The organism is Pedococcus sp. P2_E2, assembly GCF_056403955.1.
The window spans coordinates 57,266-171,367 of record NZ_JBFUEM010000006.1; the positions used below are offsets into that span (position 1 = coordinate 57,266).

The following is a 114,102-nucleotide window of genomic DNA, read 5'->3' on the forward strand; positions in this document are numbered from 1 at the left end:
GGAGCAGGTCCGGGGTGAACTGGGCGCGTGCGAAGTCCAGTCCCAGTGCCTGCGCGAAGGACCTCGCCGCGAGGGTCTTGCCCAGCCCGGGGAAGTCCTCCATGAGCACGTGACCACCGGCCAGGATGCCGGACAGGACGATCTCCAGGCTCTGCCGCTTGCCGACGACAGCGCGTTCGACCTCGGCGAGGATGGCGGTCGCGCGGGACGCGACCTGGTCGAGGGTCAGGGTCACTTAGAGCTCCTCCAGAGTGGTGATGAACGCCGCGAGCTGGGCGGCGGTGACGCGAGTGGTCGGGCTCCCGGCGAGGTATGCCGTGAGCTGGGGTCCCAGCGCGACGGTGGCGTCGGCGGTGGTGTCGTCAGGCGTCGTGCCCTGGGCGAAGGTCAGGCCGCGGCGGTCCCGCAGTCTTTCCACGGCGAGGCCGCTCAGGGCGGCATGGAGCCGGGCGGCGGAGGCCGAGTCGCCCGAACCGGCTTCACGGATGTCGACAGCCAGGCGGCTGATCCGCGAGTCGGCGCCGCGGGGCGGAGCTGACTCCGTGAACGTGTTGTCCCAGTCCGTCGACTGCCGGGACTGCCACAGCCACTGGGCGAGCACGGCGAGGGCCGCGAGCATGGCCAGCGCGGCAAGGAGCATCCCCGCGTTGCCGAGGACGGGGACCGACACCGCGAGGGCGCCCACGGCCACAGAGACGCCGAGGACCACGAGAATCAGCTGGGCAGGTGCCAAGCCGGAGAGGCGGCGGATCACCGTGCGGCCGCCCCGGCTCGGCCAGCCCTGGCCTGCGCGAGCTGGGCGACGGTCCGCTGGAGCTCGGCCTGCACCTGCACGAGGGCCACGCGCGCCGTCGTGCGCTGCTCCTCGGTGATCGGGTGACGGGAGAACCGAGCCTCGCGGTAGAGCGCGGCCAGGGTGTCCAACGGTGCCCGGTCGACCCGGTACGAGCGCAGCACCGTGCTCACGAGCTCGGCCGACGTGCGCGAGTCGTCGTCCCTCACGCCGGCGCTGCGGACGGCGTCCTCGAGCGACACCCAGGCGGCGATCACGGCGTTGGCGGGGGTGCCCCGGGCGAGGAGCTCCACGCCCTCGCGGGCGCCCTCGAGCAGGACCTCGGGGAGGACGTCGACCGTGCCCTGCGGAGCGGCGGCATCGGCGCGCGTCGCCCAGCGGTCGCGCAGCGCCCGTCCGATGGCCACCAGCACCACGATCACGACCACCGCGAGCACCAGCTTCATCGCGAAGCCGACCAGGCTGACCAGCAAGGGGTCGCTCGTCCGGACCGGTGCGGCCTTCAGGCCCTGGTTGGTGGCCGAGGCGATGGGGCCGGGTCCGTACTCCTCGCCCGGAGCCTTGGAGTCGGGGCCGGAGAAATCCTGCCGCGCGAAGACTCCGACCGGTCCGGCCGCGGACACCCAGGCGGCGAGCAACAGCGTTGCCAGCGTCCCCACGCCCAGGCCCAGTCCACGTCGCGTCACGGTCATCGACCTTAGGGATCTGGGCCCGCTGTGGCGAGCGAATCGCCCCAATCCGTGCACAGTTCGTTACGCAGCGATGAGTTCTGCACTCCCGCAGGGTCTGTCCTCATGTGGCACCGGTGTGCCTAGGCTGGACCAGCTGGTCGGAGGACTGCTGGCTGGGCGGACCAGCTCCTCGGAGGGCTGTGGACGGGACGACGAAAGGGGACCTGATGACCGAGGTGCGCGAGCGGCCTGACGTGGAGGACTTCCCCGAGGCCACCGACGGCTTCAGGCGAGAGCTGACGGCCCACTGCTACCGCATGACGGGGTCGATCCACGACGCAGAGGACCTCGTCCAGGAGACCTACCTGCGGGCGTGGCGGGCCTATGCCGCGTTCGAGGGGCGCTCGTCCGTGCGGACGTGGCTCTACCGCATCGCCACCAACGTCTGCCTCACCGCCCTCGAGGGCAAGGACCGCCGGCCGCTCCCCGCTGGGCTGGGGACGCCGTCGAGCAGTGCCGGCGACCAGCTGGTGGAGTCCACCGAGGTGTCCTGGCTGGAGCCAGCCCCGGACCCCCTGGTAGCGGGGGAGACGTCCGACCCGGCCGCCATCGTCGCGCAGCGCGAGAGCATCCGGTTGGCCTTCGTCGCGGCCCTCCAGCACCTGCCGGCCCGCCAGCGCGCCGTTCTCATCCTGCGCGACGTCCTGCGCTGGAAGGCCTCGGAAGTCGCCGAGGCGCTCGAGACGAGTGAGGCCGCGGTCAACAGTGCGCTGCAGCGCGCCCACGCCCAGCTCGCAAAGGCTCGCGTCACGCAGGACGACGTGCAGCCCGAGCTCGACCCGCAACAGCAGGAGATGTTGGACCGCTACGTGAAGGCGTTCTGGGACAAGGACATCACCGCCATCGTCGGGATGCTCACCCGCGACGCAGTGTGGGAGATGCCGCCGTTCACGGGCTGGTACCTCGGGGCAGAGAACATCGGCCGGCTCATCGACACGCAGTGCCCCGGTGGTGAGCACGACATGCCCATGGTCGCGACGAGCGCCAACGGCCAGCCGGCGTTCGGTCTCTACATGCGTCAGCGCGACGGGTCGTTCGCCCCGTTCCACCTCCAGGTGCTCACGCTCGACCGCACAGGCAAGGTCAGTCACGTCGCGGCGTTCTTCGACGCGGCGCTGTTCGACACGTTCGGGTTGCCCGCCTCGCTATCGGCCGGCTACACCGGTCCCTCGTGAGGCCGCAGGTGCCCGCCGCGACCGGTCACAGCCGGCCGCCCAGCGCAGTGGAGCTGCTCGAACGGGCCATCGCGTACACCCGTGCCAGCCTGGTCCTGGTGACCGAAGCCGACCTCGACCGCGCGACGCCCTGTCACGGGTGGTTGCTGCGAGACCTGCTCGGCCACATGGACGACTCGCTCGAGGCGATGGCAGCCGCGGCCCAGGCCACCTCGCTCAGCCTGGTGCCCTCCGTGCCACCGACCGAGGGCGCCGACCTCCTCGACAGCATCTGCATCCGGGCTCGGGGACTGCTCGGCCACTGGCAGCCGGTGCGTGGCGGCGCGGCGGACGCCGACATCGACGTGGCCGAGCTCAGCCTGCCCCGTGAGCTGCTCGGGGCGGTCGGCGCCCTCGAGATCGCCCTCCACGGATGGGACGTCGCCGAAGCGATCGCCCAGCCCAGGGCCATCCCCCCGGAGCTCGCCATGGACCTGTGGCCGGTGGCTCGCGACCACATCACGGCCGCCGACCGCCCTTTCCGCTTCGGTTCGCCGGTCGAGGTGTCGGACTGGGCGACGCCCGCGACGCGCCTGCTGGCCCACGCTGGCCGGTCCGCGCGGTGGTGCACACCGGTCTGAGCCTCGCCCCCGCCGGCACCTCGCCGGCAGCCCGCCGGCAGCCCGCCGGCGCCCGTGCTGGCGCCCCTGCCGCGAGCCGGACCGGTAGAAGTTTGCGGCCCCACCCGCGAGGATGGGGCCATGTCCTCGGGGTTCCGGTTGCGCAGCGGTGACATCGGCCCCATCCAGCAGAGTCCGGTGACCTGTGGGTCGGCCTGCCTCACCGTCGCCCGGATGCTCGTCAACCCGGCCTTCGCACGCTGGATCACCACGGGTGAGGGCCCGCGCGGTGACGCACCCGCGGGAGCGACCGAACAGGAGCGGTTCGCGGCATACGAGCGCGTCGTCATGCGGCGCACCAACCGCCTGTATGCCGGGGGACGACGACTCAACCTGCCGTGGCCGCGCGCACTGGGCACGCCACCCTGGGGCGCCCGCAAGGAGCTCGAGTTCGGTGCCTCCCGCCGGGGCACGGACTACGAGCTGCGACCGGTGCGGCAGCTCACGCGGGGGGGACTCCGGGAGGCCCATGCCCGGCTGGTCGAGGTCGTGGCCGACGGCGAGCCCGCTCTGCTCTACATCGGCAACGGCCTGCTGCCGCGACACGTCACCCTCGTCCTGCCGGGTGACGGTGACCGCGTCCTGGATGTCTACGACCCGGCGACCGGTCAGGTGACCCTGCTCGACGAGGGACGCTTCGCCAGCCGTGAGCTGCGGATCGCGGGCTGGGATGTTCCGTGGATCACGGTGCAGCCCAACGGAACTCGTCGAGCTCAGGCCTTCGGCTTCTCCACCGGGATCAGTTCGGCGTCGCGCACCTCGGGCATCTCCGCCTCCGCGTAGTCGACAGTGCCGGTGATTCGGCCCGCCGCGCGCAGGTCGGCCTCGGCAAGCCGCACCCGCTCCGCCCACTCGGCAGAGCCGGCCAGCACGATCGAGGCCACCTCGGCACGCATGCCGACCTTGGCCTCCGACTTGGCCTTGCGCACGCCCGCCAGGGCCTCGCCCACGGCCGTCAGGACGTCCGTGTCGCCGCCGGCTCCCGCCGCCGTGTCCGCGGTCGTCGGCCAAGGGGCACGGTGGACCGAGCCCTCGTGCCACCACGACCACACCTCTTCGGTCACGTAGGGCAGCATCGGCGCGAAGAGGCGCAGCAGCACGTCGAGGGCGATGCGCAGGGCGGCCCTGGCTGACGCGGCCTCGGCCTCGCCCTGGCCGCCGTATGCGCGGTCCTTGACCAGCTCGAGGTAGTCGTCGCAGAAGGTCCAGAAGAACGTCTCGCTCACCTCGAGCGAGCGCGTGTGGTCCCAGCCCTCGAACCCTGCGGTCGCCTTCGAGACGACGTCACCGAGCTGGGCGAGCATGGCGCGGTCGAGCGGGTTGGTGACGGCCGTCTCAAGCTCCCCGTCAACCTCCCCGAAGGAGAGGGCGAACTTCGTGGCGTTGAGGATCTTGATCGCCAGGCGACGACCGACCTTCATCTGCCCGGTGTCGTAGGCCGCGTCGGCGCCCAGGCGCCCACTCGCCGCCCAGTAGCGCACGGCGTCGGCGCTGTGCTCCTTCACGACGTCCTCTGGGGTGACGACGTTGCCCTTGGACTTGCTCATCTTCTTGCGGTCGGGGTCGAGGATCCACCCTGACAGGGCGGCGTTGCGCCACGGGACCGAGCCGAACTCGAAGTGCGACCGGACGACGGTCGAGAACAGCCAGGTCCGGATGATGTCGTGCCCCTGGGGGCGGACGTCCATCGGGAACACGCCCGCGAACAGCTCGGGGTCGTCGCGCCAGCGACCGGCGATCTGCGGAGTCAGCGACGACGTCGCCCACGTGTCCATGATGTCGGGATCGCCGACGAAGCCGCCGGCCTGACCGCGCTGTGACTCGTCGTAGCCTTCGGGAGCCTGGGCCGCGGGATCCACCGGCAGCTGGTCCTCCGCCGGCACGAGCTGCTTGTCGAAGACCGGCTCGCCGTTGTCGTCGAGCGGGTACCAGACCGGGATCGGCACACCGAAGAATCGCTGGCGCGAGATCAGCCAGTCGCCGTTCAGGCCGCTCACCCAGTTCTCGTATCGGGCCTGCATGAACGCCGGGTGGAACGAGACCTGGCGACCGCGCTCGATCATCTCGGCGTTGAGCTCCGCGTCGCGCCCGCCGTTGCGGATGTACCACTGCCGGGACGTGACGATCTCGAGCGGCTTCTCGCCGCGCTCGTAGAAGTTGGCCTTGCGCTGGGTGGGCTTCGGCTCCCCATCGAGGTCACCGGACTCGCGCAGGGCAGCCACGATCGCCTCGCGTGCGCTGAAGGTGGTCTTCGTCGCGACGTGCTCGGAGAACAGCTGCTCGCCCGGACCGCCGACCAGCCACTCCGGCACCTCGGCCTGGATCCGGCCCGAGCGGGTGATGACGGACCTCGTCGGCAGCTGCAGCTCACGCCACCACAGCACGTCGGTGAGGTCGCCGAACGTGCAGCACATCGCGATGCCGGCGCCCTTGTCGGGCTCGGCGCCCGGGTGGGCGACCACGGGGATCTCGACCCCGAACAGCGGTGAGCGGACCGTCGAGCCGAACAGGCCGGCATACCGCTCGTCGTCGGGGTGGGCGATCAGGGCCACGGCGGACGGGATCAGCTCGGGCCGGGTCGTCTCGATGTAGATCGGACCGTCCTCGCCGTGGAAGGCGACGCGGTGGTAGGCGCCGGGATAGTCACGCGCCTCCAGCTCGGCCTGGGCGACTGCGGTCTGGAAGGTGACGTCCCACAGCCCTGGCGCCTCGGACTGGTATGCCTCGCCGCGCGCGAGGTTGCGCAGGAACGCCTGCTGCGCAGTGGCTCGCGAGTGGTCGTCGATGGTGCGGTAGCTGATGTCCCAGTCGAGGCTGAAGCCCATCCTCCGGAACAGCGACTCGAAGGCCTTCTCGTCCTCGACCGTCAGCTCGTCGCAGAGCTCGATGAAGTTCTGCCGCGAGATCGGCAGGGTGTCGGCTGCCTTGAGGCTCTTGGCGTCACCGCGGTGCGGCGGCTCGAAGTCCGGGGCGTAGGGCAGCGAGGCGTCGCCGCGCACGCCGTAGTAGTTCTGCACTCGCTTCTCGGTGGGCAGCCCGTTGTCGTCCCAGCCGATCGGGTAGAACACCTCGAGGCCCTGCATCCGCTTGTAGCGCGCCATGCAGTCGGTGTGGGTGTAGGAGAACACGTGCCCCATGTGCAGGCTGCCGCTCGCGGTCGGGGGCGGGGTGTCGATCGAGAAGACCGCCTCGCGACCCTTCCCGAGTGCTGCAACCCGGTCGAACGCGTAGGTGCCCTGGTCCCGCCATACCTGCGCCCACTTGTCCTCGAGCCCGTCGATCGAGGGCTTGTCGGGGATCGTGGCGGCGCCGGACGTGGTGGGTGCATCGGTCATGGCGTGAATCTTCCCATCCCCCCGCGCTGGGTGACGAACTGGTTGCGGGTATGCCGCGTCCGGGCCCGCGTCAGGGCCCACGTCCGCCTGCCCGGCCCGCTCCGCGCGCCCTGCGGATCTGCTGCACCCCTAGGGTGGCCCCATGGAGCCCGTCTACACCCCCGTCATCGGGTTGGCCCGCGCGTTGTTCGCCGCCCAGGGCCTCAAGATCACCCTGAAGGGCACTGAGCACCTGCCGAGGCACGGGGGAGCGGTGATGGCGATCAACCACACCGGGTACTTCGACTTCACGTATGCCGGGCTGGCGGGTGTCGACGTCGGGCGCTACGTGCGCTTCATGGCCAAGAAGTCGATCTGGTCCAACCCGGTGGCCGGGCCGTTGATGCGGGGGATGAAGCACATCCCGGTCGACCGCGAGGCCGGTCTGGGGTCGTTCGACGCCGCGCGCGACGCGCTGCGCGCCGGCGAGATCATCGGGGTGTTCCCCGAGGCAACCATCTCTCGGTCCTTCGAGCTCAAGGCGTTCAAGTCCGGCACCGTGCGCCTCGCGCAGGAGGCCGGGGTCCCCGTGCTGCCGACCACGATCTGGGGTTCGCAGCGAGTCTGGACCAAGGGGCAGCCCCGTCGGATGGGCCGGCACGGCATCCCGCTGCTCATCACGGTCGGCCCTCCCATCGAGGTCGGCGCCGACGAGAACGCCGTGGCCGCCACTGCACGGGTGAGGGCAGCCATGGACGCCCAGCTGCGCGCGGACCAGGCGGTCTATCCGGCGTGGCCGGACTCCGAGCGACACCTGCTGCCGGCACGCCTGGGCGGCACCGCGCCGACCCCCGAGGAAGCGGACGCCATGGACGTTGCCGACCGCCGCCGCCGTCGCACGACCTGACCGTCGTTGCGGCGCCGGATGACGGTCGGCGCCCGTGCTCAGGACTTGTTGTGTCCGGCTGCCTTGCCGTTGGCCTTGGGCTTGTCGTGGCCCAGCGCCTTCCCCTTCGACGTGGCCTTGCCGTGGCCCAGGGCCTTGCCCTTGCCGCGACCCTTGTCGTTGGCGTTGGAATCGGCCCTTGCGGCGACTTTGGCGGCGGCTTTGACGGCCTTGTCGTTGGCCCTGGCGCTCACCCTGGCCTGGCGGATGGCCCTGCGGGTCTCCCGCGCCGAGGCGTGGCCGTTGCCGTGGCCGTTGCCACCCGACACCCCGGGCCCGCTCGGCGGCGGGACGACCGGCGGCGTGCTCGGCGGTGTGCTGGGCGGGGTGGTCGGGGGAGTGGTCGGTGTGCTCGGCGTGGTGGGCGTGGTCGGGACCTCGGTGGGCGTCGACGGCGTCGAGCCCTGGGGGACGAAGGACGCCAGCACGATCTCGGTTCCCTTCGACCGTCCCGGCAGGGTCACTGTCTGAGGTGTCCTGCCACCGCCCGTTGCCGGTGGCTCGTCGGTGCCGGGCCGACCTGGCACGACCGGTGGGTTCTCGGTCGTGGCGTCACCATCGGAGGACGGAGACCCCGGGCGGGCCGGACCCTCTGCCGTGACGAGCGGACCCCCTCCGTGATCGCCGAAGAGGCCATCGATGGCCACGGTGATGAGACCGCTCATCGCAGCCGCCATGCCCACGCCACCGACGGCGAGCCCCCACACACCCACTCCGACGCCGACCCGGGCCGGCCGGCTCAGGGCCCCCGTCACAGACCCGACGGCAGCCAGGGAGATCGCCGGCGGGGACCCGGTGGCGGCTGCCTCCAGGCCGAGTAGCTCGGCCAGGGGGAGCTGCTCGACAGCGCCCACGGCCGGTCCGGCTTCGGCCCCGATGGCCGCGCCCACCGCGCCCGCGGTCACGATGGTCGTGGGGGGCGCAGCGTGGGCGGGGCCTTTCGCCGTCGGTGCCGGACCAGCGAGGGCTGCTGTGATGAGCGGGGTGACGAGCCGCACGTCGGCGACCTCGCCATCGCGACCGGGAGCGCGGAGGGCCTCGGTCAGCTCCCCGAGCGACATCGTCAGGCGCTGCTCGCTGCTCTGGACGAGGGCCAGCACGTCAGTGGGCTCGTGGTCGGTCAGGCGGGACGTGGCATCGCGATCCAGGTTGGCGACGAGCCCCATCGCGAGCACCTCCGCCTGCTCGGGTGGGCACGCCCGCAGGGTCTCGATGGCGTGGTCCACGTCGTCGCCGGTCGTCGAGGCGGTCTCGGGTGCGGTGCTCCCGGTGTCAGTCCTCAGGCTGCCTGCCGCGGCGGCCCGAGCCGAGCCGATGATGAGCTCGAGCCAAGCGTCCTCATCGGGAGGGCAGGCCATCAGCTGAGGGAGTGCCGCGGTCCACGCGCCGAGGGCCAGGTCTGACAGGGCGGCGGGGTCAGCGTCGGTCGTGACGCGCAGGTACCGCATCAGCACCGGGTTGGTGGCCGCGTACAGTCGTGCGAAATCGTCCTCGACGCCCCCCTGGGCGCCGAGGAGGTATGTGGCGATTTCCCACGGCACGCGCCCATTCTCCTCCGGTTGACGGTCAGTCTGCCTCAGCCGTTCGGCCCGGAGTTGGCGATTTCAGTTGTGGATCCGGTGCTCGACGTGCTTAGCCGCAGGTCACAGGGCTGACCGAGTCGGATGACGCCTGGCAGCGTGTCCGATGTCGGCGGGCTGAGACGGCGTGTCCGATGTCGACGAGCTCAGACGGCGTGACCGAGGTGGGCCATCGCCTGACGCAGCAGCGCGCCGTGGCCACCGTCCATCTCCTCGAGCAGCGAAGGGGCCACCGCCTCGTCGGGGGTGAGCCAGGCCAGGTCGAGGGCGTCCTGCTGCGGCTGGCAGTCGCCCGCGACCGGGACGACGAATGCGAGTGACACCGCGTGCTGCCTCGGGTCGTGGAACGGGGTGACGCCCGGTGTGGGGAAGTACTCGGCGACCGTGAACGGCAGGGGGCTCGCCGGGATCTGCGGCAACGCCATCGGCCCGAGGTCCTTCTCGATGTGCCGGATCAGGGCGTCGCGCACGCGTTCGTGGTAGAGGACGCGACCCGAGACGAGCTCGCGGTTGATCGCTCCGTCGGAGGCTCGCAGGAGCAGGCCGACTGCGGTGAGCGCCCCCCGCTCGTCCACACGTACAGGGACGGCATCGACATAGAGGATCGGCAACCGCTCTCGCGCCGCATCGAGCTCCTCGCGGGTCAACCAGGACTCACTGCGGCCGAGTTCGAGGTGGCTCATGTCCCTGTTTCTACCAGTCACCCCACCGCATCACCTTTATCGGGTCACTACACCTGGACCCGACAAGGGTGGGAACGGCGGGAGAAGGGTCAGGACCAGTAGACCCGGCCGGGGTTGAGGATCCCGCGCGGGTCGAAGAGGGCCTTCACGGCGCGCTGGCGCTCCAGCTCCCGCTCGCCGAGCTCCTGCGCCAGCCACGGGGCCTTGAGCGTGCCCACACCGTGCTCGCCGGTGATGGTGCCGCCCATCTGCAGGGCGGCCGTGATGATCTCGGTGAAGGCCAGGTGCGCGCTCTCGCGACTGGCCGGGTCGGCGGGGTCGAAGAAGATGCTGGGGTGCAGGTTTCCGTCGCCCGCATGCCCTGCCATGACGATCTCCAGTCCGCGCTGCGCGGCGATGGCCTGCCCGGTCCGGATGAGGTCGGTGAGCCGTCCGACCGGCACGCAGACGTCCTCCAGGTAGCGGGCGCCCTTGGCCTCCAGCGCCGGGCTGAGCGCCCGCCGCCCGGCGAGCAGCAGATCGGCCTCCGTGGGGTCGTCGGCCACGGCGACGTCCACGGCACCCGCGTCGGCGAGCACCGCGGCATACCGTTGCACGTCCTCGGCCGTGTGGTCGGGGCGGTCGGACTGCACGAGCAGGGCGGCCTCGCAGTCCTGCGGGAAGCCGTAGTCGGCCAGCGACTGCACGGCGGCGATGGCGGCTCGGTCGAGCAGCTCGACGAGCGAGGGCACGTGACGTTCGAGCCGCAGGCCGACGATGGCGCGCCCTGCCGCGTCGAGCGAGTCGAACGTCGCGAGCACCGTGAGCGCGGGGTCGGGCGCAGGCACGAGCCGGGTGGTCACCTCCGTGATGACGCCGAGGGTGCCCTCGGACCCGACGAACAGCCCGGTCAGGTCGAGTCCGGCCACACCCTTGGCGGTGCGGTGGCCGGTGCGGATCACCTCGCCCCCGGGCAGCACAACCTGCAGGGCGCGCACGTAGTCGGCGGTGACGCCGTACTTGACGCAGCACAGCCCGCCCGCGTTGGTCGCGACGTTGCCGCCGATCGTGCAGAACGCCGAGCTCGCGGGATCGGGTGGGTAGAACAGGCCCTGCGCCGCGGCGGCGTCCTTGAGGTCCTTCGTCACGACCCCGGGGCCTAGCACCGCCAGGCCCTCGAGCGGGTCGATGGTGGTGATCCGGTCGAGCCCCTCCAGGTTGAGGACCACGCCGCCCTCGATCGCCACCGAGCTGCCCGTGAGGCTGCTGCGGGCACCTTGGGGCACGACCGGCGTGCGCGTCTCGTGGGCCCACCGCATTACTTCGACCACGTCGCCCAGGTCTCGGGCCCGCACGACCTCGAACTGGTGGGGAGCCGTGRCACCCACCGACTCGTCCACGGCGTAGGTGGCCTTGACGTCGGGGTCGGTGACGGCGCGGATGGGCAGCGAGGTGTCCGTGCTCATCCTCGGAGCGTATGCCGCGGGGCCGGCTCCTCGCCGCTGCGCCGGTCCACGAAACCCGCCTCTGCGTCGAAGGCGGCTCGGCGGGAGGCCCGCCGCAGGGTCCCGAGGACCGCTCGGCCGGTGACCGCGATGAGGACGACGTTGGTCAGGGCTCGCCCGATGTCCCACCAGAGCGAGGTGGCCAGTGAGAAGACCCCGAACCGGCGCAGGTTCTCCCAGGGGGCGGCACCCGCCACGAACGAGACGTCGCTGGCGAGCCCGCTGGCGAACGGCCAGAAGGAGAAGTTGAGGGCCACGCCGTAGAGGAGCCCGGACACCGCGCCATAGGCGGCCAGCGTGACGAGCTCCCAGCGCGCCGGCACGCGGGGCAGCAGGCCTGCGCCGAGGCCGACCCAGGCGGCGCCCAGCATCTGATAGGGCAGCCAGGGCCCGACACCGCCGGTGATGAGCGCGGACGCGAAGAGCGTCGTGGACCCCAGGACGAACCCGAAGCCTGGACCGAACACCCGGCCCCCGAGGACGAGCAGGAAGAAGACCGTCTCCAGACCGGCGGTGCCGGCGCCGAGCGGGCGCAGCGCGGCACCCACGGCCGACAGAACGCCGAGCATCGCCACCGCCTTGACGTCGAGCCCTCCCTCGCTGATCTCGAACAGCACCACCGCCATCAGCAGCGGCAGGAGCAGGGCGAACAGGAGCGGCGCGTCGGCGCTGTGGCCGAGGCGGGAGTCCGCGGTGGCGAACAACGGCCAGCCGAACGCGAGCAGCCCGGCGACCGACACGAGGACGAGCGCCACGGTGGAGCGAGGACGAAGCGCGATCACCCTGATCGGTGAGGCCATCAGCGCACCCCTCCCGCCGTCGCCGTGACCGCGGCCTGCACCTGGTCGAGCCGGAGGAGCCGGGTCGGCGCGAGGACCTTGGCGACCTGAGGCGCGAACGCGGGGGAGTCACACAGGATGTTCGCCGCCGGGCCGTCAGCGACGACCCTGCCTTCCGACATCACGACCACGCGGTCGGCGACGTTCGCGGCGAACTCCACGTCGTGGGTCGCCACCACGAGGGCGCGGCCGCTGGCCGCGAGGTCGCGCAACAGGTCGCCGAGGACCGCCTTGGCGGGGTAGTCCAGACCGCGTGTGGGCTCGTCGAGCAGCAACGCGCCCGGTGCGGCAGCGAGCTGGATCGCGAGAACGAGGGCGAGCTGCTGCCCCTCGGAGAGGTCGCGTGGATGGTGGTCGTCGGGTATGCCGGGTGCGAGCCTGTCGAGGGTGGCCCGCGTCGAGCCGGGCTCCGCTGCCGCCTCGTGGTCGGCCTGGCGGCACTCGGCTCCCACCGAGTCGAGGTAGAGCAGGTCTGGCGCACTCTGGGGCACCAGCCCGATGTGGCTGCGCCGGACCTTGGGGGACTCGGTGGCGGGGTCGACCCGGCCACCCGTGGCGGTGAGGACGGTGACCTCGCCCGCGCTGCGGCTGCCCGTGCCGTGCAGGGCCCACAGGAGCGAGGACTTGCCGGAGCCGTTGCGACCCATGAGGACAGCGACCTCTCCATCGTGCAGGGAGAGGTCGACCGAGCGCACGGCGGCCACGCTCCCGTGCCTGACGTCCACGCCCACGGCTGCAACCCGATCGTGGCCACCCGTGGTTGAGGTGACAGGCGCGGGAGCGGTGGGGGACCCGTCGGCGGCAGCGTCTGCGGCGCGGGTCAGGTCCCGTCGAAGGGTGGTCGCGGCCCGCCTGGCGTCACGGACCGTCAAGGGCAGCGGTTGCCAGCCGGCCCATCGACCGAGGTGGACGACCGGTGGGGCGAGCGGAGCGGTGGCCATGACGTCCCGCGGGAGGCCGTCGCTGACCGTGCCGTCGTCCGCCACCAGGATCACGCGGTCCGCGGTGCCGACGATGCGCTCGAGCCGGTGTTCGGACAGCACCACTGTCAGGCCCAGGTCGTGGACCAGGCGCGACAGCGTCGCGAGGACCTCCTCGGCTCCCGTCGGGTCGAGCGCCGACGTGGGCTCGTCGAGGACCAGCAACCGGGGGCTCGCGGTGAGGACCGAGCCGATGGCGACGCGCTGCTGCTGGCCACCGGACAGGTCGCGCAAGGGCGCATCCCGCAGGTCCGCGATCCCGAGCAGGTCGAGCACCTCCTCGACGCGGCGTCGCATCGCCGGGGGATCGAGGGCGAGCTGTTCGAGCGTGTAGGCCAGCTCCTCCTCCACCGTGTCGGTCACGAAGCCGGCCAGCGGGTCCTGCCGCACCACCCCCACGATGCCGGCGAGGTCCCTCGGACGGTGCGTGCGGGTGTCCCGACCGCAGACGGTGACCCGTCCGGAGAGGTGGCCACCGGTGAAGTGCGGGACGGTTCCGTTGACGGCGCCGAGGAGGGTGGTCTTCCCCGAGCCCGTGCGGCCGGTGACGACGACGAGCTCCCCCTCCTCGAGCACGAACGACGCCTCGCGGAGGGCGGGGCGGGGGCTGCCGGCATACCGGATGGTCACGGCGTCGAACACGACCGGCGCCCTGGGGTCGGTGCTCATCGACCACCACTCCTTCGGGCTGCCGGAGGGGCCGGAGCCACGAGGGCGGGCACGGCGGCCAGCAGGATCCCCAGCACGGCGAGGAGTGGCAGCGCCGGTGCCGCCAACGGCTGGATCGGCAGGGCGAGGGCGTCGGGTGCTCGCCCGGCCTGGACCACCATGAGTGCAGCGGCCGCCACCCCGGCCCCGGCGACCAGCCACTCCGGGAGGGCCCACGGGTCGGGCCGGTAGACGCTGCGCTGCACGCTTGCGCCACCGACGCGCACGCCGATGGCGGACAGGGCCAGCCCCAGGGCAAGCATCGGCATCCCGATCACTGCCGGTGCGGTGCCGTCGAGCAACCCGTACATGCCGACCCCGGCGCCCATCAGCCCGGAGAGGGTCAGCGCCCCGGTGAGGCGGCGGGTGGCGGCCGACTGCTCGGAGCGTCGGCCGTAGCCGCGCGAGTCCATCGCCGAGGCGAGGGACAACGACCGGTCGAGGGTGTCCTGCAGCACGGGCAGGGCGACCCGGCCGACCGACCTGATCCCGCCACCGCCCTCGCCGCGCAGCACCCTGGCGCGACGCACGCGTTGGACACTCTCGGCGAGCTGCGGGGCCACGGTCACGGAGATGACGACGGCGGTGCCGATCTCGTGCAGGGCGCTGGGCAGGGCGCGAAGCAGCCGTTTGGGGTTGGCCAGCGCGTTGGCGGCCCCGATGCACGCGATCAGGCTCGCGAGGCGCAGCCCCTCGGCGGCGGCAGCGAGGACGCCCTCGAGGTAGAGCGGGCCCAGCACCGTGATGCCGGGGAGCTCGACGCTCGGCAGCCAGTAGAGCCGCGTGGTGCCGAACTTGAAGCCCACCAGCACGTGCAGCACCACCCTGAGCACGATGATGAACCCGCCGAGCACGAGGTAGAGCCGGAACGCACGCGACCACGGCGAGCTGCCGCGCCTGGCCGCGACGACCAGGCTGGCCACGCTCACGGCCAGCAGCAGCAGGAGCGGGTTGTTCGTGCGCGAGCAGGCCACCGCCAGCCCGATCGCCCACACCCACCAGGCGACGGGGTGCAGGTGACGGGACAGCGGTGTGCCGGCGGCGCGCACGAGCGGCTACGCGGTTCCTCGACGACGCACTGCGAGGTATGCCGCGCCGGCACCGACCAGCCCCACCAGACCGAGGCCAGCGAGCAGGGTCAGCGGCGAACCGGAGTCGGGCGTGGCCGATGCTGCGTTGTCCGACTCACCGCTGCCGGTGGAGCCGGCGGAGGTGGTGCCCGATGACGTCGCGGAGGTCGTGGTGGTGCCTGGCGAGGTCGTGGTGGTCGACGGCTTGGCGCCCGGAGTCGCGCTGCTCGGCGATCCCGGCCGGGTGCCGGCGCCAGCGCCTGTGCCGGCACCGGCGCCGGCCGCGGGGGTCGAGCCGGAGGTGCTGGAGCTGCTGGGCCGGGCCGGGGTGGTGCCCGCGGGTTTGGGTGCGGGTGGCTTGCTCGACGAGCTGGAGGCGCTCGGCTTGGGCGACGGCTTGGGCGTGCTCGGGCTGGCAGCCGGAGGCGGGCTGCTGGGGGCGCCGCCGGACCCGAACGCGAACCCGATCACGGTGCCCGGGGCGGGGTTGTAGCTGGCCACCCCCGAGCTGCTGTAGGTCCACGATCCACCGCGCGAGGCATGGAAGAACGCCCAGTAGGCGTTGGCCGGCGGCATCTGGACGCACGGGTCGCTGGCCGGTGTCCCGTTGATCCGGCACACGACGGTGCCGGGGTAGCGCTGGGGGCTCACCACCGTGGCCACGGCCTTGAGGGCGGACATGGCCGACGCCGGATCGCCAGGCGCGCAGGACGTTGACGAGCTGGATCCGTAGTCGATGACGACGGTGACCCCGGACGTGCCCGAGCACGCCGCCGCCTGGGCGGCCCCGCCCGGGAGGGCGAGGCCGCCGGCGACGACGAGTCCGGCGACGGCGACGAGGCGCGCGAGCAGCCGCATCAGGCGTGCACGCCCTTGCGCCGTGCCAGCACGATGGCCCCTGCTCCGGTGAGCAGCAGCAGCGCTCCGAGGAGGGTCGCCGCCGCCACATCGGCACCGGTGAAGGCCAGGTTGCCGGGCACGGCCGATCCGGGGTCGGAGGGGTCGGCCGGCGCCGGCGCGGCCGCGGTGGTGCTGGTGCCGGCACTGTTCGAGCTCGTCGAGCTGGTCGAGGAGGTCGTGGTGGAGGTCGTGACCGCGGGGCAGTCGAGTTCGGGCGCCGTGGCGTCGGCGCCGACGGCCGACACTGCGTACAGCGGCGTGCCGGCGAGTGCGAGGGCGGCCTGCGACGTCGAACGACGGTCCTGGTCCACAGGGGCTGCGGCGGTTCCGGCGTCTGCCTGGTCGTCGTAGGCGGTCTGGTCGTAGGCGATGCCACCGCGAACGCCTGCCGGGAACGTGCAGCCGTACTGCAGTGCGGCGACGAACGATGCGGCGCGACGAGCATTGGCGCTGCGTCCACCTGCCAGGAAGGCCTGTCCGGCGAGACCGGTGGTGTTGGCGTTGAGTCCTGTCTGGGGTCCGCCGCCTCCGACACCCCCCGACGCTGCCTGGCGCGTGGCGAGGTAGTCGAGGCCTGCGCTGACCTGAGCCGTCGCGCCGCCGATCGCGATCAGGGCCTGGACGGCCATGGCCGTGGCATCCGGGTCCGCGGAGGCAGGATCGGTGCAGCCGGCATCGGTCATGAACAGCAGGAAGCCACCGTTCGAGCACTGCTGGGTCAGCAGGTACGCCCGCGATGGGGCGCTCGTGGTGACGGCGGCCCGGTGCAGTCCGATGAGGGCGAGTGACTGGCCGAACGTGTTCGAGAAGTCGCCGTACTGCGACTGGTCCGAGAACCGGCCGTTCTGTGCCTCTCGCGCCTGCAGGGTCGCGACGAGGTTCTGACCCCCGAAAGCGGTCGGGTCCACACCTTGCGCGATGGCGACGTTGAGGAGCTTCGCGACCGCGCCCGCCGCGATCTCATTGGGATCGCCGAAGCCGACGTAGTCGAGGACGTGGTTGGCGAGGTACGCGGTGGTCAGGGCGGCCTCATCCTGCCCGGCCCCCGCTGCCGCGAGCGCCAGCACGGCGTCCGCGGTGACGCCGTAGTCGGCGAACGTGCCGAAGCCGGGGACCACGGTGGAGAAGTGGTGCTGGCCTGCGGCAAGCTCCCTGACGAGGTAGCCGGCGGCGACCAGGGCCGGGTCGGTGGAGGTCTCGGGGAGGACGGCGGCAGCGTTCAGCCCATACCGGCCCGCCCGGCCGCCGGGGACCAGTCCGAGGGTGGGGGAGGTGGTCTTGGCGGCGCTCGACTTGGTCAACCCGGTGGTGGCGGTCGTGGTGCTGGGAAGGGTGCTCGTCCCGGTGGTGGTCGAGCCTGTGGCGGACGTGGTCGTCGAGGTGTCGCTGGGGGGCGGGGTCGTGGTGGTGGCCGAGGTCGAGCCGGTGGGCTCGCTCGTGGCGCTGCCGGTCCCGGTGCTCGTGGTCCCGGTGCTCGTCGTGCTCGTGGTGCTGACCGGGGTGGGCTCGGTCGTCCCGGCGAACGCCGCGCCGGGCAGGACCAGGGCTGCCCCCAGTGTCAGGGCCAGTGCAGCGGCCGGACGGGCGCTGCGGAGGGTGCGGTGCATGGTGCCTCTTCACTGCGAACGGTGTCGCGACGGGTGCACCGGCACCAGAACGTGAAAGACCCCCGGCGTCGCTGGAGCGACATCGGGGGGCGGCCTCGGACCTGGTGTCCGGGCTCCGCCCCGCGTACCTCGACGGAAATGGAGCCGCTTCGCGATCCAGGTGTTCCGGCTCGCCGCGTTTCACTGCGGCCTACGGTTGCGGGTCAGCGCCGGAGTTGGACCGGCTTCCCCTGGTGTCGCGTCGTGGTGTTGCCCTGGGGCAACGCCGCTCAGACTACACCGCAGCACGGTGCCCTTCCGCCGCGCGGACGTGCCCTTCGTCACGGCCCGCTAGACTTGGGTGCACAGGCACTGAACCGGCCATCACCGGGGAGCCTCCGGAAGAACGGTCACGGCGCCACGCGGCATACGCGCGGGGTGGTGGCTCACTAGAACCGGACGGGTGGGTCCGTCACAACCTCGAGCAAGAGCGGTCGTATGCCGCGGGCCTCCTCGGGCGCGTGGGTGCGGCAAGCGAGGTGGTACCGCGGTGCCGCCGGGAATCCCGGCGATGTCGTCCTCGTGTGAAGAACACGAGTGATGTGAGGACCGCCGACACCATGACCTATCCGAAGGTCTCCAGCCACACCGAGCCCTCTGGCGTGCCCGCCTCGCCCCGATTTCCCGAGATCGAGGAGCGGATCCTCAGGTACTGGGACGAGGACGGCACCTTCGTCGCGTCGGTGGAGAACCGGTCGGCGGGCACGAACGGTGACAACGAGTTCGTCTTCTACGACGGGCCGCCGTTCGCCAACGGGCTGCCGCACTACGGCCACCTGCTGACCGGCTACGTCAAGGACCTCATCCCGCGCTACCAGACGATGCGCGGACGCCGGGTCGAGCGACGGTTCGGGTGGGACACCCACGGGCTCCCCGCGGAGCTCGAGGCGATGAGCCAGCTCGGCATCAAGACCAAGGACGAGATCCTCGAGCTCGGGCTGGAGAAGTTCAACGCCAAGTGCCGCGAGTCCGTGCTGAAGTACACGGGGGAGTGGCGCGACTACGTCACCCGTCAGGCGCGCTGGGTGGACTTCGACAACGACTACAAGACCCTCAACCCCGACTACATGGAGTCGGTCATCTGGGCCTTCAAGGCGTTGTACGACAAGGGCTACGTCTACGAGGGCTTCCGCGTGCTGCCCTACTGCTGGAACGACCAGACCCCGCTGTCCAACCACGAGCTGCGCATGGACGACGACGTCTACCAGAACCGCCAGGACCCGGCTGTCACCGTGGGCCTGCGCCTGGAGACCGGCGAGCTCGCGCTGGTCTGGACGACGACGCCGTGGACCCTGCCCGCGAACCTCGGCATCATGGTCGGCCCCGACATCGACTACGTCGTGGTCGAGTCCGACGTCACCGGCACCACCGAGCGCTACCTCATCGGTGAGGCGCGCCTCGCGGCCTACGCCAAGGACCTGTTCGGCGCAGACACCTCCGACGGCACCGACCCGGTCGACCCGCAGTCGCGCGTCGTGGAGCGGCTCAAGGGCAGCGACCTCGTCGGCCGGTCGTTCACCCCGCCCTTCTCCTACTACCTGGGCCACGAGCGTGCGCACAGGGTCTTCCCGGCGGAGTTCGTCACCACCGAGGACGGCACCGGGCTGGTCCACACGGCCGGCGCCTTCGGTGAGGAGGACAAGATCGTCACCGATGCCGCCGGCATCGAGCCGGTCATCCCCGTCGGTCCCGACGGCTGCTTCACCTACCCGGTGACCGACTACGAGGGTGTCCAGGTCTTCGACGCCAACGCGATGATCATCGACCACCTGAAGGCTCGGACGCGCGGTGAGGGCGAGACTGGTTCGGTCACCGAGGGCACCGTCCTGCTGCGCCGGGAGACCTACGACCACTCCTACCCGCACTGCTGGCGCTGCCGGCAGCCGCTGATCTACATGGCTGTCTCGAGCTGGTTCGTCGAGGTCACCAAGTTCAAGGACCGGATGCTCGAGCTCAACGAGCAGATCACCTGGGTGCCCGAGCACGTCAAGCACGGCCAGTTCGGCAAGTGGCTCGAGAACGCCCGCGACTGGTCGATCTCACGAAATCGCTTCTGGGGCAGCCCCATCCCGGTGTGGAAGTCGGACAACCCGGAGTACCCACGCCTTGACGTCTACGGCTCGTTCGCCGAGCTGCAGGCCGACTTCGGCGTGGAGGTCACGGACCTGCACCGGCCGTTCATCGACAACCTCACGCGGCCGAACCCCGATGACCCGACCGGGCAGTCCACCATGCGCCGGGTCGAGGACGTCCTCGACGTCTGGTTCGACTCGGGGTCGATGTCGTTCGCGCAGGTGCACTACCCGTTCGAGAACGCCGAGTGGTTCGAGCACCACTTCCCGGGTGACTTCATCGTCGAGTACATCGGCCAGACGCGGGGGTGGTTCTACACCCTGCACGTCCTGGCGACGGCGCTGTTCGACCGACCTGCCTTCTCGTCCTGCGTGAGCCACGGCATCGTGCTCGGCTCGGACGGCCAGAAGATGTCGAAGTCCCTGCGCAACTACCCCGACGTGCGTGAGGTCTTCGACCGCGACGGCGCCGACGCCATGCGGTGGTTCCTCATGTCGAGCCCCATCCTCCGGGGCGGCAACCTGGTCGTGACCGAGCAGGGCATCCGTGACGGCGTGCGCCAGGTGCTCATCCCGCTGTGGAACACCTGGTACTTCTTCTCCTTGTACGCCAACGCTGCTGGTGGCGGACAGGGCTACGAGGCGAAGTGGTCGACGGCCTCCACCGACCCGCTCGACCGCTACCTGCTGGCCAAGCTCGGCGAGTACGTCCGCACCATGCAGGAGCAGCTGGACGGCTACGAGGTCGCCAACGCCTGCGAGACGACCCGTGGCTTCCTCGACGTGGTGACCAACTGGTACGTCCGCCGCTCGCGCGAGCGCTTCTGGGACACCGGGACGGGCACGGGCTCGGGTTCGGAAGGCCGCGGTGCGGAGCAGGCGTTCGACACCCTCTACACCGCCCTCGAGGTCGTCTGCCGCGTGGCGGCGCCCCTGCTTCCTCTCACCACCGAGGAGATCTGGCGAGGACTGACAGGCGGCCGTTCGGTGCACCTCACCGACTGGCCGGACCACACCGACCTGCCGGCAGACCACGCCCTGGTCTCGGCCATGGACCGGGCCCGCGAGGTCTGCTCCGTGGCGTCGTCCCTGCGCAAGGCAGGTGGTCTGCGGGTGCGACTGCCACTCCAGGACCTCACCGTCGTGACGTCAGACGCGTTGTCGCTCAAGGACTTCGGCGGGATCATCGCCGACGAGGTCAACGTGCGCACTGTCACCCTCCGCGACCTCGGCGACGCCAGCGAGGCCGACTTCGGCATCACGCAGCGGCTCACCGTCAATGCCCGGGCAGCCGGTCCGCGGCTCGGGCGTGACGTCCAGCAGGCCATCAAGGGCAGCAAGTCCGGCGACTGGTCCGTGGCGCCCGATGGCACGGTGACTGCTGGGGGGCTGGACCTCGTCGAGGGGGAGTACACCCTCGAGATGGTGGTCGACTCGGAGCAGCAGGGCGGGGCCAAGGCCACGGCGATGCTGCCCGGTGGCGGCTTCGTGGTGCTCGACACCGAGGTCACCGCCGAGCTGGCCCAGGAAGGTCTCGCACGTGACGTCGTGCGGGCTGTCCAGCAGGCCCGCCGTGAGGCCGGTCTCGACGTGTCGGACCGGATCTCGCTGACCGTCACGGGGTCCCCGGCCGTCTGGGAGGCGACTGTGGCCCACCAGGCCCTGATCGTCGAGGAGACCCTGGCGACCCAGTTCGGCAGTGCCCCCCAGCTCGAYGCGCTGCCCCAGCGCGAGGACGTCGCGGAGGCCACGGTCGGCGACGGCGAGCCGGTGCGCATCAAGGTCATGAAGCTCTGACGGAAGGAAGACTGAAACCCATGCCTGCCCCTGATGCCGCCCAGCGCGAGGCCGCGCACAACCTCGAGGTCATCAAGGCGATGCGAGAGGCCGAGGAGGCCATCCTCGCCCGCGCCCCCGAGCACGACCTGCAACCGAGCCTGGACCGGATCGCCGCGGTCATGGAGCTCCTCGGCGACCCCCAGCGCACCTACCCGGTCATCCACCTCACGGGGACCAACGGCAAGACGTCGACGACCCGGATCATCGACTCGCTGCTGCGTGAGATGGGCCTGAAGACGGGGCGGTTCACCTCACCCCACCTGCACAGCGTGCGCGAGCGGATCGCTTTCTCCGGCGAGCCGATCAGCGCCGAGAAGTTCCTCGAGGCCTACGACGACGTGCTGCCCATCATCGAGATCGTCGATGCCCGGTCGGTCGCCGACGGGGGGCCGCGGATGACCTACTTCGAGGTCCTCGTGGCCGTTGCGTATGCCGCGTTCGCCGACGCCCCCGTCGACGTCGCCATCGTGGAGGTGGGCTTGGGCGGCAGCTGGGACGCCACCAACGTGGCTGACGGTTCGGTCGCCGTCGTCACTCCCATCGCGCTGGACCACCAGCACTTCCTCGGCAACGACGTCGTCGACATCGCCACCGAGAAGTCCGGCATCATCAAGCCCGACTCCGTGGCGGTCATCGGTGTCCAGGAGCCGGACGTCGCCCAGATCCTCGCCGACCGTGCGGCCGAGGTCGGCGCCCGGATCGCGTTCGAGGGCAACGACTTCGGCTTGCTGACAAGGGACGTGGGTGTCGGCGGGCAGCAGATCGCCATCCGTGGTCTGGGTGGCGACTACGAAGACCTGTTCCTGCCCCTCCACGGCGCGCACCAGGCGCACAACGCCACGCAGGCCCTGGTCGCCGTGGAGGCGTTCTTCGGTGGGGGAGAGCAGCGGCTGGATCCCGACATCGTCCGGGCGGGCCTCGCCCGGGTCGCCTCGCCGGGTCGCCTCGAGATCGTGCGGCGTTCACCGACCGTCATCGTGGACGCAGCGCACAACCCCGCTGGCGCGATGGCACTGCGGGACGCCCTGGAGGACTCGTTCAACTTCGCGAAGATCGTGGGAGTCATCGCCATCCTCAAGGACAAGGACGCCACCGAGATGCTCGAGATCCTCGAGCCGGTGCTCGACCACGTGGTGGTCTCGCGCACGACCTCGCCCCGCGCCATGAGGCCTGACGACCTGGGTGAGCTGGCCGTGGACATCTTCGGCGAGGACCGGGTCACGGTGGTCCAGGACCTGCCCGACGCCCTGGACGTCGCGGCGGGACTCGCCGACGAGGGCGGCGTCGGGGGCGGTGTGCTGGCGACGGGCTCGGTCACCACTGCCGCCGAGGTGCGGATGCTGCTCGGCGCGACCGACGTCTGAGCCGGTCGCGCCGACAGCGTGTGGGTACGGCTACTTCTTGCCGATCTGCCCCACGTCGAGGTGGGTCTTTGCGTCGGCCTTGGCGTGCTTCTCGGCGCGCTTCTCCTTGATGGACTTGCCGGCCTTCTTGGCCAGGTGTTGTCGAGGTGACTTGTCGGCCATGGTGGTGCTCCCAGCGCTAGGAAGCCTGAATGACTCCGTTCTGTGACAGTACGCCAGGTCCGGCGCTCTCGGCCCGGCCACACGGCATACGCTCGGAGCATGTTCGGGAAGCTGATCGTCCTCGCCATCGTGGTCGCCGTGGCCTTCTGGCTGCTCACCAGGTTCCGTGACTCCCACCGGGGCGGTCGATGAAGGGCATCGTCTTCTACGGCGCGCTCGGCAAGTTCACCTGGCGGATGCTCGCGACCGTGCTCGGCAGCCAGGGGGTCGTGGTGTTCCTCGGCGCGCTGGTGGCCCGTGGCCTGGCCAGCGCCGAGGGTGACGACCGCAGCCATGCCTGGTTGTGGACCGGTGTCGGTCTCGCAGTGCTGTGCTGGCTCGCCGCCGGGATGATGCGTCGGCCGTGGGGGGTGACGCTGGGGTGGCTCATCCAGGTGCTGACCTTCGCCAGCGCGGTGGTGGTGCCCGCGATGCTCGGTGTCGGGCTCATCTTCCTGGCGTTGTGGGTGGGCTCGCTGGTCCTGTGTCACCGGGTGGAGGAGCAGGTGGCGGCGCGGCAGCGGGCCGACGTCGCCCAGCAGCAGTAGCAGCACCGGTCGCAGCACCGGTCGCAGGAGCAGCTGCCAGGAGGGCCAGCGGGAGCCACAGCTTCGCCGGCCAGATGGCGGCGCGCTCGGCCAGCCCCGACCAGTGGTCGGCGCCGAGCAGTCCCGCGAAGGTGACGACGCCAGCGAGGGCCACGCCGGCGAGGACCAGGCCAGCGCTGCGCAGTCGGCCAGGCGTCGACAACCGCGCGTGCAGCAGCAGGGCGAGCGGCTGCGCCACGAAGACCGGGAGCGCCACGAGGGAGTGGGCCAGGGGGTGGGTGTCCACGGGCAGGAGCCCGACGCCGACCGAACCCAGCCCGGCCACGACCCACAGCCAGCCGACCAAGGCGGGTCGTCCGTGCGCCCTGAGCAGCGGGAGGGCGCCCAGTGCCTGGAGGATCCCGAAGAGGATGAACGTGAGGTCCATCAGCACCGGGGCGGACGAGCACCCGACCTCGTGGGGCGAGCAGGACGTGCCGAGGGCGCTGATCGTGTCGTCGGCCAGCGAGTACTGCACGCCCGCGAGGAGAGCCAGCGCAACCTCGATGACGAGGTAGGCAGGCTGGACCAGCCACGCGGCATACCTGACGTCCTTGCTCGTCCCCGCCACCTCTTGCACACCGCGACGCTAGTCCCTGCCGTTGCTCGGTAGGCTGGCGGCCGTGACGACTCAGACCGAACGCTCCCTTGTCCTGGTCAAGCCCGACGGCTTCGCCCGCGGCCTCAGTGGCGAGGTGCTTCGCCGCATCGAGGCGAAGGGTTACACCCTCGCCGCGCTCGCGGTGACCACCCCCACCCGCGAGCAGCTCGCCGAGCACTACGCCGAGCACGAGGGCAAGCCGTTCTACGAGCCGCTCGTCGAGTTCATGTCCAGCGGTCAGGTGACCGCCGTCGTCATCGAGGGCAACCGCTGCATCGAGGGGTTCCGTGCGCTCGCCGGAGCCACCGACCCGACGGCCGCGCTGCCCGGCACCATCCGTGGTGACCTCGGCCGTGACTGGGGCAAGAAGGTCCAGGAGAACATCGTGCACGGCTCGGACTCCGCGGAGTCGGCTGCCCGCGAGATCGCGATCTGGTTCCCGAACCTGTAGTCGCTGGGGCCCGGACAAGCCTCAAAGCCCTGGAAGCACTGAGGGCTAGGACGTCTCGAGGTCGTCGAGACCGCTGATCACCACTTCGAGGAGCGCCGCCAGCTGGTCGCGCTCCTCGCGGGTCAGGCCGGCGAGGATGTCGGACTCGACGACGTTGGCCTCGCGCACCGCCGCCTCGAACAGCTCCCAGCCCTGCTCGGTGAGCTCGACGAGGACTCGGGTGCGGTTCTCCGGATCGGGGGAGCGGCGCACCACACCGCGTTCGGTCATCCGGTCCAGCCGGTGCGTCATCGAGGACGCGGCCACGTTCGTCGCGTCGGCCAGCCGGCTCGGCGTCAGCGTGCCGTCCGCCGTGGCCAGCTGTGCCACCACCGACCACTCGCCGTGGGAGAGGTCGAGGTCCACGAGCTGGCGCGTGTACCACTGCTCGAGCTTGCGGCCCAGGGAGTTCACCGCCGTGATCACGCGCTGCACGGACTCGTCGCCGCCTGCCGCGACGTAGGTCGCCACGGCTTCCCGGTACTGCTCCTGGGCGCTCTGGGCGCCTTTCACGTTCTTGGACCTCGGGGGCATGCCGTCATCTTCGCATGCTAAGATTTCGATATCGAAATATTCGAACTCGAAGAACTGTTGAAGTGACCATGCGCGCCCGTCTGTTGATCCTCGCCTCTGCCGTAGCCATGCTCGGCTGGGGCACTGTCCTGCCCTACCAGTACGCCTACGCCGCGACGACGCGCGGCTGGGGGTCGCTGGTTGCGGCGGCAGCATCGAGCCTGTTTTCGGTGGGCGCGCTCCTGGCCGCTCCCGTGGCTGGCCGCCTCGCAGACCGCATGTCGCCCGTCATGGTCGCGGTGGGCGCCAAGGTGGTCGCCGCGGCTGGTGCCGCCTCCCTCATCTGGGCGGACGGCCCGGTGTCGTTCCTCGTCGGCATGTTCGTGTTCGGCCTCGGGATCACCGCCGCGGGTCCCGCCCAGTCCGTGCTCGTGCTGCGCTGGGTGGGCGGCTCCGACCGCCGCCGGGTCTTCGCGTGGCAGTTCACCGGCCAGGCCCTCGGCATGGCCGTCGGGGCGTTCGGCGCCGGTTACGTCGTCGACCTCGACCGCGCTTCCGGCATGTGGCCCGCCTTCGCCGGCGCGGCTGCCGGCTTCCTCGTCTCCGGCCTCCTCCTGCTGGCCGCAGGTGCCAGGCGATGGGGTATGCCGGTGGGCTCGCTCGACGAGCCCGGCCTTGCCTCCGAGGGGGTCGGCTCGGCCGGCCCGCGAGAGGCACTGCGCGCCATCTGGGCCATTCCGGCCCTGCGCTGGACGGCGCTGGTCACGGTCACGCTGGCCCTGGGCTTCTACGCCCAGTTCGAGTCGGGGCTCCCTGCCTACGCCCTCACGGTCCTGCACGTGGAGGAGACCACCATCGGCCTGGCTGCCGCCGTCAACTGCGTCGTCATCATCGCGCTGCAGATGCTGGTCGTCAGGCTGACGGCCAAGCGCAGCGGGGCGACCCTGCTGATGGGTGTGGGCGCCATCTGGACGCTGTCCTGGCTGGTGCTCGCCGCCTCCTCGCTCGCCCCTGAGCTGTCCGCGGCCCTGTTCGTCACGACGTTCGGGATCTTCGCGGTCGGCGAGACGATGTATGCTCCCGTGCTCAACCCGCTGACCGCCAGCCTGGCTCCGTCCGGCCTCGTCGGCACCACGCTCGGCCTGTTCACTGCGCTGCAGACCGGTTTCTCGGCCGCCGGCCCGCTGGTGGCTGGGGTGGTGCTCGGGGCGGGCTTCGGAGGCCTGTTCATCGGCCTGCACGTGGCGATCAGCCTGCTCGCCGTGTTCGGGGCTTGGCGGCTGCGTGTGGCGATGCGCCCACGGCGGTCGGCCGTGCCGCGCCGCGTCGAGGCCGAGCTGGCAGCCTGATCCACGCGGCATACCTCACCTTGCCACCCGCAAAACGGCCGTTGCGACGCAACCCGGGCCACTATCGGGACGGCTCGGGCGCGGCTCCCGGATCGCGGTGGGGAGCCGACCTAGCATCGCGGGCGTGAGAGGCGGTGCGGGCGGCTGGATGACGTGGGGTCGAGACCTGGCGATCGACCTGGGCACCGCCAACACCCTGGTCTACGAGCGGGGTCGCGGCGTGGTCCTCGACGAACCCTCGGTCGTGGCCGTCGAGGCAGCCACGGGCAAGCTGATCGCCGCAGGCGCGCGGGCCAAGGAGATGCTCGGTCGCACGCCGGGCCACGTCCGAGCGGTGCGGCCGCTGGCCGACGGGGTCATCTCCGACGCCGACGTGACCGAACAGATGCTGCGGTACTTCGTCGACCAGGTGCGTCCCTCCCGACTGGTCCGTCCCCGGATGGTCGTCTGCGTCCCGAGTGAGGTCACGGGAGTCGAGCGCCGTGCCCTCGAGGACGCCGCGGTGCGCTCGGGCGCTCGCCGGGTCTACGTCATCGAGGAGCCCATGGCTGCCGCCATCGGGGCGGACCTGCCGGTCAACGAGACCTCGGCCTCGATGGTGGTCGACATCGGCGGTGGCACGACCGACGTCGCCGTCATCAGCCTCGGAGGGATCGTGACGGCCCGTTCGGTCCGCGTCGGTGGCGACGAGATCGATGAGGCGGTGATCGCGCACGTCAAGAGCGAGTACTCCTTGCTGCTGGGGGAGCGCAGCGCCGAGGACATCAAGGTCGCGGCGGGATCAGCCTTTCCCCTCAGTCAGGAGACGAGTACCCGCGTCCGGGGCCGCGACCTGGTCAGCGGCCTGCCCAAGACCGTCACCATCTCCAGCCAGGAGGTCCGCCGAGCGATCGAGGGGCCGGTGCTGCAGATCGTCGAGCTCGTGCGGGCGACGCTCGACGTCTGCCCACCGGAGCTGGCAGGCGACATCCTCGACAACGGGATCACGCTGACGGGCGGGGGAGCGCTGTTGCGCGGACTCGACGAGCGACTCCGGCACGAGCTCGGCGTCCCGGTGCGGGTGGCCGACGACCCGTTGCGGGCCGTCGTGCGCGGCTCGGGACGATGCATCGAGGAGTTCTCGACCCTCCAGCGGGTCCTCATCGACACCCGCCGTTTCTGACCGATGCGTGCCCCCTCCCGACTCAGGCTCCTGGTGGTGCTGGTGGTCTTGACCGTCGTCGCCCTCTGCGTCGACGTGTCCGGTGGCCGGGGTGTGGCACCGCTGCGGTCGGCGGGTGGAACGGTGCTCGGGCCGCTCGAACGCCTCCTGTCAGCCCGGGACCCCCAGGGCACCCGGGACCCTCAGGACCCCCACGACCTTCAGGAAATCGTGGATGCCCGCGTCCCGCGCGACGAGGTCCTGCGCGCCCAGGCTTCGCAGAAGTCCGTGACAGGGCAACAGCTCCAGGGGCTCCTGGACTCGCCCGACCTGGCCGGGGGCGCGTTCGTCCCCGCGCGGGTCGTCGCCGTCGGCCGCGAGGGGGCAGCGGGACCCGAGCGGGTGACGCTCGACGCCGGGTCGCGCGACGGTGTGCGGACCGACCTGTCCGTGGTCGGCGTCGACGGTCTGGTCGGGCGCGTGGTGACGGTCTCCCCGTGGACCTGCGACGTGCTGCTCGTCGGCAGCGCTGACCTCCTCGTGGGCGTGCGGGTCGGAGCGGCCGGCACCCTGGGCGCGGTGGGCAGCGGGGCCCAGGGCGCACACCGTCGTCCTGCGGGCGAGCTCAACCTCACCGTCGTCGAGCGCGGTCTGGTGCGGACGGGTGACGCGGTGACCACGTTGGGCAGCGTCGGAGGATCGCCCTTCCCCCCGGGGCTGAGGGTGGGCACCGTGGAGCGCGTCGACGACGCCCCCGGCGACCTCACGCCCACGGCCTCCGTCCGCCCCGCGACCGACGTGACCACCCTTGGAGTGGTCGGCATCCTGCGCACCGGTCCGCGCTCCACGCCGAGGCCGGCCGTCACGGGTGGGGGCTGACCGTGCCCGTGCCCAGCCTCGCCCTCACCCTTCGTGGCCTCCTGCTGCTGGTCGCCGCCGTGGCCACGGTGACCCTGGCTGCCCGCTCGCAGCTGGTCCTGCCCGACCTGGTCCTCCCCGTCGTGGTGGCCGGCGCCCTGCGCACCGGCGCCGCCCGCGGTGCGCTGCTCGGCCTGGCGGGTGGCTGGCTGGTCGACCTGATGCCACCAGGTTCGGCGGTGCTCGGCACCGCAGCCCTGGTGTATGCCGCGGCCGGGCTCCTCGCCGGGGCCGGAAGGCGCGAGGGAGAGACGCCGTTCGGCTGGGTCGCCGTCGTGGGACTGGGTAGCGCCGCACTCGTCGCGACCGGACGGCTCGTGGTCGCGATGCTGTCGGGGGCGGCTGTCGACTGGCACGTCGTCGGGCTGCGCCTAGTGCTCACCGCGCTGCTCTGCGCGATGTTCGTGCCCGTGCTCGTCAACCTCGAGCGGCGACTGGCCCGAGGACGACGATGAAGCGCGGGTGGCGAGCGTGAGGCGCTCGCGCATCGCGCGGGACCACTCGCCTCGGGTGTGGGTCCTCGGACTCGTGGTGCTGTGCTTCATGGGCACGCTCCTCGGTCGGTTGGGGCAGGTCCAGATCGTGGGCCACGAGGATTACCAGCGGGCAGCGGCCACCCTCAACACCCGCACGGTGACCGAACCTGCCGTCAGGGGCCGCATCCTCGACCGCACCGGTCTGCCCCTCGTGGACAACACGACCGAGACCGTGGTCACCGTCGACCGGGGACAGCTCGTCGAGTCAGAGGACGGTGGGCGCGACCTCGTCCATCGCGTGGCCCGTGTGCTGGGGGCGGACTTCGACCAGCTGTGGGGGCGCACCCAGCTCTGCGGGGTGCAGGGCGCGCCACCGGCGCCGGTCTGCTGGGCCGGATCCGCCTACGTGCCGATCCCGTTGGCAAGCGGCGTCGATCCCCGCAGGGCACTGAGTCTCCTCGAACGTCCGGATCTCTTTCCGGGAGTGGGGGTCTCGGCTCAGCCAGTGCGGGACTACCCCGCCCAGCGGACCGTCAACGCGGCTCACGTGCTCGGCTACCTCGCTCGATCGGACGCCGAGGACGTGGCGGCGTCGAGGGGCGCGATCGGCGACCTCGACCTGGTGGGTCGGTCCGGGCTGGAGCAGCAGTACGACACCCAGCTCCGCGGCACCCCTGGGACCAGCACGGTCGCAGTCGACCCCCGCGGCATCGTCACCCGGACGCTCGGGCAGACCGACCCCGTTCCCGGTCGGGACGTCGTCACCAACCTCGACGCCAGGGTGCAGGCCGCCGCGGAGGCTGCCCTGGCGTCGGCCGTCGCCTCGGCGCGCAAGCACGGTCACCGGGCTGACTCCGCGGCGGCGGTGGTCCTGGACGTCACCAATGGTGGTGTCGTCGCGGCAGCGAGCTACCCGTCCTACGACCCGGATGTCTGGACGGGGGGCGTGACCCCGGCCGAGCTCGCGCGACTCACCGACGCGTCAGCCGGGACCCCGCTCGTCTCCCGCGTGACCTCGGCGGCGTTCTCGCCCGCCTCGACCTTCAAGGTGGTCAGCCTGCCTGCCGCTGTCAGGGCCGGGAACTCGCTCGACGGGACCTACAATTGCACGTCCGGCTACACGATCGGGAACCGCAGGTTCGCCAACTTCGAGTCCCGCGCCTATGGGCGGATCTCCCTGCGCAAGGCGGTGGAGGTCTCCTGCGACACGATCTTCTACGACTTCGCCTACCGGTCCTGGTTGGCGCAGGGCGGGCTCGCGGCGAAGTCCGATGCCAGGGACCCTTTCGTCGCGATGGCCGACGCGTTCGGCCTCGGACGGGCCACGGGCATCGACCTGCCCGGCGAACAGGCCGGGCGGATCCCCGGCCGTACGTGGAAGCAGCGGCAGTGGGACCAGACCCGCACCGAGACCTGCAGGCACGCCAAGTCCGGTTACCCGGAACTGCTGGCCACCGACCCGAGCCGCGCGGCATACCTCAAGGGGCTTGCCGTCGAGAACTGCCAGAGCGGCTTCCAGTTCCGTGCCGGGGACGCGGCCAACTTCGCGATCGGGCAGGGTGACATCACGGTCACGCCCCTGCAGATGGCTCAGGTCTATGCAGCCATCGCCAACGGTGGAACGCTCTGGAAGCCGGAGGTCGCGCGCGCCTTCGTCGCTCCTGGGGGGTCAACGGGCGGGGCCACCGAGCGGGTCGCTCCCGTCAGGACGGGGACCGTGCCCTTCCCCGCCGGCACGCTGTCCTTCCTCCGGGGCGCGCTCGTGGGGGTCGTGACCTCGGGCACCGCCAGGGGAGCGTTCGCCGGCTTCCCGCTCGACCAGTGGCCAGTGGCGGGGAAAACCGGGACCGCAGAGGCGTTCGGCAAGCAGGACACCGCCTGGTTCGTGTCCTACGCACCGGCCACCAGACCTCGGTATGCCGTGGCGGTGGTGGTCTCGCAGGGGGGCACCGGAGGCGAGGGGGCCGCACCCGTTGCCCGGCGGATCCACGAGGTCCTGCGCACCCTGAGGTAGGGATGGGCGAAGTGGGGCGATGGCAGGACAGTCAGTAGGCTGACCGCCATGGCTGACTTCGATGTCGTAGTTCTCGGTGCTGGTCCTGGCGGGTACGTCGCGGCGATCCGCGCCTCCCAGCTCGGTCTCAAGGCCGCGGTGGTCGAGTCCAAGTACTGGGGCGGGGTCTGCCTCAATGTCGGGTGCATCCCGTCCAAGGCGCTCCTGCGCAACGCCGAGCTGTCCCACATCCTGACGCACGAGAAGGACAAGTTCGGGATCGAGGGCGACGCAACGATGGCGTTCGGCCCGGCCCACGCCCGCTCGCGCGCGGTGTCCGCCGGCATCGTCAAGGGCGTCCACTTCCTGATGAAGAAGAACAAGATCACCGAGATCGACGGCTGGGGCACGCTGACCAGCCCGACCTCGATGGACGTCGCACTCAGCTCCGGCGAGAAGCAGACGGTCACCTTCGACAAGCTCATCATCGCCACCGGTGCCACGACCCGGCTCATCCCCGGTACGTCCCTCTCGGACCGGGTCGTGACCTACGAGGAGCAGATCCTCACCGACCAGCTGCCCCAGTCGATCGTCATCGCCGGGTCCGGTGCGATCGGCGTCGAGTTCGCCTACGTCATGAAGAACTTCGGGGTCGACGTGACCATCGTGGAGTTCCTCGACCGGATGGTGCCGACCGAGGACGCCGAGGTGTCCAAGGAGCTGCTCAGGCACTACAAGAAGCTCGGGGTCACGGTCCTGCTGTCGACCAAGGTCGAGTCGATCGACGACAGCGGCGAGAAGGTCAAGGTCACGGTGTCGCCCGCCGCAGGTGGTGAGTCGACGGTCATCGAGACGGACAAGGTGCTGCAGGCCATCGGCTTCGCCCCGCGCCTCGAGGGTTACGGCCTCGAGTCCCTCGGCGTGGCCACGGAACGCGGAGCCATCGTCATCGACGACCACTGCCGCACCAACGTCGACAACGTCTATGCGATCGGCGACGTGACCGGCAAGCTCATGCTGGCCCACACGGCCGAGGCGCAGGGTGTCGTCGCGGCCGAGACCATGGCCGGGGCCGAGACCATGCCGGTCGAGTACGACTTCATCCCCCGGGCGACGTTCTGCCAGCCGCAGATCGCCTCGTTCGGCTACACCGAGGAGCAGGCCCGGGGCAAGGGCTTCGACGTCAAGGTCGCGAAGTTCCCCTTCTCGGCCAACGGCAAGGCGATGGGACTCGGCGACGCCGTCGGCTTCGTCAAGGTCGTGGCCGACGCGAAGCACAACGAGATCATCGGCGCCCACCTCATCGGCCCCGAGGTGACCGAGCTGTTGCCCGCGCTGACCCTGGCCCAGAAGTGGGACCTCACCGCAGACGAGGTCGCCCGCAACGTCTTCGCCCACCCGACGCTCTCCGAGGCGGTCAAGGAAGCAGTCGAGGGCATCGCCGGCCACATGATCAACCTCTGATCGCCACCTCGCCGATCCTTGTCGTCTCGCCGTCCGCTCACGGACAGTTCGGAGTTCCCGGTATGCCGCGCGTGAGCCTGCCGATCACGACCGAGAGGCTCGTCCTGCGCAGCTTCCGTCCCGGTGACGAGGACGACGTCTTCACCTACCGGTCGGTGGCGTCGGTCGTGAGGTACATCCCGGGCGAGCCCAAGACCCGCGAGCAGGTGGCGGACCTGGTGGCCGAGCGGGCCACGGCCGGCCGGCTCGACGAGAAGTCGCCGATCCTCACCCTCGCGGTGGAGCTGCACGGGCGCGTCATCGGCGACGTGCTCATCCACCTCGACGGACTCGACGGCCACGACGGACGGCAGGCCGAGATCGGCTGGGTGTTCGCCCCCGACGTGGCGGGTCAGGGGTACGCCACCGAGGCGGCCCGTGCCATCACCGAGGCCGCGTTCCGAGAGGTCGGGGTCCACCGCGTGTGGGCCCAGCTCGAGCCTGTCAACACCGCGTCGTCGCGCATCTGCGAACGGCTGGGCATGCGACGCGAGGCACTGTTCGAGAGGGCCTCCTGGTTCAAGGAGCAGTGGACCGACCTGGCGATCTATGCGCTCCGCGCCGACGAGTGGTCGGGCCGGGCGACAGAGGGTGCTGGGGCCGGCTCCTGACTTCCCCGAGGGCGACTCCGACGCCGAGCTCGGAGCGCCGCTCGCCGCTGCCCGCGCTGACCGGACTGCGCGTCCTGGCCGCGGCGTGGGTCGTGCTGTTCCACTACCGGCCCGACCTCGAGGCGCTCGCTCCGTGGACGGTGCCTGCCGACACCCTGATGCGTGCGGGGTACCTCGGCGTGGACTTGTTCTTCCCCTTGAGCGGTTTCATCTTGGCCTACAACTACGCCGACTCCATGCGGGCCTTCTCCGGGCAGTCGACCGTGTCGTTCATCCGCAGCCGGTTCGCGCGCGTCTGGCCGGTGCACTTCGTGGCGCTCAACATCGACCTGGGCATGGCTGTCGCCATGGGCACCCTCGGGATCGGCGAGGGCGGGCAGCGGCGCACGCCCGCGGCATACGGGCAGAACGTGCTCATGGTGCAGAACTGGTTCAACGACCGCCCGAGCTTCAACGGTCCGGCGTGGTCGATCGGCTCCGAGTGGTTCGCCTACCTCGTGGCACCGGCGCTCTTCGTGCTCGCGGCGCGCGTGGTCAGGGCGCGCAGCTCCCTGCTGCTCGCCGCCCTGTCGTATGCCGTGATGCTCACCGTCTTCGCGGCGTTCGCCCTGCCCAACGGCAACCTCGAGCACATGTTCTACGTCCGCATCATGGGGGAGTTCGTCGCAGGGATCTTCCTCTGCCTCGCCTGGGTGCGTGGCGGTGTGGCCCTCGGACGACTGGCTCCGCTGCTGCCGTCCGTCGTGCTCGTGGTGGCCCTGGTCCCGGCGGTCGCCTCAGGGGACTACTGGATGGCCCCGGTGATGGGGCTGGTCGTGGCGGTCGTGGCGACGGCCGGCGGCTCGGTCGGGCGCTGGCTGTCCACGCCGCTCATGGTGGCCGCGGGGGAGGTGTCGTACTGCCTCTACATGACGCACTACCTGATGCGTCCTGTCGTCACTGGGCTGCGCGAGTGGGGCGACGACGCGTGGTGGACGGCGGGTCTGGCAGTTGTGGCCGTGGTGCTCGTCCTCGGGGGCGCCGCCTGGCTGATGCACGTCGTGGTCGAACGCCCGGCGCGCACGCTCTTGCACGCGCGTTCGCTGTCCGCGACCCGCCCGGCGCCCGAAGCCCAGACCGAACGTGAGCCCGAACTCGTGGGCGCCCGCGGCTGAGCGGCCTACGTCGTGGGCTCGGTTGCCCGCTTGGCGGTTGCCTTCTTGGCGGTTGCCTTCTTGGCCTTGGGCGGCAGGGTGGCGATGTGGTCCCGCGCCCGGTCCGTCCAGGTGGACGTCTCCTCGTCGGACAGGTCGGAGGGCAGCGACAGCCATCCGTTCATGGGGCGCTCGGCGGGTCCGAACGGGCCGCTGCCGGGGAGGGCCTGCAGCTCCTCCAGCCCCGCGGGGTCGAGCTTGACCCCGACGTCCTCACCGAACAACCCGGCGTACATGTTGCCGTTGACGAACGCGCCGACACTGCCGAACATCGGCTTGACCTCAACGCCCGGCGCGTCGCTGATCAGGCTGCGGAAGCGGGTCTTGGCCTCGTCACTGTGCTTGGGCATCTGCATGTCCCCATCCAACACTGCTTGCGCCGGCTGGGGGAGCCTGCAGCGGCGCACGCGCGGTGCACCGGCGGTGCATCGGCGGTGCATCGGCGGCGATTAGGGGCCCAACCCGCCCGCTGGTAACCTTGCAACCGCCGTAGACCGGCCGCGGATCCAGAGAGCCCAGGTGAACCAGCCCTGGCGCACCGCGCAACGATCACACAAAGGAGCAGTGCCGACTCATGCCGTTGAGCCTCGACGTCAAGAAGAAGATCATGTCCGAGTACGCCACGCACGAGGGCGACACCGGTTCCCCCGAGGTTCAGGTGGCGATGCTGACGCAGCGCATCCTCGACCTCACCGAGCACTCGCGCCAGCACAAGCACGACCACCACAGCCGCCGCGGCCTGCTCCTCCTGGTCGGCCAGCGTCGCCGGCTCCTGCGCTACCTCGAGAGCGTCGACGTCGAGCGTTACCGCTCGCTGATCAAGCGCCTCGGTCTGCGCCGCTAAGCATTCGACAGGGACGGTCCTCCATGAGGGCCGTCCCTCTCGCATGGGGCCGGCACTGATGCCGCCCAGCACGACAGAAACCAGTGCACAACGACGATGCACCGGGACTACAGATAAAAAAGGAGGGCCCAATGGAGGGTCCAGAGATCCACTTCGCCGAAGCGACCATCGACAATGGTTCGTTCGGCACCCGCACGGTCCGGTTCGAGACCGGACGCCTGGCCAAGCAGGCCGGTGGCGCAGTTGCCGCCTACCTGGATGAGGACACGATGCTCCTCTCCACCACCACCGCCGGGAAGCACCCCCGCGAAGGTTTCGACTTCTTCCCCCTGACGGTCGACGTCGAGGAGCGGATGTATGCCGCGGGCAAGATCCCCGGCTCGTTCTTCCGCCGCGAGGGTCGCCCGTCCACCGACGCGATCCTCACCTGCCGGCTGATCGACCGCCCCCTGCGCCCGACCTTCACCAAGGGTCTGCGCAACGAGGTCCAGGTCGTCATCACGGTGCTCGCGCTCAACCCCGACCACCAGTACGACGTGCTCGCCATCAACGCGGCCAGCGCCTCCACGCAGATCTCGGGTCTGCCGTTCTCCGGTCCGATCGGTGGCGTCCGCGTCTCCCTGATCGACGGCCAGTGGGTTGCCTTCCCCAACTTCTCGGACATCGAGCGCTCGACCTTCGACATGGTCGTCGCCGGCCGCATCGCGGGCGATGACGTCGCGATCATGATGGTCGAGGCCGAGTCCACCGAGTCGACCTGGAACCTCGTCAAGAACGAGGGCAAGCAGGCTCCGACCGAAGAGGTCGTCGCCGAGGGCCTCGAGGCCTCGAAGAAGTTCATCAAGGTCCTGTGCGAGGCCCAGGCCGACCTGGCGAGCAAGGCCGCCAAGCCGGTCCAGGAGTTCCCGATCTTCCTCGACTACGAGGGCGACGCGTATGCCGCCGTCGAGGCTGCGACCTCGGACGACCTGGCGCAGGCGCTCACCATCGCCGGCAAGCAGGAGCGCGAGGACCGCATCGATGAGCTCAAGGACTCCATGAAGGAGAAGCTCGCCGGTGAGTTCGAGGGCCGCGAGAAGGAGCTGTCCGCGGCCTACAAGTCCGTGCAGAAGAAGCTGATCCGTCAGCGCATCCTGCGCGACAAGGTCCGCATCGACGGCCGTGGCCTCGCCGACATCCGCGCCCTGGGCGCCGAGGTCGAGGTGCTGCCGCGCGTGCACGGCTCGGCCATCTTCGAGCGTGGCGAGACCCAGATCATGGGCGTCACCACGCTGAACATGCTCCGCATGGAGCAGCAGCTCGACACCTTGTCGCCGGTGACGCGCAAGCGCTACATGCACAACTACAACTTCCCGCCCTACTCCACCGGTGAGACCGGTCGGGTGGGTTCGCCGAAGCGTCGCGAGATCGGTCACGGAGCGCTCGCCGAGCGTGCCCTGATGCCAGTGCTGCCGACCCGCGAGGAGTTCCCCTACGCGATCCGCCAGGTGTCCGAGGCTCTCGGCTCCAACGGCTCGACGTCGATGGGCTCGGTCTGCGCGTCCACCCTGTCGATGCTCAACGCCGGTGTGCCGCTGCGCGCCCCGGTCGCCGGCATCGCGATGGGCCTCATCTCCGAGGAGGTCGACGGTGAGACGCAGTACGCCGCGCTGACCGACATCCTCGGTGCGGAGGACGCCTTCGGTGACATGGACTTCAAGGTCGCCGGAACCCGCGAGTTCGTCACGGCCATCCAGCTCGACACCAAGCTCGACGGCATCCCCGCCTCGGTGCTCGGCGGCGCGCTGACCCAGGCTCGCGACGCGCGCCTGCACATCCTCGACGTCATGAACGAGGCGATCGACGCACCCGACGAGATGAGCCCCTTCGCTCCTCGCGTCATCTCGGTGCAGGTCCCGATCGACAAGATCGGCGAGGTCATCGGGCCGAAGGGCAAGATGATCAACCAGATCCAGGACGAGACCGGCGCGCAGATCTCGATCGAGGACGACGGCACGATCTACATCGGTGCGACCGACGGCCCCTCGGCCGAGGCCGCCCGGGCGCAGATCAACGCCATCGCGAACCCGCAGATGCCGGAGATCGGCGAGCGCTTCCTGGGCACCGTGGTCAAGACCACGACCTTCGGTGCGTTCATCTCCCTGCTGCCGGGCAAGGACGGCCTGCTGCACATCTCCGAGGTGCGCAAGCTCGTCGGTGGCAAGCGGATCGAAGCCGTCGAGGACGTCCTGGCCGTGGGCCAGAAGGTCCAGGTCGAGCTCAAGGAGATCGACCCGCGCGGCAAGCTGTCGCTGGCGGCGGTGCTCGCGGAGGGCGAGGGCGGCGACGCTCCCGCCGCCGAGGGTGACGCGCCTGAGGCCAGCAGCACCGAGGGCGACGCCCCCGAGGCCGAGGCCGGCGAGTCCACCGACGACCGTGGCGAGCGTCGTGAGGGTGGTCGCAGTCGCAACCGCCGTCGTGGCGGCCGTGGCGAGCGCGGTGGCGAGGACCGTGGCGGCGACGCGCCCGAGAGCGCGGCTCCGGCCACCTCGGAGGACGCGGCCGGCTGAGCCGACGCACACCAGCCTGACGAGCGGGCCGGCACACCTCAGGGTGTGTCGGCCCGTTGGCTTTGCCCCCGGTGGGCGAGGAGGCGATGCGCCACGCGCGTCAGGGCACCTGGCGGGCGCGCACGCAGCAGAGGTCTGCGGCAGGTTCGAGGCGGGTCTGCACGTGTCGGCACCCGAGGGCTTCGACGGCGCCGGTGACCAGGGCGAGGTTGATCCCGCAGACGAGGTCGGTGTGGTCCCGCGCGAGCCGGTCGAACGGACAGTTGGCCAGCTCGAGCTCACGCTCGTCGTCCGTGGGAGAGGGCTCGTAGCCGTGCCGGGCGAGCAGCTCTGACACGGCGCGCAGCTCAGCGCGCGGGCCGCGTGGGAGCGGGCTGCCCGCTGCCAGGGCTCGACCCGCGTCAGTGGCCGCGTCGTCGATCGCCCGGTCGAGCGACACCCGGTCGCGCCCGACCCGCTCGACGGCATCGGCGAGGACCGCGGCGGCCAGGTCGTAGTGCCGAGCCGGGAGCGACACCGACACCTCGGCACGGGCGCGCCGGTAGAGCTTGGACGGCCGGCCGGCGCCGGGGCCCGCTCGACCACTCAGGCGGCGGAACTCGACCTCCAGCAGGCCCTCGTCGACGAGCCGGTCGAGGTGGAACTTCACGGAGTGCAGTGGCAGCCCCACGGCCTCGGCCGCCTGCTCACGACTGACCGCCGTGCGTTGCCGCGACACGTGGTCGTACAACGCCCGTCGTGACGGCTCCGCGAGGGCGCCCACGGACCCGATGCTGTCGTGCACGTCGTGCGCTTCCGGCGACATCAGGCTCCTCGAGCGACTCGTTGACTAACGGGGACGCCGCTCCTAAAGTCAATCTAACACTGTTTTAGAAAGTACAGCAGGTAGTCGGGTAGTCCAGCAGACAGCCGAGCAGAGAGCCGAGCCAGAGGATGACGCATGACTGACGACCGGACCTTCGTCGTGATCGGTGGCGGGCTGGCGGGCGCCAAGACCGCCGAGGCCCTGCGAGGGCGGGGCTTCGAAGGGCGGGTGGTGCTCTTCGCGGGCGAGCCGCACCTGCCCTATGAGCGACCGCCGCTGTCGAAGGACTACCTCAAGACGGGGGAGAAGCTCGAGGACGTGTTCGTCCACGACGAGGACTGGTATGCCGGTCACGACATCGACGTGCGCACCGGCACCACGGTGGCCAGCATCGACCGCGACGACCACGAGGTGGTGGCCGACACAGGTGAGCGCACGGCATACGACCGCGTGGTGCTGGCGACCGGGTGCGCTCCGCGACGGCTCACCATCCCCGGTGCCGACCTCGACGGGGTGTACTCGCTGCGCACCATCGAGGACAGCCAGGCGATCCGTGCGGTGCTCGTGCCGGGACGGCGGATCGTGTTCATCGGTGGCGGCTGGATCGGACTGGAGGTGGCGGCTGCGGCGCGCGAGGCCGGTGCCGACGTCACGGTGCTGGAGGCGCTCGACCTGCCCCTGGTGCGGGTGCTCGGCCCGACGATCGCCGAGGTGTTCGCGGACCTGCACCGAGCGCACGGGGTGGACCTGCGTACCGGGGTCACCGTCGAGGCCGTGGAGGGCGAGTCTGCCGTGACGGGGGTGCGGCTCGCGGACGGTTCGGTCGTGCCGGCGGACGCCGTCGTCGTGGGGATCGGGGCAACGCCCAACGTCGCGCTCGCGCAGGCTGCGGACCTGGACGTCGACAACGGCGTGACGGCGGACGCGGTGGGGCGCACGAGCGACGCGGACATCTTCGCGGTGGGTGACGTCGCGAACGTCGAGCACCCGTTCCTCGGGCAGCGGATTCGCGTCGAGCACTGGGCCAACGCCCTCAACCAGCCCTCGCTGGTGGCAGCGGCCATGCTCGACCAGGAGGGGCCGGAGGCGGAGCTGCCCTACTTCTACACCGACCAGTACGACCTCGGGATGGAGTACCACGGTCTCGGGAGCCCGGACGACGAGGTCGTCGTGCGCGGCGACCTGTCGGCGCGGGAGTTCGTGGCCTTCTGGCTGCGCGACGGGCGGGTGACCGCCGGGATGAACGTCAACGTGTGGGACGTCGGTGATGCGGTGAAGGGCCTGATCCGGTCGAAGGCCGTCGTCGCGCCTGACCGGCTGGCAGACCCTGGGGTCCCGCTGGACGAGCTGGGCGCGAAACCCTGACCTGACCTTTACCTTCCGGACCTGTCCCAGCCGTTTCGCATTCGCCGTCGGCGTGGTGTGATGCTCCATCGGCCCGGACCACCGTCCCAGGGCTGTCAATCCTGAGTTCGTGGAGGACTGCTGTGCGCGTACCCCGCAAGCACGTGTTGGGAGCGGTGGGCGCCATAGCCCTCACCGCTGGAGTTGTTGCCGTCGCCCCGATGAGTGCGCTGGCAGCGCCCTCGGTCGGTGCGCCGGTAGTGATCAACGAGGTCTACGGAGGCGGCGGCAACACCGGCGCGACGTACCGGAACGACTTCATCGAGCTGGTCAACACCAGCGCGTCCACGGTCAACCTCAACGGCTGGTCGGTGCAGTACGCCGGCTCGACCGGGGTCTCGTGGCAGGTCACCGGGCTCGCCGGGTTCCTGCCGGCGGGCGGCAGCTACGTCGTCCGGGAGGCTGCTGGGACCGGCGGCTCCACCGAGGTCCCCTTCGACGCTTCGGGAACCATCGCCATGGCCGGCGGCGCAGGCAAGGTGGCGCTGGTCAACAACGTCACAGCGCTCGGCGGGACGGCCAACCCCTGCACCGCCAAGTCCGGCACCAACCCGTGCTCGGCCCAGCCCTCGGTCGTCGACTTCGTCGGCTTCGGCACGGCGAACGACTACGCGGGCACCGGACCGACGGCCGCGCCCAGCAACACGGTGTCGGTGAGCCGCAAGGCCGGTCCGCAGAACACCGCCGACAATGCTGCCGACTTCGTGGCCGGGGCGCCGAGCCCGACGGCCTGCGGCACCACCTGCACCACCCCGCCCGCCCCGGCCGAGAAGACGATCGCCGAGATCCAGGGCACGGGTCCGAGCACCCAGCTGTCTGGGCAGACGGTGACCACCAAGGGCGTCGTCACGGCGGCCTACCCCACGGGTGGGTTCCACGGCTTCTACCTCCAGACCCAGGGGACCGGTCCCGAGCCGAGCTCCTCGGGCGCCTCGGACGGCCTCTTCGTCTTCCAGACGGGTGGCTCCGGCAGCCCCCTCGACCCCGACGTCGAGGTCGGCAACTACATCCAGGTGACCGGTGCCGTCAGCGAGTTCCGCAGCTCGTCCTCCGACCCGGGGACCCTGACCGAGATCACCGCGTCGGCCTCGAACATCAGCGACGCCGGCGATGAGTTCAGCCCTGTCCAGGCGCTGACCGTGCCGTGGCCGACCACCGATGCAGGGCGTGAGTCGATCGAGGGAATGCTCTTCCAGCCCCTCGGCGACTACACCGTCACCAACACCTTCGGCACCAACCAGTTCGGCGAGGTCGGCCTGGCCGTGGGTGACCACCCGCTGCTGCAGAACACCGAGGTGGGCGCCCCCGGCAGCCCCGAGGCCGCCGCCGTGGTGGCCGACAACGCCAGGCGTGCGGTCACCCTCGACGACGGTGCCTCCAGCAACTTCACGGCGAGCAGCTTCAGCCCGGCGACGTGCGCCGGCCGCCCGATCCCGTGCCTGCTCAACGGCGACCTGACGCCTGCGTACGTCTCGAACACCAAGCCGGTCAGGGTCGGCGAGGCGGCCACCTTCAGCGCTCCTGTCGTCGTGGACTACCGGTTCAACCTGTGGCGCTTCCAGCCGACGGCCCAGGTGGTCGGGCCCGACAACGCGACGTCGCCGGTGGCGTTCGAGAACACCCGAACGGCTGCGCCCGACACTGCCGACATCAACCAGCTCGGCACACCCGACCTCAAGGTCGCGTCGTTCAACGTCCTCAACTACTTCACCGATCTCGGTGACGCCGACCCGACCTGCGTGGCGTTCTACGACCGCGACGACAACGGCGACACGGTCCGCGGCGTCGACGGCAGCCCCTGCACCCGCCGTGGTGCCTGGGATGCGGCTGACCTCGCGCGCCAGACCGAGAAGGAGGTGTCGGCGATCACCGCCCTCGACGCCGACGTCGTCGGGCTGATGGAGATCGAGAACTCCGCACGTTTCGGTCACGACCGTGACGCTGCCCTGGCAGCGCTGGTCGCCGCGCTGAACGAGAAGGCGGGAGCGGGCACCTGGGCCTTCGTCCCGTCCTCGACCGACCTGCCCTCACCGGACGAGCAGGACTTCATCACCAGCGCCATCATCTACAAGGCGGCCAACGTCATGCGCGTCGACCGGTCGCGCGCCCTGGGCGACCAGAGCCAGGACGGCCAGGCCTTCGGCAATGCCCGTGAGCCGATCGCCCAGACGTTCAGGAAGAAGACCGGCAAGGGCGACAAGTTCCTCTTCGTCGTCAACCACTTCAAGTCCAAGGGTTCGGCTGGTCCGTTCCCGGGTGACGCTGACAGCGGTGACGGCCAGGGTGCGTCGGTCACCAGCCGCATCCTGCAGGCGCAGGCCCTGCGCGACTGGGTGCCCGGCGTCGCGGCCGAGTACGGCGCCAAGGGGATCGTCATGGCGGGTGACTACAACTCCTACACCATGGAGGACCCGCTGGACGTCCTCTACAAGGCCGGCTACACCGACGTGGGCAGCCGCTTCGACCCGAACAGCTACTCGTACTCCTTCAGCGGGCTCTCCGGTTCGCTGGACCACATCCTCGTCAACGACTTCGCGCTGCGGATGTCGACCGGGGCCGACCACTGGAACATCAACTCCGGTGAGTCGGTGGCCATGGAGTACAGCCGGTACAACTACCACTCGACCGACTTCCACGACCCGGGCCCGTACCGGTCGTCCGACCACGACCCGGTGGTCCTCGGCCTCACGGCCTTCGTGAAGTAGTCGAACCAGCGCCGCGAGCGACGGGTCCGGTCTCCCGAGTGGGGGACCGGGCCCGTCGTCGTGGACGGGTGGTTACGCTGACCACCGTGAGTGACACGATCAAGGTGGCCGTGATCGGTGCGGCAGGACGCATGGGCGGCCAGGTGTGCCGGGCGGTCACCGACGCGCCCGACCTGGAGCTGGTGGGGCGGTTCGACCAGGGCGACGACCTCGGCGACCTCGGCGGTGCCGGTGTCGTCGTGGAGTTCTCGGTCCCGTCCGCTTCCCCGGCGAACGTGGCGCACTGCGTCGACCGCGGCGTGCACGTCGTCGTGGGCACGACGGGATGGGACGAGGGGCGCCTCGCGACGGTGCGCGACCAGCTCGCCCAGCACCCGTCAGTGGGCGTGCTCATCGCCCCGAACTTCGCGATCGGCGCCATCTTGATGATGCGCTTCGCCCAGCAGGCCGCGCGTTTCTACGAGTCGGTCGAGGTCATCGAGCTGCACCACCCCGACAAGGTCGATGCGCCGTCGGGCACCGCAGCCCGCACGGCCGGCCTCATCGCCGCGGCCCGCGCCGACGCCGGCCTCGGTGCAGTCCCGGACGCCACCACCCAGGACCCCGACGGGGCACGCGGAGGGCGGGTCGACGGCATACCGGTGCACTCGATCCGACTGCGCGGGCTGGTCGCCCACCAGGAGGTGCTGCTCGGTGCTGAGGGCGAGCTGCTGACCCTGCGCCACGACTCGTTCGACCGGACCTCCTTCATGCCCGGTGTCCTCGCGGGGGTGCGGGAGGTCGGCGCCCACCCCGGGCTGACCGTCGGGCTGGAGCACTACCTCGGCCTGGACGCCTGAGTGCGCGAGAAGGTCACCGCTGTCGTCCTGCTCGTGGTGCTGGGCTTCTACTCCGCGACGATCGGCTGGCGAGGGGTCGAGCTGGTCCGGGACGGGCGTCCGGTCGCTGTGCTGTTCGGCGTCGCGGTGATCCTCATCCCCGTGGTCGCCCTGCTGGCGATGGTGCCGCTGGTCAGGCTCGCCCGCGACGGATCGCGGATGATGACCCAAGCCCGGGAGTCCGGCGCGCACGGCGCGTGGGCTGACGAGCTCCACCAGGCCGAGGCCTGCCGGGTCGCCCGGGATCGCAAGGGCGAGCAGGCGCACTACCGCGCCGCCGTCAGGGCCTGGCGGACCTCGCGTCCCTGACGCACCCGGCATACCGTGGTGGCATGCACCGTTCGCGCATCGGCATCGTCCTCATCGACCACCCGGGCGAGCACTACGACGCGGGCCTCGCCTTCTGGGCCGGTGCCCAGGGTGTGCGTCCGGTCGAGGACGGTCCCTATGCCAGCGTCGGCGAGATCGGGTCGCTGAACCTCGAGGTCCAGCGATTGGAGGACGGACCGCCGCGCGTCCACCTGGACATCGAGACGGACAACGTCCGCGCCGAGGTCGCGCGACTGACGGCGTTGGGCGCGACCACCGTGGACGACCGGGAACGCTACGTGATCATGGCCGATCCGGGTGGGGTGATCTTCTGTGTGGTCGGGATCCAGACCGGCGACCGGTTCCTCGAGGATGCGCGGGAGTGGCCCTGACCGCTGCGGTCAGGGCAGACCGAGCAGCCTCAGCCCAGCCGCGACCGCGGCGGCCAGCACCACCACGACGATGAAGGGCGCCCGCAGCAGCAGCGCCAGCATGGCGACACCGACGGCGGCAGCGCGGGAGTCGAGGGTGATCGCGCCCGAGCTCGAGGTCAACGTCTGCACGCCGACGAGGGCGGCCAACAAGGCGATGGGCAACGCCGAGGTGATCCGTGTCGTGCGTTCGCCCTCGAGCCACGACGTCGGCACGACGTAGCCGAGGTACTTGAGCAGGAAGGCCAGCCCGCACGCGATGAGCAGCGCGGTCCACGTGCTCATGGCGTGCCCCCCGGCCTCGCGGCCCCCGGCCTCGCGCCCCCCGGCCTGGCGGTCCCCGGCCCGGAGTTGCCAGTCCGCGGCGACACCTCGTCGGGCCACTGGTGCGGCGGCGGTGGGTCGTGGTGGGCGCGTCGCCACACGCCCGCCAGGAGTGCGGTGCAGGCGGCGACCAGGACGGGGACACCGGCGGGAGCATGCGGCGCGACGAGCACGGCGATCAGTGCGGCCAGCACTGCGATGGCGACGGCATCCCTCGACTTCAGCCGCGGCCACAGCAGGGCGCAGAAGGCTGCGGCCGCGGCGGCGTCGAGTCCATAGCGGCGGGGGTCGCCCATGGCATCGCCCACGAGCGAGCCGACCAGCGTCGTCGCGTTCCAGAGCACGAAGACCCCTGCGCCCGTCACCCAGAAGCCGAGTCGCGCGGCGACCGTCTCGGGCTGCGCGACACTGACCGCTGTCGACTCGTCGATCGTCAACTGGGCTGCGAAGACCTTCCGGAGTCCCCGGACGTCCAGCATCCGCGCGACCTGCAGCCCGTACAGGCCGTTGCGGACGCCGAGGAGCGTGGAGGTGGCGATGGCGGCGGGCCCCCCGGCCGCCCCGGCGGCCATGACCCCCACGAACGCGAACTGCGAACCCCCCGAGAACAGCAGCAGCGACAGCACCTGCGTCTGGAGGATCGACAGACCCGCAGCCACCGACAGGGCGCCGAAGCTGACGCCGTAGGTTCCTGTTGCCACCGCTACCGACAGGGCTTGGCGCACGACCTGGGAACGTCGCTCCGGGGTCAGGGTCGAGCTCACGGGCCCGGAGGTTCCGGCGTGATGTCGGCGACCAGGCGGACCTCGCGCGCGGTCCCACCGTCGGGAGAGACCACCCGGTCGCGGAACGCGCCGTCCGGGTTCAGCCCTGCATCGAGGAGGAACGCCCGAGTGGCTTCGTCGCCGGCCAGCACCCAGGTGTGCAACCGGTCGGCGCCGGCGCCGCGCAGGGTGTCGACGGCCGCGTTCAGCAGCCGTGACCCGTGGCCGACCCGACGCGCCTGCGGGTGGACCGCGAGCGCAGACAGCTCACCGGTGCCCGGGGACGCATCGGGGTCCTGGCTCGGGCCGATGGCCGCGAACCCCACGACCTGGTCGCCCGCACAGGCCGCGAGCAGCCGGTAGACCCCTGGGGGAGGCGCGGCAAGGGACTGGCGCCAGACGGCCGCGAAGGCTTGTGGCTCGAAGGTCTCCAGCACCTCCGCCGGCAGCACCGCGGCATACGCCTCGCGCCACACGGTGGCCTGGACGAGCCCGACGGCGGGGGTGTCGGTCTCGCGCGCCACCCTGACGCTGGCGTCGGCGAGTGGTCCGGGGGAGGAGGTGTGACCGACGTGGTCGTGCTGGTGAGCCATGGCCTGCATCCTGCCATCGGTGTTTCGAACCTCGTCAGGCGCGCTCGTACGTCACCCAGCTGAAGCCGTCGCGCCGCTCGCGCCGGACCTCGTGCCAGTGGCTCGCGTCGATGTCGGGAAAGCGCACATCACCCTGGGGCGACTGGTCCACCTCGGTGATCAGCAACCGGTGCGCCCACGGCATCGCCTCGGTGTAGACCTGCCCACCGCCGCAGACGAACACCTCGGCCGCGGGACCGGCCAGCGACAACGCCTCGCTGAGCGAGTGGGCCGTCTCCACGTCGGGGTGGCTCCAGTCGGGCTGGCGGGTCACGACGATGGTCCGGCGACCCGGCAGCACCCGGCCGATCGAGTCGAAGGTCTTGCGTCCCATGACCATCGGATGGCCCATGGTCGTCCGCTTGAAGTAGGCGAAGTCCTCGGGCAGGTGCCACGGCATGTCGTTGTCGGCCCCGATGACGCCGTTGCGGCCGACCGCGGCAATGAGCGTCACGTTGGTCATGGGCACAGGGTAGCGACCACGCGGAGGTCACCGCCGGGCCCGCACGGTCCGCGGCCTGACTCAGACCGCGATGGGCGCCTTGATCGAGGGGTGCGCCTGGTAGCCGACCAGCTCGAAGTCGCCGAGGTCGAACTGGTCGATCTCCTTGCCGGACGCGATCTTCATCTGCGGCAGGGGGAGGGGCTCTCGGGTCAGCTGGAGGGTGGCCTGTTCGACGTGGTTGGAGTACAGGTGGGCGTCGCCGAGGGTGTGCACGAAGTCACCGGGCTCGAGGTCGCAGACCTGCGCCACCATCATGGTGAGCAGCGCGTAGGAGGCGATGTTGAACGGGACGCCGAGGAAGATGTCGGCCGAACGCTGGTAGAGCTGGCAGGAGAGCTTGGGCCGGTGCCCGTCCACCGCGGGGGACACGTAGAACTGGAACATCGTGTGGCACGGCGGGAGCGCCATCGAGTCGACGTCCGCGACGTTCCAGGCCGACACGATGTGCCGACGGCTGTCAGGGTTGGTGCGGATCGACTCGATGACCTTGGCGATCTGGTCGACGTGGCCGCCGTCTGGGGTCGGCCAGGACCGCCACTGGTAGCCGTAGACCGGCCCCAGGTCGCCGTTCTCGTCCGCCCACTCGTCCCAGATGGTGATGCCGCGTTCCTGGAGCCACCGCACGTTGGAGTCGCCGCGCAGGAACCAGAGCAGCTCGCCGATGATCGACTTGAGGTGGAGCTTCTTGGTCGTGAGCACCGGGAAGCCCTCGGACAGGTCGAACCGCATCTGGTAGCCGAACACGGAGCGGGTGCCGGTGCCGGTGCGGTCGGACTTGTCCGTCCCGGTCGTCATGACGTGGTCGAGGAGGTCGAGATACTGCTGCACGGACGCAGCGTAACGCCGGGCGGCGACAGGGCACCGAAGCAGACCAAAACCGCAGCGTATGCCGCGTGGCCGGCACCGCGGCATACCTCGGTGTCGCGTCGATGCCGCCAGCTCGGCGTCACCTTCCCGCCAAATTGCGTCCCGGTCGGTGTCCGCCGCGCGGGGCGTGCTCTGCGGGGCGATAGCCTGCAGGCATGAGCACCTCGTCCCCGTTCGGCCGCGTCCTGACCGCCATGGTCAGCCCGATGAAGCCCGACGGAAGCCTCGACCTCGAGGGCGCCCGCCGACTGGTCGCCCACCTGCTCGACAGCGGCCACGACGGCATCGTCGTCAACGGCACCACCGGTGAGTCCGCCACCCTGAGCGACGACGAGTCCATCGAGATGGTGCGCCTCGTCGCCGAGGCCGTCGACGGTCGCGCGGCGGTCGTCGCCGGGGTCGGCTCCAACGCCACCGCACACAGCGTCGAGATGGCCGGTCGTGCGGCGGAGGCCGGCGCCACCGGGCTCCTGCTCGTCTCGCCCTACTACAACAAGCCGACCCAGCGCGGGCTCGTCGCGCACTGCCACGCGGTGGCCGACGTGACCGACCTGCCGGTCATGCTCTACGACATCCCGGGCCGCACCGGCATCCCGTTCGACACCGCCACGCTCCTCGAGCTCGCCGCCCACGACCGGGTCGTCGCGGTCAAGGACGCCAAGGGCGACGGGTGGGCCTCGACCAAGGTCATGGCCGCGACCGACCTGCTCTACTTCTCCGGCGACGACGCCGCGAACCTGCCCTGGCTCGCCCTCGGTGCCATAGGGGTGGTCAGCGTCGTCGGCCACGTCGCAGGCAAGGACTATGCCGCGATGGTCGCAGCCGTCGACGGCGGCGACCTCGACGGCGCCCGAGACATCCACCGACGGCTGGTCCCCGCCGTCGACGCCATCATGAGCACCTCCCAGGGTGCGATCATGGCCAAGGCCGCGCTCGTCGAGCTCGGCGTCATCGACCACGCGACGGTGCGCTTGCCGCTCGTCGAGTCACCACCGGAGCACCTGGACATCCTGCGCGCCGGTCTCAAGGAGTCTGGCCTGCTGTGAGTCATCCCCACCCCGAGCTGAACCTGCCCCGGCCGCTCGCGAAGAACGGCGTGCGCATCATCGCGCTCGGCGGTCTCGGCGAGGTCGGCCGCAACATGGCGGTCATCGAGCACGACGGCCAGCTGCTCGTCATCGACTGCGGCGTGTTGTTCCCTGAGGACCACCACCCCGGCGTCGACCTGATCCTCCCCGACTTCGAGTACCTCGAGGACCGGCTCGACGACATCCAGGCGATCGTGCTGACCCATGGCCACGAGGACCACATCGGCGCGGTGCCCTACCTGCTCAAGCTGAAGCGCGACATCCCGATCGTGGGTTCGATGCTGACACTGGCGCTCATCGAGGCCAAGCTCAAGGAACACCGGATCACGCCGTACACCCTCGGGGTCAAGGAGGGGATGCGCGAGAAGCTCGGCGTCTTCGACTGCGAGTTCGTGGCGGTCAACCACTCGATCCCCGACGCGCTCGCGGTGTTCGTCCGGACACCCGGCGGCACGATCCTGCACACCGGTGACTTCAAGATGGACCAGCTGCCGCTCGACAACCGGCTCACCGACCTGCGCGCGTTCGCGCGGCTGGGGGAGGAGGGCGTCGACCTGTTCATGACGGACTCGACCAACGCCGAGGTCCCCGGCTTCACGACGCCGGAGAAGGACATCGCGCCGGCCATCGACAAGGTCTTCCGCGACGCGGAGCGCCGGATCATCGTCGCCTGCTTCTCCTCGCACGTGCACCGGGTCCAGCAGGTGCTCAACGCCGCCGAGTCGGCCGGGCGCAAGGTCGCCATGGTGGGCCGGTCGATGGTGCGCAACATGGGGATCGCCGCCGAGCTGGGGTACCTCCACGTGCCCGACGGCGTGCTCGTCGACGTCAAGAAGCTCGACAACTTCCCCGACGACAAGGTCGTCCTGATCTGCACGGGGTCGCAGGGCGAGCCGATGGCGGCCCTGTCGCGGATGGCCAACCGTGACCACCGCATCGACGTGGGAGAGGGCGACACGGTCCTGATGGCCTCGTCGCTCATCCCCGGCAACGAGAACGCCGTCTACCGCATCATCAACGGCCTCATGCGGCTCGGTGTCAACGTCGTGCACAAGGGCAACGCCAAGGTGCACGTCTCCGGCCACGCCAGCGCCGGTGAGCTGCTCTACTGCTACAACATCGTCAAGCCCCGCAACGTGATGCCGGTGCACGGCGAGTGGCGACACCTCGTCGCCAACGCCGAGCTGGCGGTCCAGACCGGTGTGCCGCGCGAACAGGTCGTGCTGGCCGAGGACGGCGTGGTCGTCGACCTCGTCGACGGCGTCGCGCGCATCGTCGGGGCGGTCCCGTGCGGCTACGTCTACGTCGACGGGTCCTCGGTGGGTGAGTTCGACGAGGCGCTGCTCAAGGACCGCCGGATCCTGCGTGACGAGGGGTTCATCTCGGTCATCGTCGTGATCGACTCCGCCACGGGCAAGATCGCCGCGGGGCCGGAGATCCAGGCCCGGGGTTTCGCCGAGGACGACGAGATCTTCAGCCAGGTGCGGCCCAAGATCGAACAGGCGCTCGCCGAGGCCACCGGCAACGGCGTCACCGACTCCCACCAGCTCGAGCAGGTCATGCGCCGGGCGATCGGTGGCTGGGTCGGCGGCAAGATCCGCCGGCGCCCGATGATCATCCCGGTCGTCATCCAGGCCTAGCCTGCGCCTGCTCCACCCGAGAAGGGCGCGCTTCACCCGAGAACCGTTTCCGGGTGAAGCGCACCTTTATCGGGTCACCCGATAAAGGTGCGGCAGGTGGGGCTCGGGTATGCCGCGGGGGCGGCTACCAGGGGCGCGCGAGGTCGAGCGCGCGCGGGTCGCCGACCGGCAACCACCCCTGCGGTCCGTTGACGTAGTCGGCGCGGGGTCCGTGCTCGGCGAGCTCGGCCACGGCTGACAGCAACCGCTCGACGTGCTCAGCGGTCGTGGCCAGCCCGACACTGGCGCGGACGGCGGTCGTGGACCCGACGGCGTGGGGGTCGTCGAGCAGGGCGTCGACGCACAGGTGCGCACAGAACTTGCCGTCCCGGACCCCGATGCCGTGCTCGGCCGACAGGGCCGCGGACACCAGTGACGAGTCGACCCCGTCGATGGTGAAGGTCGCCACGGCAACGCGCTCGTGGTCCGGGCTGAAGAGGGAGTAGGTCTGCACGCCGTCGATGGCGGCCAGACCGTCGAGCAGACGCTGGCCCAGCGTGCGCTCGTGCTCCTCCACCGCGTCCGCGTGCGCCCGCAGGGCATGGCACGCGGCAGCGAGGGCGATCGCGCCGATGACGTTGGGACTGCCGCCCTCGTGGCGTGCGGCCCCCTTCTGCCACACGACTGCGCGCTCGGTCACGGACTTGGTGGCGCCGCCGCCGGCGAGGTAGGGCGCCGCAGCGTCCAGCCAGTCCGCCCGGCCTGCCAGGACTCCCGTGCCGAACGGTGCGTACAGCTTGTGGCCGGACAGCACGGCGTAGTCGACACCGAGGTCGTCCAGGTCCACGCGGCGGTGGGGGGCGTACTGCGCGGCGTCGAGGACCACCCTCGCGCCCGCCTGGCGGGCGATCGCCGCCAGCTCGCGGACCGGCCAGATCTCTCCCGTGACGTTGGAGGCGCCGGCGAGCACGACCAACCGGTGGCGGCCGGGGTGGTCGCGAAGCGCAGTCCGCAGGAGCGCCCTCGCGTCGCTGATGCTGCCGGGGACCGGAAGCCGGTGGGTGCGCTGGTGGGGCCACGGCAGAAGCGCGGCGTGGTGCTCGGACTCGAAGACGAAGACCTGCGTGTGGCGCGGCAGACATCGCGCCAGGAGATTGAACGAGTCGGTGCTGTTGCGGGTGAAGACGACCTCGTCGCCCTCGCGTGCCCCGACGAACGACCGCACCTCGGCCCGCGCCTGCTCGTACCAGGACGAGGTCACCCGGGAGGCCCAGCCATTGCCGCGGTGGACCGAGGAGTAGGTGCGCACCGCCGTGTCGACGGCCTTCTTGACGCTGACCAGCGCCGGCGTGGACGCCGCGTGGTCGAAGTTGGCGTAGTCCACGGCCCCGTCCAGCGTCGGCACGAGCAGCGACTCCGACACGACCGCGGGCAGCGGGCCGACCTCGCCCAGTGACCGGGCATCGGGAACAGGGCGGAGGTGGCTCTGGGTGCGGGCGTGCGCGAGGGGGGCGCTGCGACGGAAGGCTGGTGGCGGGGTGCTCGCGATCGACATGGGTAGAGCTCCTGGTCCGGGTGGGACCCGAGAGCTCCCGAGTCCGCGCTTGCCGGCTGCGGGTGCAGTCGGCCCGGTCGTCACCCGGAGCACCCCACCGCGGAGGAGGGTTGCTGGTCAGCAAGCCGGGGCTGTGCGCTGACACTCATGACCTGTCGTCGAGGGTAGCGGCACGGGTCAAGCGGGATCCAGCACGTGGGCGTGGGTTCCCGCGATCTGAGATGGCGGAAGTCCGTGACCGCCAGGTGGCCGGAGGCAGGGCCGAGCGATCTGGCGGGGCGGGTCGGCATCGCCGTCCCCACGCGACCCTTCCCCCTGTGCGCGCCTGTGCCGACGACCACTGCTGGTCGTCGGCACAGGCCCCGCCAGACGCAAGGCCCAGCGTCCCACCGGGCGTGCGCCCTGGTAAGGGCTACCTGCCCTTCGTACCCGATCGGGGAGGGCAACTCGGCCGTTCGGGCCAGGGCGATCCGGACACATTGCCTGCGGGTGGAACGCGTGTGACGCGTGTGTCCCGTGTGACCTTCGCGTAGCCTGCGGAGCATGGCGACACGTCCGTCCACACCAGCACGATCAAATGCAGGGTCGCGCTCGTCGGGGAGCCGGGGCACCGCAACACGCCCCGCCAACCGCAAGAGCAGCACACCCCGCAAGTCCCCCGCGCGTGGCAAGGCCAGCGGTGGCGGACTGCCGCTGCCCCTGCGCGCGGTCCGCGGCACCTGGATGGGCATGGCACACGTGGCCGGCGGCGCGGTGCGCCGGGTCGGCACCAGCGCCCGTGAGCTCGAGCCCGAGCACCGACGTGACGGGCTCGGCTTCTTCCTCATCGGAGTGTCGATCCTCGTCGCCGCCCGGGAGTGGTGGGCCTTCGAGGGCGCCCTCGGCGACGTCGTGCACGCCGTCGTCGCAGGCACCTTCGGACGCGTCGCCTATGCCGTGCCGCTCGCCCTGCTCTTCCTGGGCATCCGCTTCCTGCGCGCGCCGCAAGAGGACTCGGCCAACTCCCGCCTCGGTGTCGGCCTGGGCGCCCTCGCCTTCGCCGCCTCGGGGTTGGCCCACGTCGCCGCCGACATCCCCACCCCACCCCAGGGCGCCGACGGGATGCGTGACGGTGGCGGCATCATCGGGTTCCTGGCATCCAGCCCGCTCGAGGCCGCGGTGTCGGTCTACGGCACCGTGCCGATCCTGTTGATGCTGGGCTTCTTCGGCCTCCTGGTGATGACCGCGACGCCCGTGCACATGGTCCCCACCCGCCTCGCCGAGCTGCGCGACCACCTCCTCCACCGTGGGACGGTCGACGCCGGGAAGGACCCGCTCGCCGACGCGGTCGAGGACAAGCCCAGGCGTCGTCGCCGCGTGATCGACCCGGAGGGTCCGCTCGAGGGGGACGAGGCGTTCGAGCAGGCCGCTCTCGTGGCACCCGACGGTCGGCGGTTCCGCCCCGGCGAGAAGCGCCCCACCTCGCCCGGCGTTCTGGCCCCTTCGGCGACTGCCGAAACCACCTCGCCCGCCAAGGGCCCGGCCATCGAGGTCAAGGCCGCCCTTGAGGCGCCCCCGACGACCCCGCTGCCACAGCGAGTCGAGCAGCTCGCGCTCGCCGGCGACATCACCTACACGTTGCCCGACAACGCCATCCTTGAGCCGGGTTCCCCGCACAAGACCCGCAGTGCCGCGAACGACCGCGTGGTCGAGTCGCTGAGCCAGGTGCTCGAGCAGTTCGACATCGATGCCCAGGTCACCGGCTTCAGCCGTGGACCGACGGTCACCCGCTACGAGGTCGAGCTCGGCCGTGGCACCAAGGTCGAGCGCGTCACCGCGCTCTCCAAGAACATCGCGTATGCCGTGGCCTCGGCCGACGTCCGCATCCTGTCGCCGATCCCGGGCAAGTCCGCGATCGGCATCGAGATCCCCAACGCCGACCGCGAGAAGGTCAGCCTCGGCGACGTGCTCCGCAGCCAGGCAGCGCGGGGCAACGAGCACCCGATGGTGATGGGCGTCGGCAAGGACGTCGAGGGCGGCTACGTCATCGCCAACCTCGCCAAGATGCCGCACCTGCTCGTCGCGGGCGCCACCGGCGCGGGCAAGTCCAGCTTCGTCAACTCGATGATCACCTCGATCCTCATGCGGGCCACGCCCGACGAGGTGCGCATGGTCCTGGTCGACCCCAAGCGGGTGGAGCTCACGGCATACGAGGGGATCCCGCACCTCATCACGCCGATCATCACGAACCCCAAGAAGGCCGCCGAGGCGCTTGCCTGGGTGGTGCGTGAGATGGACACGCGCTACGACGACCTCGCGCAGTTCGGTTTCAAGCACATCGACGACTTCAACAAGGCGGTCAAGGCGGGCAAGGTCAAGCCGCTGGCGGGCTCGGAGCGGGTCATCCACCCGTACCCGTACCTGCTGGTCATCGTCGACGAGCTCGCCGACCTGATGATGGTCGCGCCCCGGGACGTCGAGGAGTCGATAGTCCGGATCACGCAGCTGGCACGGGCCGCGGGCATCCACCTAGTGCTGGCGACCCAGCGCCCGTCCGTCGACGTCGTCACCGGCCTCATCAAGGCCAACGTGCCGTCGCGGATGGCGTTCGCGACCTCGTCGCTGGCAGACAGCCGGGTCGTGCTCGACCAGCCCGGTGCCGAGAAGCTGATCGGTCAGGGCGATGCGCTGTTCCTGCCGATGGGCTCCTCCAAGACGATGCGCGTCCAGGGTGCGTGGGTCACCGAGTCCGAGATCCAGCAGGTCGTCAAGCACGTGACCGGCCAGCTCAAGCCCAGCTACCGCGACGACGTCACGGTGGTGGCGGCCAAGAAGCAGGTGGACGACGACATCGGCGACGACCTCGAGCTGCTGCTCCAGGCCACCGAGCTCGTCGTGACGACCCAGTTCGGCTCGACGTCGATGCTCCAGCGCAAGCTGCGCGTCGGGTTCGCCAAGGCAGGTCGGCTCATGGACCTGCTCGAGTCCCGCGGGGTGGTGGGTCCGTCCGAGGGTTCCAAGGCGCGCGACGTGCTGATCAAGCTCGACGACCTGCCCATGACCTTGGCGCTCATGCGTGGGGACGAGGTGCCCGAGATGGAGCCGGTGTTCGACGGACAGGCGGCGGATCCTGACGACACGGGTGTCGAGCGGACGGACGAGGTCGCCCTTGCGGGTTCCGGCTACACGCCCGGTTACGCGCCGGACTCACGCTACGACAACGACCCGGTGGCGAGAGGGCTCGCCGGTCGCGAGGAAGTCGAGGAGTCCCTCGACGCCTGGGAGCTCACCGGCAGGGACTGACCAGACCCGAGATGAAGGGCGCGGGATGAAATAGACCCGTGCCCTTCGTCGTTGCGCAGAGGTGACTGCCGCTCCCGAGACACTGACTGACGCCACCGCCCCGACTCCGACAGCCCCGACTTCGATCGCCCCGACTTCGACCGCGACCCCCACGCGCACGCCGTCACCGCATGCCAGCACCGGTGTCCAGGCGGCCCCGACGGGCCGTTCGTACCTCCGCTTCGTCCTCGTGCTCGGCGCGTTGATCGCGATCGGTCCGCTGACCATCGACACCTACCTGCCGGCGCTGCCCTCGATCACCCGCGACCTCGCGGCGTCGGAGTCGGCCGTGCAGGGCACGCTGACCGGCATCCTGCTGGGCATGGGGCTCGGGCAGCTCCTCGTCGGGCCGCTCGCGGACGCCATCGGACGCCGCCGACCACTCATCGCCGGGCTGGCGTTGCACATCGCGGCCTCGGTGTTCTGTGCGTTCGCCCCGACCATCGAGCTGCTCACCGTCGGCCGGGCGATCCAGGGCCTGGGCAACGCGGCCGTGTCCGTGGTTGCCATGGCGATGGTGCGCGACCTCTTCGCGGGGTCGGCTGCCGCGACGATGCTGTCCCGCCTGATGCTCGTCATGGGTCTCGCGCCGGTGCTCGCCCCGACCTTGGGCGGCTTCATCCTCCGGCTCACCTCGTGGCGCGGGGTGTTCGTCATCCTCGCCGTGGCGGGTGTGCTCCTGGTGACACTGGCCAGTCTCGCCCTGCGCGAGACGCTTCCTGCGGAGCGACGCAGGCCGCTGGCCCTCCGCCCGGTGCTCAACACCTACGGCATGCTCCTGCGCGACCGCACCTTCGTCGGGCTCGTCCTCATCAGCGGCCTGATGTTCGCGACGCTGTTCTCCTACATCGGCGGCTCCTCGTTCGTGCTGCAGGACATCTACGGACTGAGCGTGACCCAGTTCGGGCTGGCCTTCGGCCTCAACTCGCTGGGCTTCCTCACCGGGTCGCAGGCGAACCCCTTCCTGCTCAAGCGGTTCCAGCCGCGCCAGCTGGTCCGGGCGGGCGTCTCGATCGGTGCGGTCGCCGCACTGGTGCTCCTGGCGTCGGCGATCACGGGTGTCGGTGGGCTGACCACGGTCCTCGTGCCGCTCTGGTTCCTCCTGTTCGCGTGCGGTCTCACCCTGCCGAACACCCCCGCACTGGCCCTGACCCGGCACGGTGAGGCCGCGGGGACCGCTGCTGCCCTGCTCGGCGCGTCGCAGTTCGTCATCGGTGGTGTGTCCGCCCCCCTCATCGGCGCGATGGGTTCGGGCTCAGCCGTCCCGATGGCGCTGGTCATGGCGGTCACTGCCTGCCTCGCGGCCGTGGTGGCCGCCCGGACGCTGCGCGTGAGGGTCGTCACGAACTGAAGCACGCCACCTGACGACTCGGCGCCCACCCTGGGGACTCGGAGACCCTTGGGACTCGGCGCACACCCTTAGGGTGTCGCCATGCGTGAATGGTTCAACGCCGTCAAGGGGCACCCCAGTGGGGTGCTCCTCGCGGCGCAGCTGCTCGAGGTGCTGGCGTACCCCTTTGCGGGGGACACGCCGCTGGGGCGCACGCTCATCGGGGTGTTCGGCGTTCTGGTGCTCTCGATCGCGGTCTATGCCGTCAGGGCTACGCCGGCCCTGACGTGGGTCGCGGTGGTGCTGGGCGTGCCAGTCGTGGCCCTGACCGTCGCCGAGGGGCTGGCCCCGGCGAACCACCAGGTGGTCTTCTGGTCAGCCATCCTGCACGCGGCCTTCTACGGCTACACCGGGTACGGCCTGATCCGCTACCTGTTCGACGACTCCTGGGTGACCCGCGACGAGATCTTCGCGGTGGGAGCTAACTTCACGGTCGTGTCGTGGATGTTCGCCCACCTGTTCATGGCCGTGCAGGTGGTCTATCCGGGGTCGTTCACGGCCTACCAGGGTGAAGGACACCGGACCTTCCTCGAGCTGCTCTACCTGTCCTTCGCCAACCTGACCAGCGTCGGGCTCTCCGACGTGACCGCCGTTCTGCCCTTCGCGCGCTCGGTCGTGATCATCGAGCAGGTGGCCGGCGTCATGTACGTCGCGCTGATCATCGCCCGCGTCGTCGGCCTGACCATCTCCCGCTGGCGCAACTAGCAGGACGACTACCCGGAGACCGGATCGCCGTCGAGGTCCTTGATGGTGGCCAGGCTGGGCCCGCGCTGCTCCTGCAGCGATCTCGCGCCTGCCTCGGCGTCCCTCATCACGCGCAGGATGTTGCCGCTCGTGAGCTTGCCGAGGTCGTCGTCGGACCATCCGCGGTCAGCCAGCGCCGCCAGCAACCGGGGGTAGCCGGTGACGTCCTCGAGCCCCTCGGGCAGCGTGGCCACCCCGTCGTAGTCGCCACCCAGCCCCACGTGGTCGACTCCGGCCACCTCGCGGACGTGCTCGACGTGCTGGACGACGTCGGCGAGCGTGGCCTTCGGTGTGGGACGGCTGAGGCAGTACTCGTCGTAGAACGGGCTGTATGCCGCGGCGTCGGCCGGCGTGATCCCCTCTGCCGCCGCGGCCGCGTTCAGCTGCTCGCGCCAGGCTGCCGCCTCGGGGTTCACGAATGTCGGCACGAAGGTCACCATGCAGACGCCGTTGTTGTCCCGCAACGACTCCAGGACGTCGTCGGGCGCGTTGCGCGGGCTGTCACAGACCGCCCGCGCCGAGGAGTGGCTGAAGATCGCCGGCACCTCTGCCACCCGCAGGGCGTCGCGCATCGTGTCGGCCGAGACGTGGCTGAGGTCGACGAGCATGCCGATCCGGTTCATCTCGCGCACCACCTCGACGCCGAACGCCGACAGCCCTCCGTGCACCGTCACGTCGGTGGCCGAGTCAGCCCAGTCGACGTTGCTGTTGTGGGTCAGGGTCAGGTAGCGGACGCCCAGGACGTGGAGCATGCGCAGGGTCGCGAGCGAGTTGTTGATCGAGTGCCCGCCCTCGGCCCCCAGCAGGGAGGCGATCCGCCCCGACTCCCAGGCGGCCGCCACCTCGTCCGCGGTGCGGGCGAAAGCCAGCCGGCCGGCATACCTCGCCACCATCTGGTGGCCCGCGTCGATCTGCTCCAGGGTGGCGCTCACGGCGTCGTCACCCTGGAGCGAGGCAGGCACGAAGACCGACCAGAACTGGCCGCCGACGCCACCCTGGGCGAGGCGGGGCAGGTCGGTGTGCGTCGGGGTCCCCCCTGCCTCGATGTCGAGCCGGTCGAAGTCGTAGCCGACCTTCTCGCGCGCCTCCCACAAGAGGTCGTTGTGCCCGTCGATGACCGGATGGCGCGCCAGCAGGGCGCTGATCCGGGCGGTGGTCGCATCGGCTGTCGCGGTCATGACGCCACGCTACCCACCTCTAGAGTGGGGACATGAGTTCGACAACGCAGCGCAGCGTCGCCCTGGTCACGCTGGGGTGCACCCGCAACGAAGTCGACTCCGAGGAGCTCGCCGGCCGCCTGGCCGCCGAGGGCTGGTTGCTCGTGGACGACGCCGACGACGCGGACGTCGCGGTGGTCAACACCTGCGGGTTCGTCGAGCAGGCCAAGAAGGACTCGATCGACGTGCTCCTCGAGGCGTCGGCGCGCAAGGGGCACTCGAAGACCCAGAAGGTCGTCGCGGTGGGATGCCTCGCCGAGCGCTACGGCCAGCAGCTGGCAGACGAGCTGCCCGAGGCCGACGCCGTCTTGGGGTTCGACTCCTACGCGGACATGTCGAGCCACCTGCGGGCCGTCCTCGACGGCCACGCGCCGGCCTCGCACGTCCCGTCCGACCGACGCCAGCTGCTCCCGTTGTCCCCGGTCCAGCGGCAGGACGGGTCGGTCGGTGTGGCACTGCCCGGACACGGCATCCCCACTGACCCCACCTCACCGGAGCAGGTCTCGACCGAGCCCGTCGACGTCACCGTGGACGGACCGGTCCCGCCGTCCGGCCCGCGGGTGATCCGCGCCCGTCTCGACGGTCGCCCCTGGGCTCCCCTCAAGATCGCCAGTGGCTGCGACCGACGGTGCGCGTTCTGCGCCATCCCGATGTTCCGCGGTGCGTTCGTGTCGCGCAGGCCGCACGACATCGTGGCCGAAGCTCGCTGGTTGGGGGAGCGCGGCGTCAAGGAGCTGTTCCTCGTCAGTGAGAACTCGACGTCCTACGGCAAGGACCTCGGGGACATCGGGCTGCTCGAGAAGATCCTGCCCGACCTCGCTGCGGTCCCGGGGATCGAGCGCGTCCGGGTGAGCTACCTGCAGCCCGCCGAGATCCGTCCCGCACTGCTCGACGCGATGGCCTCCGTGCCGGGCGTCGTGCCCTACTTCGACATCTCCTTCCAGCACGCCTCGGCCGGACTGCTCCGCTCGATGCGGCGCTTCGGCGGTCGCGAGGCCTTCCTCGGACTCCTCGACGAGGTACGCGCCCGGGTGCCGCTGGCCGGCATCCGGAGCAATGTCATCGTGGGGTTCCCGGGTGAGACCGAGGAAGACCTCGCCGAGCTCGAGGCGTTCCTGCTGGCTGCCCGACTCGACGTCGTCGGTGTGTTCGGGTACTCGGACGAGGACGGCACCGAGGCCGAGACCTATGGCAACAAGCTGCCCGATGATGTTGTCGCAGAACGTGTTTCGCGATTCACAGCGCTTATCGAGGAACTTAACCTCCAGCGTGCCGAGGAGCGCATCGGCGAGATCGTGGACGTCCTCGTCGAGTCGGTGCCCACGGGCGATGACGAGGACGAGGAGACGTCCGTCGTGGGTCGGGCGGCCCACCAGGGACCCGACGTCGACGGCGTGACCATGCTCGATCCCTCCCAGTTCCCCGACGTCGTGGTCGGCGACATCGTGCGGGCCGTCGTGACCGGGACCGAGGGGATCGACCTGCTGGCCGTGCCATGCTGAGCGAGTCGGCGCCGGCCCCCGACCCGGCCGCGGCGCCGGTGGCGGTCCCGCCCCCGAGCTCCTGGAACATCGCCAACGCCCTCACGGTCACCCGGATCCTGCTCGTGCCGGTCTACGGCTGGCTGCTGCTGGTCGACGGTGGGGACCGTCCGGTGATGCGCTGGGCGGCGGCTGTGGTGTTCATCTTCGCGACCCTCACCGACCGCATCGACGGCGACATCGCCCGGCGTCGCGGCCTGATCACCAACTTCGGCAAGATCGCCGACCCCATCGCCGACAAGACCCTGATGGGGATGGCCTTCGTCGGGCTCTCGGTCCTCGGTGAGCTGCCGTGGTGGGTCACCGTCGTCGTCCTGGTGCGCGAATGGGGAGTGACGGTGCTGCGGTTCTTCGTGATCCGCCACGGCGTGATGCCCGCGGGTCGGGGCGGCAAGGTCAAGACGGCCCTTCAGTTCTTCGGCCTGCTGTTGTTCACGCTGCCGCTGTCGTCCTTTGCCGGAGCGGACGCCTGGAACCTCGTCGCGGACGTGGTGCTGGGGCTCGCGGTCGTCGTGACCGTCGTGACCGGACTGGACATCGCGCTGAAGGCGTTGCGCCTGCGGCAGACCAGCGAACGTTCGGCGATGAAGCGCGCGCGCCGAGCCGCCCGACACGGATGAGCACCGCTCCCGAGGTGGTGGCTGCCCTGGCTGCGGTCTCGCGCAGCATCGCGACCGCCGAGTCGCTCACCGGTGGCCTGGTCTGCGCGGCGCTCACCGACGTGCCCGGCGCCTCAGCCGTGGTGCGGGGCTGCGTGGTGGCCTATGCGACCGAGCTCAAGGCCCGGGTCCTCGGGGTCGACGCCGGCCTGCTCGCGACCGGTGGTGCGGTCCAGGCCGAGGTGGCCCGCCAGATGGCCACCGGGGTATGCCGCGTGCTCGGCTCCGACGTCGGCGTCGCCACCACCGGTGTGGCCGGGCCGGACCCGCAGGACGACCGCCCGGTCGGGACCGTGTTCGTCGCGGTGGCGTTCGACGGCGAGGTGGCGGTCCGGGAGCTGGCGCTGACCGGCGACCGTCAGTCGATCCGGCGGGAGACAGTGGCACATGCCCTCTCGCTCGTGACCGAGGTGTTGCGCGCGGCCGCCAACGATCCGCATCTCAGGGCCTGACCACGGCAGGGCGCTGACCTGCGCAGACCAACGGACGCCCCCTGCACCGACCACGCACGCCTCACGGACGCCCCGCGGCGACTGCCGTCGTGGCTGCTGTGATCGGTGGGGCGGAAGATTCTCACGCCGTGGACCGTTGACCACGTCGTACCGCGTGTTCTGCGTTCCCGCGCGCGCAGCGTCAGGGGCTCGGGGTAACGTTGGTGCCCTGCAACCGGCAAGTCGAGCAGTGAAGGAGGGCGTCATGATTCTGCTTCGTCGTGAACTTGGTGACGTGCTCCGTGAGCAACGCCAGTCGCAGGGACGCACCTTGCGCGAAGTTTCCGCAGCCGCATCCGTGTCGCTCGGCTACCTCAGTGAGGTCGAGCGCGGCGAGAAGGAAGCATCCTCCGAGCTGCTCGCCTCGATCTGCGGGGCGCTGCGTCTGCCGTTGTCCGAGGTCCTCGGCCAGGTGTCCGAGCGGGTCGCCGAGACGGAGGCGCTCACCGCGCCGGTCTCGCTGCCGCTTCCGGCGACGGCCATGGTTTCCGCCTCGGCTGCCTGACCGCCCGGACGGCTGGCAGCCTCTGCCCTGGTAGGAGCCCGGTCAGGTGCGACGCTTTCCCGTGGTCCGGCTGGTCCCCCGTGCCGAGCCGAGCGGGCGTTGGGGCCGACCGTCGTCGGTGGGCGCCAGGCCGTCCTGGCAGCCAGGGCAGTAGAACATCGTCCGTTCCCGCATCGGGGGGCCGATCATCGCGACACGCACAGTCGTGCCGCACCGTCGACAGGGCCGACCCGAGCGGGCATGCACATACGACTCCTCCCCACGTCGCCGGATCCCGGTGCTGGACTGGATCCCATCGTGTCGAGCCTGGTCGAGCAGCCGCTGAGCGCGGGTGACGACTCGCTCCAGCTCCTCGTCCGCGAGCTCCGAGACAGGAGTCCAGGGCCCGAGCCGCGCCACGAAGAGCGACTCGCTCGCCCACAGGGTGCCGATGCCCGCAAGATTGCGCTGGTCGAGGAGCGCGGCCCCGATCGAGGTCTGCGACCTCCGCAGGTTGGCCAGTGCCCGCGAGAGGTCCCAGTCGCTCCCGAGCAGATCGGGTCCGAGGTGGCCCACGACCGTCGCCTCATGGCCGGTCGGGAGCAGCTCGAGCAGCCCGAGCCGCAGTCCCAGGGCGGTCCACGAAGAGGTGCCGACCGCCGCGCGCAGGTCGTCGCGACGCAGCCAGCCGGCGGTGTCATCCGGTGCCGCGACCCGCCACTGACCCTCCATCCGCAGGTGTGAGTGCAGGGTCAGCCCGCTGTCGAAACGGTGGAGGAGGTGCTTGCCACGACTGACGACCTCGAGGGTGCTGGCTCCGCGCAGGTCGGCCGTGGCCACGCCGGGGAACCGCAGGTCACTCAGCACGACCACTGCGCCGGCGAGCGCCTTGTGCAGTCGTTGGGCGGTGCGCCAGACCGTGTCGCCCTCAGGCACCAGGGACCCCGATGGCAGCGGCTGTGGACCTCACCGCCGCAGTCTCAGGCCGCGCGGGGTGGCGTGGAAGCCTGCCCTGGCCAGGGCGGCTGCGAGCGGGTGGGCAGACCCCAGCACGGCGCCGCCGTCGGCCTTCTCGACGGTGAGCCGGCCCAGTGCACCCTCGCGGACGGCGAGTGCCAGGGCATCGGCCGCGCCCTGGAGGGACTGCTCGTCGTCCGTCCACGAGAGAAGCGTCTTGCCGCCACGCTCGACGTACAGGACGAGCTCGCCGTCGACCAGGACCACCAGGGCCCCAGCCTTGCGGGCCGGCTGGTGTCCACGCTTGCCGGCGGGAGACGTGCCGGCGGCAGACGTGCCGGCTGGGGTCTTGCCGGCTGGTGATGCGATGCCCGAGGAACCAGCCACCGAGGGCCCTCCGGCCGACGCGCCGTCGCCCGGGTCGTCCGCACCCGTCGCCCGGTCAGGCCACGGGAGGGCCGCACCGTACGCGTTGGCCGGGTCGGTGGCGGCGAGCACCATCGCCGGGACGGCTCGGTCGGCATCGTCGCCCACTGGTCGGGCGCCGGCCCGGAGCCGGTCGACCGATCCGGTGGTGGAGAACTGGGAGGCGCCCAGGGACTCGACGAAGTAGCCGCGGCGGACCCGCCCCGACTCCTCGGCAGCCGCCAGGACGCGGTAGACGCCGGCGAACCCGCCCGGAACGTCCTCTGCGACGACCGAGCCGCGCGTGACCACGCCGTAGCGGTCGAGCAGGACCTCGGCCGTGGCGTAGGCGCGGACGGTGGCGTCCAGCTCGACCTCAGGAAGCAAGGACCAGCGTCCGGCCCCAGCGGGCGGCCCGCTGCGGGTCGGCACGGTGGGACGACCCAGCCCACGCTGTCCCGAGAGGGCACCGAGCGAGCCACGTCGTCCGGCATACCTGGTGGTGCGTGGGCCGGGACGGCTGCGCTTGTGGCTGGTGCGGCCGCCGGCGAGCAGGGCGCGAAGGGGGATGAGGGTGTCGTTGGTGGCTCGGCCGTCCCAGACGAGTGCCCACAGGTCGGCGAGCAGGGACTCGTCGTCGCTGCTGCCCACGGCCTCGGCGAGGGTGCGGAAGAAGTATGCCCCGCCACCCGCGAGGGCCTCGGCGATCGCCTGCTCACCGTCGGTGAGCGTCCGGTCAGGGGGAGGTGCCATGGTCAGGTGGGCGGTGTCGGCGAGGTGCAGCGACACCCAGCCGTCGTCGCCGGGTAGTGCCCCGTGGCCGCGCCAGAGGACCTCGCCGCTGGTCGTGAGGTCGTCGAGCAGCGTGGGGGAGTAGTCCACGATCCTGCTCGGGAGGACCAGGCTCTCGAGGGCACTTGCCGGGAGCACGGCTCCCGCCAGCTGCTCGACGGCGCGGACCAGACCTTCGCGACCGCGCAGGCCTCCACCCACCGACTGCCACTGGGGGAGGAACCTGGCCAGCTCGACGGCGGGGACCGGCTCGACCTCGGCGCGCAGCGCGGCCAGGGAGCGACGGCGTAGCAGGCGCAGCACCTCTGCATCGCAGTAGTCGAGGCCGTGCAGCCCACCACCGTTCTCGGTGGGGAGCAGCTCGCCCTCGACGACGCGACCTGAGGAGACGAGTCGGCGGAGGGCGTCGAGGGCAACCGCCGGACCGATGCCCCACCAGGCGGCCACCGCCGCGGCGGGGAAGGGGCCGCGGGTGCGGGCGTAGCGGCGGACCAGGTCGCCCAGCGGGTCCGGCACGGACTCGAGGAAGGTCTGCGGTATGCCGACCGGCAGGGAGCTGCCCAGGGCATCACGCAGGCGTCCGGCATCCTCGATCGCAGCCCAGCGCTCCTGGCCGGCGACACGCACGCGGATGAGGCGTCGGGCCCCCTCGAGGTCCACCAACCACGCGCCGATCTCGTTGCGTGCCAAGGACTCCTGCGACCGTCGGACGATCTCGTCGAGGGGGAGCGGCCCCAGGACCCGCAGCAGGTCGGCCACGTCCTCGGCGTCGCGGCAGGCGCGTTCGGGGACCAGGCGCTGCAGCTCGGACTCGGTGCGGGTCACCTGCGCCGGGTCGAGCAGGTCGCGCAGGGACAGGCCCTCGCCACGGCCCAGCAGCTCGGCCAACAGGGTCGGGTCCAGCGCCAGGGCGGCGGCGCGTTTTTCTGCCAGCGGGGAGTCGCCCTCGTAGAGGAACTGGGCGACGTAGCCGAACATCAAGGACCGGGCGAAGGGGGACGGCTGGGCCGACTCGACGTCGACCAGGGTGACTTCGCGTGACTCGATCGAGCGCATCAGGGCGGTCAGTCCGGGCACGTCGAACACGTCCTGGACACACTCGCGGACCGTCTCCAGGACGATCGGGAACGACGCGTACTGGCTGGCGACCTCGAGCAGCTGAGCCGCCCGCTGCCGTTGCTGCCACAGGGGTTGGCGACGGTCGGGACGCCGGCGGGGCAGCAGCAGGGCACGCGACGCGCACTCCCTGAACCGCGCGGCGAACAGCGCCGATCCGCCTATCTCGGACGTGACGAGGTCATGGACGTCGTCGGCCTCGAGGCGGACGAGCTCGAGCAGCTCGGCGCCCACGCCGCGACCCGAACCGCCGTCGTCCTCGAACTCGAGGTCGGGAAGCCGGAACACGATCCCGTCGTCGCCGTGCATCGCCTGGACGTCGACGCCGTAGCGCTCGCGCATCCGGGCCGACACGCACAGCGCCCAAGGGGCGTGCACCTGCCCCCCGAAGGGCGAGTGCACCGCCACCCGCCAGTCACCGATCTCGTCGCGGAACCTCTCGACCACGATGGTGCGGTCGTCGGGGACGTGGCGGGTCGCCTCCTGCTGCTCGGCGAGGTAGCCGAGCAGGTTGTCCGCCGCCCACTCGTCGAGCCCTGCGGCGGTGACCCGGTCCCTCGCCTTGGCGGGCGAGAGTCCGACCACCTCGCGAACGAAGGCCCCCACGGCTCGCCCCAGCTCGGCGGGCCGGCCCTGCTGGTCACCCTTCCAGAAGGGCAGACGCCCCGGAAGGCCCGGCGCCGGAGTCACGAGCACCTGGTCGTGGGTGATGTCCTCGATCCGCCAGGTCGAGGTGCCCAGCGTGAACACGTCGCCCACCCGCGACTCGTAGACCATCTCCTCGTCGAGCTCGCCGACCCGGCGCCCGGCACCCTCACTGGAGGCGAGGAACACGGCATACAGACCGCGGTCGGGGATGGTGCCCCCCGAGGTGACGGCGAGGCGTTGGGCGCCCGGACGCCCCGTCAGAACCCCTGTCACGCGGTCCCACACGATGCGCGGGCGGAGCTCGGCGAACTCGTCACTGGGGTAGCGCCCCGACAACATGTCGAGCACCGACTCGAGGATCGATCGCGGCAGTGAGGCGAACGGCGTCGCCTTGCGGACCACCGACTCGAGGTCGTCGACGGACCACTCGTCGAGGGCGCACATCGCCACGACCTGCTGGGCGAGCACGTCGACCGGGTTGGCGGGGACGCGCAGCGACTCGATCGCGCCGGCTCTCATGCGTTCGACGACGACTGCGGTCTGGACCAGGTCACCACGGAACTTGGGGAACAACACGCCCCTCGACACCGCTCCGACCTGGTGGCCGGCCCGACCGACCCGCTGCAGTCCAGACGCCACCGACGGTGGTGACTCGACCTGGATGACGAGGTCGACCGCGCCCATGTCGATGCCGAGCTCGAGCGAGCTCGTGGCGACCACGGCGGGCAGCCGCCCGGCCTTGAGGTCCTCCTCGATGAGCTGACGGTGTTCCTTGCTCACCGAACCGTGGTGGGCGCGGGCCAGCACCGCGGGCGCGCCGGACGACGCCCCCGACTGCGCCATGAGCTGGGCCGGGGTGCGGTTGCCGGTATGCCGCGTGGCCGGCTCGGGCGGCTCGTCGCCTCGGGCCTGTCGCATGGTCTCCAGACGTTCGTCCCAGATCTCGTTGAGCCGAGCCGTGAGCCGCTCGGCGAGGCGACGCGAGTTGGCGAAGACGAGCGTGGACCGGTGGGAGGCGATGAGGTCGACGATGCGTTCCTCCACGTGCGGCCAGATCGAGGCCCGGCGCTCGGCTCCCGACGCGGGTCCTGACAGGTCGTCCTCGATGACCTCCCCGAGCGCCGACATGTCCGCGATGGGGACCACGACCTCGAGGTCCCACTCCTTGGTGGACGGAGGCCGCACGATCTCGACGGGTCGGCCTCCGGCGAGGTAGCGCGCGACCTCGGCCACGGGCTCGACCGTCGCGGACAGGCCGATCCGCTGGACCGGCTTGTCCAGCAGGGCGTCGAGGCGCTCGAGGGACAGCGCGAGGTGGGCGCCCCGCTTGGTGCCGGCCACGGCGTGGACCTCGTCGAGGATGACGGTCTCGACACCGGCCAGCGCTTCTCGCGCCTGCGAGGTGAGGATGAGGAACAGCGACTCGGGTGTGGTGATGAGCACGTCGGTGGGGGTGCGGGCGAAGGCCCGCCGCTCGCTGGCAGGGGTGTCGCCGGACCGCACCGAGACGGTGATGGCCGGCGGCGTCAGCCCGAGCCGGGTCGCCGCGTGCCCGATCCCGACCAGTGGCGAGCGCAGGTTGCGCTCGACGTCGACGGCCAGTGCCTTCATGGGCGAGACGTAGAGGACCCGGCAGCGCTTGATCTTGTCGACCGGGGGAGGCTCGGCCGAGAGTCGGTCGAGGGCCCACAGGAACGCCGACAGCGTCTTGCCTGATCCGGTCGGCGCCACGACCAGGGCGTGGTGGCCGGAGCTGATGGCATCCCAAGCCCCCGCCTGTGCGGCCGTGGGCGCGCTGAACGAGCCCCTGAACCACTCGGCAGTGGCTGGGGAGAAGCGGTCGAGGACGTCCGTTGCCATGAGGGCTACAGCCTCTCACCCCGCACCGACAGGTCCCCGGTAGAGCGTCGCGCAGGCGTGCGCGACGCCCGATGTGAGAGGAGCGCATCGAGCGTCGGCGTTGATTCGCGCGCCCCTCGACCCTCGGGGGCGGAAGGGAGGGGCGCGCGGTGACCTGCCTCGGGTCGCGATGAGAGTCTGGGGATGCGCACGAGCCCCGGACAGTCACTCATTCGCAACCATGGTCCGGGGCAGCGCCACCACTGTACTCCGGCCCTTGCCTGAGGTGAAGGTCTGCGCTCGTTCAATCGGGGCGGGGGGCTCGTCGACCGGCGAGGGCTCCCGCCCCGTAACCTCTACGGCATGGGCACGGTGTGGTCGGACGGCGGCTGCGTTGGCTGACGCCGAGGACGTCCGCAGACTGGCCACCTCGCTGCCCCACGTGGTGGAGGTCCCCAGCTCAGGATTCGACTTCCGGGTGGGCGACAAGGGTTTCATCTGGTCCTATCCGGAGCGTCGGCCCGGCAGGCCGCGGCTGATCCGCACCGACATCGCGGTGCTCTTCGTCGGCGACGAGGGTGAGAAGCAGGCACTGCTCCTCGGTGAGCCCGATGTGTTCTTCACCGCCCCCGGATACGAGAACGCGCCCCTGGTGATGCTGCGACTGGCGCAGGTGGGGGTCGAACGCCTCCGCGAGCTCGTGACCGACGCCTGGCTGATGCGCGCACCCGACGACCTCGTCACCGACCTCCCCCTGGACAGCGACTCCGCCACCAACCCCGGCTGAGCCTGCGTCGCCTGGGCTGGGCCGACGCCGCCTACACTCACTGCGTGCGGCTGAGCCATTTCTGGGTGTTGATGAACGACGAGTTCGGGGAGGGCTACGCCTCCTCGCTCGCGCAGCACCTCGTGCTCGGGGTCCTCGGCGAGCGCACGGTGGTCCAGGCGCTCGAGGCGGGGGAGAGCCCTCGTCGGGTCTGGCTCGCGCTCTGCGACGCGATGGACGTGCCCGAGTCCCGTCGGCTCGGCATCGAGCGGAGACCGGCGAAGTGACTTCCGTCGACTGGTCCGCCCACCCGTTGGTCCTTGCACCGATGGCCGGCGGGCCGTCGACCGTCGCCCTCGCCGCAGCAGCCGGCGAGGGCGGAGTGTTCCCCTTCCTCGCGGGCGCCTACCTCACCCCGGAACGCCTTCGCGACGACGTCGTCGCCCTGCGGGCAATGACGTCAGATCCCTTTGGGGTCAACATCTTTGCGCCGTCACCGGACAGCCCGTCCATGCAGCAGGAAACCCTCGAGTATGCCGAGCTGCTCGCACCGTGGGCGGCGTCGGCGGGCGTCGAGCTGGGGACACCGCGCTACGACGACGACGCGTTCGAGGCCAAGGTCGACCTCCTCGTGGAGCTGTCGCCCGCCCTGGTGAGCTTTGCCTTCGGGTGGCCGCCTGCGGACGTGGTCACGCGGCTGCAGGCCGCCGGGGTCGCGGTGTGGGTCACCGTGAACGAGGCCACGGAGGTCGAGTGGGCGCAGGAGCTCGGCGTGGACGGCCTCGTCGTGCAGGGTTGGGAGGCGGGAGGTCACCGCGGCGGCCCGGTCGACACCTGCGCCATCCAGTCCGGGCTGCTGCCCCTGGTCGAGGAGATGGTCCGCCACACCTCACTGCCGGTGATGGGCGCTGGAGGGGTCATGACCGGGGCCGACGCAGCCGCCGTCCTGCGCGCCGGCGCGACTGCGGTGGCCCTGGGCACGGCGTTCCTGGACTGCCCAGAGGCCGGGACCGCACCAGTGCACCGGCATGCCCTGACCCATCGGACCGGCACCACCGTGACCCGCGCCTTCACCGGACGCAGTGCCCGTGCCCTGACCACGACGTGGACCGAGCTGTTCACCGAGGCCGCGCCCGCGGCATACCCGCACGTCCACCACCTCACTGCGCCCTTGCGGGCGCACGGGAAGGCCACTGGGGAGGCCGAGCTCGTCAACCTGTGGGCCGGCACGGGCCACGGCCGGCTGCGCCGGCTGCCGGCGGCCGAGCTTGCCCGGACCCTCGTCGCCGAGCTCGAGGCCACCCAGACCACCTGACGGCCTGGACCACCTGACAGAAATGCGCGTGAGTCTGTCGGTGGACCTCGCTAGGTTGGGGCGAGTGAGTGGTGACGACGAGATCCTGCTGAGCGCGACCGGACTGACCAAGAAGTTCGGGGAGTTCACGGCGGTGGACGGGATCGACTTCGCCGTCCGCAAGGGCGAGTGCTTCGGGTTCCTCGGGCCCAACGGCGCCGGCAAGTCCTCCACGATGCGAATGGTCGGCTGCGTGTCCCCGGTGACGAGCGGCGAGCTGCGCCTCTTCGGGCTCGACCCGGCCGGCAACGGCCCCGCCATCCGGGCCCGGCTGGGCAACTGTCCGCAGCGCGACACGCTCGACGAGGAGCTCACCGTCGAGGAAAACCTCCGGATCTACGGGCGCTACTTCGGACTCTCCCGCAAGGAGGTGCGCTCGCGGGCGGCTGAGCTGCTCGACTTCGCCCAGCTCACCGACCGCGCCAAGGACAAGGTCGAGCCGCTGTCGGGCGGGATGAAGCGACGTCTCACGATCGCGCGCTCCCTCATCAACTCACCCGAGATCCTCCTGCTCGACGAGCCGACCACCGGTCTGGACCCACAGGCCCGACATGTGTTGTGGGACAGGCTGTTCCGGCTCAAGCGGTCGGGCGTGACGCTCGTGCTGACCACCCACTACATGGACGAGGCGGAGCAGCTCTGCGACCGGCTCGTCGTCATGGACCACGGACGGATCGTCGCCGAGGGGTCGCCGCGCTCGCTCATCGACGAGTTCTCCACGCGAGAGGTCCTCGAGCTGCGCTTTGACGCCGAGGACCACAAGGACTTCGCCGAGCAGGTCACCGGGATCGGCGAGCGGGTCGAGGTGCTGCCCGACCGGCTCCTCGTCTACGCCGACGACGGTGACCAGGCCGCGGCGGTGGTGCACTCGCGCGGGATCGCACCCCTGTCCTCGCTCGTGCGCCGAGCCACGCTCGAGGACGTGTTCCTGCACCTCACCGGCCGGACGCTGGTGGACTGATGGCGCTCCAGCAGCCGCACCCGCAGCTTCATCACCAGTCCCGGGCGGACCATGGCATCCGCCAGCCGCTGTCTGCCGCCGAGCGGGTCCTGGCCGTCTTCACGTACTTCCTCACGGTCTACCGACGCACGTGGCGGGGGAGCATCATCGGTCGGTTCCTGTCGCCGCTGTTCTTCCTGCTGGCGATGGGCATCGGGTTGGGCTCGCTCGTCGACGACCGGGTGGGCGGAGTCGGGGGCCTGCCTTACCTGCAGTTCGTCGTCCCGGCCATCGTCGCCACCCAGACGATGTGGGTCGCGATGGGGGAGTCGACCTACCAGGTCCTCGGCTACATCAAGTGGAACATGGGCTACCACGCCATGCTCGCGTCCCCGATGTCCGTACGCGACGTGCTGCGGGGCCACTTCCTCGCGGTGGCTGCCCACCTCACGACGGCCACGGCGATCTTCATGGCGGTGGCGTCCCTGTTCGGCGGCTTCGGGTCCGTGTTCGCAGTCCTCTGCCTGCCGATCGCGATCCTCACGGGGATGGCGTTCACCACCCCGATCTTCGCCTTCACCGCCAGGCAGGAGGGCGATGACGGCTTCAACATCCTGTTCCGCTGGATCGTGACGCCGTTGATGCTGTTCTCCGGCACGTTCTTCCCCATCGAGCAGCTGCCCGGGTGGATGCAGCCCATCGCGTGGGTCACTCCGCTGTGGCACGGGGTCGAGGCGTGTCGTGCAGTGGCGACGGGTGCCGCGGTCGGGGCGCCGTTCTTCGGTCACCTGCTCGTGCTGGCCGTGTATGCCGCCGTGGGCTGGTGGCTCGCGGAGAAGTCCTTCGCGAGGCGGCTGGTCCCGTGAGCACCTCGACCTCCAACCCCCGGCCCGCGTCCGGTCCCGCGTCGGGGCCCGTTCGCGGGCAGGCGTCGGCGCGGCTGGCCAGGCTGGTGCCGATGCCTGCCGGGGCCGGGCTGGCCAGGATGCTCATCGAACGCAACGTCACGTCGTTCCGCCACGGCTGGATCGCGCTGGTGACCGGGTTCGCCGAGCCGGTGTTCTACCTGTTCTCCCTCGGCATCGGCATCGGTGCGCTCGTGAAGACCGTCACCACCGACTCGGGGGCAGTGGTGTCCTACCCCCAGTTCGTGGCGCCCGCGCTGCTGGCCGCCTCGGCGATGAACGGCGCAGTGTTCGACTCGACCTTCAACGTGTTCTTCAAGCTGCGCTACGCCAAGCTCTACGACGCGGTGCTTGCGACACCGATGGGTCCGCGTGACATCGCCGTCGGCGAGATCGCGTGGTCCCTCATCCGTGGTGGTCTCTACTCCGCTGCCTTCCTCGTCGTCGCGCTGCTCGCAGGGGCCGTCGGGTCGTGGTGGGCCCTGCTGGCCCTGCCGGCGGCGATCTTCATCGGGTTCGCCTTCGCCGCGCTGGGGATGTTCGCGACCACCTTCATGAAGTCCTGGGTGCACTTCGACTACATCACCTTGGCAATCCAGCCGATGTTCCTCTTCTCGGCGACCTTCTTCCCGCTGTCGACCTATCCCGAGGCGCTCCAGTGGCTGGTGCGGGTCACGCCGCTCTACCACGGGGTCGCCCTCGAACGCGCGCTGATGCTTGGAGATGTCGGCTGGGGGGTGCTCGTGCACGTGGGCTACCTCGTGGTGCTGGGTGGGATCGGCGTCGTGGGAACGGCACGTCGCCTCGAGAAGCTCCTGCTCTCGTAGTCCCTCGGGCGCCTAGCATCGGGATCATGGTGGAGCCTGCGGACGGGGTCGTGGTGGGCGCTGGCGCGGTGCGATCGGCCGGCTTCGCCGACCTCGACCCGCTGACGGGCTACCGGCTGTGGGCCCTGCGCGCCCAGGTGTTCGTCGTCGAGCAGGACTGCCCCTACCTGGATCTCGACGGCCGTGACCTCGAACCGGCGACTCGTCACCTGTGGGTCGAGCAGGACGGCGCACCGGTGGCCACGCTGCGAGTCCTGGACGACGGGGAGGCGCTGCGCATCGGCCGGGTGGCGACCGCGCCGCACGCGCGCGGCCAGGGCCGGGCCGCACTGCTCATGCGCGCCGCGCTCGAGGCGGCAGGGGAGCGGCCTGTGGTGCTCGACGCCCAGTCGCACCTCGTCGACTGGTATGCCGGGTTCGGCTTCGCACCCAGCGGGCGCGGCTTCGTGGAGGACGGCATTCCGCACACGCCGATGCGCCGCCCTGCCTCGCCCTGAAGGCTGATCGGACTCGCCGCGGCGTGTCGCGTGCCGGATGCCGTATTTCGAACAGGTGTTCGGTATGTTCGTCCACAGGTGGAACCACGACAGACCCACCGTCCACAGGCCGTGCGAGCGGCCCCGGACGGCTGTCGGTGCCGACACCTAGCGTCTGACCCGACAAGCAGATCAGCTGCCCCAGGGTCGAAGGCAGGCGCGCCCGACTCGAAGCGAAAGAAGGAATGGTGGCCAGAATGGCTGGAGCGAACACTCCCACTGTGGACCAGAAGGCAAAGTCCCTCGACAGCGTGATGGGGCAGATCGAGAAGTCGTTCGGCAAGGGCGCGGTCATGCGCCTCGGCGACGACGTCCGGCCCCCCATCGACGTGATCCCCACCGGCTCGATCGCGCTCGATGTCGCGCTCGGCATCGGTGGCCTCCCGCGCGGTCGCGTCGTGGAGATCTACGGCCCGGAGTCCTCGGGCAAGACGACGGTCGCGCTGCACGCGGTGGCCAGTGCGCAGAAGGCCGGCGGCATCGCGGCGTTCATCGACGCCGAGCACGCCCTCGACCCTGACTACGCCAAGAAGCTCGGGGTCGACACCGACGCGCTCCTCGTCAGCCAGCCCGACACGGGGGAGCAGGCGCTCGAGATCGCCGACATGCTGATCCGCTCGGGCGCCATCGACATCATCGTCATCGACTCCGTCGCCGCGCTCGTGCCACGTGCCGAGATCGAGGGCGAGATGGGTGACAGCCACGTCGGTCTGCAGGCCCGGCTGATGTCCCAGGCCCTGCGCAAGCTCACCGGTGCCCTCAACAACACCGGCACGACGGCCATCTTCATCAACCAGCTGCGCGAGAAGATCGGTGTCATGTTCGGCTCGCCCGAGACGACGACGGGTGGCAAGGCGCTGAAGTTCTACGCCTCCGTGCGCCTGGACGTGCGTCGCATCGAGACCCTCAAGGACGGCAGCGAGCCGGTCGGCAACCGCACCCGGGTCAWGGTCGTCAAGAACAAGGTGGCGCCGCCGTTCAAGCAGGCCGAGTTCGACATCCTCTACGGCCAGGGCATCTCCCGTGAGGGTGGGCTCATCGACATGGGCGTCGAGCAGGGCTTCGTCCGCAAGGCCGGAGCTTGGTACACCTACGAGGGTGACCAGCTCGGCCAGGGCAAGGAGAACGCTCGTCAGTTCCTCAAGGACAACCCCGACCTCGGCAACGAGATCGAGAAGAAGATCAAGGAAAAGCTCGGGATCGGCCCGCAGGTCGACAAGCCGGCCGACTCGATCCCCGAGGTGCCGGTCGAGTTCTGAGCCACGGCTCGGGCGACCCACCACTGAGCGATCCAGACTGATCCCGACTGATCCCGACTGATCCCGACTGATCCCGACTGAGTGATCCCGAATGACTGAACGACACGACGCGGCCAGGGCAGCCTTCGAGGCGGCCCTGGCCGCGACGTCCGCGACCGCTCCGGCCGACGAGCGGCAGCCGAGATCGGCACGCCCACGGGCCTGGCAGCCCATCCCCGGTGGCCCCGAGGCAGACCTGCAGACCCGTGACGGCGAGCCGGATGCCTACGACGTCGCGCGCCAGATCGTGCTGAGACAGCTCGCGTTGTCGCCCAAGAGTCGCCAGCAGCTGCGTGACAAGCTGCGCCAGCGCAACTGCCCCGACGACATCGCCGAAGCAGTGCTCGACCGGATGGCCTCGGTCGGGCTGGTCGACGACGAGGCCTACGCGGGGATGCTCGTCCGGTCGCAGCAAGCCGGTCGGGGACTGGCCCGGCGCGCGCTGGCCCGCGAGCTGCGGACCAAGGGCGTCGACGACGAGACGGCCCGGGCGACGCTGGAGTCGATCAACCCCGAGGACGAGCGGGACCGTGCCGCACAGCTCGTGACCAAGCGGCTCAGGTCGATGCACGGGCTCGACCCCGTCGTCCAGAAACGCCGGCTCGCGGGGATGCTGGCCCGCAAGGGCTACCCCGCCGACCTGGCCATGGCTGTGATCCGTGAGGCGATCGCCGACGCCCCCGAGCACCAGCGAGACTGAGCTGGCGCATTCACCACGTACCCTTGGCGTGCGATGAGTACCACCACGACTGCACCCAGGACCTACGACGTCCGCACGCACGGCTGCCAGATGAACGTGCACGACTCGGAGCGGCTCGCAGGCCTGCTCGAGACCGCGGGCTACGTCGACGTCAACAGCCTGCCTGCGACCACGCGGCCGGAGGCGGCTGACGTCGTCGTCTTCAACACCTGTGCGGTGCGTGAGAACGCCGACAACAAGCTCTACGGCAACCTCGGCCAGCTGCGTCCCGCGAAGACCAGGAACCCCGACATGCAGATCGCGGTCGGCGGCTGCATGGCCCAGAAGGACCGCTCGACCATCGTGCAGCGGGCCCCCTGGGTCGATGTCGTGTTCGGCACCAACAACATCGGCAGCCTGCCCGCCCTGCTCGACCGGGCCCGCCACAACAAACGGGCGGAGGTCGAGATCCTCGAAAGCCTCGAGGTGTTCCCCAGCACCCTGCCCACCCGACGCGACTCTGCCTACGCAGGCTGGGTGTCGATCTCGGTGGGCTGCAACAACACCTGCACGTTCTGCATCGTTCCGAGCCTGCGCGGCAAGGAGGCCGACCGGCGCCCCGGTGACGTGCTCGCCGAGGTGCAGGCCCTGGTCGAACAGGGGGTCGTCGAGATCACCCTGCTGGGGCAGAACGTCAACACCTACGGCGTCGAGTTCGGCGACCGGTTCGCGTTCGGCAAGCTCCTGCGGGCCTGCGGCGAGGTCGACGGACTCGAGCGGGTGCGCTTCACGAGCCCGCACCCGGCGGCCTTCACCGACGACGTCATCGCCGCGATGGCGCAGACCCCCAACGTCATGCCGAGCCTGCACATGCCGTTGCAGTCGGGGTCGGACAGCGTCCTGAAGCAGATGCGCCGGTCCTACCGGAGCGAGAAGTTCCTCGGGATCATCGACCGCGTGCGGGAGCAGATCCCCGACGCCGCGATCACGACAGACATCATCGTGGGCTTCCCGGGCGAGACCGAGGCGGACTTCGAGGAGACGCTGCGGGTGGTGCGCGAGTCCAGGTTCGCGAGCGCGTTCACCTTCCAGTACTCGATCCGCGCGGGCACCCCGGCTGCGACCATGGCGGACCAAGTGCCGAAGGCCGTGGTCCAGGAGCGGTACGAACGGCTCATCGCCGCACAGGAGGAGATCTCCTGGGCCGAGAACCGCACCGTCGAGGGTCGGGACGTCGAGGTCCTCGTCGCCACCGGCGAAGGTCGCAAGGACACCGCGACCCACCGCCTCTCGGGCCGCGCCCGCGACAACCGTCTGGTCCACTTCGCCGTGCCGGAGGGTGCCGAACGCCCTCGCCCCGGCGACATGGTCACTGTCGGTGTCACCTACGGCGCGCCCCACCACCTCGTTGCTGATGCCGCCCTTGAGGGTGGCGCCTACTCGGTGCGGCGCACCGCGGGTGGCGACGCCTGGGCCGCCCTGCAGGACGCGCCGGTCCCGGGCAAGCCGGGTGTGTCCCTGGGTATGCCGGGTGTGGGTCGACCGGCCGCGGTCCCGGCGCCCTCGTGCGGCTGAGCGCGGCGCCACCCGGAATCCGGTGCGGCCGGCACCGTCTGGAAGACTTCCCGGCATGACCGTCCGCCCCATCGTCATCACCGGCGAGCCCGTGCTCCACCGCCGGGCCGAACCCGTGGCGAAGTTCGACGACGACCTGCGCGACCTCGTCGCGGACATGTTCGACACCATGGACGCTGCCCACGGAGTTGGCCTGGCCGCTCCCCAGATCGGCGTCGGCCTTCGCGTGTTCACCTGGCAGATGGACAACGAGGACGGCGTCCCCGCGCGGGGGGCCATCGTCAACCCCTACCTCACGTCCACCAAGCCCTCACTCGACGAGCCGGACCCGCACGACGAGGCCGAGGGATGCCTCTCGGTGCCAGGGGAGAGCTTCCCGCTCAAGCGCGGCGAGTCGGCGACGGTGACCGGTTTCGACGTCGATGGTGCGGAGCTCTCGTTCTCGGCCACCGGCTGGTTCGCCCGCTGCATGCAGCACGAGTACGACCACCTCAACGGGTTCCTCTATGTCGACCGACTGAGCGAGCGGTGGGCCAGGAAGGCGCGCAAGGCGGTCAAGAAGCAGGGATGGGGCAAGCCCGGGTTCGCATGGCACCCCGGTGTCGACCCGGATCCGTTCGGCCACGACCACGACCATGACGACCCCGATAGCGCGCACTGGCACGACCACGAGCACGACCTGTGACCCGATGACCCCCATGGTCGTCGGCGTCGTCGGGCCCACCGCGACCGGCAAGTCAGACCTCGCGCTGGACCTGGCCGAAGCCCTTGGTGGCGAGGTGGTCAGTGCGGACGCCAGCCAGCTCTACCGCGGGATGGACATCGGGACGGCCAAGGTCCCGCTCGCCGAGCGCCGCGGCATACCCCATCACCAGCTCGACGTGCTCGAGGTGACGCAGGAGGCGAGCGTTGCCGCCTACCAAGCGGCGGCTCGAGCCGACTTCGCCGCCATCCAGGGCCGCGGGCACCACCCGGTTCTGGCAGGCGGCTCGGGACTCTATGTCCGGGCTGCCCTCGACGTCCTGGACATCCCCCCGACAGACGCCGCAGTGCGCGCGAGGCTCGAAGCCGAAGCCGACGCGGTCGGTGCTGCCGCGAGCCATGCTCGCCTCGAAGAGCTGGATCCCGTTGCGGCACAGGCGATGGAGCCAGGCAACCTGCGACGGATCGTGCGCGCCCTGGAGGTCATCGAGCTGACCGGGCGGCCGTTCTCGGCCACGATGCCCACGCGCACCTTCGTGCAGCCCGCCGTCATGGTCGGCCTGCGAATGCCGCGCGCCCGACTGGACGAACGCATCGCCACCAGGGTGCGGCACATGTGGGAGCAGGGGCTGCTGGGGGAGGTGCGTCACCTCGAGTCGCTGGGGTTGCGCGAGGGCCGGACGGCCTCACGCGCGCTCGGCTACGCGCAGGCGCTGGCTGAGCTCGACGGGATCCTCACCACCGAGCGGGCGCAGGAGCAGACGACCGCGCTGACCCGACGCTTCGCCCGCCGTCAGGAGTCGTGGTTCAACCCCGACCCGCGCATCACGTGGCTCGATGCGCTCGCCCCCGACGTGACCGACCAGGCAGCTGCCCTGGTCCGGGCGGCAATCAGGGACAATGGGGCCCATGGCTGACCAGACCCCCTTCACCAAGGGCCACGGGACCGAGAACGACTTCGTGCTCGTGCCCGACCTCGAGGGTGTCCGCGACCTGACCGCGCAGCAGGCGGCCCGGCTGGCCGACCGGCGCGCGGGGATCGGTGGTGATGGCGTCATCCGGGTGGTGCCGACCGCCCTGGCGACCGAGGGCGGCATCCTGGCGCAGGCTCAGGCTGCCAGGTGGTTCATGGACTACCGCAATGCCGATGGCAGCGTCGCCGAGATGTGCGGCAACGGGACGCGGGTCTTCGCGGCGTACCTGCGCCGTGAGGGCCTCGAGACGGCGGACGAGTTCTCCATTGCGACCAGGGCCGGCACCAAGCTGGTCCGGTTCGAGTCGCCCGACCTCATCGCGGTCAACCTCGGGCCGTGGCGCCTGGCCCAGCAGGTGATCGCCGACGAGGAGGGGTTCGACGCACTCGTCCACCTCGACGGGCACGAGCCCCTCTCTGCGCTCAGCCTCGACCTCGGCAATCCCCACACCGTGGTCGCGCTGCCTGAGCAGATCGACCTGGATTCCCTCGACCTGCACCGGCTTCCGCTGGTGAACCCGCTTCCTCCGCACGGCAGCAACGTGGAGTTCGTCCGGCCCATGGGCGTCGGGCACATCCGCATGCGGGTGCACGAGCGTGGCGTGGGGGAGACCCGGTCGTGSGGCACCGGTGCCGCCGCCGCAGCCCTGGCCACCCGCTTCTGGGCCGGCGACGTGACGGACACGTGGACCGTGGACGTCCCCGGTGGCCGACTCAGGGTGCGGGCCCTCCCTGGCCACGACGTCGAGCTGGCCGGCCCCGCTGCCCTCGTCGCCGACGGCACCACTGACCTGGTCTGACCCGCTGCTCTGGCCCGTCCGGCTGCTCTGGCCGGCCTGACGGCTCTGGCTGGTCCTGGTGCCCCACGTTCGCCCCGGGGTGCGAAGCCCGAAATGCCGGAATACGGTCGTTTCATGAGCCCTCAGCGTCCCCGTACCCTGCTCTCCACCGCGCTCGTCGGAGCCCTCACCGCAGCCGTCGCCCTGGTCGCCCCCGTGGCGGCGTCGGCCGGGCCGGAACACCACGCTGGTCGAGGTGCTGCCCAGCTGCCCAAGGTGCCGCAGATGACCGGCTACGGCGGTGCAGTCTCGTCGGTGGACCGCGACGCCAGCCAGGCCGGGATCGACGTGCTCCGACGCGGGGGCAACGCCGCTGACGCCGCGATCGCCGTGGCGGCGATGCTCGGCGTCGTCGAGCCCTACACCTCCGGCATCGGTGGAGGTGGCTTCTTCGTGTGGCACGACGGGCGTAGCGGCAAGGTCTCGACGATCGACGGCCGGGAGGCCGCGCCCGCGACCTTCACCGAGGAGTCGTTCATCGACCCCGCCACGGGAGCTCCACTGCCGTTCGCCACGGCGGTCAACTCCGGCCTGTCCGTGGGGGTGCCGGGGACCCCGGCGCTGTGGCAGCGCGCCCTCGACCTGCACGGCACCATGCGGCTGGGACGGCTCCTCGAACCAGCCGAACGCAAGGCCGTCGACGGCATCGTCGTCGACCAGTCCTTCCACGACCTGACCGCTGAGAACGAGGCCCGCTTCGCGCGCTTCCCCGAGACTTCCCGAGTCTTCCTGCGCGGTGGCAAGGCGCCGGCGGTGGGCAGCCGATGGAACAACCCCGACATCGCCAAGGCCTACCGCGAGATCCGGCTGCACGGAATCCAGTCGATCTATCGCGGCACGCTCGGGCGGGCCATCGTCGACGAGGCGCGCAACCCCAGCACCGCACCGGGCGACACCGTCCTGAAGGGGCAGATCACGCTGCGCGACCTCGCTGCCTACAAGGCCCTCGACCGCAAGCCCACCCATGCCAGCTACCGCGGGCTCGACGTCTACGGCATGGGCGTTCCGAGCTCCGGTGGCATCGCCGTGGGCGAGATCCTCAACCTGCTTGAGGCCTACGACCGGCAGACCGGGCGTGACCTGTCGCAGGTGAGCAACGCCGAGTACCTGCACCGCTTCAGCGAGGCCTCCGCCACCGCCTTCGCTGACCGTAACCGCTGGGTCGGTGACGTCTCGGACGTCCCCACCCGGGAGCTGCTCAGCCAGGGCTTCGCCAACGAGCGCGCCTGCCTGTTCTCCGAGGCGACGGCGATGACGCGCCCCGTCCCGTTCGGGTCGCCGGACGGCTCGTATGCCTCGTGCGCCCCGGGCGCGGGTCGCACGCCGGCCGCGCCGGACGGCCGCTCGACGACCAGCCTCTCGGTGACCGACCGCTGGGGCAACGTCGTCTCGTTCACGACGACGATCGAGCAGTACGGCGGCTCAGGCCTGACCGTGCCGGGCTACGGGTTCCTGCTCAACAACGAGCTCACCGACTTCAACTTCGCGCCGCTCAAGGAAGGGGTCCCGGACCCGAACCTGCCTGGTCCCGGCAAGCGCCCGCGCTCGTCGATGAGCCCGACGATCATCCTCGCGGACGGCAAGCCGTTCCTGAGCGTGGGCAGCCCCGGCGGCGCCACGATCATCACGACCGTCGCCCAGATCATCACGGAGTACCTCGATCGCGACCTGTCCCTCGTCGACGCCATCGCGGCACCACGGTTGTCCTCGCGCAACGGCACCGAGAACGCCGAGCAGGCCCTGCTTGACTCGCCCGAGGCCGCGGCGCTCCGCGCCCAGGGCCACGTGCTCGCCCTCCAGGACCCGATCGGCAACGCTGTGGCGATCCGGCTCCTCGGCCACGGCAAGGCCGAGGCGGCGGCCGAGACGACGCGGCGTGGCGGTGGGTCGGCGATGGTGGTGCGGCCGAGTCGCTAGGCGCCTGCCGCGTCGGCAGGCGAACGACGCACCTCGAGGATCCGGAAGCCCTTCTCCGAGGTGAACCGCGACACGGCATGCACGTGGGGGTCGAGGTTCTCGACCAGCCAGCGCTGCAACGAGTCCGAGCCGAGGTTCTTCTGCACGACGAGGTAGGCGACGCCGCCCGGCGCCAGCCGGGGGAGCCAGGTGAGCATCAGGTCGTGCAGGACCGCCTTGCCGACCCGGATGGGCGGGTTCGACCAGATCGCGTCGAACCGCACTTCTTCGGGTATGCCGTCCGGCTGGCTCGCGTGCACGCTGTCCAGTCCCAGCGACGCCGCGGTCGTGCGCAGGAGGTCCAGCGCACGCTCGTTGACGTCCACGGCATACACGGTCGCCTGGGGCGATCGGAGCGCCAAGGTGAGGGCGATCGGGCCCCAGCCGCAGCCGAGGTCCAGCAGGGCGCCCTGCGTGGGTGGTGCGGGGGCGTGCCGGAGCAGGACGGCGGTGCCCTGGTCCACCCCGCCGGGGCTGAAGATGCCCGCGGCCGAGCGAACGTCGACGGTCTTCCCGGCCAGTCGCACCGTGATGGTGCGCTGCTGTGCGGGGCTCGCCGGTGCGGCCGTGAAGTAGTGGTCTGGCGTGCTCATCGGGGCCAACGGTAGACGGAAGGACATAAACCGGTCGCTGCGCCCGTTGAAAAGGTGAGATTCTTGAGGGGACATGACACTGAAACGATCAGACATCTTTGACCTGAAGGCCACCGCGCTGGCGACCGAGGACAGATTCCTCGACAGCGACGGGGCCGGCTACGACGGCGACCAGTACGACCGCGAGGACCGCGCTGCCCTGCGCCGTGTCGCGGGGCTGTCCACCGAGCTCGAGGACATCACCGAGGTCGAGTACCGTCAGCTGCGGCTCGAGCGCGTGGTCCTCGCGGCCGTCTGGACCGAAGGCACCGCCGAGGACGCCGACAACTCGATGCGTGAGCTCGCCGCACTGGCCGAGACCGCGGGTTCGACCGTGCTGGCCGGGCTCGTCCAGCGCCGCGCCAAGCCGGACACCGGCACCTACCTCGGCTCGGGCAAGGCCATCGAGCTGCGTGACATCGTCATCGCCGAAGGCGCCGACACGGTCATCTGCGACACCGAGCTCACGCCCAGCCAGCGGCGCGCGCTCGAGGACGTCGTCAAGGTCAAGGTCATCGACCGGACCGCCCTGATCCTCGACATCTTCGCCCAGCACGCGAAGTCCAAGGAGGGCAAGGCCCAGGTCGAGCTGGCCCAGCTGCAGTACCTCCTGCCGCGCCTGCGTGGTTGGGGTGAGTCGATGTCGCGGCAGGCCGGTGGCCAGGCTGCCGGCGGCCAGGGCATGGGGTCGCGTGGTCCCGGTGAGACCAAGATCGAGCTCGACCGGCGCCGCATCAACACCCGGATGGCCAAGCTCCGGCGCGAGATCAAGGAGATGAAGACCAGCCGCGACACCCGCCGCCTCAGCCGCAAGGCCCACGAGGTGCCGAGCGTCGCCATCGCCGGCTACACCAACGCTGGCAAGTCCTCTCTCCTCAACCGCCTCACGGGCGCCGGCGTGCTGGTCGAGAACCAGCTGTTCGCGACCCTCGACCCGACCGTCCGTCGTGCCGAGACCGAGGACGGTCGCCTCTACACCCTTGCCGACACGGTCGGTTTCGTTCGGCAGCTCCCCACCCAGCTGGTCGAGGCCTTCCGGTCGACGCTGGAGGAGGTGGCCGACGCCGACCTGCTGCTGCACGTCGTCGACGGCTCCCACCCCGACCCCGAGGGACAGATCAGCGCGGTCCGGGCGGTCCTGGCCGACGTCGAGGCCGCCAACGTCCGCGAGGTTATCGTCGTCAACAAGGCCGACGCGGCCGACCCGGAGGTGCTCGACCGGATCCGGCGTCACGAGAAGCACTCGATCGTCGTCTCGGCCCGCACCGGCGCCGGGCTGGACGAGCTCCGTGCCCTGATCGCCGACGAGCTCCCGCGCCCCACGATCGACGTCGAGGTGCTGGTGCCGTATGACCGCGGCGACCTCGTCAGCCGCCTGCACGAGGAGGCAGAAGTGCTCTCCAGCGAGCACACCGGAACCGGCACCCTGCTCAAGGCTCGTGTCCACGCGGAGCTCGCCAGCGAGCTCGCGGGCTTCGCGGCGGCCTGAAGCGCTCAACCCGGTCACGCGCCTTGGACATCAGGTTGGGCGGCTTGGACACGGCCCAGGTCCAGGCCCTGCTGGCCGAGCACGTCGAGGACATGCGGCGCTACTCGCCACCGGAGAGCGTGCACGCGCTCGACCTCGACCGGCTGCGGACGCCGGACCTGAGCTTCTGGAGCCTGTGGGACGGCGAAGACGTGCTCGGCTGCGCGGCCCTGCGCGAGCTCGACTCCACCCACGGCGAGCTGAAGTCGATGCGCACCGCACCGGCATACCGTCGGCGTGGGGTGGCGGCAACGCTGCTCGACCACGTCGTGGTCGAGGCCGGGCGGCGCGGTTACACCCGGCTGAGTCTCGAGACAGGCTCGCCCGAGGAGTTCGCGCCCGCACGGACGATGTATGCCGCGTACGGCTTCACGGCCTGCGGCCCGTTCGGGCCCTACCTCGCCGACGAGTTCAGCGTGTTCATGACCCTGGACCTCACGACCACCGCGTGATTCGGCAGTAGGTCAGAGGCGGCGCATTGCCGTCGTGAGGACCACCGGCTCGCCGGCCTCGTCGGAGGCTTCGAGGTCGACCACCGCCTCGATCACCCAGTCGTGGTCGCCCTCGGGGTCGTGGATGGTCTGTCGTGCGTTCCAGAGGCGGTGCTCGGTCTCCGGCTCCAGCGCCCCCGGCGGGGGCCCCTGCGACGGGGTGATCGTCAGGAGCTGGGGTCCGCGGGCCTCGGCGTCGGTGCCGATCGTGTCGTGGTCGGCGTAGTAGGCCCCGAGCGCCTCGTCCCACGCTGCCCCGTCCATCAGGGGGTGGCGTGGCGGCTCGGGGAGTGCTGCCTGGGAGGCGTCGAGAGCCGCGAGGTCGCCGAACCGGTCACGGCTGGCGAGCTCGATGCGACGGAACATCGCGTTGCGGACCATCACCCGGAAGGCACGCTCGTTCGACGTGATCGGGCGGGTGGGTCGGGTGCCGCCGTGTGCTGCCAGTCCTTCGAGCTCCTCCAGGCGTTCGTTGGCGTCGGTGTCGGTCAGCGCCTCCCACTCGTCGAGGAGGGAGGAGTCGGTCTGGCGAACCGTCTCGCCGAGCCACTCGAAGAGGTCGTCGAACTGCTCGCTGTGGTGGGCGTCAGGCACCGTCTGACGCAGCGTCCGGTAGGCATCGGTGAGGTAGCGCAGGACCAGGCCCTCGGACCGGGCCAGCTGGTAGGTCGAGACGAACTCGGTGAAGGTCATGGCGCGCTCGTACATGTCGCGGACCACCGACTTGGGTGACAGCGCCGACTCCGAGACCCACGGGTGACTCTGCCGGAAGATCTCGAACGTCGCCTCGAGCAGGTCGGCGAGCGGCCGCGGCCACGTCACGTCCTCCAGCAGAGCCATCCGCTCGTCGTACTCGATTCCCTCCGCCTTCATCTCGCCCACCGCCTCGCCACGGGCCTTGAACTGCTGCGCCATGAGGACCTGGCGGGGGTCATCGAGGATCGCCTCGATGACCGAGACGACGTCGAGGGCGTACGTCGGGGACTGCGGGTCCAACACGTCGAGCGCGGCCAGGGCCAGCGGTGCCAACGGCTGGTTGAGGGCGAAGTCGTGCTGGAGCTCACCACGCACCTCGATGGTGCGCCCGTCAGGGTCGGGCGGCGAGATGCGGCGGAGCACGCCGGTGTCGAGCAGGCTCCTGCCCAGCGTGATGGCGCGACGGGACAGCCTGGCCTGCCCGCGCGGCGTCTCGTGGTTGTCCCGCAGGAGATGGCTCAGGGCGCGCACCGGGTCGCCAGGCCGCTGGACGACGTTGAGGATCATCGAGTGGTCCACCCGCATCCGGGAGACCAGCGGCTCGGGTTCCGCGGCGACGAGCTTGTCGTAGGTCTGCTCGGTCCACGACACCTCTCCGTCGGCCGGCTTGCGACGCTGGACCTTCTTGAGCTTCTTGGGGTCGTCGCCGGCCTTGGCAATCGCCCGCGCGTTGTCGATGACGTGCTCGGGGGCCTGGACGACCACCGACCCGCTGGTGTCGAACCCCGCGCGCCCGGCCCGTCCGGCGATCTGGTGGAACTCGCGGGCCTTCAGAACCCGTTGCCGGGACCCGTCGAACTTGACCAACCCGGTGAACAGGACGGTGCGGATCGGCACGTTGATGCCGACGCCGAGGGTGTCGGTCCCGCAGATGACCTTGAGCAGGCCGTCCTGGGCGAGCTGCTCGACCAGCCGCCGGTAGCGCGGCAGCATCCCCGCATGGTGCACCCCGATCCCGGAGCGGACCAGCTTGGACAGGGTCCGTCCGAAGCCGGCGGTGAACCGGAACCCGCCGATGCGCTCGGCGATCGCGGCCTTGTCCGCCTTGACGGTGCCCCTGATCGACAGCAGCGCCTGGGCCTGCTCGAGCGCCGCTGCCTGGGTGAAGTGGACGATGTAGACGGGGGACTGGTGGGTGGTGAGCAGCTCCTCGATCGTCTCGGAGAGCGGCGTCAGGGCCCAGGTGAAGCTCAGGGGCACGGGTCGTTCGGTGCCGGTGACCATGGTCGTCGCCCGGCCGTTGCGGCTGGTCAGGTCCTCGGCGAGGTCGGTGAGGTCGCCCAGGGTCGCGGACATCAGCACGAACTGCGCCTGCGGCAGCTCGAGCAGGGGCACCTGCCAGGCCCAGCCCCGGTCGGGCTCGGCGTAGAAGTGGAACTCGTCCATGATGACCAGACCCACGTCGGCGTCGGCTCCCTCGCGCAGGGCGAGGTTGGCCAAGATCTCGGCGGTACAGCAGATGATCGGCGCGTCGGGGTTCACGGAGGCGTCGCCCGTGAGCATGCCGACCTCGGACGCGCCGAAGATCTCGCACAACGCGAAGAACTTCTCGCTCACCAGCGCCTTGATGGGAGCGGTGTAGAAGCTCACCCGATCGGTGGCCAGCGCGGCCAGGTGTGCTCCCGTGGCGACGAGGGACTTGCCAGAACCCGTCGGCGTGGACAGGACGACGTTCTCCCCGGCCAGGACGGCGAGCAGGGCCTCGTCCTGGTGCGGATACAGCGGCAGCCCACGGTCGCGCGCCCAACCGTCGAACGCGGCATACACGTCGTCCGGCTCCGCGACCCCGGCCGGGAGGAGGTCGGTGAGCAGTGGTGGGCTCGCGGCCTCGGGGCTCGCGTGGTCAACAGTCATCGCCGCCATCCTCGCAGGGCGTGGTCCGGTCCGCGGCCACGCCCGGCTCCACCCTCGGGTATGCCGGTGGCTTACGTGCGCGTGGCCCAGCGCGCGAGGTCGACGCGGTTGGCGCACCCCGTCTTGCTCAGGAGGTGGCTGACGTGCGAGCTGACGGTCTTCTCGCTGACCACGAGGGACCTGGCGATCTCGCCGTAGGTGCGACCGGCGACGATGTGTCCGAGGATCTCCGTCTCGCGCGCCGTGAGGCCGACCTGGCGTGCGTCCCCGGTGGCTGGACCGCTGGTGACCGGGTCGGCGAGGCGGACGTGGGTGCCCCGGGCCAGCGCCTCGAGCTCCGCGATGATGGGCTGCGCGCCCAGCATCCGGGCCAGGGCGTACGAGCGGCGCAGCGCGTCGACACCGTCGTCGCGACTGCCATGGCTCGCGAGCAACAGCGATCCCGCCTGCCGCCACAGCGAGTAGCACTCCTCCCAGGGCAGCAGCTGGTGAAGGGCGTTCGACGCCTGCTCCCACAGGAGGGGCTCGTCAGCGGCCTGACGGGCGCGGGCAACCTCCGCGTGGTACATCGCCCCGAGACCGGCCAGCTGCCGCTCGTAGAAACGACTCATCCCGCCCATCTCGGCGAGGGTTTCCGGGAACCTGGCTGTGAGTGCATCGAGCTCGGCAAGGAGACCCGCAGGGTCGGAACCGGTGTCGCGCTCCTGCTGCACCAGGTCGGCGAGAGCCCGTGCGGCGAGGGGTAGCAGCCACTCACACATGGTGGCGGGTGCCCCCTGGTTCATCGCGCTCGTCAAGGCCGCATCGAGCGCGGCGCGGAGGTGCCCGCCCGAGAGCAGCACCATGGCTCGGACGGCGTCGAACTCGAAGGCCAGGAAGGTCGACGTCTCGGCGAACAGCTCGTCCGCGCGGGCCAGGTGACCCTCTGCCTCGTGCGTCTGGCCCTGGATTGCTGCCATCCAGGCGGCGCTCAGGCGGGTCTGGACGTCGGCGAGCGTTCCCGGTGTGGATCCCAGGGCCATCCGGAGCAGCTGTGAGCAGGCCTCCAGGTTGCCGGCGTGGAGCTGGCCGAAAGCCTCGTTGCACGCCAGCCACGCCATCACCGGGTGCGGCATCCCCAGGTCGGCGAGCTCCGCCCTGCGCCGACCGACCATGGCAATCCACTCGGGGCTGATCGGTCCTTCGACGGAGTTCGCCTCCCACAGCGTCGCGTGCACGAACGCAAACCCGTCCCGGGCCTCGACGGCCGCCTGGACGGCGTCGCGTCCCAGCCGCTGCCCGTCGTCCGGACGATCTTCGTGCACCGCCAGCATGGCGTTGGCTGTCAGGGCATAGGTCAGCGCGCGGGGGTTGCCGCAGGCTCGGGCACGCTCCAGCGCAGCCGTGGCGAACTGAGGGGAGGAGGCGTCGTCCTGCCACAGAGCGGCGTGCGCCAGCTCGGCGAGGGCGAGCGCGTGCTGCCATGACTCGGGCTCGTGTCCCGCGAGCTCGACGGCCCGTCGCATCTCGGCGGGGTCGAGGAAGCCTCGGCCGGTCATGAACCGCAGGTGCTGTCGGCGCACCAGGAGCTCGGCCACGGCGAGCGGTTCCTGTCCCTCGTCGAGCCTGCTCAGCAGGGCCTCGACCGCGTGGAGCTCCTCCTCGAAGTCACCGACGAACTCGGCCGCCAGACGCAGCCGCTCCCACAGGGCGGTAGCCGGTTGCGGGGCATTGCCGTCGAGCTGCTCACTGACCTCGAGGGCGCGCCGCAGCAGCCTCACCTGCATGGTCGTGGCGCCCAGGTCCTGGGCCAGCTCGGCCGCGCGGAGCCCCACGGCATACGACTCCTGGGCATGACCTGCCTGGCGGTGGTGGTCGGCGATGAGGCTGAGGGTCTCTAGTGTCGACTCGTCCGCCGACACTGCGCCGGCCGCAGCCGAGGCAAGATCCTGCTCGAGGGCCCCGGCAAAGGCGGTATGGAGGTGTTCGCGTTCCAACCGGCCAAGACTGCCCGCCAAGGCCTCTGCCTGGAGGGGGTGGTGGAACCAGTAACCGCCTCTCCCGTCGGCTTCGAGAAGGTTGCCGTCCACGCAGTCGCGCAGTGCGGAGCGCAGGTCGGTCACGCCGGCCAGGGCGGCCACGCGGTCCAGTGCACCGTCGCCCGCGACCCGGCCCTGGACGGCGAGAACCCGGGCGAGCTCGCGAGCCGGGGTGTCCAGCCGGTGCCAGGCACGCAGGACCGCTGCGGAGAGGTCCTCCGGGAGGCTGGGCCCGAGCGCAGACGCGGTGGGGGAGAGGCCCTGGACGAGCAGTCGGTTCAGGTAGGAGTTGCCTCCAGTGCGGCGGTACACCTCTCGCACGAGGGTGTCGTGCGGCACCTCCCCCAGCACGCCCGTGAGTTGGGCGCGGGTCTCCTCGAGGTCGAGCGGTCCGAGGGACATCTCGACGAACCCCGGGAGGCGCCGCACGTCGGCCAACCAGCGCTGCAGAGGATGGCCGGGACCCGCCTCCCCGCGGCGCACCGTCACCAGCAAGGCCAGGCGGCGGGTAGTCAGCCCGGCCAGCACCCACATCAGCACGTCGAGCGTGGCGGGATCGGCCCACTGCAAGTCGTCGACCACGAGGGCGACCGGAGTCTGGGTGCAGCGGTCCTCGAGCCACCGGTCGAACTCCTCAGCGGCCTCGACACCGGCAGCACGCCGCAGGGCGGGTCGCTGCTCGGCAGGGAGCCCACCCACCGCGGCGCGCAGCGGCAGGAGGGGAACGCTCATCGAGGACAGCGGCAGGCAGGCGCCGGTGAGGACGAGGAAGTCCCGGGCCAGCGCGCAGGCCTGCTGCGCCAGCCTGGTCTTGCCGACCCCCGCTTCGCCCAGAACGAGCACGGCACGCCCGTGCCCCGCCCGTGCCGATGCCAGGGCCGCGGCCAGTTCGCCGAGCTCGCCGGAGCGGCCGACGAAGCCGTCGCTCGAGAGCAGGTCCGCAGGGGGCACGTCCCCAGTGTGTTCCTGTGCCCGTCGGGCCGACACCCGATATTTGAGGGGTTTCGGCGGTGCTTCTGAGGGGGTGCACCCGATGTGGGTCAGGGCCTCCCGGCCGGACCGTGGAGGGGTCAGCACCACACACCTCTCAGCACCAGGAGCACACCGTGAACACCATCCAGCAGACCCGGCGGATTCTCCCCATGATCACCGCCACAGCACTCCTCGTCGCACTGGGCACGCTCCCGGCCGCCGCCCGCCAGGACGCCGGCCCCGCGCCCCTCGAGCCGACGGTCACCTACTTCTGCGCCATCCAGCGCGTGGACACCCAGTTCGTCGGGTGCGACAACCTGACGGGGAACGGGGTTCCGGCACCCGCCTGGGTGGACGAGAGGTGACCTGACCCGGAACCGACCACTGTGACCCCGGCGCCCGCGGCGCCGGGGTCACGGCTGCGAGCTGCGAGGGGTGGGGACAGGCGACGGATCGAGCCGGCGCACGGCATACGCTGACCCAATGGCCAGTCTCGACGACCTCCTGCACGCCGCCGTCCAGGGAGTCGGTGGGGTCGAGCGTCCTGGCCAGGTCGAGATGGCGCACGCCGTCGAGGACGCCGTGGCCAGGGACGAGCACCTCCTCGTGCAGGCGGGCACCGGCACGGGCAAGTCGCTCGCCTACCTCATCCCGGCCGTCATGCACGCCCAGAAGACCGGCAAGCCCGCTGTCGTCGCCACCGCGACCCTCGCGCTGCAGGCCCAGATCGTCGACCGCGACATGCCGCGGCTGGCCGAGTCCATCGCACCCCTGCTCGGGAAGCGGCCCACCTACGGGCTGGTCAAGGGCCGTCGCAACTACCTGTGCGCCCACAAGCTCGAGGGTGGGTTCCCTGACGACGAGGAAGGGCTGTTCGAGGTCGCCGAGGTCGACCGCGCGGCCTCGCGCCTGGGCCAGGAGGTGGTGCGGCTGCGCGAGTGGGCCGACACCACCGAGTCCGGCGACCGCGACGAGCTGGTGCCCGGGGTGAGCGAGCGGGCGTGGCGACAGGTCTCGGTCAGCGCCCACGAGTGCATGGGCAGCAAGTGCCCGGCGTTCGCCGACTGCTTCGTCGAGCGCTCGCGCGACGCGGCCAAGGACTGCGACGTCATCGTCACCAACCACTCGTTCATGGCGATCGACTCCTTCGAGGGCCGACAGATGCTGCCTGAGCACGACCTGCTCATCGTGGACGAGGCGCACGAGCTGGTCGACCGGGTCACGTCCACGATCACCGACGAGATCACGCCCTCGATGGTCGCGGCCGCGGCCAAGCGAGCCGCACGCCTCGCCGAGTCCACCGACGCCGTCGACGACGCCTCGGTCTTCCTCCAGGGGGTCCTCGACCAGCTCCCCGAAGGCAAGCTGAACGGCATACCCGACTCGCTGTCGCTCGCGCTCGCGAGGGTGAGGGACACGACGAGGCAGGTGCAGTCCGAGCTCAAGCCGGAGAAGGGCGTCGAGCCGGACGGTGCCCGCAAGGTGGCGCAGGCCGCCATCGACGAGATGTTCGAGAACTCATCGCGCGTCCTCGAGCAGCGCGACCTCGACGTCGTGTGGGTGAGTCGCGACCAGCGACGCGGCTCGGTGTTGCGTGTGGCGCCCATGAGTGTGGCGATGCTGTTGCGCGACAAGGTTTTTGGCGACCGCACTGTCGTGATGACGTCGGCGACGCTCGAGCTGGGCGGGACGTTCGACGCCGTTGCCGGCACGATGGGCCTGCGGGGCGAGGGCGCGCCGGAATGGCGCGGACTCGATGTCGGCAGCCCCTTCGACTACCCCCAGCAGGCGATTGCCTATGTGGCGCAACACCTTCCTGCACCGGGACGCGACGGCCTGAGCGAGCAGACGCTCGACGAGATCGAGGCGCTGGTCAGGGCGGCCGGTGGGCGGACCCTCGGCCTGTTCTCCTCGATGCGCGCGGCCAAGGAGGCCACCGAGGCGATGCGGGAGAGGTTCGACGGCGACATCGGCTTCCTGTGCCAGGGCGAGGACCAGATCACGACCCTCGTGCGACAGTTCGCACGAGACCCGCAGACCTGCCTGTTCGGCACCCTTACCCTCTGGCAGGGCGTCGACGTGCCCGGCTCGGCCTGCCAGCTCGTCATCATCGACCGCATCCCTTTCCCGCGCCCCGACGACCCCCTCTCGTCGGCGCGTTCACAGGCCATCGCCCGGATGGGGGGCAACGGCTTCATGGCCGTGTCGGCGACCCACGCCGCGCTACGCCTCTCGCAGGGGGCGGGGCGCCTCATCCGCCGCGCCGACGACCGTGGCGTCGTCGCCTTCCTGGACTCCCGCATGATGACTGCTCGGTATGCCGGGTTCCTCCAGCGTTCGCTGCCTCCGTTCTGGCCGACCACCGACCGCGAGCGGGTGTTGGCGGCGCTGAGGCGGCTCGACGAGACGGCGGCGCCTCCGGTGCAGGTGCACGAGCCGGCCCTCCGCGGCATCACCGGCGCGCTGGTCGGCCCGTCCATGGGGGCCACGGGGGAGGACGTGGCGGAGCATCCTCGACCGGTGGCCGACTCGCCGCCACCCGCAGAGTCGACGCGCACCGCGGTGACCGGCGGCCACGCCTGGACGGCCGAGTCCGACGAGGAGCTGCGCGACGGGATCGAGCTCGGGTTGTCCGTCGACGAGCTCGCCGAGAGCCTGGAGCTGCCCGCCGATGTCGTCGCATCCCGCCTCAAGGGCCTCGGCCTGGAGGCTTCCGGAGCCGCCACCCTCGCCTTCGAGTAGGGCGATACTGACGGGATGGCGGATTCCTGCACCCTGCACATCGTCGGAGCCGGGCCCGTGGCCGAGGCACTCGTCGCCCTCGCCACCCCGCTCGGCTGGTCGGTGACCCTGTCGAGCGACGATCCCTCCGTCCCCGAGGGAGTGGACGCGCTCGTCGTGACGAGCCATCACGACGACGTGGACGGCCCCGCCATCGCGGCGGGTCTGGGGGCCGGCACCGCATACATCGGGGGCATGGGTTCGCGCCGGACGCAGGAGCGGCGGCGCGGCTGGTTGCTGGACCACGGCGTGACGCCTGACGAGCTCGCCACGGTGCATGCGCCCATCGGGCTCGACATCGGGGCCAACGCACCGGGGGAGATTGCGGTGGCGATCCTGGCCGAGGTGATCGCTGTCCGCGCGGGACGCAGTGGTGGGGGCTCGGTGAGCGACCGTGAGGGTCCGGTCCACCCGGGGCTCCCCGCGGGTGAGGCCTACTGTCCGGGCGGCTGAGGCTGTCCCCGGCGCATGGGAGGCTGTCCCCGTGACCGCCACCGCGACGCGCACCGTGCCCCCTCTCGTCCTCATCAGCGGACCCGAGGCCGTCATCGCCGACCGTGCGCTCAGCACCACCCTCGACGAGCTCCGGGCCTCTGCTCCCGAGCTCGAGGTCATCCGGTTGGCCGCCGAGACCTACGAGGCGGGCGCGCTCGGCATGCATGCCAGCCCGTCGCTGTTCGGGGGCGAGAAGTGCATCGTCGTCCAGGACCTCGACGAGGCGCCGGACGAGCTCCAGGAAGACCTGCTCGCCTTCCTCGCCGCCCCCGACGCCGAGGTGACCCTGGTGGTCACCCACAAGTCGGGGCAGCGTGGCAAGAAGGTCCTGGACCTCCTCAAGAAGTCGCAGGCGCGCGTGCTCGAGGCTCCTGCCATCAAGACCGACCGTGACAAGACCGACTTCGCCATGCACGAGTTCCGTCGGGCGGGGCGCCGCGTCACCCCCGATGCCGTGCGCGCACTGATCGAGGCCATCGGCAAGGACGTGCGCGAGCTCGCCTCCGCGTGCCAGCAGCTCGTCGCCGACACCACCGGCACCATCGACGAGGACCTGGTCGCCAGGTACCACGGAGGCAAGGTCGAGGCGACCGGCTTCAAGGTGGCCGACGCCGCTGTCGCGGGCAACGCCGGCGAGGCGCTCCGGCTGCTGCGCCACGCCATCGCCACGGGGGTCGACCCGGTGCCGATCGTGGCCGTGCTCGCCCAACAGCTGCGCCAGCTCGTCAAGGTGGGCGCAGCTGGTCGTGGGCGATCGGCGGATGTGGCGCGCGACCTCGGCATGGCCCCGTGGCAGGTGGACAAGGCCCGGCGCGGGTTGTCCGGGTGGGGGCCCGAGGGGCTCGCCGACGCGATCCAGGCAGTCGCAAACGCCGACTTCGAGGTCAAGGGCGGTGGCCGCGACCCGGTCTACGCCGTCGAACGCGCCGTCCTCACGATCACGCAGGCCCGCAGCGGCCGGTGAGCACCCAGGCGCGACCTGACCGCGTCGGGAGCACGCGGCATACCCACGTTTTGGGGGAGTGGGCTCCTCGCTGGTAGATTTGCCCCTCGCGTGCGCGCATGGTCGTGCGCGCATGCAGCACCATCCAGAGCCTCTCAACCACAGGCGCCCCACCAGCCTGGTCCCGAGAGACTTCTGCCGCCCTCTAACGGCAACCACCGACCAACCAAGAGAGACACACCTGTGGCAAACATCAAGTCCCAGCTCAAGCGGATCAAGACGAACCGCACGGCGACCGAGCGCAACAAGGCCGTCAAGAGCGAGCTCAAGACCTGGATCCGCAAGTTCCAGGCAGCCGTCGACTCCGGCGACGCCTCTGCGGCGAATGACGCTCTCGCGACCGCGAGCAAGAAGCTCGACAAGGCCGCGAGCAAGGGTGTCATCCACGCCAACCAGGCCGCCAACAAGAAGTCGGCCATGGCGAAGAAGGCCGCCTCGCTCTGACGCGAGTCGCCTTCCACGGCACACCTCACGAAGGGCCGGTCACCTACGGGTGACCGGCCCTTCGCGTTGTCCTCGGGCCATGCCCCTCCGGCCATGCCCCTCCGGCCATGCCCCTCCGGCAGCGGCACCGCAGCGGGTATGCCGCGGGGCTGAGCTCAGCTCGCGGCTCGGTCAGCTCGCGGCTCGGTCAGCTCGCGGCGCGGACGGCCGCCGCGACCTGGTCGAACCGGTCGCGGTCGAGCACCGCGCCCTCGCGTCGCACAGCGGAGGAGTCCACGCGCAGGATGCGATCCACCCGGACCTCGCTGGGACGGCCCTGGCGGTCCCAGTCGCCCGAGCCGATGTCCTGCCAGTACCGACCATGTCGGGCTTCCTGCTCGTGGTCACGGTCGTGGTCCTTGCTGGTCAGCATGAGAGCCAGCAGCCACGCGCCGTCGCGACCGATGACCAGCACCGGTCGGTCCTTGCCCTGGCGGTGGTCCTCCTCGTAGGGCACCCAGGTCCAGACGATCTCGCCCGGGTCGGGCTCGCCGTCAGGCTTGGGCGCGTAGTCGAGGGTCGGCGTGCCGGTGAAGTCGCCGGGATAGCCGGTGGCTGCTCGTTGATGCGCGGCACTGGCCGGGGAAGTCGTGGTGCCTCGCGCGGGACGCTGTGTGTCGCGGGTCGACATGGCCGCGTCGCGGGTCGGCGAGGCCGCGTCGCGGGTCGGCGAGGCCGCGTCGCGGGCGGATGTTGATGCTCGTCGCCAGAGACGGGCCAGGCGTGATCGCAGGGAGGCCGGTTCCGATGCCATGGGCGTCACGCTATCCCGGCTCAGAACGGTGGGTCGCCTCAGAGACTCGCCGGTCGGCGCAACCACCGACCCGGGCAGCCGGGCGCGTAGGCGCGGTCGAGGGTGAAGCCGACCCGTCCAGTGGTCAGCTGGGTGGCGAGCCCCTCGGCACGGTCGGGCACGACCCGCCGTCTGTTGCCGTGGCGTTCGGCCCGGCTCAGCTCGTGGGCGAGTTCTTCCTCCCACACCGACCAGAGCACTCCGGGCGCGTCGACCGGCCCCACGGCCTCGGCTTCGGGCCCTCGTCGCTCGGGCCCTCCGACTCCCTTGGGCAGGGTGACTCGCGCCGGTGGCTCGCCGTCGAGGCGTTGCAGGAAGTCGGTGGGGAGGGTCGAGCGCACCCTGCCGGTCGGGTCGGTCCAGGTGACGGTGGCGTTGGGCTCGATGCGGACCCGCCATCGGACGGTCTGCTTGATGCGGTGGTGTCGGCGGCACAGGCACATCAGGTTGGCCGCATCGGTCGGCCCCAGTGGCCAGGGTCGGACGTGGTCGAGGTCGCAGAAGCGGGCGTTGACCGAGCAGCCGGGGAAGCGGCACTGCCCATCCCGGGCTCTGACCAGGTCGACCAGCGCCGCTGGTGGACGGTAGGCCTTGGACTCGGTGAGACGCTGTCGACCAGTCCTGTCGGGGTCGGTGGCCGCGGCCAACAGGGCACCGGTCGTGGCGTCGCAGGCGACCACCTCGTGGCGCACGGTCGGTGCGATGCCTGCCGCCCCGTCGCTCGATGTGTCGCTCGTGGTGTCGCTGGTGGAGTCGCTAGCGCAGTCGCTCGTGGAGTCGCTCGTGGAGTCGCTCGTGGTGTGGCTCGTGGTGTCGCTGGTGGAGTCGCTCGTGGTGTGGCTCGTGGTGTCGAGATGGGAGTCAGCAGCGTCCCCGAGGGTGTCGAGCCACGACCTCAGCACCTGGGTGGTGCCCGGCATCCCCAACCCAGCCACCGTCACCAGCGTGTCGGCGTCACGTGCACCTGCTGCGCTCCCGGCAACTGCCTCCACCGCCGGTCCTGCTTCGGTCGGCACCGTCTTGCCGCGGGGCTCCGCCATCTGCCTGATCGTGGTGGGCGCCGTGTCGCCAACGGACTCGTGAGGCGTCGCCGTGCGCTGGTCCGGCGCGGTCAGCTGGTCCGGCGCGGTCAGCTGGTCCTGCGCGGTCAGCTGGTCCGGCCCGGCGAGCTGGTCGGCGGGGACGGCGAGCTGCACGACGAACGTGCCGGTGGCGCGGGAATGGATCAGGTCCATCAACGCATCCGCGCGGGCCTGCTCCACCCCTGTCGCCCTGCCGCCGCGGACGTACTCGCGCGCAAGCCCGTCTACCACCGCCCACCCACTGCGCGACATCTCGGCCGGGAAGCTGCCCATCCAGGTGTCCACCCCGGGCTCGTCCCCGGGCCAGCGGCGCAGGCTCCGCTCGGACCGCGCCCGAGACGCCTTGGCCCGCACCAGGTCCGGGTCCACCGCCCCCAGGACGCGGCGCACCCGCCGCCGCAGCGCCGCCGCCGGCTCCGAACCGAGGCCGTCGGCGATCCGCGCGACCACCAGGGCACAGGTCTCGGGCGCAGCGTCCCGCAGCTCCTCACCCACGACCCGGGCGCGGTACTCGTCGAGGCGGCCCTCACCCATGGCCGCGAACACCCCCGGCACCCGTGTCACCAGGTCCACGGCCGCGCCGAGGCGGCTGCCGGCGACCGCGTCGCTGACCCCCAGCTGGTCACTGACCAGGGCCGGCGCGTCCAAGCGCTCGTGCCCCAACCCGCGGTGCTGCTCCACCATCGTCCCGTCCTCCAGGACCACGTCCTCGATCGCCGCCACGTGCGCCATCGCCAGCATCTGCAACGCCGCAGCCTGGTTGATCACCGACTGGCACTCACCCGCCAGGTCCACCAGCTCACCCAAGGACCGGTCACGCCCATCCGCGCGCAACCGGGCCAGCTCCCCTTGGAGCTCGCTGGAAGTCACGGACGCATCGAACATGCGTTCGACTCTACCGGGACCCTCCGACAGCGCGAATCGCCTCGGCGACCAGGGCGAAGCGTGCCGCGTCGATGGCTGCGCCCTCGCGCCGGATGCCGCTGGGTTTCACGCGGATGATCCGGTCCACCTTCACCTCACTGGGCCGCCGTTGCCGGTCCCAGGCACCCACACCGATGCTCACGCGGTTCGGCGCCGCACGCCGACTTCGCTCTGAGTCGCCGCGCAGCTTGGTGGTCAGCATGACGCCGAGCAGCCAGCGCCCGTCCCGCCCGATCAGCAGGACGGGACGGTCCTTGCCCTCGCGGTGGTTGTCCTCGAACGGCACCCAGGTCCACACGATCTCACCCGGATCCGGCCTCCCATCGGGGACGGGGGAGTACTCCATCGCGGGGGTGCCGACGAAGTCTCCCGGGTAGGCGCCGGTGACCCATCGCCACAGTCGCCCGAGCCACCCCTGGTTGGTCCTGGCCGTGGTCTGCGTCGAGTTCCCCATCGGCCCGAGGGTACTGACGATCGCCCGACACCACGGCTGGTTCGGCCAGGTCCGAAGGCGCCGGTCAGGACCAGCCTCGGCGCGCTCCCAGCAGGGCGAGAAAGGTTCGCGCCATCTGACGTTGGTGGTCGCGGACGGCGCTGAGCGAGCCGGGAAACGTCGGCTTCACGCACGCGTCGACCATGTAGCCCACGATGACCGCGAGGAAGGCATCGACGGCCTCCGGGTCGACATCGTCGAGAAGCGGCGACCGCTGGACCATCCCGTCGACGTCGAGACCGTGGTGCGCCATCAACGGCAGGAGCCCGACGAAGTCGCACCACGCAGGCCCACGCGCGACCCAGTTCCAGTCGAGCAGACGCGCCCGGCCCTGCGGGGTGATGAGCATGTTGTCCGGCCTCAGGTCACTGTGCACCAAGCGATCTCCGACGAGGGCCTCGCTGGCCAGCCGTCCGAGGCCGGCCACCTCGGCCGCCCGCTCGGATGGCAGTGGCGGTATGCCGTCCGGCCACGACCGCGCGCCGTTCGCCAGGTCGTCCAGGCACGCCAACGACGCGGCGTCGCCGCCGACGTCGAGCGCCAGGGAGGCGTCGGTCAGCCCGGCCACGACCGAAGGGTCCATCTGGGCGAGCTCGATGCACGCGGCGTGCGCCGCCTCGGCATCGCGCTGGGTCCACGGCGTCCCGGGCATGTCACCGTCGATGGCTTCGAGGACGACCAGTTCCCAGTCCCCGGTCGAAGTAGCCCCTACCAGCTGCGGCGCGGTCACCCGGCCCGCGAGGAGCCGCAGGATGCGCGCCTCGCGCGGAATGGCCTGCAGGGCGAAGGGCGCCGAGGGCCCGGCAGCCTTGGCAAAGACTCGGCGACCGTCGCGCAGGCCCAGCAACCCGGCATACGCGCCGGTGAAACCCGTGGTCACTGGTGGGGAGGCGACCTCGACCGGCGACCCGGCCACGGTCGCGATGCCGTCGCGCACCTCCGGTGGCAGCGCTGCGAAGGCCGGTCGCACGGAGGTGTGCCGGTAGTCGACCTCATCGGTCACGGGCGGTCCTTGGGCCTCCACAGCAGCCGGCCCGGACGGCGGCGGTCGCGCAGGGCGTGGGAGCGCCAGACCAGGACCGGGTGCGACGCCAACGCGTTGACCACCCAGACGAAGAAGCCCTTCTCCGTGGTGGCCCGGTCGGCCAGCGCGTTCACGTCGACCGTGCGGTTGAGGTACTTGCCGGCGGCGAGCGTCGCCATCGCCCCGGCGCTGCCGTGGGGGACGAGGGAGTACCCGAAGTTGTCGGCGGTGTACTCCTGACTGCGGCTCAGCGTCGACCCGACGAACGGGATCCACTGTGCCCCGCTGATGGCCAGGATCCGCCAGTAGCTCGTGTGGCCCGCGGCGATGTGGCCCACCTCGTGCCCGATGATGAACCGCAGCGCGTCCGGGTTCCGTGCCTGCCCGCCGATCTCGAACAGGTCGCTGTAGACGAAGATGAACCGGCGGTACCCGTGCCCGGAGGCGGCGGCGTTGATCATGCCGTTGCCCAGGACGACGTACGCGTCGGGCACCTTCGGCAGACCGTAGTGCGCGCAGGCGTCGAGCAGCATCTGGTGTGCCTCGGGGTACTGCGTCGGCGAGATCTTCACGCCGGACAGGCGCAGGCTCGCGTAGAGCTGGCCACGCAGGAAGTAGATGAGCAGCGGTGCCGCCAGGAAGAACACGGCATAGGGATCGGGCTCCCGACGGTCGATGATGGCCGAGGCCACCTCGTAGCCCGACACGGCCCACACGAGCAACGACCCGAGGATCACGACCACCAGGCAAAGGTTCTCGAGGGGGTGTCGCAGGTGGGACCGCACGTGCTGGCGGTACCCGGGTGGGGCAGGGGGGAGCAGCGGCGCCTCGCCGGCGGGCTGCGGTGCCCCTGGCGGGTGGGCGTACCGGATCTGTTCGGCCATGGTCCCCTCGATGCTGTGTCGGTCGCGTCCGATGCTATGTCTCGACGGCTGGGCGATCCGCACCCAACCCGCCACAGGGGCGCACCATGGAGGAATGACCGGCCGACCTGCTGTCGTTGCATTCCCGTGACCGACGCCACCCTCTCCGCGCAGACAGAGCTCGACGAGCCCACGGTCCGCCCCGCGCACGTGAACCTCGCCCTGCTGGCGCTGGCCGTCGGTGGGTTCGCCATCGGTACCACCGAGTTCGTGACGATGGGGTTGCTCCCCGAGGTGGCGGCCGGGGTCGATGTCGACATCCCGACGGCTGGCCACATCGTGTCCGCCTATGCCGCGGGCGTGGTCGTGGGCGCTCCGGTCCTGGCGACCCTGGGCACGAAGATGCCCCGCAAACAGCTGCTGCTCTGGCTGATGGGGGCCTTCGCCGTGGCGAACGTGATGTCCGCCTTCGCGAGCAGCTACGGGCTGCTCATGGCGGCGCGGTTCCTGTCGGGACTGCCGCACGGCGCGTACTTCGGGGTCGGGTCGCTGGTCGCGGCGTCGATGGTGCCAGCCCACCGTCGCACCTGGGCGGTGTCGATGATGATCACGGGACTCACGGTGGCCAACATCGTGGGTGTGCCCGTCACGACACGGATCGGCCAGAGCTATGGCTGGCAGTGGCCGTATGCCGCGGTGGGAGTGATCGCCCTGGTCACCGTCCTCGCGGTGTGGCGCTGGGTGCCGTTCTGCCCGCCCGACGGCGGGGTGAGCATGCGTTCGGAGCTGTCTGCCCTGAAGCGGCCACAGGTGTGGCTGGCGCTGGGGATCGGCACCGTCGGCTTCGGCGGCATGTTCTCCACGTTCTCCTACATCTCACCGACGATGACCGAGCTCGGCGGCTTCGGCCGCGCGACCATCCCGCTGATCCTCGCGCTCTACGGCGTGGGCATGACGGTCGGAGCGCTCCTCTCGGGTCCGGTGTCCCGCCTCGGCCTGCTCCGGGGGATCACCGTCCTCCTGGTGGCGATCGCCGTCATGCTGTTCCTGTTCGGCCCGGCCGTTCAGGCGGCGAAGTGGTCCGGCCTGATCGCCGTCTTCGTGCTCGGGCTGCTGCCCAGCATCCTCGTCCCGATGCTGCAGACCCGGCTGATGGACGTCGCCCACGAGGGCCAGGCCCTCGCGGCCGCCCTCAACCACTCGACCCTCAACATCGCCAACGCCCTCGGGGCCTGGCTCGGGTCGATCGTGCTCTCGGCGGGTCTGGGCTACGAATGGCCGTCCAGGGTCGGCGGCATGCTGGCCGTGGCCGGGATCGGCATCGCCCTGTGGTCGGCCCTCCTGCAGCGATCGACCAACCGGCGCCAGTCGAGCCAGGCGGCGAGGACAGGCGCGCCGGCAGCCACGAGCTGACGGCGCGTCACCGGCATACCCCGTTGCATGGGAGGATGGGCCGTTCCGTTCTCCCGATGCCCCGTGAGGTTTGAAGCACCCGTGTCCCCGATGGCCCGCACCGCGCTGCAGCCGCACGCAACGCCGCCGGACCTGATCCGGAACTTCAGCATCATCGCCCACATCGACCACGGCAAGTCGACGCTGGCCGACCGGATGCTCCAGGTCACCGGCGTCGTCGACGGCCGCGACATGCGCGCGCAGTACCTCGACAAGATGGACATCGAGCGCGAGCGCGGCATCACGATCAAGTCGCAGGCCGTCCGCATGCCGTGGGAGCTCGACGGGACGACCTACGCGCTCAACATGATCGACACCCCCGGGCACGTCGACTTCACCTACGAGGTGTCGCGGTCGCTCGCCGCGTGCGAGGGCGCGGTCCTGCTCGTCGACGCTGCCCAGGGCATCGAGGCCCAGACGCTGGCGAACCTCTACCTCGCCATGGAGAACGACCTCGCGATCATCCCGGTGCTCAACAAGATCGACCTGCCCGCGGCGCAGCCGGAGAAGTTCGCCGAGGAGCTGGCCGGCCTGATCGGCTGCGAGCCGGAGGACTGCCTGCTCGTCTCGGGCAAGACCGGTGTGGGCGTCGAACCCCTGCTCAACGAGATCGTCAGGCAGCTGCCGCCGCCCACGGGTGACGCGGACGCGCCCGCCCGCGCGATGATCTTCGACTCGGTCTACGACACCTACCGCGGTGTGGTCACCTACGTCCGGGTCATCGACGGCAACCTCAACCCCCGCGAGAAGATCGCGATGATGTCCACCAAGGCCACCCACGAGCTGCTCGAGATCGGGGTCAGCTCGCCCGAGCCCACTCCGGCCAAGGGGCTGGGCGTGGGGGAGGTCGGCTACCTCATCACCGGCGTGAAGGACGTGCGCCAGTCCAAGGTCGGCGACACCGTCACCAACGCGGCCAAGCCCGCCAAGGAGGCGCTCGGCGGCTACCGCGACCCCAAGCCGATGGTGTTCTCGGGTCTCTACCCGATCGACGGGTCGGACTACCCCGACCTGCGCGACGCCCTCGACAAGCTCAAGCTCAACGACGCCGCGCTGGTCTACGAGCCCGAGACGTCCGCCGCACTGGGCTTCGGCTTCCGCATCGGCTTCCTCGGCATGCTGCACCTCGAGATCGTGCGCGAGCGGCTCGAGCGCGAGTTCGATCTCGACCTCATCTCGACGCTGCCCAACGTCGTCTACGACGTGACGATGGACGACGGCAAGGTGCTCACGGTCACCAACCCGAGCGAGTTCCCCTACGGCAAGGTCAGCTCGGTCACCGAGCCGATCGTGCGCGCCACGGTGCTGGCACCGAGCGAGTTCATCGGCGCGATCATGGAGCTGTGCCAGCAGAAGCGCGGCACCCTGCGCGGCATGGACTACCTCTCCGAGGAGCGCGTCGAGATGCGCTACACGCTCCCGCTCGCCGAGATCGTCTTCGACTTCTTCGACCAGCTCAAGTCGCGCACCCGTGGCTACGCCTCGCTCGACTACGAACCCGACGGTGACCAGGTGGCCGACCTGGTCAAGGTCGACATCATGCTCCAGGGGGAGACGGTCGACGCCTTCAGCTCGATCGTCCACAAGGACAAGGCCTACGCCTACGGCGTGATGATGGCCGGCAAGCTCAAGGACCTCATCCCGCGCCAGCAGTTCGAGGTGCCCATCCAGGCTGCGATCGGCTCACGCATCATCGCCCGCGAGAACATCCGCGCGATCCGCAAGGACGTCCTCGCCAAGTGCTACGGCGGCGACATCAGCCGCAAGCGCAAGCTGCTCGAGAAGCAGAAGGCCGGCAAGAAGCGGATGAAGAACATCGGCAGCGTCGAGGTGCCGCCCGAGGCCTTCATCGCCGCGTTGTCCAACGACGCAGTCACGAAGAAGTAGCCGCTTCGCCGTTTCGCGGTGTTACCGTCCGGTAACATCAGCGCATGGTCGACACCTACGCGATGTACCGGCGCCTCACGGCATACCCGCAGGGCAAGCGTCTCTTCTCGCTCGTCTTCGAACAGGCTGCGCCCTACTTCCGCACCGCACGTCCCCGGTTCGTCGAGCTGGGACCCAACCGTGCCGAGCTGACCATCAAGAAGCGTCACCGCGTGCAGAACCACATCGGCACCGTCCACGTCATCGCGATCTGCAACGGCCTCGAGGCGGCCATGGGCGCCCTCGCGGAGGCGACCATCCCGCCGACGCGCCGGTGGATCCCCAAGGGCATGGAGGTGGAGTACACCGCCAAGGCGACCACCGACATCACCTGCGTCGCCGAGACGGACCCGGCCGACTGGGCGCGCGAAGGCGACGTGGAGATCCCGGTGCGGGTCAAGGGAGTCCGCGGGGACGGCACCCCCGTCGTGCAGGGCACCATCCGCCTCTGGGTCACCGACAAACCGGCTCGGTGAGCCGCCGCAGGCGAGCGCCACGACCCGGTATGCCGCGGGGCCGGGTCAGGCCCGCAGGCTCGCGCGCAGGGCGTCCACCTCGTCCTCGCTCCAGCCCTGCGCGCGCAGCCAGCCGCTGGCGCCGCCGTAGCGCTCGGTCAGCACGCTGAGGATCCGCTCCATCGTCTCCGGCTTGGGACGGTGGTGGTCCATCGGCTGTCCCGCCAGGACCTCGCCGTAGGCGGGGCGAGCCATCAACCTGGCCACGACCCGCTCGATCCGCTCACCCGTGGCGACGTAGTCGGCGACGACGTCCTCGTCGCTCACGCCAGCCACGGACAGGGCCAGACCCACGACGGTGCCCGTACGGTCCTTGCCTGCGGCACAGTGCACGATCGTCGCGCCGCGGCTGCGCGAGACGACCTGCAGGGCAGCGCTGACCGAGTCCGGCCGGTGGGCGAGGTAGCCGAGGTAGTGGCTGGCCCAGTAGTCGTCGTCGAGACGCGGCTCGGCGTCGGCAGCGGCCTGGGCAGCCTTGGACCAGGGGAGGACCAGCGCCTCCGCCGCCGTCACCTCCCGGACGTCGTCGCGGAAGAGTGAGTGGTGGTGGTGCGTGAGGTCCCGGGCACGCAACGGCCCCGGGCCCTCGATCTGCACCTCGACGTTGCTGCGCAGGTCGACGATGTCGGTGACGCCGATGCGCTCCACGAGGTCGTCGATGTCGGCGTCGGTGAGGTCCTGGAGGTTGTCCGACCGCAGCAGTCGTCCGGTGGCGACGTGGCCACCGTCGGTGGTCGGAAGGCCTCCGACATCACGCATGTTGACGACGCCGTCGAGGTCGATCCAGAGAGGGGTGGTCACCTGCTCGACCCTACGCGTGAGCATCCCGGACATAGGTGAAGGCCTCGGAAAGTATGAGTTTCCGAGGCCTTCGACGGTCAGGACCGAGGTCCTGATCGACGCTCTCGCCGAAGCGATTGCGTGGGTTATTTCTAATCCAGGGACGACTGCGCCACAAGTGGTTCAGCGGAAATTTCTGGGACTTTCGGGGGCCATTTCGAGTCCACTCCGGCGTGTCCCCAAGACACGCCGTGTCCGGGCTGCGGGAGTCGCCTGCGAGGATGGAGCCATGCCCAGCGCCCTGCCCGACGGTGACCCCGCGCCGTCGGACGGGCTCCTCCCAGAGGCATCGCTCCAGGCTCTCGGGGACCGTCCGTTCGGCATCTACCTGCACGTACCGTTCTGCTCGGTGCGCTGCGGCTACTGCGACTTCAACACCTACACGCTGACCGAGCTCGGCGTCGACGGAGCCAGCATCGGCACGTTCGCGGACGCCGCACTGCGTGAGCTGGTGTTCGCGGTCGACGTGCTCGGCGAGGTGCCGACCGTCGACACGGTGTTCGTCGGCGGCGGGACCCCGACGATGCTGGCCGCGGAGGACCTCGCCCGGATGCTGCACGGCATACGGGACCGTTTCGGGCTGGCTCCTGGCGCCGAGGTGACCACCGAGGCCAACCCCGACTCGGTGACTCCCGCGGGGCTCGCCGTCCTCGCCGAAGCAGGGTTCACCCGGGTGTCGCTCGGAATGCAGTCGGCGGTGCCGCACGTCCTGCAGACCCTCGAGCGCACCCACGACCCGGCCAACGTCGAACGCGCGGTCGACGCCGCCCGCGCCGCCGGGCTCCAGGTCAGCCTCGACCTCATCTACGGCACCCCGGGCGAGTCCCTCGACGACTGGCGGACCAGCCTGGCTGTGGCGAGCTCGCTGGAGCCCGACCACATCTCGGCCTACGCCCTGGTGGTCGAGGAGGGCACCAAGCTGGCGGCCCAGGTACGGCGCGGACAGGTGCCCGCTCCTGAAGACGACGACGAGGCGGCCAAGTACGAGATCGCCGACGAGCACCTCGCCGCGGCGGGCTACACCTGGTACGAGGTGAGCAACTGGGCCCGGCGCGAGGAGGCGCGGTGCCGCCACAACGAGGGCTACTGGGCCGACGGCAACTGGTGGGGGATCGGGCCGGGCGCCCACAGCCATGTGGGCGGAGTGCGGTGGTGGAACGTCAAGCACCCCAACGCGTATGCCGCCCGCGTCGCCGAGGGGCTCAGCCCGGCTCACGGGCGGGAGACGCTGACCGACGAGCAGCGGTACGACGAGCGAGTGCTGCTCGGCGTGCGGCTCGTGGACGGTCTGCCGATCGCGGACCTGCGTGACGACGGGCGCCTCGCCGTCGCCGGCCTGATCGCCGACGGCCTCGTGGACGCGCAGGCGGCCCTGCGCCGTCAGCGGGTGGTGCTGACGAGGCAGGGCCGCTTGCTGGCGGACACCGTCGTGCGACGGCTCCTGGGACTGCGCTGACTTCCTGGGACTGCGCGGACCGCTATTCGGTCACCTCACCAGCTCGGGCGTGAGGGGGTAGCGGTACCACTCGCCGTGGTTGGCCTTGACCGCGGCGATGATCGAGAAGACCACCCAGGCGATGCCCGTGGCGATGAAGAAGGGGATCCCGATCAGCACGAACGAGAGGAGCCCGAAGACCCACAGCGCGATCGTGATGACGATCTGGAAGTTGAGCGCCTGCGCGGCGTGGAACCGGATGAACGGCCCGCGGTCCTTGAACACGAGGAAGACGATGAGCGGGCCGAGGAACGGGAAGCCCACCATGGCCGCGACGAACGGGGCGATGTGGACGAGGGTCGCCCAGGTCTTCTCGTCCTGGGGCGACATCGGCCGGGGAGCCACGCCGTAGGCCGCCGGCGGGGGCTGGGTCGGCGGCCGGTCCTGTGGCTGGTCCTGTGGCTGGTGCGGCGTCGGCTGGTAGCCGGGGGGCGCCTGTGGGGGCACCTGCGACTGCGGCTGCTCTGGTTGGTCGGTCATGGGTCTCTCCGTGGTGAGGGTCTGCGTGGTGTCTGCACCCAGTGAAACGCACGACGACCTCCGAAAGTCCACCTTTCGGGGTGTAGACAGGGGAGGTTCAGGGACAGGTCAGGGTCGACCCCGAGGAAGGGTCGCCGAGGACGTCAGTGTCCCGGCTCGCTCACCCTGTGACATCTCGTGACTCCGTCACCCTGTGACATCTCGTGACTCCGTCACGAAGTCGATGAGCTCCTCGACGCTGGCCAGCAGGGTCGGCTCGAGGTCGGCGTAGGAGCGCACGGTCCCGAGGATCTGCTTCCACGCCCGCGCGATGTCGGCCTGGTCGTGGTGCGCCCAGCCCAGGTGCGCGCAGATGCCGTGCTTCCAGGACTGGCCACGGGGGATGACGGGCCACTGCGACAGCCCGAGCCGCTCCGGGCGCACGCTCTGCCACACGTCGACGTACGGGTGCCCCAGCACACGCACGTGCGCGGCATACGGTCCCCGCGCGGCGTCCTGCACCACCCGGTGCTCCTTGGTGCCCGGCAGCAGGTGGTCGACGAGGACTCCCATCCGGCGGCCGGGGCCGGGTTGGAAGTCCGCGATCGCCGCGACCAGGTCGTCCACGCCGTCGAGCAGCTCCACGACGACGCCCTCGACCCGCAGGTCGGCGCCCCAGACCTTCTCGACCAGCTCGGCGTCGTGCCGGCCCTCGACGAAGATCCGCGAGCCGCTGGCCACCCGGGCGGTCGCTCCGTGGACGGCCCGTGAGCCGGAGGCGGTGCGCGAGGCGAGGGCGCGTGCGTCGGCCAGCAGGGCACGGGCCGCGGCAGTGGGCGGCGTCAGGATGACGGGGGAGCCGTCGAGCAGGAAACCCGGACCCATCGGGAAACCCTTCGTGCGGCCACGTCGGTCCTCGAGGTGCACGACGCGCATCCCGCCGGCCTTCTCGACCCGGACCACCGCACCGCACCAGCCGGTCTCGACGTCCTCGACGACCAGGCCGGTCTCGGCCTCCACCTCGCGGGAACGGCCCCGCGGGGGGACCTTCCAGTCACCGGACAGGACATCGGAGCCATAGCGGTCGGACACCGACGCAGGGTATGCCGCCCCGGGGCCTTGGCTGCGCGGGCGCGCCGCCCGTGCGGTCAGGACACGGGAACAACGTAGACTTGGCACTCGCTGAGCCTGAGTGCCAGCCTGTCCGTAGCGGGGCCAGATCGGTCGAAGGAGGTGCCTGATGAGTGAAGAACGTCGACTCGCAGTGTTGCGCGCGATCGTGCAGGACTACGTCCAGACCTCTGAGCCGGTGGGTTCCAAGGCCCTGCTGGACCGGCACCAGCTGGGGGTCTCGGCCGCGACCGTGCGCAACGACATGGCGGCGCTGGAGGAAGAGGGCCTGATCGCGGCTCCGCACACCAGCGCCGGGCGGGTGCCGACCGACGCCGGCTACCGCCTGTTCGTCGACCGGTTGAGCTCGGTCAAGCCCATGACGGCGGCCGAGCGGGCCGCCATCGCCCAGTTCCTCGAGGGCGCCGTCGACCTCGACGACGTGGTGGACCGGACGGTCCGACTGCTTGCCTCACTGACGCGGCAGGTCGCCGTCATGCAGTACCCGTCGCTGACCCGGTCGACAGTGCGGCACATCGAGTTCGTCGCGATGGGCCCGACCCGCCTGATGGTCGTGCTCATCGTCAACACCGGCCGCGTCGAGCAACGCATCATCGAGACGAGCCACGACCTGTCCAGCAAGGACGGCGAGGCGACCCTCGGGCTCGTCCGGGTCAAGGTCAACGCGCGCGCCGTCGGGCAGCGGCTGGTCGACGCCGCGGCGTCCCTGGCCAGCCTCGCCGACGAGTTCGAGCCGGGCGACCGTGACCTGGTGCGGGCCGTCGTGCGGTCCCTCGACGACGCCCTCGTCGAGGAGCGCGAGGAGCGTGTCGTCCTCGCGGGTACGGCGAACCTCGCGCGCGTCGGCACAGACTTCCCGCTCAGCATCGGCCCGGTCCTCGAGGCCCTCGAACAGCACGTCGTGCTGCTCAAGCTGCTGGGCACCGCGCGCGAGACCTCCGACACGGTCTCGGTGCGCATCGGCCACGAGAACCCGTTCGCCGGGCTCCAGTCGACCTCGGTCGTCTCGACCGAGTACGGCTCGGGCTCAGAGCTCGTCGCCGGTCTCGGCGTCCTCGGCCCCACCCGGATGGACTACCCCACGACGATGGCGTCGGTGCGGGCCGTGGCGACCTACGTCTCCCGAATCCTCGCGCAGTGACGCGCGTCCGACCTCGTACCACCGACCGTCACCCCGGTGACACCAAGGACATTCGTTGAACGACTACTACCAGGACCTGGGTGTGTCCCGGGACGCCAGCCCCGACGACATCAAGCGCGCCTACCGCAAGAAGGCCCGCACGCTGCACCCGGACGTCAACCCGAGCCCGGAGGCGGAGGAGCAGTTCAAGAAGGTGTCGCAGGCCTATGACGTGCTCTCCGACGCCGACAAGCGCCGGTCCTACGACATGGGGTCGGACCCCTATGCCGGCGGCGCTGCCGGGTTCGGGCAGGGGTTCTCCTTCAGCGACATCATGGACGCCTTCTTCGGCGCCGGGGCAGGTCAGGCACAGCGGGGTCCGCTGTCGCGGCAGCGACGTGGCCAGGACGCCCTCATCCGGCTCGACATCGACCTCGGCGACGCCGTGTTCGGTGCCGAGAAGGAGCTCGCCATCGAGACGGCCGTGGTCTGCTCCACCTGTCACGGTGACGGTGCCCAGCCGGGCACCGCTCGCCGCACGTGTGACGTGTGCGGCGGTCGCGGTGAGATCCAGCAGGTCCAGCGCTCCTTCCTCGGCCAGGTGATGACGACCCGTCCCTGCGTCACCTGCCAGGGCTACGGCGAGGTGCTCGTCAGCCCGTGCTTCGAGTGCTCCGGTGACGGCCGGGTCCGCACCCGCCGAACCCTCAAGATCAAGGTGCCTGCCGGAGTGGACACCGGCACCCGCATCCAGCTCGCAGGCGAGGGTGAGGTCGGCCAGGGCGGGGGCCCCGCCGGCGACCTCTACGTCGAGGTGGCGGTGCGCCCCCACCAGACCTTCCAGCGGCGTGGGGACGACCTGCACTGCACCGTCGAGCTGCCCATGACCGCCGCCGCTCTCGGCACCACCGTCAAGCTCGACACGTTCGACGGCAGCAACGAGCTCGAGATCAAGGCCGGCACGCAGCCCGGCGACGCCATGACGCTGCGTGGCCTCGGGGTCACGCACCTGCGCGGCACCGGCCGCGGCGACCTCATCATCCACGCCAACGTGCAGACCCCGACCCGCTTGGACGAGCAGCAGGAGGAGCTCCTTCGCCAGCTGGCCACGCTACGCGGTGAGGAGCACCCGGCAGGGCGGTTGTCCCCGGCCCACCCTGGGCTGTTCGGCAAGCTCCGCGACGCCTTCAAGGCCAAGTAGCCAGGTCCGCCCGACGTGACCCTGCCGCTGTTCCTCGTCGAACCAGCCGTCCTCGCCGAGGCTGCCGCGGGCACGCGCGTGGTCCTCGATGGTCCCGAGGGCCGGCACGCAGCCACCGTCCGCCGGATCGCCCCCGGAGAGCGGGTGATGCTTGCCGACGGCGCCGGCCTGCGCGTCACCTGCACGGTCGAGGCGGCCGGCAAGGCAGAGCTCGAGCTGGTCGTCCTGGAGGTGTGCCGCGAGCCGGAGGTCGTGCCCCGGTTCGTCCTCGTGCAGGCCCTGGCGAAGGGCGACCGTGACGACCAGGCCATCGAGGCGGCGACCGAGTTCGGGGTCGACGAGGTGGTCCCCTGGCAGGCGTCGCGCAGCATCGTCCAGTGGCGTGGTGAGCGTGGCGACAAGGCCCGCCGCAAGTGGGAGTCGACCGTCACCGCGGCGGCCAAGCAGTCCCGCCGCGCGCGAGTGCCGGTCGTCGCAGAGCTGGTCACGACCAAGACCCTGGCGGCGCGCATCGCCGGCGCCGCGGCGGCATACGTGCTGCACGAGGACGCGACACAGAGCCTTGCGGCGCAGGCGCTCCCGACCGACGGCGACGTCCTCGTCATCGTGGGCCCGGAAGGCGGGATCACTGCTGAAGAGGTTGGTGCCTTCGAGGCAGCAGGAGCGCTGACCGTCCGCCTCGGCGACACCGTGCTGCGGTCCTCGAGCGCCGGGCCTGCCGCGCTCGCGGTGCTGAGCGCGGCCGGCCGCTGGCGCTGAGGACGCTAGCGGACCGAGAAGGACACGACCTTCTCTGCCGCCAGCTTGTTGCCACCCTCCATGCTCGGCTCGAAGACCCGGATCGAGTAGTCCCCGGCGCTGAGCTTGCCGAGGTCGATGGAGTAGGTGCCCTGCATCGGGGCTCCGATGGAGGCCGTGGTGTGCCCGGCCTTGACCTTGGTGCTGCCGCGCCTGAGCTCGTAGGTGACGTTGGCCTCGAACACGATCGCCAGGCCCTCCACGACCACCGGCTTGGCTGCCGAAAGCACCTGGTCGCGGCCGGGCGTGGTGACCCAGATGGGAGCGACGTCCTCATAGAGCCGGTCGGACGGCGGCCTGGTGAAGGTCTGGGCGGTGGAGATCGACCCGAACAGCGTGGTCGAACCGTCGGCGACCTCGAACCGCACGGGGAAGGTCTGCTGGATCGCGGCCTGCGCGGTCCACACGAGCTCCTGAACGGCGAGCCGCTTGTTCTCGTCACCGACGACGGCGTCCTTGGAGCCGCCGTTGGCCAGGTGGACCGTGATCAGCCTGTCGGTGACGGTCACGTCGCCGATGGTCTGGCCCGACCACGGCTGGAGGTAGCCGTCGGTGTTGCTGTAGGGCTGGGCGTTGATGGCCAGCACGAGCGCGGCCTTGGCCCGCTCCGCCGGGGTCGCACTCGTCGGGAGCTCGCTGCGGATGAAGTCCCGGAACAGCCGGTAGGTGGGCTTGTCGTCCCCGATCGGCCCGACGAAGTAGACGGGCAGTGACACCGACTGCGTCGCGGCCGGGCCACTGGTCGACGGCGACGAGGAGGGCGACGTCGTGGGACTCGTGCTGGCGGACCCGGTCGCGGACTGCGACGGCCCGGAGGTCTGCGGGGGCGTGATCGTGGGCCCGTCGTCCTGGGCGGACCACCACACGCCGCCGATGATCGCCGCCACGGCCGCAGCGGCCGCCAGCGGCATCATCCAGCGCCGGGTGCCCGTGCCACCGGCACCGGTCAGCGGGCCCGCCTCGTGGGCCTCGTGCAGGATCGTGTCCAGGCGGTTCGACGGGTGCACCTGCTGGACGTCCTGGGCCAGGGCCTGGCGCAGTCGCCGCTCGACCTGGTCGAACTCTCCCGGCTCGTAGTCGGGGTGCAGGAAGTCGATGCGATCGCTCATGACGCTGCCTCCATCCGGTCGCGCAGCGTGGCGAGCCCGCGGTGGGCATGGGCCTTGACCGAGCCCGCGGAGATGCCGAGGGCGTCGGCGATCTCGGCCTCGCTCAGGTCGAGGTAGTAGCGCATCGTCAGGACCTCTCTCTGGCGCTGGGGCAGTCGCCCCAGCGCGCTGATCATCGAACTGGTGCTCTCGGACTGGAGGGCGCGGTCTTCGGCGCTCGCCTCGGTGTGCCGTGTGTAGGCCGTGGGCTCACCCTGCTCGCGCGCGACGTAGCGCTCCTCGACCCCGCGGTGTCGCAGGCCCGAGCGCGCTCCGTTGACGACGGACCGACGCAGGTAGGCAGACGCCGCCTGGTGGTCGCGGATCGTGTCCCACCGTCGGTGCACGGCGATGAACGCGTCCTGGACGACCTCCTCGGCCGCGAGGTCGTCGCGCAGCAAGAGCCACGCCAGCCGGACCAGCCCGGTCCAGTGCGCGGCATACAGCTCGGCGATGGCCTCGTCGGCCGCCGGCCGGACCTCGCCACGGTGGTCATGCTCTGCCACGCTCAACAGTCTCACGACCTGATGACGCGCAGCCCTGTCAACCGGTTGACGCGCCGGGCGCAGGTTTCTCACCCAGGTGGAGCGACCTTCACGCGGGCGCCTGCAGGTTTGCTTCCGATTGGAGGGATACCTGCATGGGTAGGCTCGATTCATGGAGACTTCGGCGACGCGGCACACCGACCCCGACTGCCTGTTCTGCAAGCTGGTGGCGGGGGACATCCCGGCCACCGTGGTCTACGAGGACCACGCGACCTTCGCGTTCCGCGACCTCGAACCCCAGGCTCCGACCCATGTCCTGGTGGTTCCGCGCCACCACGTGCCCGATGTCGCAGCGCTCGCGCAGGAGGCCCCCGACGACGTCACGGCCCTGATCCGCGCCGTGGCTGCCGTCGCCGCGCAGGAGGGCATCGCCGACCGTGGCTACCGCTCGGTCTTCAACACGGGCGCGGAGGCACATCAGACCGTGTTCCACGCCCACGTCCACGTGCTCGGCGGCCGGTCCATGACGTGGCCACCCGGCTGAGCGGCACCGTAGACTGGTCGGACCATGCCAGATCCTGATCATCCGACCACGCTGGGGGGCGCGCCCGAGGGTGCCCTTCCGATGCCCACCCACACCGTCGAGATTCCTGCCCAGGTGCAGATGGTGACCCTCCTCGGTCCGCGCGACGAGCTGCTCCGCACCATGGAGCGGGCCTTTCCGCAGCTGCAGATCCACGTCAGGGGCAACGAGTTCCACCTGTCCGGACCGAGTGCCGAGGTCGCGCTCGCCGAGCGCACCATCGACGAGCTGCTCCTGGTCATCGACGGCGGTCAGCCGCTCAACCGCGACGCCGTCGAACGCTCCATCAGCATGCTGCGTGCCCAGACGACGGAGCGGCCCGCCGACGTGCTGACGATGAACATCGTGAGCAACCGCGGCCGCACCATCCGGCCCAAGACGCTGAACCAGAAGCACTACGTCGACGCGATCGACGAGCACACCATCGTCTTCGGCATCGGCCCGGCGGGCACGGGCAAGACCTACCTCGCGATGGCCAAGGCTGTCGCCGCGCTCCAGGCCAAGCAGGTCAACCGGATCATCCTGACCCGGCCAGCAGTGGAGGCGGGCGAGCGGCTGGGCTTCCTGCCCGGCACGCTCAACGACAAGATCGACCCCTACCTGCGGCCGCTCTACGACGCGCTCCACGACATGGTCGACCCCGAGTCGATCCCGCGGCTGATGGCTGCCGGCACCATCGAGGTCGCGCCGCTGGCCTACATGCGTGGGCGTTCCCTCAACGACGCGTTCATCATCCTGGACGAGGCCCAGAACACCTCACCCGAGCAGATGAAGATGTTCCTGACGCGCCTCGGCTTCGGGTCCAAGATGGTCGTGACCGGTGACGTGACCCAGATCGACCTCCCCGAGGGCACCCGGTCGGGGCTGCGGGTGGTCCGGGACATCCTCGGTGACGTCGAGGACATCCACTTCTCCCTGCTCACCGCCCAGGACGTCGTCCGGCACCGCCTGGTGGGCGCCATCGTCGACGCCTACGGCCGCTGGGACGATCAGGGCCAGCCCGTGCAGGGCGAGCGCCTCCGAGGACAGAACGGGCAGGGCGAGCAGCACGGTCAGGGAGGGCGAGGGCGTGAGCGTCGACGTTCTCAATGAGACCGACTTCGAGCTCGACGAGCTCGAGCTGGTGGCGCTGAGCCGCTACGTCATGGGGGAGATGCGGGTCCATCCGGGCGCCGACCTGTGCCTGCGACTGGTGGACGAGGCCGCGATGGAGGTGCTCCACGTCCAGTGGATGGACCTGCCCGGCCCGACTGACGTGATGAGCTTCCCGATGGACGAGCTGCGGCCGGCCCGGGAGGGCGACGAGCCCGAGGAAGGCGTCCTCGGCGACATCGTCCTCTGCCCGTCGGTCGCGGCCAAGCAGGCCGCCGACGCGGGACATGCGACCGAGGAGGAGCTCCTGCTGCTGACCACGCACGGGATCCTGCACCTGCTCGGGTACGACCACGCGGAACCCGAGGAGGAGCGCGAGATGTTCGAGCTCCAGCGGCAGCTGCTGCTCACCTTCCTCGCGGGCCGCGGGCGGCCCGCCACCTGATGGGGCGCCGATGACCGCCCTCGTCTTCGCGGCCCTGCTCAGCATCGCTGCAGCCTTCCTCCTCTCAGCGGCCGAGGCGGCCCTGTGGCGGATGTCCCGGGTGCGGGCCCAGGAGTTGCTCGAGGAGAAGCGCACCGGCGCGGTGGCCCTGTCGCGCATCGTCGCCGACAGCGCGGCATACCTGTCCGTGACCGCGTTCCTGCGCATCGTGGCGGAGTCGACCACCGCCGTCCTGATCACGCTCGGGACCATCGACCTGGTCGACGGGTTCTGGCGCAGGCTGCTCATCGCCATCGGGATGATGGCCCTCGTGTCCTTCGTCGTGGTGGGGGTCTCACCGCGCACCCTCGGGCGTCAACACTCGGATTCCGTTGCCCTGCTTGCCTCCCCGATCATCGTGGGGCTGCGCACCTTCCTCGGGCCGGTGGCGAGGGTGCTGGTCGCCCTCGGCAACGCCGTGACACCGGGGCGCGGCTACCGCGACGGCCCGTTCCAGAGCGAGTCCGAGCTGCGCGACCTCGTCGACCTGGCGGGTGAGAGCTCGGTCATCGAAGCCGGAGAGCGCGAGATGATCCACTCCGTCTTCGAGCTCGGTGACACCGTGGCGCGCGAGGTGATGGTGCCTCGC

The 114,102-nt window shown here is 70.7% G+C and carries 103 protein-coding genes and 2 riboswitches (2 of these 105 only partly in view); of the genes, 64 read left to right on the forward strand and 39 right to left on the reverse strand.

What is annotated here, in order from left to right:
• The 3 genes in view from AC1DWR_RS13510 to AC1DWR_RS13520 are tightly spaced (at most 17 nt apart) and all read right to left on the reverse strand, a layout consistent with a single transcriptional unit that may run on beyond the window.
• A protein-coding gene (locus tag AC1DWR_RS13510) for an AAA family ATPase (RefSeq protein WP_477613403.1) crosses the window boundary here: on the reverse strand, positions 1-229 show its beginning. Its footprint begins 755 nt before the window's first position; only the first 229 of its 984 coding nucleotides appear in the window; the start codon lies at positions 227-229; its stop codon lies beyond the left edge, outside the window.
• 6 nt (positions 230-235) lie between these two features.
• The gene (locus tag AC1DWR_RS13515; protein ID WP_477612455.1) at positions 236-733 is read right to left on the reverse strand and encodes a hypothetical protein; all 498 of its coding nucleotides are present in this window, start codon (positions 731-733) and stop codon (positions 236-238) included.
• A gap of 17 nt (positions 734-750) precedes the next feature.
• A complete protein-coding gene (locus AC1DWR_RS13520; RefSeq protein WP_477612456.1) occupies positions 751-1,479 on the reverse strand; it encodes a DUF4129 domain-containing protein in 729 nt (242 codons plus the stop codon).
• Positions 1,480-1,691: 212 nt separating this feature from the next.
• Between AC1DWR_RS13520 and AC1DWR_RS13525 the strand changes: the two genes are divergently transcribed.
• From AC1DWR_RS13525 to AC1DWR_RS13535, 3 genes are all read left to right on the forward strand, one after another.
• Positions 1,692-2,699, forward strand: a complete 1,008-nt coding sequence (locus AC1DWR_RS13525) for a sigma-70 family RNA polymerase sigma factor (RefSeq protein WP_477612457.1) — start codon at positions 1,692-1,694, stop codon at positions 2,697-2,699.
• Positions 2,696-3,319 (forward strand): TIGR03086 family metal-binding protein, encoded by a 624-nt coding sequence (locus tag AC1DWR_RS13530; RefSeq protein WP_477612458.1) that lies wholly within the window; start codon positions 2,696-2,698, stop codon positions 3,317-3,319. Before AC1DWR_RS13525 ends, AC1DWR_RS13530 begins: the two co-directional genes overlap by 4 nt.
• A 120-nt stretch (positions 3,320-3,439) precedes the next feature.
• A complete protein-coding gene (locus AC1DWR_RS13535; protein WP_477612459.1) occupies positions 3,440-4,141 on the forward strand; it encodes a hypothetical protein in 702 nt (233 codons plus the stop codon).
• Here AC1DWR_RS13535 and valS read toward each other — a convergent pair.
• Positions 4,072-6,693, reverse strand: a complete 2,622-nt coding sequence (gene valS / locus AC1DWR_RS13540) for a valine--tRNA ligase (protein WP_477612460.1) — start codon at positions 6,691-6,693, stop codon at positions 4,072-4,074. The genes AC1DWR_RS13535 and valS overlap by 70 nt on opposite strands.
• 142 nt (positions 6,694-6,835) lie before the next feature.
• Here valS and AC1DWR_RS13545 point away from each other — a divergent pair, with 142 nt between their 5' ends.
• Positions 6,836-7,579 (forward strand): lysophospholipid acyltransferase family protein, encoded by a 744-nt coding sequence (locus AC1DWR_RS13545; protein ID WP_477624649.1) that lies wholly within the window; start codon positions 6,836-6,838, stop codon positions 7,577-7,579.
• 38 nt (positions 7,580-7,617) lie between these two features.
• On the opposite strand, the gene AC1DWR_RS13550 is transcribed toward AC1DWR_RS13545, so the two are convergent.
• From AC1DWR_RS13550 to AC1DWR_RS13585, 8 genes are all read right to left on the reverse strand, one after another.
• The gene (locus AC1DWR_RS13550) at positions 7,618-9,159 is read right to left on the reverse strand and encodes a hypothetical protein (RefSeq protein WP_477612462.1); all 1,542 of its coding nucleotides are present in this window, start codon (positions 9,157-9,159) and stop codon (positions 7,618-7,620) included.
• 185 nt (positions 9,160-9,344) lie between these two features.
• Positions 9,345-9,881: an NUDIX hydrolase family protein gene (locus AC1DWR_RS13555; RefSeq protein ID WP_477612463.1), complete on the reverse strand. Its 537-nt coding sequence runs from the start codon at positions 9,879-9,881 to the stop codon at positions 9,345-9,347.
• An 89-nt stretch (positions 9,882-9,970) separates the two neighbouring features.
• Positions 9,971-11,326 (reverse strand): FAD-binding oxidoreductase, encoded by a 1,356-nt coding sequence (locus AC1DWR_RS13560; RefSeq protein ID WP_477624650.1) that lies wholly within the window; start codon positions 11,324-11,326, stop codon positions 9,971-9,973.
• Positions 11,323-12,165 (reverse strand): ECF transporter S component, encoded by an 843-nt coding sequence (locus AC1DWR_RS13565; protein WP_477612465.1) that lies wholly within the window; start codon positions 12,163-12,165, stop codon positions 11,323-11,325. Before AC1DWR_RS13565 ends, AC1DWR_RS13560 begins: the two co-directional genes overlap by 4 nt.
• Positions 12,165-13,853, reverse strand: coding sequence for an ABC transporter ATP-binding protein (locus tag AC1DWR_RS13570; RefSeq protein ID WP_477624651.1), 1,689 nt, complete (start codon positions 13,851-13,853; stop codon positions 12,165-12,167). The genes AC1DWR_RS13565 and AC1DWR_RS13570 overlap by 1 nt, the downstream gene beginning before the upstream one ends.
• Positions 13,850-14,941: an energy-coupling factor transporter transmembrane component T gene (locus AC1DWR_RS13575; protein WP_477624652.1), complete on the reverse strand. Its 1,092-nt coding sequence runs from the start codon at positions 14,939-14,941 to the stop codon at positions 13,850-13,852. The genes AC1DWR_RS13570 and AC1DWR_RS13575 overlap by 4 nt, the downstream gene beginning before the upstream one ends.
• A gap of 6 nt (positions 14,942-14,947) precedes the next feature.
• Entirely contained in the window at positions 14,948-15,820 is an 873-nt protein-coding gene (locus tag AC1DWR_RS13580) for a hypothetical protein (RefSeq protein WP_477612468.1), read from the reverse strand.
• Positions 15,820-17,469: a prenyltransferase/squalene oxidase repeat-containing protein gene (locus AC1DWR_RS13585; protein WP_477612469.1), complete on the reverse strand. Its 1,650-nt coding sequence runs from the start codon at positions 17,467-17,469 to the stop codon at positions 15,820-15,822. The genes AC1DWR_RS13580 and AC1DWR_RS13585 overlap by 1 nt, the downstream gene beginning before the upstream one ends.
• A gap of 103 nt (positions 17,470-17,572) precedes the next feature.
• Positions 17,573-17,699: riboswitch (cobalamin riboswitch) on the reverse strand.
• Between the two features lie 369 nt (positions 17,700-18,068).
• Here AC1DWR_RS13585 and ileS point away from each other — a divergent pair.
• Both ileS and AC1DWR_RS13595 read left to right on the forward strand, forming a co-directional pair.
• The gene (gene ileS / locus AC1DWR_RS13590) at positions 18,069-21,377 is read left to right on the forward strand and encodes an isoleucine--tRNA ligase (RefSeq protein WP_477612470.1); all 3,309 of its coding nucleotides are present in this window, start codon (positions 18,069-18,071) and stop codon (positions 21,375-21,377) included.
• A gap of 20 nt (positions 21,378-21,397) precedes the next feature.
• The gene (locus AC1DWR_RS13595; RefSeq protein ID WP_477612471.1) at positions 21,398-22,783 is read left to right on the forward strand and encodes a bifunctional folylpolyglutamate synthase/dihydrofolate synthase; all 1,386 of its coding nucleotides are present in this window, start codon (positions 21,398-21,400) and stop codon (positions 22,781-22,783) included.
• A 30-nt stretch (positions 22,784-22,813) separates the two neighbouring features.
• Here AC1DWR_RS13595 and AC1DWR_RS13600 read toward each other — a convergent pair whose 3' ends face one another.
• Positions 22,814-22,945, reverse strand: coding sequence for a hypothetical protein (locus AC1DWR_RS13600; RefSeq protein ID WP_255358323.1), 132 nt, complete (start codon positions 22,943-22,945; stop codon positions 22,814-22,816).
• 188 nt (positions 22,946-23,133) lie between these two features.
• Between AC1DWR_RS13600 and AC1DWR_RS13605 the strand changes: the two genes are divergently transcribed.
• Positions 23,134-23,532, forward strand: a complete 399-nt coding sequence (locus AC1DWR_RS13605; RefSeq protein WP_477612472.1) for a DUF4233 domain-containing protein — start codon at positions 23,134-23,136, stop codon at positions 23,530-23,532.
• Here the strand turns inward: AC1DWR_RS13605 and AC1DWR_RS13610 are convergent.
• Complete coding sequence (locus tag AC1DWR_RS13610; protein ID WP_477612473.1) at positions 23,432-24,151, reverse strand: DUF998 domain-containing protein; 720 nt, start codon at positions 24,149-24,151, stop codon at positions 23,432-23,434. The two genes, AC1DWR_RS13605 and AC1DWR_RS13610, sit on opposite strands and share 101 nt — an antisense overlap.
• A gap of 43 nt (positions 24,152-24,194) precedes the next feature.
• Between AC1DWR_RS13610 and ndk the strand changes: the two genes are divergently transcribed.
• Entirely contained in the window at positions 24,195-24,623 is a 429-nt protein-coding gene (gene ndk / locus AC1DWR_RS13615; protein WP_477612474.1) for a nucleoside-diphosphate kinase, read from the forward strand.
• A 45-nt stretch (positions 24,624-24,668) separates the two neighbouring features.
• On the opposite strand, the gene AC1DWR_RS13620 is transcribed toward ndk, so the two are convergent.
• Positions 24,669-25,196, reverse strand: coding sequence for a MarR family winged helix-turn-helix transcriptional regulator (locus AC1DWR_RS13620; protein WP_477612475.1), 528 nt, complete (start codon positions 25,194-25,196; stop codon positions 24,669-24,671).
• 68 nt (positions 25,197-25,264) lie between these two features.
• Between AC1DWR_RS13620 and AC1DWR_RS13625 the strand changes: the two genes are divergently transcribed.
• From AC1DWR_RS13625 to AC1DWR_RS13660, 8 genes are all read left to right on the forward strand, one after another.
• Positions 25,265-26,524, forward strand: coding sequence for an MFS transporter (locus AC1DWR_RS13625; protein ID WP_477612476.1), 1,260 nt, complete (start codon positions 25,265-25,267; stop codon positions 26,522-26,524).
• Positions 26,525-26,672: 148 nt separating this feature from the next.
• Positions 26,673-27,686: a rod shape-determining protein MreB gene (mreB, locus tag AC1DWR_RS13630; RefSeq protein WP_477613404.1), complete on the forward strand. Its 1,014-nt coding sequence runs from the start codon at positions 26,673-26,675 to the stop codon at positions 27,684-27,686.
• A 36-nt stretch (positions 27,687-27,722) separates the two neighbouring features.
• Positions 27,723-28,544 (forward strand): rod shape-determining protein MreC, encoded by an 822-nt coding sequence (gene mreC, locus AC1DWR_RS13635; protein WP_477612477.1) that lies wholly within the window; start codon positions 27,723-27,725, stop codon positions 28,542-28,544.
• Positions 28,545-28,546: 2 nt separating this feature from the next.
• Positions 28,547-29,038 carry a rod shape-determining protein MreD gene (locus AC1DWR_RS13640; RefSeq protein ID WP_477612478.1) on the forward strand — a complete coding sequence of 164 codons (492 nt, stop codon included), beginning with the start codon at positions 28,547-28,549 and terminating at the stop codon, positions 29,036-29,038.
• A gap of 16 nt (positions 29,039-29,054) precedes the next feature.
• The gene (gene mrdA, locus AC1DWR_RS13645) at positions 29,055-31,073 is read left to right on the forward strand and encodes a penicillin-binding protein 2 (protein WP_477612479.1); all 2,019 of its coding nucleotides are present in this window, start codon (positions 29,055-29,057) and stop codon (positions 31,071-31,073) included.
• Between the two features lie 48 nt (positions 31,074-31,121).
• Positions 31,122-32,516 carry a dihydrolipoyl dehydrogenase gene (gene lpdA / locus AC1DWR_RS13650; RefSeq protein ID WP_477612480.1) on the forward strand — a complete coding sequence of 465 codons (1,395 nt, stop codon included), beginning with the start codon at positions 31,122-31,124 and terminating at the stop codon, positions 32,514-32,516.
• A 62-nt stretch (positions 32,517-32,578) separates the two neighbouring features.
• Positions 32,579-33,166 (forward strand): GNAT family N-acetyltransferase, encoded by a 588-nt coding sequence (locus AC1DWR_RS13655; protein ID WP_477612481.1) that lies wholly within the window; start codon positions 32,579-32,581, stop codon positions 33,164-33,166.
• The gene (locus AC1DWR_RS13660) at positions 33,124-34,320 is read left to right on the forward strand and encodes an acyltransferase family protein (protein WP_477612482.1); all 1,197 of its coding nucleotides are present in this window, start codon (positions 33,124-33,126) and stop codon (positions 34,318-34,320) included. The genes AC1DWR_RS13655 and AC1DWR_RS13660 overlap by 43 nt, the downstream gene beginning before the upstream one ends.
• Positions 34,321-34,325: 5 nt before the next feature.
• Here the strand turns inward: AC1DWR_RS13660 and AC1DWR_RS13665 are convergent, their stop codons facing one another.
• Positions 34,326-34,715 (reverse strand): TfoX/Sxy family protein, encoded by a 390-nt coding sequence (locus tag AC1DWR_RS13665; RefSeq protein ID WP_477612483.1) that lies wholly within the window; start codon positions 34,713-34,715, stop codon positions 34,326-34,328.
• 218 nt (positions 34,716-34,933) lie between these two features.
• Between AC1DWR_RS13665 and rpsO the strand changes: the two genes are divergently transcribed.
• Together rpsO and AC1DWR_RS13675 are read left to right on the forward strand one after the other, a co-directional pair.
• Positions 34,934-35,203: a 30S ribosomal protein S15 gene (rpsO, locus tag AC1DWR_RS13670; RefSeq protein ID WP_140737145.1), complete on the forward strand. Its 270-nt coding sequence runs from the start codon at positions 34,934-34,936 to the stop codon at positions 35,201-35,203.
• A gap of 131 nt (positions 35,204-35,334) precedes the next feature.
• The gene (locus AC1DWR_RS13675) at positions 35,335-37,752 is read left to right on the forward strand and encodes a polyribonucleotide nucleotidyltransferase (RefSeq protein ID WP_477612484.1); all 2,418 of its coding nucleotides are present in this window, start codon (positions 35,335-35,337) and stop codon (positions 37,750-37,752) included.
• A 100-nt stretch (positions 37,753-37,852) separates the two neighbouring features.
• Here AC1DWR_RS13675 and AC1DWR_RS13680 read toward each other — a convergent pair whose 3' ends face one another.
• Entirely contained in the window at positions 37,853-38,557 is a 705-nt protein-coding gene (locus tag AC1DWR_RS13680; protein WP_477612485.1) for a helix-turn-helix transcriptional regulator, read from the reverse strand.
• Positions 38,558-38,692: 135 nt separating this feature from the next.
• Here AC1DWR_RS13680 and AC1DWR_RS13685 point away from each other — a divergent pair, with 135 nt between their 5' ends.
• The 5 genes from AC1DWR_RS13685 to AC1DWR_RS13705 all read left to right on the forward strand — a co-directional run bounded on the left by AC1DWR_RS13685 (position 38,693) and on the right by AC1DWR_RS13705 (position 44,245).
• Positions 38,693-39,922: an NAD(P)/FAD-dependent oxidoreductase gene (locus AC1DWR_RS13685; RefSeq protein ID WP_477612486.1), complete on the forward strand. Its 1,230-nt coding sequence runs from the start codon at positions 38,693-38,695 to the stop codon at positions 39,920-39,922.
• Between the two features lie 200 nt (positions 39,923-40,122).
• Positions 40,123-42,666, forward strand: a complete 2,544-nt coding sequence (locus tag AC1DWR_RS13690) for an ExeM/NucH family extracellular endonuclease (protein WP_477612487.1) — start codon at positions 40,123-40,125, stop codon at positions 42,664-42,666.
• A gap of 86 nt (positions 42,667-42,752) precedes the next feature.
• A complete protein-coding gene (gene dapB, locus AC1DWR_RS13695; protein ID WP_477612488.1) occupies positions 42,753-43,505 on the forward strand; it encodes a 4-hydroxy-tetrahydrodipicolinate reductase in 753 nt (250 codons plus the stop codon).
• Entirely contained in the window at positions 43,506-43,853 is a 348-nt protein-coding gene (locus AC1DWR_RS13700) for a hypothetical protein (RefSeq protein ID WP_477612489.1), read from the forward strand.
• A gap of 23 nt (positions 43,854-43,876) precedes the next feature.
• Positions 43,877-44,245, forward strand: a complete 369-nt coding sequence (locus AC1DWR_RS13705) for a VOC family protein (protein WP_477612490.1) — start codon at positions 43,877-43,879, stop codon at positions 44,243-44,245.
• Between the two features lie 9 nt (positions 44,246-44,254).
• Here AC1DWR_RS13705 and AC1DWR_RS13710 read toward each other — a convergent pair whose 3' ends face one another.
• From AC1DWR_RS13710 to AC1DWR_RS13730, 5 genes are read right to left on the reverse strand one after another with little or no spacing between them, the layout of a single operon-like run.
• Positions 44,255-44,569: an AzlD domain-containing protein gene (locus AC1DWR_RS13710; protein WP_477612491.1), complete on the reverse strand. Its 315-nt coding sequence runs from the start codon at positions 44,567-44,569 to the stop codon at positions 44,255-44,257.
• Positions 44,566-45,372, reverse strand: a complete 807-nt coding sequence (locus AC1DWR_RS13715; protein WP_477612492.1) for an AzlC family ABC transporter permease — start codon at positions 45,370-45,372, stop codon at positions 44,566-44,568. The genes AC1DWR_RS13710 and AC1DWR_RS13715 overlap by 4 nt, the downstream gene beginning before the upstream one ends.
• Positions 45,369-45,965: an N-acetyltransferase family protein gene (locus AC1DWR_RS13720; RefSeq protein ID WP_477612493.1), complete on the reverse strand. Its 597-nt coding sequence runs from the start codon at positions 45,963-45,965 to the stop codon at positions 45,369-45,371. The genes AC1DWR_RS13715 and AC1DWR_RS13720 overlap by 4 nt, the downstream gene beginning before the upstream one ends.
• Before the next feature lie 34 nt (positions 45,966-45,999).
• Entirely contained in the window at positions 46,000-46,467 is a 468-nt protein-coding gene (locus tag AC1DWR_RS13725) for a dihydrofolate reductase (RefSeq protein ID WP_477612494.1), read from the reverse strand.
• Between the two features lie 60 nt (positions 46,468-46,527).
• Entirely contained in the window at positions 46,528-47,337 is an 810-nt protein-coding gene (locus AC1DWR_RS13730) for a thymidylate synthase (protein ID WP_477612495.1), read from the reverse strand.
• A gap of 194 nt (positions 47,338-47,531) precedes the next feature.
• Here AC1DWR_RS13730 and dapA point away from each other — a divergent pair, with 194 nt between their 5' ends.
• A complete protein-coding gene (dapA, locus tag AC1DWR_RS13735) occupies positions 47,532-48,422 on the forward strand; it encodes a 4-hydroxy-tetrahydrodipicolinate synthase (protein ID WP_477612496.1) in 891 nt (296 codons plus the stop codon).
• The gene (locus AC1DWR_RS13740; protein WP_477612497.1) at positions 48,419-50,104 is read left to right on the forward strand and encodes a ribonuclease J; all 1,686 of its coding nucleotides are present in this window, start codon (positions 48,419-48,421) and stop codon (positions 50,102-50,104) included. The genes dapA and AC1DWR_RS13740 overlap by 4 nt, the downstream gene beginning before the upstream one ends.
• Positions 50,105-50,228: 124 nt before the next feature.
• Here the strand turns inward: AC1DWR_RS13740 and AC1DWR_RS13745 are convergent, their stop codons facing one another.
• Positions 50,229-51,638 carry an aminotransferase class V-fold PLP-dependent enzyme gene (locus tag AC1DWR_RS13745; protein ID WP_477612498.1) on the reverse strand — a complete coding sequence of 470 codons (1,410 nt, stop codon included), beginning with the start codon at positions 51,636-51,638 and terminating at the stop codon, positions 50,229-50,231.
• Between the two features lie 40 nt (positions 51,639-51,678).
• Positions 51,679-51,791, reverse strand: a riboswitch (SAM riboswitch).
• A 390-nt stretch (positions 51,792-52,181) separates the two neighbouring features.
• Here AC1DWR_RS13745 and AC1DWR_RS13750 point away from each other — a divergent pair.
• The 3 genes from AC1DWR_RS13750 to AC1DWR_RS13760 all read left to right on the forward strand — a co-directional run bounded on the left by AC1DWR_RS13750 (position 52,182) and on the right by AC1DWR_RS13760 (position 57,054).
• Positions 52,182-54,920, forward strand: a complete 2,739-nt coding sequence (locus AC1DWR_RS13750) for an FtsK/SpoIIIE family DNA translocase (RefSeq protein WP_477612499.1) — start codon at positions 52,182-52,184, stop codon at positions 54,918-54,920.
• Positions 54,921-55,044: 124 nt separating this feature from the next.
• Positions 55,045-56,310: a multidrug effflux MFS transporter gene (locus tag AC1DWR_RS13755; protein WP_477624734.1), complete on the forward strand. Its 1,266-nt coding sequence runs from the start codon at positions 55,045-55,047 to the stop codon at positions 56,308-56,310.
• An 81-nt stretch (positions 56,311-56,391) separates the two neighbouring features.
• A complete protein-coding gene (locus tag AC1DWR_RS13760) occupies positions 56,392-57,054 on the forward strand; it encodes an ion channel (protein WP_477612501.1) in 663 nt (220 codons plus the stop codon).
• Between the two features lie 8 nt (positions 57,055-57,062).
• Here AC1DWR_RS13760 and AC1DWR_RS13765 read toward each other — a convergent pair whose 3' ends face one another.
• Positions 57,063-58,271, reverse strand: a complete 1,209-nt coding sequence (locus AC1DWR_RS13765) for a dipeptidase (RefSeq protein WP_477612502.1) — start codon at positions 58,269-58,271, stop codon at positions 57,063-57,065.
• Positions 58,272-58,303: 32 nt separating this feature from the next.
• Here AC1DWR_RS13765 and rimO point away from each other — a divergent pair, with 32 nt between their 5' ends.
• From rimO to AC1DWR_RS13785, 4 genes are all read left to right on the forward strand, one after another.
• Positions 58,304-59,812: a 30S ribosomal protein S12 methylthiotransferase RimO gene (rimO, locus tag AC1DWR_RS13770; RefSeq protein WP_477612503.1), complete on the forward strand. Its 1,509-nt coding sequence runs from the start codon at positions 58,304-58,306 to the stop codon at positions 59,810-59,812.
• On the forward strand, positions 59,806-60,471 hold the full coding sequence (locus tag AC1DWR_RS13775; protein ID WP_477612504.1) for a CDP-alcohol phosphatidyltransferase family protein: 666 nt from the start codon (positions 59,806-59,808) through the stop codon (positions 60,469-60,471). Before rimO ends, AC1DWR_RS13775 begins: the two co-directional genes overlap by 7 nt.
• Positions 60,468-60,962 carry a CinA family protein gene (locus AC1DWR_RS13780; RefSeq protein WP_477612505.1) on the forward strand — a complete coding sequence of 165 codons (495 nt, stop codon included), beginning with the start codon at positions 60,468-60,470 and terminating at the stop codon, positions 60,960-60,962. Before AC1DWR_RS13775 ends, AC1DWR_RS13780 begins: the two co-directional genes overlap by 4 nt.
• Positions 60,963-61,206: 244 nt before the next feature.
• Positions 61,207-61,506: a helix-turn-helix domain-containing protein gene (locus AC1DWR_RS13785; RefSeq protein ID WP_477612506.1), complete on the forward strand. Its 300-nt coding sequence runs from the start codon at positions 61,207-61,209 to the stop codon at positions 61,504-61,506.
• 42 nt (positions 61,507-61,548) lie between these two features.
• Here AC1DWR_RS13785 and AC1DWR_RS13790 read toward each other — a convergent pair whose 3' ends face one another.
• Positions 61,549-62,421, reverse strand: a complete 873-nt coding sequence (locus AC1DWR_RS13790) for a DNA-formamidopyrimidine glycosylase family protein (RefSeq protein ID WP_477612507.1) — start codon at positions 62,419-62,421, stop codon at positions 61,549-61,551.
• 30 nt (positions 62,422-62,451) lie between these two features.
• On the reverse strand, positions 62,452-67,263 hold the full coding sequence (locus AC1DWR_RS13795) for an ATP-dependent helicase (protein ID WP_477612508.1): 4,812 nt from the start codon (positions 67,261-67,263) through the stop codon (positions 62,452-62,454).
• A 373-nt stretch (positions 67,264-67,636) separates the two neighbouring features.
• On the opposite strand from AC1DWR_RS13795, the gene AC1DWR_RS13800 reads away from it, so the two are divergent.
• The 14 genes from AC1DWR_RS13800 (at position 67,637) to ggt (ending at position 80,553) form a co-directional block, all read left to right on the forward strand.
• Positions 67,637-68,029: an MmcQ/YjbR family DNA-binding protein gene (locus tag AC1DWR_RS13800; RefSeq protein ID WP_477612509.1), complete on the forward strand. Its 393-nt coding sequence runs from the start codon at positions 67,637-67,639 to the stop codon at positions 68,027-68,029.
• Positions 68,030-68,073: 44 nt separating this feature from the next.
• On the forward strand, positions 68,074-68,295 hold the full coding sequence (locus AC1DWR_RS13805; protein ID WP_477612510.1) for a DUF3046 domain-containing protein: 222 nt from the start codon (positions 68,074-68,076) through the stop codon (positions 68,293-68,295).
• Positions 68,292-69,323 (forward strand): nitronate monooxygenase, encoded by a 1,032-nt coding sequence (locus tag AC1DWR_RS13810; RefSeq protein ID WP_477612511.1) that lies wholly within the window; start codon positions 68,292-68,294, stop codon positions 69,321-69,323. The genes AC1DWR_RS13805 and AC1DWR_RS13810 overlap by 4 nt, the downstream gene beginning before the upstream one ends.
• A gap of 64 nt (positions 69,324-69,387) precedes the next feature.
• On the forward strand, positions 69,388-70,323 hold the full coding sequence (locus AC1DWR_RS13815) for an ABC transporter ATP-binding protein (protein WP_477612512.1): 936 nt from the start codon (positions 69,388-69,390) through the stop codon (positions 70,321-70,323).
• Positions 70,323-71,168 carry an ABC transporter permease gene (locus tag AC1DWR_RS13820; RefSeq protein WP_477612513.1) on the forward strand — a complete coding sequence of 282 codons (846 nt, stop codon included), beginning with the start codon at positions 70,323-70,325 and terminating at the stop codon, positions 71,166-71,168. The genes AC1DWR_RS13815 and AC1DWR_RS13820 overlap by 1 nt, the downstream gene beginning before the upstream one ends.
• A complete protein-coding gene (locus tag AC1DWR_RS13825; RefSeq protein WP_477612514.1) occupies positions 71,165-72,034 on the forward strand; it encodes an ABC transporter permease in 870 nt (289 codons plus the stop codon). Before AC1DWR_RS13820 ends, AC1DWR_RS13825 begins: the two co-directional genes overlap by 4 nt.
• Positions 72,035-72,060: 26 nt before the next feature.
• The gene (locus AC1DWR_RS13830; RefSeq protein WP_477612515.1) at positions 72,061-72,531 is read left to right on the forward strand and encodes a GNAT family N-acetyltransferase; all 471 of its coding nucleotides are present in this window, start codon (positions 72,061-72,063) and stop codon (positions 72,529-72,531) included.
• A 236-nt stretch (positions 72,532-72,767) separates the two neighbouring features.
• Complete coding sequence (gene recA / locus AC1DWR_RS13835; RefSeq protein WP_477624735.1) at positions 72,768-73,829, forward strand: recombinase RecA; 1,062 nt, start codon at positions 72,768-72,770, stop codon at positions 73,827-73,829.
• 91 nt (positions 73,830-73,920) lie between these two features.
• Complete coding sequence (locus tag AC1DWR_RS13840) at positions 73,921-74,568, forward strand: regulatory protein RecX (RefSeq protein WP_477624653.1); 648 nt, start codon at positions 73,921-73,923, stop codon at positions 74,566-74,568.
• A 33-nt stretch (positions 74,569-74,601) separates the two neighbouring features.
• Positions 74,602-76,122 (forward strand): tRNA (N6-isopentenyl adenosine(37)-C2)-methylthiotransferase MiaB, encoded by a 1,521-nt coding sequence (gene miaB, locus AC1DWR_RS13845; RefSeq protein ID WP_477612518.1) that lies wholly within the window; start codon positions 74,602-74,604, stop codon positions 76,120-76,122.
• A 55-nt stretch (positions 76,123-76,177) separates the two neighbouring features.
• Positions 76,178-76,807 carry a peptide deformylase gene (gene def, locus AC1DWR_RS13850; protein WP_477612519.1) on the forward strand — a complete coding sequence of 210 codons (630 nt, stop codon included), beginning with the start codon at positions 76,178-76,180 and terminating at the stop codon, positions 76,805-76,807.
• On the forward strand, positions 76,758-77,741 hold the full coding sequence (gene miaA / locus AC1DWR_RS13855; protein ID WP_477612520.1) for a tRNA (adenosine(37)-N6)-dimethylallyltransferase MiaA: 984 nt from the start codon (positions 76,758-76,760) through the stop codon (positions 77,739-77,741). Before def ends, miaA begins: the two co-directional genes overlap by 50 nt.
• Positions 77,734-78,597 carry a diaminopimelate epimerase gene (gene dapF, locus AC1DWR_RS13860; RefSeq protein ID WP_477624654.1) on the forward strand — a complete coding sequence of 288 codons (864 nt, stop codon included), beginning with the start codon at positions 77,734-77,736 and terminating at the stop codon, positions 78,595-78,597. Before miaA ends, dapF begins: the two co-directional genes overlap by 8 nt.
• Positions 78,598-78,711: 114 nt before the next feature.
• The gene (gene ggt / locus AC1DWR_RS13865) at positions 78,712-80,553 is read left to right on the forward strand and encodes a gamma-glutamyltransferase (protein ID WP_477624655.1); all 1,842 of its coding nucleotides are present in this window, start codon (positions 78,712-78,714) and stop codon (positions 80,551-80,553) included.
• Here ggt and AC1DWR_RS13870 read toward each other — a convergent pair.
• A complete protein-coding gene (locus AC1DWR_RS13870; RefSeq protein WP_477612523.1) occupies positions 80,550-81,185 on the reverse strand; it encodes a class I SAM-dependent methyltransferase in 636 nt (211 codons plus the stop codon). The two genes, ggt and AC1DWR_RS13870, sit on opposite strands and share 4 nt — an antisense overlap.
• 73 nt (positions 81,186-81,258) lie before the next feature.
• Between AC1DWR_RS13870 and hflX the strand changes: the two genes are divergently transcribed.
• The gene (hflX, locus tag AC1DWR_RS13875) at positions 81,259-82,713 is read left to right on the forward strand and encodes a GTPase HflX (RefSeq protein ID WP_477624656.1); all 1,455 of its coding nucleotides are present in this window, start codon (positions 81,259-81,261) and stop codon (positions 82,711-82,713) included.
• Positions 82,714-82,757: 44 nt separating this feature from the next.
• Positions 82,758-83,204: a GNAT family N-acetyltransferase gene (locus AC1DWR_RS13880; protein ID WP_477624657.1), complete on the forward strand. Its 447-nt coding sequence runs from the start codon at positions 82,758-82,760 to the stop codon at positions 83,202-83,204.
• Positions 83,205-83,216: 12 nt separating this feature from the next.
• On the opposite strand, the gene AC1DWR_RS13885 is transcribed toward AC1DWR_RS13880, so the two are convergent.
• Together AC1DWR_RS13885 and AC1DWR_RS13890 are read right to left on the reverse strand one after the other, a co-directional pair.
• Positions 83,217-85,853 (reverse strand): DEAD/DEAH box helicase, encoded by a 2,637-nt coding sequence (locus AC1DWR_RS13885; protein WP_477624658.1) that lies wholly within the window; start codon positions 85,851-85,853, stop codon positions 83,217-83,219.
• 71 nt (positions 85,854-85,924) lie between these two features.
• Complete coding sequence (locus AC1DWR_RS13890) at positions 85,925-88,822, reverse strand: helix-turn-helix transcriptional regulator (RefSeq protein ID WP_477624659.1); 2,898 nt, start codon at positions 88,820-88,822, stop codon at positions 85,925-85,927.
• A 155-nt stretch (positions 88,823-88,977) separates the two neighbouring features.
• Here AC1DWR_RS13890 and AC1DWR_RS13895 point away from each other — a divergent pair, with 155 nt between their 5' ends.
• From AC1DWR_RS13895 to rpsT, 5 genes are all read left to right on the forward strand, one after another.
• Positions 88,978-89,208 carry a hypothetical protein gene (locus AC1DWR_RS13895; RefSeq protein WP_477624660.1) on the forward strand — a complete coding sequence of 77 codons (231 nt, stop codon included), beginning with the start codon at positions 88,978-88,980 and terminating at the stop codon, positions 89,206-89,208.
• Positions 89,209-89,326: 118 nt separating this feature from the next.
• Positions 89,327-91,585, forward strand: a complete 2,259-nt coding sequence (locus tag AC1DWR_RS13900) for an ATP-dependent DNA helicase (protein WP_477612529.1) — start codon at positions 89,327-89,329, stop codon at positions 91,583-91,585.
• 15 nt (positions 91,586-91,600) lie between these two features.
• Positions 91,601-92,077 carry an XdhC family protein gene (locus AC1DWR_RS13905; protein ID WP_477612530.1) on the forward strand — a complete coding sequence of 159 codons (477 nt, stop codon included), beginning with the start codon at positions 91,601-91,603 and terminating at the stop codon, positions 92,075-92,077.
• Positions 92,078-92,108: 31 nt separating this feature from the next.
• Positions 92,109-93,083 (forward strand): DNA polymerase III subunit delta, encoded by a 975-nt coding sequence (holA, locus tag AC1DWR_RS13910; protein ID WP_477612531.1) that lies wholly within the window; start codon positions 92,109-92,111, stop codon positions 93,081-93,083.
• Between the two features lie 222 nt (positions 93,084-93,305).
• Entirely contained in the window at positions 93,306-93,566 is a 261-nt protein-coding gene (gene rpsT / locus AC1DWR_RS13915; protein WP_477612532.1) for a 30S ribosomal protein S20, read from the forward strand.
• A 187-nt stretch (positions 93,567-93,753) separates the two neighbouring features.
• Here rpsT and AC1DWR_RS13920 read toward each other — a convergent pair whose 3' ends face one another.
• The 5 genes from AC1DWR_RS13920 to AC1DWR_RS13940 all read right to left on the reverse strand — a co-directional run bounded on the left by AC1DWR_RS13920 (position 93,754) and on the right by AC1DWR_RS13940 (position 98,805).
• Positions 93,754-94,359, reverse strand: coding sequence for a type II toxin-antitoxin system PemK/MazF family toxin (locus AC1DWR_RS13920; protein WP_477612533.1), 606 nt, complete (start codon positions 94,357-94,359; stop codon positions 93,754-93,756).
• Between the two features lie 38 nt (positions 94,360-94,397).
• Positions 94,398-96,365, reverse strand: coding sequence for an HNH endonuclease signature motif containing protein (locus tag AC1DWR_RS13925; protein WP_477624661.1), 1,968 nt, complete (start codon positions 96,363-96,365; stop codon positions 94,398-94,400).
• 10 nt (positions 96,366-96,375) lie between these two features.
• On the reverse strand, positions 96,376-96,858 hold the full coding sequence (locus AC1DWR_RS13930) for a type II toxin-antitoxin system PemK/MazF family toxin (RefSeq protein WP_477612535.1): 483 nt from the start codon (positions 96,856-96,858) through the stop codon (positions 96,376-96,378).
• A gap of 64 nt (positions 96,859-96,922) precedes the next feature.
• The gene (locus AC1DWR_RS13935) at positions 96,923-97,900 is read right to left on the reverse strand and encodes a phosphotransferase family protein (protein ID WP_477612536.1); all 978 of its coding nucleotides are present in this window, start codon (positions 97,898-97,900) and stop codon (positions 96,923-96,925) included.
• Positions 97,897-98,805, reverse strand: coding sequence for a M48 family metallopeptidase (locus AC1DWR_RS13940; RefSeq protein WP_477612537.1), 909 nt, complete (start codon positions 98,803-98,805; stop codon positions 97,897-97,899). The genes AC1DWR_RS13935 and AC1DWR_RS13940 overlap by 4 nt, the downstream gene beginning before the upstream one ends.
• Positions 98,806-98,931: 126 nt before the next feature.
• Between AC1DWR_RS13940 and AC1DWR_RS13945 the strand changes: the two genes are divergently transcribed.
• The 3 genes from AC1DWR_RS13945 (at position 98,932) to AC1DWR_RS13955 (ending at position 102,638) form a co-directional block, all read left to right on the forward strand.
• A complete protein-coding gene (locus AC1DWR_RS13945; RefSeq protein ID WP_477612538.1) occupies positions 98,932-100,197 on the forward strand; it encodes an MFS transporter in 1,266 nt (421 codons plus the stop codon).
• 90 nt (positions 100,198-100,287) lie between these two features.
• Positions 100,288-102,123 carry a translation elongation factor 4 gene (gene lepA / locus AC1DWR_RS13950; protein ID WP_477613405.1) on the forward strand — a complete coding sequence of 612 codons (1,836 nt, stop codon included), beginning with the start codon at positions 100,288-100,290 and terminating at the stop codon, positions 102,121-102,123.
• A gap of 44 nt (positions 102,124-102,167) precedes the next feature.
• The gene (locus AC1DWR_RS13955; protein ID WP_477624662.1) at positions 102,168-102,638 is read left to right on the forward strand and encodes a hotdog fold domain-containing protein; all 471 of its coding nucleotides are present in this window, start codon (positions 102,168-102,170) and stop codon (positions 102,636-102,638) included.
• Between the two features lie 45 nt (positions 102,639-102,683).
• Here the strand turns inward: AC1DWR_RS13955 and AC1DWR_RS13960 are convergent, their stop codons facing one another.
• Complete coding sequence (locus tag AC1DWR_RS13960) at positions 102,684-103,478, reverse strand: tyrosine-protein phosphatase (protein ID WP_477624663.1); 795 nt, start codon at positions 103,476-103,478, stop codon at positions 102,684-102,686.
• A gap of 268 nt (positions 103,479-103,746) precedes the next feature.
• Here AC1DWR_RS13960 and hemW point away from each other — a divergent pair, with 268 nt between their 5' ends.
• The gene (gene hemW, locus AC1DWR_RS13965; RefSeq protein WP_477612541.1) at positions 103,747-104,973 is read left to right on the forward strand and encodes a radical SAM family heme chaperone HemW; all 1,227 of its coding nucleotides are present in this window, start codon (positions 103,747-103,749) and stop codon (positions 104,971-104,973) included.
• Positions 104,974-105,003: 30 nt separating this feature from the next.
• On the opposite strand, the gene AC1DWR_RS13970 is transcribed toward hemW, so the two are convergent.
• Positions 105,004-105,492 carry a DUF4870 domain-containing protein gene (locus tag AC1DWR_RS13970; RefSeq protein ID WP_477612542.1) on the reverse strand — a complete coding sequence of 163 codons (489 nt, stop codon included), beginning with the start codon at positions 105,490-105,492 and terminating at the stop codon, positions 105,004-105,006.
• A gap of 186 nt (positions 105,493-105,678) precedes the next feature.
• On the reverse strand, positions 105,679-106,563 hold the full coding sequence (locus AC1DWR_RS13975) for a DUF3097 domain-containing protein (protein WP_477612543.1): 885 nt from the start codon (positions 106,561-106,563) through the stop codon (positions 105,679-105,681).
• Between the two features lie 148 nt (positions 106,564-106,711).
• Here AC1DWR_RS13975 and hrcA point away from each other — a divergent pair, with 148 nt between their 5' ends.
• From hrcA to AC1DWR_RS13990, 3 genes are read left to right on the forward strand one after another with little or no spacing between them, the layout of a single operon-like run.
• Positions 106,712-107,743: a heat-inducible transcriptional repressor HrcA gene (gene hrcA / locus AC1DWR_RS13980; protein ID WP_477612544.1), complete on the forward strand. Its 1,032-nt coding sequence runs from the start codon at positions 106,712-106,714 to the stop codon at positions 107,741-107,743.
• A gap of 55 nt (positions 107,744-107,798) precedes the next feature.
• On the forward strand, positions 107,799-108,923 hold the full coding sequence (gene dnaJ / locus AC1DWR_RS13985; RefSeq protein WP_477624664.1) for a molecular chaperone DnaJ: 1,125 nt from the start codon (positions 107,799-107,801) through the stop codon (positions 108,921-108,923).
• A 15-nt stretch (positions 108,924-108,938) separates the two neighbouring features.
• Entirely contained in the window at positions 108,939-109,682 is a 744-nt protein-coding gene (locus AC1DWR_RS13990; RefSeq protein ID WP_477612546.1) for a 16S rRNA (uracil(1498)-N(3))-methyltransferase, read from the forward strand.
• 5 nt (positions 109,683-109,687) lie between these two features.
• On the opposite strand, the gene AC1DWR_RS13995 is transcribed toward AC1DWR_RS13990, so the two are convergent.
• Positions 109,688-110,830 carry a Gmad2 immunoglobulin-like domain-containing protein gene (locus AC1DWR_RS13995; RefSeq protein WP_477624665.1) on the reverse strand — a complete coding sequence of 381 codons (1,143 nt, stop codon included), beginning with the start codon at positions 110,828-110,830 and terminating at the stop codon, positions 109,688-109,690.
• On the reverse strand, positions 110,827-111,375 hold the full coding sequence (locus AC1DWR_RS14000) for a SigE family RNA polymerase sigma factor (RefSeq protein ID WP_477612548.1): 549 nt from the start codon (positions 111,373-111,375) through the stop codon (positions 110,827-110,829). Before AC1DWR_RS14000 ends, AC1DWR_RS13995 begins: the two co-directional genes overlap by 4 nt.
• A gap of 151 nt (positions 111,376-111,526) precedes the next feature.
• Here AC1DWR_RS14000 and AC1DWR_RS14005 point away from each other — a divergent pair, with 151 nt between their 5' ends.
• From AC1DWR_RS14005 to AC1DWR_RS14020, 4 genes are all read left to right on the forward strand, one after another.
• Positions 111,527-111,898, forward strand: coding sequence for a histidine triad nucleotide-binding protein (locus tag AC1DWR_RS14005; protein ID WP_477624666.1), 372 nt, complete (start codon positions 111,527-111,529; stop codon positions 111,896-111,898).
• Between the two features lie 81 nt (positions 111,899-111,979).
• Complete coding sequence (locus tag AC1DWR_RS14010) at positions 111,980-113,029, forward strand: PhoH family protein (protein WP_477612550.1); 1,050 nt, start codon at positions 111,980-111,982, stop codon at positions 113,027-113,029.
• The gene (ybeY, locus tag AC1DWR_RS14015) at positions 113,007-113,474 is read left to right on the forward strand and encodes an rRNA maturation RNase YbeY (RefSeq protein WP_477612551.1); all 468 of its coding nucleotides are present in this window, start codon (positions 113,007-113,009) and stop codon (positions 113,472-113,474) included. The genes AC1DWR_RS14010 and ybeY overlap by 23 nt, the downstream gene beginning before the upstream one ends.
• Positions 113,475-113,484: 10 nt before the next feature.
• On the forward strand, positions 113,485-114,102 hold the 5' end (the start) of the coding sequence (locus AC1DWR_RS14020; protein ID WP_477612552.1) for a hemolysin family protein. It continues 705 nt past the right edge of the window; 618 of the gene's 1,323 nt are visible here — the first part of the coding sequence; it begins with the start codon at positions 113,485-113,487; the stop codon falls past the right edge of the window.

What these genes read in the sequence shown, in the direction of transcription:
- AC1DWR_RS13775 (WP_477612504.1), top strand. Translation starts at nt 59,806, where the DNA reads ATGCTGAGCGAGTCGGCGCCGGCCCCCGACCCGGCCGCGGCGCCGGTG.
- AC1DWR_RS13525 (WP_477612457.1), top strand. Translation starts at nt 1,692, where the DNA reads ATGACCGAGGTGCGCGAGCGGCCTGACGTGGAGGACTTCCCCGAGGCC.
- AC1DWR_RS13585 (WP_477612469.1), bottom strand. Translation starts at nt 17,469, where the DNA reads ATGCACCGCACCCTCCGCAGCGCCCGTCCGGCCGCTGCACTGGCCCTG.
- valS (WP_477612460.1), bottom strand. Translation starts at nt 6,693, where the DNA reads ATGACCGATGCACCCACCACGTCCGGCGCCGCCACGATCCCCGACAAG.
- AC1DWR_RS13780 (WP_477612505.1), top strand. Translation starts at nt 60,468, where the DNA reads ATGAGCACCGCTCCCGAGGTGGTGGCTGCCCTGGCTGCGGTCTCGCGC.
- hrcA (WP_477612544.1), top strand. Translation starts at nt 106,712, where the DNA reads ATGAGTGAAGAACGTCGACTCGCAGTGTTGCGCGCGATCGTGCAGGAC.
- AC1DWR_RS13995 (WP_477624665.1), bottom strand. Translation starts at nt 110,830, where the DNA reads ATGAGCGATCGCATCGACTTCCTGCACCCCGACTACGAGCCGGGAGAG.
- AC1DWR_RS13820 (WP_477612513.1), top strand. Translation starts at nt 70,323, where the DNA reads ATGGCGCTCCAGCAGCCGCACCCGCAGCTTCATCACCAGTCCCGGGCG.
- AC1DWR_RS13625 (WP_477612476.1), top strand. Translation starts at nt 25,265, where the DNA reads ATGCGCGCCCGTCTGTTGATCCTCGCCTCTGCCGTAGCCATGCTCGGC.
- AC1DWR_RS13600 (WP_255358323.1), bottom strand. Translation starts at nt 22,945, where the DNA reads ATGGCCGACAAGTCACCTCGACAACACCTGGCCAAGAAGGCCGGCAAG.
- AC1DWR_RS13680 (WP_477612485.1), bottom strand. Translation starts at nt 38,557, where the DNA reads ATGTCGCCGGAAGCGCACGACGTGCACGACAGCATCGGGTCCGTGGGC.
- AC1DWR_RS13675 (WP_477612484.1), top strand. Translation starts at nt 35,335, where the DNA reads ATGGAGGGTCCAGAGATCCACTTCGCCGAAGCGACCATCGACAATGGT.
- AC1DWR_RS13685 (WP_477612486.1), top strand. Translation starts at nt 38,693, where the DNA reads ATGACTGACGACCGGACCTTCGTCGTGATCGGTGGCGGGCTGGCGGGC.
- ggt (WP_477624655.1), top strand. Translation starts at nt 78,712, where the DNA reads ATGAGCCCTCAGCGTCCCCGTACCCTGCTCTCCACCGCGCTCGTCGGA.
- AC1DWR_RS13905 (WP_477612530.1), top strand. Translation starts at nt 91,601, where the DNA reads ATGGCGGATTCCTGCACCCTGCACATCGTCGGAGCCGGGCCCGTGGCC.
- AC1DWR_RS13595 (WP_477612471.1), top strand. Translation starts at nt 21,398, where the DNA reads ATGCCTGCCCCTGATGCCGCCCAGCGCGAGGCCGCGCACAACCTCGAG.
- AC1DWR_RS13570 (WP_477624651.1), bottom strand. Translation starts at nt 13,853, where the DNA reads ATGAGCACCGACCCCAGGGCGCCGGTCGTGTTCGACGCCGTGACCATC.
- AC1DWR_RS13655 (WP_477612481.1), top strand. Translation starts at nt 32,579, where the DNA reads ATGCCGCGCGTGAGCCTGCCGATCACGACCGAGAGGCTCGTCCTGCGC.
- AC1DWR_RS13710 (WP_477612491.1), bottom strand. Translation starts at nt 44,569, where the DNA reads ATGAGCACGTGGACCGCGCTGCTCATCGCGTGCGGGCTGGCCTTCCTG.
- rpsO (WP_140737145.1), top strand. Translation starts at nt 34,934, where the DNA reads ATGCCGTTGAGCCTCGACGTCAAGAAGAAGATCATGTCCGAGTACGCC.
- AC1DWR_RS13920 (WP_477612533.1), bottom strand. Translation starts at nt 94,359, where the DNA reads ATGGCATCGGAACCGGCCTCCCTGCGATCACGCCTGGCCCGTCTCTGG.
- AC1DWR_RS13725 (WP_477612494.1), bottom strand. Translation starts at nt 46,467, where the DNA reads ATGACCAACGTGACGCTCATTGCCGCGGTCGGCCGCAACGGCGTCATC.
- AC1DWR_RS13745 (WP_477612498.1), bottom strand. Translation starts at nt 51,638, where the DNA reads ATGTCGATCGCGAGCACCCCGCCACCAGCCTTCCGTCGCAGCGCCCCC.
- AC1DWR_RS13870 (WP_477612523.1), bottom strand. Translation starts at nt 81,185, where the DNA reads ATGAGCACGCCAGACCACTACTTCACGGCCGCACCGGCGAGCCCCGCA.
- AC1DWR_RS14005 (WP_477624666.1), top strand. Translation starts at nt 111,527, where the DNA reads ATGGAGACTTCGGCGACGCGGCACACCGACCCCGACTGCCTGTTCTGC.
- AC1DWR_RS13620 (WP_477612475.1), bottom strand. Translation starts at nt 25,196, where the DNA reads ATGCCCCCGAGGTCCAAGAACGTGAAAGGCGCCCAGAGCGCCCAGGAG.
- AC1DWR_RS14010 (WP_477612550.1), top strand. Translation starts at nt 111,980, where the DNA reads ATGCCCACCCACACCGTCGAGATTCCTGCCCAGGTGCAGATGGTGACC.
- AC1DWR_RS13830 (WP_477612515.1), top strand. Translation starts at nt 72,061, where the DNA reads ATGGTGGAGCCTGCGGACGGGGTCGTGGTGGGCGCTGGCGCGGTGCGA.
- AC1DWR_RS13900 (WP_477612529.1), top strand. Translation starts at nt 89,327, where the DNA reads ATGGCCAGTCTCGACGACCTCCTGCACGCCGCCGTCCAGGGAGTCGGT.
- AC1DWR_RS13555 (WP_477612463.1), bottom strand. Translation starts at nt 9,881, where the DNA reads ATGAGCCACCTCGAACTCGGCCGCAGTGAGTCCTGGTTGACCCGCGAG.
- AC1DWR_RS13925 (WP_477624661.1), bottom strand. Translation starts at nt 96,365, where the DNA reads ATGTTCGATGCGTCCGTGACTTCCAGCGAGCTCCAAGGGGAGCTGGCC.
- AC1DWR_RS13930 (WP_477612535.1), bottom strand. Translation starts at nt 96,858, where the DNA reads ATGGGGAACTCGACGCAGACCACGGCCAGGACCAACCAGGGGTGGCTC.
- hemW (WP_477612541.1), top strand. Translation starts at nt 103,747, where the DNA reads ATGCCCAGCGCCCTGCCCGACGGTGACCCCGCGCCGTCGGACGGGCTC.
- AC1DWR_RS13535 (WP_477612459.1), top strand. Translation starts at nt 3,440, where the DNA reads ATGTCCTCGGGGTTCCGGTTGCGCAGCGGTGACATCGGCCCCATCCAG.
- AC1DWR_RS13720 (WP_477612493.1), bottom strand. Translation starts at nt 45,965, where the DNA reads ATGGCTCACCAGCACGACCACGTCGGTCACACCTCCTCCCCCGGACCA.
- AC1DWR_RS13705 (WP_477612490.1), top strand. Translation starts at nt 43,877, where the DNA reads ATGCACCGTTCGCGCATCGGCATCGTCCTCATCGACCACCCGGGCGAG.
- AC1DWR_RS13565 (WP_477612465.1), bottom strand. Translation starts at nt 12,165, where the DNA reads ATGGCCTCACCGATCAGGGTGATCGCGCTTCGTCCTCGCTCCACCGTG.
- AC1DWR_RS13665 (WP_477612483.1), bottom strand. Translation starts at nt 34,715, where the DNA reads ATGCAGATGCCCAAGCACAGTGACGAGGCCAAGACCCGCTTCCGCAGC.
- AC1DWR_RS13605 (WP_477612472.1), top strand. Translation starts at nt 23,134, where the DNA reads ATGAAGGGCATCGTCTTCTACGGCGCGCTCGGCAAGTTCACCTGGCGG.
- AC1DWR_RS13970 (WP_477612542.1), bottom strand. Translation starts at nt 105,492, where the DNA reads ATGACCGACCAACCAGAGCAGCCGCAGTCGCAGGTGCCCCCACAGGCG.
- AC1DWR_RS13750 (WP_477612499.1), top strand. Translation starts at nt 52,182, where the DNA reads ATGGCGACACGTCCGTCCACACCAGCACGATCAAATGCAGGGTCGCGC.
- mreB (WP_477613404.1), top strand. Translation starts at nt 26,673, where the DNA reads ATGACGTGGGGTCGAGACCTGGCGATCGACCTGGGCACCGCCAACACC.
- miaB (WP_477612518.1), top strand. Translation starts at nt 74,602, where the DNA reads ATGAGTACCACCACGACTGCACCCAGGACCTACGACGTCCGCACGCAC.
- AC1DWR_RS13580 (WP_477612468.1), bottom strand. Translation starts at nt 15,820, where the DNA reads ATGCGGCTGCTCGCGCGCCTCGTCGCCGTCGCCGGACTCGTCGTCGCC.
- hflX (WP_477624656.1), top strand. Translation starts at nt 81,259, where the DNA reads ATGACACTGAAACGATCAGACATCTTTGACCTGAAGGCCACCGCGCTG.
- AC1DWR_RS13545 (WP_477624649.1), top strand. Translation starts at nt 6,836, where the DNA reads ATGGAGCCCGTCTACACCCCCGTCATCGGGTTGGCCCGCGCGTTGTTC.
- lpdA (WP_477612480.1), top strand. Translation starts at nt 31,122, where the DNA reads ATGGCTGACTTCGATGTCGTAGTTCTCGGTGCTGGTCCTGGCGGGTAC.
- dapA (WP_477612496.1), top strand. Translation starts at nt 47,532, where the DNA reads ATGAGCACCTCGTCCCCGTTCGGCCGCGTCCTGACCGCCATGGTCAGC.
- AC1DWR_RS13885 (WP_477624658.1), bottom strand. Translation starts at nt 85,853, where the DNA reads ATGACTGTTGACCACGCGAGCCCCGAGGCCGCGAGCCCACCACTGCTC.
- AC1DWR_RS13785 (WP_477612506.1), top strand. Translation starts at nt 61,207, where the DNA reads ATGATTCTGCTTCGTCGTGAACTTGGTGACGTGCTCCGTGAGCAACGC.
- AC1DWR_RS13955 (WP_477624662.1), top strand. Translation starts at nt 102,168, where the DNA reads ATGGTCGACACCTACGCGATGTACCGGCGCCTCACGGCATACCCGCAG.
- lepA (WP_477613405.1), top strand. Translation starts at nt 100,288, where the DNA reads ATGGCCCGCACCGCGCTGCAGCCGCACGCAACGCCGCCGGACCTGATC.
- AC1DWR_RS13940 (WP_477612537.1), bottom strand. Translation starts at nt 98,805, where the DNA reads ATGGCCGAACAGATCCGGTACGCCCACCCGCCAGGGGCACCGCAGCCC.
- def (WP_477612519.1), top strand. Translation starts at nt 76,178, where the DNA reads ATGACCGTCCGCCCCATCGTCATCACCGGCGAGCCCGTGCTCCACCGC.
- miaA (WP_477612520.1), top strand. Translation starts at nt 76,758, where the DNA reads ATGACGACCCCGATAGCGCGCACTGGCACGACCACGAGCACGACCTGT.
- AC1DWR_RS13760 (WP_477612501.1), top strand. Translation starts at nt 56,392, where the DNA reads ATGCGTGAATGGTTCAACGCCGTCAAGGGGCACCCCAGTGGGGTGCTC.
- AC1DWR_RS13765 (WP_477612502.1), bottom strand. Translation starts at nt 58,271, where the DNA reads ATGACCGCGACAGCCGATGCGACCACCGCCCGGATCAGCGCCCTGCTG.
- AC1DWR_RS13795 (WP_477612508.1), bottom strand. Translation starts at nt 67,263, where the DNA reads ATGGCAACGGACGTCCTCGACCGCTTCTCCCCAGCCACTGCCGAGTGG.
- AC1DWR_RS13690 (WP_477612487.1), top strand. Translation starts at nt 40,123, where the DNA reads ATGAGTGCGCTGGCAGCGCCCTCGGTCGGTGCGCCGGTAGTGATCAAC.
- rimO (WP_477612503.1), top strand. Translation starts at nt 58,304, where the DNA reads ATGAGTTCGACAACGCAGCGCAGCGTCGCCCTGGTCACGCTGGGGTGC.
- AC1DWR_RS13840 (WP_477624653.1), top strand. Translation starts at nt 73,921, where the DNA reads ATGACTGAACGACACGACGCGGCCAGGGCAGCCTTCGAGGCGGCCCTG.